This is a genomic window from Aquamicrobium soli (genome assembly GCF_042646345.1).
In the GTDB taxonomy this organism is placed as follows: domain Bacteria; phylum Pseudomonadota; class Alphaproteobacteria; order Rhizobiales; family Rhizobiaceae; genus Mesorhizobium; species Mesorhizobium soli_A.
Genome location: NZ_JBHRTK010000003.1, coordinates 1 through 113,505 on the forward strand (window position 1 = coordinate 1; position 113,505 = coordinate 113,505).

A 113,505-nucleotide genomic window follows, 5' to 3' on the forward strand; every position below is an offset into this window, starting at 1 on the left:
CCTCGGCAAATCAAACAAACAGCCCAAGAAGAATCCAAACTAAGTCTGATGTAAACACTGCCCCCTTGCCGGGAGGGGAAACTCAAGCGCTGTGCCAAATTCCCCTCCCCCTTGTGAGGAGGGGTTAGGGGTGGGGGTAATAAAGCCCACGTGACAAGCGGGTTTGCGTCAGAACAACCGGCCGCCGTCGGGGATTTTACGCTCGATGGCGCCGAGCACCACCGCGCCTTCCTCGTCGGGAAAGCCGAGCGTCAGCACTTCCGACATGAACGGGCCGATCTGGCGCGGCGGAAAGTTCACGACGGCGAACACCTGCCGGCCGACCAGCGTTTCGGGCGCATAGTATTTGGTGATCTGCGCCGACGACTTCTTGACCCCGATCGCCGGGCCGAAATCGATCCGCAGCTTGATGGCGGGCTTGCGCGCCTCGGGAAACGGCTCCGCCCCGACGATGGTGCCGGCCCGGATATCCACCTTGTCGAAATCCGCAAAACTGATTTCAGGCTTGCGTTCGCTGCTGGCGCTCATCGGTTCAGGCGGTTCCATGGGTTTCGAACAGGACGCTGGACAGCGCGTCCCTGGCCGAGGTTCCCGACCAGACGACGAACTGGAACGCCTGGAAATAGCATTCGCAGGCTTCCAGCGCCGACGACAGCAGCACCTCGACCTGCTGGCTCGACGGCTCGACACCGCCGGCAAGCAGCAGCGATTGCCTGAACATGATCGCGCCTTCCTGCTCCCACAGGTCGAAATGGCCGAACAGCATCTGCTCGTTGATCAGGGACAACAGCCGCATCACTTCCAGCGCGCGCGCTTCCGGCACCTTGATGTCGAAAGCGCAGGCAAGGTGCAGCGCCTCGAAATCCTCCATCCAGGAAAAGGAAACGTGGTAGTCGCTCCAGCTACCCACGACCGAGATCGAAATCTCGTCGTCGCCGGCGCGCTCGAACGACCAGTCGTTGTTATGCGCAACCTGCTCGATCACATCCACCGGGTGGATGTCACGCGAAACCTCGAGTTCCAGCAGTTCCATGAATGCTTCCCGTCGTTTGGGCGCAACTGCGCGCTCCGCGCAAATACGCACGCACACGAACAAATCTCGTCTTGAACTCGGACAGCCAGGACCGGTCTACAAGAAACCCCCAGGCCGGGACCCCACCGCCCGACACATGACCCTTCCCCGAATCATGCAACAAATTCAGTCTATTGATCGTGAGTCCGCTGACCAGCCCAATTTTCAGCAACGCCGCATTCGCATGTGGACAGTCGCTGCCGGAAAGATTCACGCAATGCCGGTAAGCGATTCACGACAAAGCGCTTTTTCAGGCTGTGGCTTTGTGGAAAAGTTTAGCGATTATTTTTTCGCAGGCCGCTTGCGCGAAGCCGGTCCGGCCTCGGAAGCGGGTTCGCCGTCCGCGCCAAGCTTCGCTTCGAGCGCCTCGATGCGCGCGGCAAGCCGGGCATTTTCCTCGCGGGCCTTCACGGCCATGTCGCGCACGACCTCGAATTCCTCGCGCTGCACCACGTCCATGGTGTTGAGAATTCGTTCCGCCTGCCCGCGAAAAGCCGTCTCGACCTCGCGGCGAACGCCCTGCGCCGCCCCGGCGGCATCGGTCATCAGCTTGGCGAACTCGTCAAGAATGCGGTTGGGTCCGGTCGACATGGCAAAACCTCGCTTGGTCGACTTGAGTTAGTAGGGCGCGGCGCGGAATGCAAGAACCTGCCTGCCTTGACCCGGCCAGCACGCTGCCGCATGTTCCCGCGCGAACCAGCCTCGCAACCGGGAGACCCCTGTTGAGCGACACCCTGCTCCTGCCGCTTGCGGCCCTGACCTTCCCGAACATCGATCCGGTCATCGTCACCATCGGCCCGCTCGCCATCCACTGGTACGGGCTCGGCTATATCGTCGGCATCCTGTTCGCCTGGTGGTACGGCAAGCGGCTCGTCACCAACCCGAAGCTGTGGCCCGACGGCCAACTGCCGATGAAGCCTGAAGACCTCGACGATTTCGTCGTCTGGGCAGCGATCGGCGTCGTCGTCGGGGGGCGCACGGGCTATGTGCTGCTTTACGACCTGCCCCGCTACCTCGCCAATCCGCTCGATATTTTCGCGGTATGGCAGGGCGGCATGTCGTTCCACGGCGGCCTGCTCGGCACGATCCTGGCCATGGTGCTGTTTTCGCGGTCGCGCAAGATACGCACCTGGTCGCTGCTCGACGTCGTCGCCGCCGGCGTGCCCGTGGGGCTCGGGCTGGTGCGGCTGGCCAACTTCATCAACTCCGAACTGTGGGGCCGCGTTTCCGACGTCCCGTGGGCGATGGTCTTCCCCAATGGCGGCCCGTTTCCGCGCCATCCCAGCCAGATCTACGAAGCGCTGCTCGAGGGCCTGGTGCTGTTCCTGGTCCTGCGCTTCCTCACCCACTCGCGCCTGAAGCTGAAGACGCCGCGCTTCGTCGGCGGCGCCTTCGTCTGCGGCTACGGCCTGTCGCGCATCTTCGTGGAATTCTTCCGCGAGCCCGACCAGCAGATCGGCTACCTGGCCGGCACCGGCTGGCTGACCATGGGCATGTTGCTGTCGCTGCCGATGGTGCTGATCGGCCTGTGGTGCATGCTGAGTGCCAGGCCCGTGGCCGCCTCCCGCCCCGCATGACGCGGCTCGAGCGGCGCATCGTCGAACTGATCGCGGCGCTGGGGCCGATACCGGTCAGCGAATACATGGCGCTCTGCCTGTTCGATCCGCGCGACGGCTACTACACGACGCGCGAACCCTTCGGAGCGCAAGGCGATTTCATCACCGCCCCGGAGATCAGCCAGATGTTCGGCGAACTCATCGCCGTCTGGCTTTACGAGGCCTGGCGGACGCTCGGCAAGCCGATGCCGGTCACCGTCGCCGAGATCGGCCCGGGCCGCGGCACGCTGATGAAGGACATGCTGCGTACGCTGGCCCGCCTCGATCAGGCTTTCATCAGCCAGGCGAACTTCGCCATGGTCGAAACCAGCCCGAGGCTGGCCGACATCCAGAAAAAGACGCTGGCGCAGGCCCCGGCCACCCCCCATTGGCACGAAACGATCGACACGCTGCCGCGGGCGCCGCTGCTCATCGTCGGCAACGAACTGTTCGACGCCATCCCGACACGCCAGTTCGTCCGCACCGAAAAGGGCTGGCGCGAGCGCATGGTCGGCCTCGACGACGACGATCGCCTGCGCTTTTTCGCCGGCGCGGCCTCGCTCGACCCGTCGCTGCTGCCCGCCGATGCCGAGGATGCGCCGCAAGGGGCGATCGCCGAACTGTCCCCTGCCCGTTCGGCGCTGATGACGGGCATCGCCGAACGCATCGCCGGCGACGGCGGCGCCGGCCTGTTCATCGACTACGGCTATCTGCGGCCAGGCGTCGGCGACACGCTGCAGGCCCTTCGCCGACACCGCCACGAGGACGTGCTGGCCAGTCCGGGAGAGGCGGACTTCACCAGCCATGTCGATTTTGCCGCCCTGGCCGAGGCGGCGCGCGCGCAAGGGCTCGACGCGCACACAGCCACCCAAGGCTCTTTCCTCCTCGACCTCGGACTGCTGGAGCGCGCCGGCCAGCTTGGCGCACGCGGCCCCGAAGCCTTGCGCGAAAAGCTTTCCGGCGAGGTCGAGCGGCTTGCCGGGCCGCAGGCGATGGGCGAGCTTTTCAAGGTTCTCGCCGTCATGTCGGCCGGCGTCTCGGTCGCGCCCTTTTACCGCACGGATTGACTTTCCCCGCCGGCCTGCATCACTGTCCTGCTTTCCGGGCCGGCCGGGATGGCGGCCAAACTTTGCTTGACGAAACCGGCGGCGGAGACAACAAGGCGACAATGTCTATACCGAACAAGCCGGCCCCGCTCCGGTCATCCTTGCTCGAACAGGCGAACGCCCACGGTATCCGCCACGGATTTTTCACCCGTGCCGGCGGCGTCTCGGAAGGCATCTATCGCGGCCTCAACACCGGCACCGGCTCCAGCGACGATCCGGCCCATGTGGCGGAGAATCGCCGTCGCGTCGCCGAGTGGATGGGCGTGGCACTGAGTCACCTGCTGACCGCCCACCAGATCCACTCGCCCGATGTCGTCATCGCGCGCGAGCCCTTTCCCGGTGATCGCCCCAGGGCGGATGCCATCGTCACGGACCAGCCCGGTCTTGCCATCGGCGCTTCGACGGCAGACTGCGGACCGGTGCTGTTTGCCGACACCGAAGCGCGCGTCGTCGGCGCGGCCCATGCCGGCTGGAAGGGCGCGTTCACCGGCGTGCTCGAGAACACGATCGCGGCAATGGAAAGCCTCGGCGCGCGGTGCCGCCATATCGTGGCGGTGCTCGGTCCCTCCATCGGCCCGAAGAACTACGAGGTCGGGCCCGAATTCGTCGCCCGCTTCGTCGAGGCCGATGCCGGCAACGCCCGTTATTTCGTGCCTTCGGAACGGCCCGGCCACGCGATGTTCGACCTCAACCGCTACACGGTCGACCGACTGAGGAAGGCTGGGGTGGAGGCCGACGCCCTCGGCCTCTGCACCTATGCCGACGAAGAGCTTTTTTACTCCTACCGGCGCGGAACCCACCGCAACGAGCCGGATTATGGGCGCCATGTGTCCGCCATTTGCCTGGAGAAAGAGTGATGGCCCTGCATTTCGAACGCTCGGAATTCGACGCGCGGCGCGACCGGCTGATGATCGAGATGGCCGACAAGAAGCTCGACGCCCTGCTCCTGTTCGCGCAGGAGAGCATGTACTGGCTGACCGGCTACGACACTTTCGGCTTCTGCTTCTTCCAGTGCCTGGTGGTGAAGGCCGACGGCTCCATGGTGCTGCTCACCCGCTCGGCCGACCTGCGCCAGGCGCGCCATACCTCGGTCATCGACAACATCGTGCTGTGGACCGACCGCTACGGCGCCAATCCGGCCATCGACCTGCGCAACCTGCTCAACGACCTCGACCTGCTCGGCAAGCGCATCGGCGTCGAATACGACACCCATGGCCTCACCGCCTTCAACGGCCGCCGGCTGGACGAGCAGTTGCAGACCTTCGGCCAGATTGCCGACGCTTCCGGCATCGTCAACCGGCTGCGCCTGTTCAAGAGCCCGGCCGAAGTGGCCAAGGCCGAGAAGGCCGCCAGCCTTTCCGACGACGCGCTGGACGCCGCCCTGCCGCTGATCAAGCAGGGGGGCGACGAGGCCGCCATCCTCGCCGCCATGCAGGGGACGATCCTGGCCGGCGGCGGCGACTACCCGGCCAACGAATTCATCATCGGCTCCGGCGCCGACGCCCTGCTCTGCCGCTACAAGGCCGGCCGCCGCAAGCTGAACAAGAACGACCAGCTGACGCTCGAATGGGCGGGCGTCTTCCACCATTACCACGCGCCGATGATGCGCACCGTGCTGACCGGCAAGGTCTCCAAGCGCCACCAGGAGCTTTTCGAGGCGGCCGAGGCAGCCCTTACCGCCGTCGAGAAGGCGATGACGCCGGACAACACCTTCGGCGACGTCTTCGATGCCCACGCCAAGGCGCTGGAGGCGCATGGCCTGACCAAGCACCGGCTCAACGCCTGCGGCTATTCGGTCGGCGCCCGCTTCTCGCCGTCCTGGATGGACATGCCGATGTTCTACCAGGGCAATCCCGAGCCCATCGCTCCGAACATGACGCTGTTCGCGCACATGATCATCATGGATTCCGAAACCGAGACCGCCATGACGCTCGGCCGGACCTACCTCACCACCGAGACGCAGCCGAAACCGCTGTCGCGCCATGATCTCGACTTGATCGTGCGATGAATCGAGGGCGCATGGTGTCGAAAATCGTTCAGAGTGAGGGAGTTAGGAAGGCAACGCGGCGGCCGCGGCTGGCGATCGTGTGCGTGTTGGCGGCAGTGGCGCTGGGCGGCTGCACCCGCGCCAACGACGTGCTCGAACCTTCGGCGATCAAACCAGCCGATCCGGCCGCGACGACCTCGATCCAGCCTGCCGGCCCGACCACCGGCAGCACGCAGGCAACGGGCTCGCCATCCGACCGGGCGGCTTCGGCCGCAGCACTCGCCAGGACCCGCCTGCAGATCGCGCCGATCGTCGGCGCCACGGTCGAGGCCGCGACGCCGCTTACCGAGCGGCTCGCGATGCGGGCGCGCGAACGCGGCATCAAGCTGACGGGCAGCGCCGCCGACCAGGCGCCGACCCAGACGCCGACATTGATGATCAAGGGCTACTTCTCCGCCCTGACGGAAGGCGCCGACACCACCGTGATCTATGTCTGGGACATCTACGACCCGGCCGGCAACCGGCTGCACCGCATCAACGGCCAGCAGAAGGCGGCCTCGGTGAAGGGAGGCGACGGCTGGTCCGCCGTGGCGCCCGAGACCATGCAGGCCGTTGCCGACACGACCATGGACCAGTTGGCCGCCTGGCTCGGCACCCGTACCGGCTAGGCCCGGCGCCGGCCCGACACGATCGATCCACCGCAAATTTTGCCGGGACAGCAGTTTTTTTGGATTAGCCGGAAGAATCCGGCTTTCTGCCCTTGCAATACCGGTCAAGGGTACTACAAGCCCCGTAAAATCCCTTCCAGGAACGATGAATGAAACTCTTCGCGGGCAATTCCAACAGGGTGCTGGCCGAGGCGGTAGCCCGTTATCTCAACATTCCCCTGGGGAAGGCCAGCGTCAGGCGGTTCGCCGACCAGGAAATCTTCGTTGAAATCCAGGAGAACGTGCGCGGCGAGGATGTCTTCATCCTGCAGTCGACCTCGTTTCCGACCAACGATCACCTGATGGAACTGCTCATCATGATCGACGCCTTCATGCGCTCCTCCGCCCGGCGCATCACGGCGGTGATCCCCTATTTCGGCTATGCGCGGCAGGATCGCCGTGCTTCCGGCCGCACCCCCATTTCGGCCAAGCTCGTCGCCAACATGATCACCCGCGCCGGCGCCAACCGCGTCATGACGCTCGACCTGCACGCCGGCCAGATCCAGGGCTTCTTCGACATCCCGACCGACAATCTGTTTTCGGTGCCGGTGATGGCCCGCGACGTGAAAGCGAAATACAAGCAGCTCGCCAACGTCATGGTGGTGTCGCCCGACGTCGGCGGCGTGGTACGCGCGCGTGCGCTCGCCAAACGCATCGACGGCCAGCTCGCCATCGTCGACAAGCGCCGCGAACGGCCGGGCGAATCCGAGGTGATGAACGTGATCGGCGCGGTGGACGGCAAGGACTGCCTGCTGTTCGACGACATCGTCGATTCCGGCGGCACGCTCTGCAACGCGGCCGACGCGCTGCTGGCCAAGGGCGCGTCGAGCGTCACCGCCTACATCACCCACGGCGTCCTTTCCGGCGGGGCGATCGCCCGCATCACCGGCTCGGCGCTGCAGGAGCTGGTGATCACCGACTCGATCCAGCCCAGCCAGGCCGTGCTCGACGCGAGGAACATCCGCGTCGTCTCCATTGCCGACCTCCTGGGCGAAGCGGTCTCGCGCACCGCGAGCGAGGAATCGGTGTCGAGCCTGTTCGACTGACGCTCGGCCAAACCGCCAGCTAAAACCGCCAGGAAAGGAGCCGTACCCGCCGGGTGCGCCTGCCTACGCGCGCGATTGGCCCAACGAGTGGGGCTCCCACAACCTAGCCTAAGGGCAGGCTGCGGCCTATAACCCGCGTGATCAGACCAAGGCGACGCGTCGAACGGCCTCCCGCGTGCGGATGCAAGCCGGGAAAAATCCGATGCGCCATCCCGGCCGGTTTCCAGCTAACCCGTCAAGGCTACTCCATTGACCGATACCACGATCTCGCCCAGCCAGCCTCCCGCCGACAAGGAAACGAACGTGCAGGCCACGGCGCAGGCAACGGCCCTTGCAGTCATCCTGGCGGTCAGCCTTTGCCACGGCATCAACGACATCATGCAGTCGCTCCTGTCGGCCATCTACCCGCTGCTGAAGGACAATTACGGCCTCGACTTCTGGCAGATCGGCCTCCTGACCTTCACCTTCCAGATGACGGCGTCGATGCTCCAGCCGGTCGTCGGCATGGTGACCGACAAAAAGCCGATGCCCTATTCCCTGCCCTACGGCATGGCGTCCTCGCTGGTCGGCCTGATCGTTCTCGCCTATGCCGGCCATTACTGGCTGCTGCTCGTCGGCGCCTCGCTGATCGGCATCGGCTCGGCGGTGTTCCATCCCGAATCCTCGCGCATCGCGCGGCTGGCCTCGGGCGGCAGGCACGGCCTTGCCCAGTCGCTGTTCCAGGTCGGCGGCAACGCCGGCCAGGCGATGGGCCCGCTGCTCGCCGCCTTCATCGTCGTGCCCTTCGGCCAGGCCAGCATCGCCTGGTTCGCGGTCGGCTCGCTGCTCGGCATCCTCGTGCTGTGGCAGGTCAGCGGCTGGTATGTGCGCCTGCGCGCGGCGATGAAGAACCGCAAGGCGTCCGCCTTCGTTTCGCCCTTCTCGAGAAGGCGGGTCGGCTGGGCGCTGGCGATCCTGACCCTGCTGGTCCTCACCAAGAACGCCTATGTCGCGAGCCTTGCCAGCTATTACACCTTCTACGTCATCGATAAATTCGACGTCTCGGTGCAGATGTCGCAGGTGCTTCTGTTCGTCTTCCTCGGTGCCTCGGCGCTGGGCATCCTGCTCGGCGGCCCCTTCGGCGACCGCTACGGGCAGAAGGCGATGATCTGGTTCTCGATCGTCGGCGTGCTGCCGTTCACGCTCGCCCTTCCTTACGCGAACTACGAATGGACCATCGTGCTCACCATCATCATCGGCCTGATCCTGTCCTCCGCGTTCTCCAACATCGTGGTGTTCGCGCAGGAACTGGTGCCCGGCCGCGTCGGCATGATCGGTGGCATCTTCTTCGGCCTCGCCTTCGGCATGGGCGGCATCGCAGCCGCGCTGCTTGGCATTGTCGCCGACTGGAAGGGCATCGATTTCGTCTTCAAGGTCTGCTCGTACCTTCCCTTCCTCGGCCTGCTCACCATCTTCCTGCCGAACATGAAGCACGCCGACAAAGCGGCCTGACCAGGCGGAAAGGCCGCGCTTGCGCCGCACCCGGCCTTCCGTTATAGAACCGGCACCCGCATAGACACCCTTGGAGGCAATGCGGGGGAATGTCGCCCGGTGCATGGCCTGTCCCGATAAAGGGACTGCTCTGGGGCCTGTGGCGGCTTCGACGTTTCCGGCACGGCTTGCCGCCCGGAGACGCTCCAAACAACACTGAAAGGAAATGCCATGAGCCAAGCTTCTTACGAGCTCAAGGCCGAAGCACGCGAACAGGTCGGTAAGGGGTCCGCCCGTGCAGTTCGCCGCGACGGTAAAGTACCCGCAGTCATCTATGGCGACAAACAGCCCCCCCTGGCGATCGCCCTGTCCTACAAGGAAATCTTCTACAAGATCCACGGCGGCGGCTTCCTGACCACGGTTGCCACGATCGACGTCGACGGCAAGAAGATCCAGGTCCTGCCGAAGGACTATCAGCTTGATCCGGTCCGCGATTTCCCGATGCATGTGGACTTCCTGCGCGTCGGCAAGAACACGCTGGTCAGCGTCGACGTTCCGGTGCACTTCATCAACGAGGAAAAGTCGCCCGGCATCAAGCGCGGCGGCGTTCTCAACGTGGTGCGCCACGAAGTCGAATTCCTCTGCCCCGCCAATGCGATCCCCGAGTTCATCACCGTCGACCTCGACGGTACGGAAATCGGCCAGTCGCTGCACATCTCGGCGGTCAAGCTGCCGGAAGGCGTCAAGCCGGTGATCTCCGACCGCGACTTCACCATCGCGACCATTGCCGGCTCCTCGGCGATGAAGTCGGAGGAAGGCGAAGCGGCCGCGGAAGCGGCGGCGCCTGCGGACGAGTCCGCGGAGAAATAAGCGCTTAGCGCCCGGAGACGACGATGCTGCTGTTTGCAGGCCTCGGCAATCCGGGCGCGCAATACGCCAACAACCGGCACAATGTCGGCTTCATGGCGGCGGACGCGATAGCCCGCCGCCATTCGTTTTCCCCCTGGTCGAAGAAATTCCAGGGCCTGGTCGCCGAAGGCAGCATCGCCGGCGAGAAGATCATCCTGATCAAGCCGCAGACCTTCATGAACCTTTCCGGCCAGGCGGTCGGCGAGGCGACGCGCTTCTACAAGCTGACGCCGTCGGCGGTCACGATCTTCTATGACGAACTCGACCTCGCCGCCGGCAAGGTGCGCGTAAAAGTCGGGGGCGGCTCCGGTGGCCACAACGGCATCCGCTCCATCGACCAGCACATCGGCAACGCCTATCGGCGCGTGCGCATCGGCATCGCCCATCCCGGCGCCCGGGAAATGGTCCACAACTACGTTCTCGGCGACTTCTCCAAGGCCGACCGGGAATGGCTCGACGTTCTCCTCGACGCCGTCGCCGACGATGTCGGCCTGCTGGCCCAGGGCGACGACAATTCGTTCATGAACCGCATCACGCTGGCGCTTCGCGACAAGCTCCAGCCGACCGGACCCGACGACACGCCGCCGCCGAAGGCGCCGAAGTCGAAGCCCGCCGCCGCCCAAAGCCACATTCGCCAGGCGCGACCCGCGCAGCTGGCGGTCAAGCTGCCCGAAAGCGGACCGATGGCGGCCATGCTGAAAAAGCTGTTCAACAAGGACTGAGCCTTACCAACACCTTGCCGGGGCTTGACGATCGCCGACCCTTTCGCCCATAGCCCTGAGCACATTCTCCATTCCCCGATAGGACTGAAAACATGGGTTTCAAATGCGGCATCGTCGGGCTGCCTAACGTCGGCAAGTCGACGCTGTTCAATGCGCTGACCAGGACGGCCGCCGCGCAGGCCGCCAACTATCCCTTCTGCACCATCGAGCCGAACACCGGCGAGGTGGCGGTGCCGGATCCGCGCATGGAGAAGATCGCCGCGATCACCAAGTCGAAGGGGATCATCCCGACGCGCATCTCCTTCGTGGATATCGCCGGCCTCGTGCGCGGCGCCTCCAAGGGCGAGGGGCTGGGCAACCAGTTCCTCGCCAACATCCGCGAGGTCGACGCCATCGTGCATGTGCTGCGCTGCTTCGAGGACGACGACATCACCCATGTCGAAGGCCGCATCGATCCGGTGGCCGACGCCGAAACCGTCGAAACCGAGCTGATGCTGTCGGACCTCGAAAGCCTGGAGCGGCGCATCGTCCAGTTCCGCAAGCGCGCCACGGGCAAGGACAAGGAAGCCACCACCGTCCTGCCGGTGATGGAAAGGGCGCTCGAACTGCTGCAGGCCGGCAAGCCGACCCGGCTGCTGCTCACCGAACTCGACCCGGAAGGCCTGCGGATCCTGCGCGATCTCAACCTCTTGACCTCGCACCCGGTGCTTTATGTCTGCAACGTCGCGGAAGGCGACGCCGCGACCGGCAACGCCTACAGCGCGGCCGTGGAGAAGATGGCGGCGGCGCAGGGCGCCGGCACCGTCGTCATTTCGGCGGCGATCGAGGCCGAGGTCGCCCAGCTTCCCGACGACGACGCGCGGGAGTTCCTGGCCGACATGGGGCTCGAGGAGCCCGGCCTGAACAAGGTCATCCGCGCCGGCTACGCGCTGTTGCACCTCATCACCTATTTCACCGCCGGGCCGAAGGAAACGCGGGCCTGGACCATCGAGAAGGGCACCAAGGCGCCGCAGGCGGCGGGTGTCATCCACACCGATTTCGAGCGTGGCTTCATCCGCGCCCAGACCATCGGCTACGAAGACTTCGTCACGCTGGGCGGCGAAGTCGCGGCCAAGGAAGCCGGCAAGGCGCGCGACGAAGGCAAGGACTACGTCGTGCAGGATGGCGACGTGATGCTGTTCAGGTTCAATACCTGACGAGGAGAAGACAGGCGGCGTGGCCGGCTTGTCCGGTGCCGCCGCAAGGTCCATGGTGATCGGAAGACGACAAGCGGGGCGAGCAGACATGGCGGCCAAGACCTGGGCCTTTGAGGATTTTGTCGAAGGCGCGACGCTCGACCTTGGCAGCAAGCTGGTAACCGCCGAAGAGATCGTCGAATTCGCCTCCGAGTTCGACGCCCAGCCGATGCATCTGGACGAGGAAGCGGGCAGGCGCAGCATCCTCGGCGGCCTGTCGGCCTCCGGCTGGCATACCTGCGCCATGTTCATGCGGCTTTTATGCGATGGCTTCCTGCTCGATTCGACGTCGCAGGGCTCGCCCGGCATCGAGTACGTCAAGTGGAAGAAGCCGGTGCTTGCCGGCGACACGCTGACCGGCCGCTGCACCATCCTGTCCAAGCGGCTGTCGCGCTCCAAGCCGCAACTTGGTTTCGTCCAGTTGCGCGCCGAGATGCTCAACCAGCGCGGCGAAAGCGTGTTCGAGTTCGAGAACTCCGCCATGTTCCTTACCCGGGAGGCTGCCGGATCATGAGCCTGGATGCGTTCTTCGCCATCGGCGTCACCGTCACGCTCGGCTCCCACACCTTCCAGCCGGACGAAATCAAGGCCTTCGCGCGCAAATACGATCCGCAACCCTTCCATGTCGACGAGGTCGCCGCGAAGAACAGCGTGTTCGGCGCCCTGTGCGCCTCGGGCTGGCACACGGCGGCGACGTGGATGAAATACCATCTCGCCTGCGGCATGGGCGGCTCCGGCTGGAGCGGCCCCGGCGAGCCGCCGGAATTCGGCCCCTCCCCCGGCTTCCGCAACCTCAAATGGCTGAAGCCGGTCTATGCCGGCGAAACCGTGCGCTTCACCCGCACCTGCCTTGCCCACCGCCCGGTCGCCTCGCGCCCTGGCGGGCGGCTCCTGACCATCCGCGCCGAGGGCTACGATTCCACCGAAGCCAAGGTCATCGAGTTCGAAAACGCCGTGCTGGTGAAGGTGCAATGAAGGCGCGCACGCTCCTCGAATTCATCGGCCTGCGTTCGCCGCCCCGCGCCTATGGCCACCGCATCGACACGTTCGAGCTTGAACGGGAGGGGCAGGTACAGTTCGCCCAGTGGCTTCACCCGAAGTGCAAGGCAAAGGTCCTTAACCAGGCAGCGGTCGATGAACTGCGCCGCTATATCGCGCCGGGAGATGCCGTGCTCGACATCGGCGCGCATATCGGTGATACCGCCGTGCCGTTCGCGCTGGCGGCCGGGCCGACGGGCCGTGTCTTTGCCGTCGAGCCGAACCGCTACGTGCTTCCGGTCCTCGAACTGAATGCCCGCCTCAATCCGGCAGCAGCACCCATCACCGTCCTTCCCTACGCCGCGACGAAGGAAACGGCGGCACTCACCTTCGACTACAGCGACCCGGGTTTTTGCAACGGCGGCGATCTATCGGATCTCGGCAGGCTGCGCGGCGGACATCTCTACCGGCTGGAGGTGGAGGGCCGCAACATCAGCCGCGAACTGGAAAACCTCGCGCCCGAATGGCTGGCGCGCGTGAAGTTCGTCAAGACGGACACCGAAGGCAACGACCTGGCCGTCATCGAAACGCTGCGAGAACTGATCGACAGCGCCCGCCCCTACCTGCTCTGCGAAGTCTACCGGCACACCTCGGAAGACTATCGCCGCTCGTTTCACCGCCTGCTGAGCGTGGAGTTCAACTACCGGGTCTATCGCGCCCGGCCCTATACCGAACTACGCGGCAAGGAACTCGGGGCCGACGACATGATGCAGGAGAGCCATTTCGACGTCTTCTGCGTGCCGGCCGAGCGAAGCTGAAACGGCGGCCGCCCGCACTCGTCAGTGCCCCTCGAACCCGATCAGTGTCCGCACCGGAACTCCCAGCGCCTCGAGCCTGCGGCGGCCGCCGAGGTCGGGCAGGTCGATGACGAAGCACGCCGCGAGGATATCGGCGCCGATCTGGCGCAACAGCTTCACTGCCGCCTCGGCCGTGCCCCCGGTCGCAATCAGGTCGTCGACGAGGATGACCTTCTCCCCGGGCTTCACGCCGTCCCGGTGCATCTCCATCTCATCCAGCCCGTATTCGAGGCTGTAGGCGACGCGTACCGTCTCGTGCGGCAGCTTGCCCTTCTTGCGGATCGGAACGAAGCCGGCCGAGAGCTGGTGCGCGACCGCACCGCCGAGGATGAAGCCACGCGCCTCGATGCCGGCGATCTTGTCGACCGTCCCAACGGCATGGGGCCGCACCAGCGCGTCGATGGCGTCGCGAAAGGCGCGGGCATTGCCGAGCAGCGTGGTGATGTCGCGAAACAGCACGCCCGGCTTCGGATAGTCGGGGATGGTGCGGATCGCGCCGCGCAGCGTGTCTTCGAGAGATTCCATGGGAGCGGGCTCCGGTTGCCTGTCAGTCTTGACGCTTCCGCGCCCAAAAGAAAAGGGCGCTCGACGGCGCCCTGTCCTTATTCCTTAACGGTTCGCCGCAAGCCGGCGAACCATGAACCGTCCGCTTAGTGCGCGACGCCGGCCCACACCTTGCGCTTGGTCGCATAGACCAGGCCAGCGAACAGAAGCAGGAAGATCACGACGCGGAAGCCGGTCTTCTTGCGCTCTTCCAGATGCGGCTCCGCAGCCCACATCAGGAACGCCGAAACGTCCTCGGAATACTGCTCGACCGTCTCCGGCGATCCGTCGCTGTAGGTGACCTGGCCGTCGGAAAGCGGCGGCGGCATCTTCAGCGAAACACCGGCGTTGAAGTACGGGTTGTAATGCGTGCCTTCCGGGATGACCATGCCGGCCGGCGGCTCCTGGTTGTAGCCGGTCAGCAGCGCATGGATGTAGTCCGGTCCGCCCGCCGCATACTGCGTGAAGATGTCGAAGACGAACTGCGGGAAGCCGCGCTCCAGACCCCGCGCCTTGGCCAGCAGCGACATGTCCGGCGGAGCGGCACCCCCATTGGCAGCGGCGGCCGCCTGCACGTTCGGGAACGGCGACGGGAAGTAGTCGGACGGCTTGCCCGGACGGTCGAACATGTCGCCGTCGTCGTTGGGGCCATCATGGATGGTGTATTCGGCGGCGAAGGCCTTCACCTGCGCTTCCGAGTAACCGAGGTCTTCCAGCGTGCGGAACGCCACCATATGCATCGAATGGCAGGCGGCGCAAACTTCCTTGTAGACCTGCAGGCCACGCTGCAACTGCGCCTTGTCGTAGGTCCCGAACGGGCCGTTGAAGCTCCAGTTGAACTCCTTGGGCTCATGGATCGGGAAGTGCGTCGGCGCGGCCGCGGCCGCCGTCTCTTCCTGGGCCTGCGCGGCGGTGCCGATGGCCGCGGCGCCCGCAAGCACCAGGCCGAATGCCGCCAGCGACGTGAGAATCTTTTTCATACCTAATCCCTCATCGATTCTCTAATCGCTCAGCCCCGCGTTTCCGGCGCGGCGCTGGCCCCGGCAGGATGTACGCTGCCGGCCCCCTTGTTCTTTTCCAGCACCGCCTCGGTAATCGAGTTCGGCAGGCGGCGCGGCGTCTCGATCAGGCCGAGAACCGGCATGATGATCAGGAAGAAGGCGAAGTAGAACAGCGTCGCCATCTGCGCCATGAACACGTAGCTGCCTTCCGCCGGCTGCGAACCGAGCCAGCCGAGCAGGACGGCGTCGGCGGCGAACAGCCAGAAGAACAGCTTGTACCACGGCCGGTAGACCGCCGAGCGAACCCGCGACGTATCGAGCCACGGCACCAGGAACAGCATGGCGATGGCGCCGAACATGGCCAGCACGCCGCCGAGCTTGGAGTTGATAGGCCCGATGTTGAAGGTGATGGCGCGCAGGATCGCGTAGAACGGCAGGAAGTACCATTCCGGAACGATATGCGCTGGCGTCTTCAGCGGATCGGCAAGCGTGTAGTTGTCCGGATGGCCGAGATAGTTCGGCAGGTAGAAGACGAAGTAGGCGAACACCAGCGCGAACACCACCATGGCCATGCCGTCCTTGATGGTCGCATAGGGCGTGAAGGCCACGGTATCGGTCTTCGACTTCACCTCGATGCCGGTCGGGTTGTTCTGCCCGACCACGTGCAGCGCCCAGATGTGCAGCACCACGACACCGGCGATCATGAACGGCAGCAGGTAGTGCAGCGCGAAGAAGCGGTTCAGCGTCGGGTTGTCGACGGCGAAGCCACCGAGCAGCAGCTCCTGGATCCAGTTGCCGACCAGCGGAATGGCGCTGAAGAAACCGGTGATGACGGTGGCGCCCCAGAACGACATCTGGCCCCACGGCAGCACGTAGCCCATGAACCCGGTCGCCATCATCAGCAGGTAGATGATGCAGCCGAGGATCCACAAAAGCTCGCGCGGCGCCTTGTAGGAACCGTAATAGAGACCACGGAAAATGTGGATGTAGACGGCGATGAAGAAGAACGACGCGCCGTTGGCGTGCAGGTAGCGAAGCATCCAGCCGCCATTGACGTCGCGCATGATCTTTTCGACCGAATCGAAGGCCAGCGACGTGTCGGACACGTAGTGCATGGCCAGCACGATGCCGGTCAGGATCTGCGCCACCAGCATGACCGACAGGATGCCGCCGAAAGCCCAGAAATAGTTGAGATTGCGCGGCACCGGATAGGCGACGAATGAATCGTAGACCAGGCGCGGCAGCGGCATGCGCGCGTCGAACCAGCGCCCCAGGCCGGTCTTCGGCATATAGGTCGAGTGTCCCTCGCTCATGAAAATACCCCCTACCTCAGCCGATCAGAATCTTTGTATCGGAAATGAATTTGAATACCGGAATTTCCATGTTCTCCGGCGCCGGCCCATGGCGGATGCGCCCGGCCGTATCGTAGACCGAACCGTGGCACGGGCAGAACCAGCCGCCGAACTCGCCTTCCTGGCCGAGCGGAATGCAGCCCAGATGGGTGCAGACCTGAACCATGACCATCCAGGCTTCCTTGCCGGGGGTGCTGCGGTTGGCGTCGGTCGCCGGCGCGTCGCTGGGCAGGTTGGCGTTGCGGGCCAGCGGATCCTTGAGGTCCGAAAGCTTGACGTCCTCGCCGCTCTTCATTTCCTCGGGCGTGCGGTTGCGCACCACCACGGGCTTGCCGCGCCACTTCACCACCAGCGAGGAGCCGGGAGCGAGCGACGACACGTCGACTTCGACGGTGGACAGCGCCAGCGTCGAAGCGTCGGGCCGCATCTGGTCGATGAAGGGCCACGCAAAAGCCCCCGCGCCAACCACGGCAGCCATGCCGGTGGCGACATAGAGAAAATCACGACGGTTGGGATCTTCGATCTCGGTTGCGCTCACGGGTGCCTGGTCCTTTCGCCTCTTACCTGCCGAAAGCCGAGCCCTTTTCCCCGCTCCATCGCATCTGCCCGACAGCGCATGGCGGACAGGCTAGCGAATTCCTCCGGCATTTTGACTTCGGTTTATGCGTGAAGCCCCTTTTTGTCCAGTCGGGTGAGCACCCAAGGGCAGATTGTCGCGGGGAGGAAATCCGGCGTTCGCCAACGCGGCAGACCGCCGTGTCCGCTTCGCGCAAAAACCACCTGTGGAAAGCTATCGCGCGCCGAGCCGCGCCAGAACCGCCTTGGGGATGTCATACTCGCGGATTGCGGCGTCGTGGCGGCGCAAACCGCACAATTCCCGCTGGATGAAGTAGGCGTGCACCGCCTCGGCCGCCGCCTTCAGGAGGACGGCGCGTTCCTCGGCCCCTCCCTTCCGCAACCGCGCCAGCGCGGCCTCCACCCGCTCGCCGGCACGGCCGAGAGAGGCCGCCTTTTCCGCCAGTATCTCGAAGCCGAGGACATCCGGGGCATCGTCGCCATGCCCGGACTGGCCGAAATTCGAAGGCATCCGCACCGCCATGATTCGCGTCCCTATCCGCGCCGGGCAAGTCGCGGCCCGCCCCTCATGCCGGCCGCGTTTCCTCGAGCGCGCTTTCCTCGTTGAACAGGAAGCCACCGGATTGGCGTTTCCACAACCGTGCATAAAGACCGTCGAGGGCGACCAGCTCGTCATGCGTACCCTCTTCCACGATGCGCCCGCCGTCCAGAACCACCAGCCGGTCGAGCGCCGCGATGGTTGAGAGCCGGTGCGCGATGGCGATGACGGTCTTGCCCTGCATCAGCCTTGCCAGGTTTTCCTGGATCGCCGCCTCGATGTCGGAGTCCAGCGCCGAGGTCGCCTCATCCAGCACCAGGATCGGGGCATCCTTGAGGAAAACACGGGCAATGGCGATGCGCTGGCGCTGCCCGCCCGACAATTTCACGCCCCGCTCGCCGACAAAGGCGTCGTAGCCGGCGCGGCCCTTGTTGTCGCGAAGGCGCAGGATGAAGTCATGCGCCTCGGCTTTCTTCGCCGCCGCCACCACGTCGTCGTCGCTGGCGTCCTCCATGCCGAGCCGGATATTGTCGCGCAGCGAGCGGTGGAACAGCGCGGTGTCCTGGCTGACCACGCCGATATTGGCACGCAGCGAATTCTGCGTCACCGTTGCCACGTCCTGCCCGTCGATGGCGATCCTGCCGCCTTCGAGGTCGTAGAGCCTCAGCATCAGGTTGACCAACGTGGTCTTGCCGGCACCCGAGGGGCCGATCAGCCCGACCTTCTCGCCCGGCCGTACGGTCAGGTCGATGCCGTCGAGCACGCCGCCGCCCTTGCCGTAGTGAAACGTGACGCCGTCGAAGTCGATACGCCCGCCGGCGACGATCAGCTCACGCGCATCCGGCGCATCGACCAGGCCGAGCGGCTGCGAAATCAGCGCCTTGGAGTTCTCCAGCACGCCCAGATTGCGCAGGATGCCGTTCAACTGCATCATCAGCCGGCCGAGCAGCATATTGAGCCGAAGCACCAGCGACAGGGTGAAGGCGACCGCGCCGACCGTGATCAGCCCGCCCATCCACAGGTAGACGGAAAAACAGCCGATCACCGTGATCATGACGCCCGACAGCGCCGTCAGCGCCACCCGCACGCCGGTCAGCCGGCGCGTGAACGGCTTGAGTTCGCCAAGATAGATGTCGAAGCCGTTGCGGATATAGCGATCGTCGCCGTCAGCCGCGAACAGCTTCAGCGTCTGCACGTTCGAGTAGGAATCGACGATGCGGCCGTTGATCATCGACCCGGCCTCGGCCGTCGCCTCCGCGTGCTTGCGGATCGACGGCAGGTAAAGCCTGGCCAACAGGCCGAAGGCGGTTATCCAGATCACCACCAGCACCGCCAGCCGCCAGTCGAGCCCCGCCACCAGCGCCAGCGTGGTGACGGTGTAGACGACCATGAACCACACCACCTCGATGAAGCTTTCCATCAGATCGCCGGTCGCCTGCCCCGCCTGCCACACCTTGGTGGCGATGCGGCCGGCGAAATCGTTCTGGAAGAAGGAATAGGCCTGGCGCGAGACATGTCGGTGCGCCTGCCAGCGCACGAGGTTGAAGAAGCCGGGCACCACAGTCTGCTCGCCGACCAGCGCCGACAGCGCCACGACGAGGGTGCGGATGACCAGCACCACCACGACCATAAACAGCAGCTCGGGACCGGCCGCCTGCCACAACGCATGCCAGCTTCGCTCGGCCGGTAACTGGTCGAGCAGATCGACGATGCGGCCGACGAAGTAGAACAGGCCGGCTTCGACCAGCGGCGCGATGCCGCCGATGACCAGCATGGCGAAAAAGGCGAACTTCGCCTGGCCGACATAGTGCCAGAGAAAGCCGCCGACACTGGCCGGCGGCCTGAGATTCGCGGGCTCCCGAAACGGGGAAACCCAGTTCTCGAACCAGCGGTAGAGTGCGTTCATCATGCGGCCGCGCTCCCGTTGGCAAAACTGTCGGCGCCGCTATTTTTTGTGGCCACAAAAATACTGGTCATCTCGGGCAATATCATATATAGAATAGAGATGGCGTGGGGGCGCTATGCGGTTCGAGTGGGACGAGAACAAGGCGAGGTCCAACAAGGCCAAGCACGGGATCGATTTCGAGGCGGTGCAGCTTTCGATTTCGACACCGCCCTTTATACCATAGACGACACGATGAACTATGGTGAGGAACGGATTCTTGCAATCGGGGTTGTCGGCGCCCGGTTACATGCCTTGGTTTTCACGGAGCGCGGCGACGTGGTTCGCGTAATTTCGCTTCGGCAGGCAACGAGAAGCGAAAACAGGAGATTCTATGAGCGCTAAAGCAAAGGATCGTTCCTACGCCTTGCCGAGTAAGCCTCAGGCAGAGACGTCCGGCTCCGCCGGTAGCGTGGCCCGGCCGCCCCTCGGGATGACCGCAAAGAGGCCGCCGCCGGACCCTGCGAAGCTTGCGCGCGCCAAGGAAATGGCGCGCGCCGCTTACGAAAACATGACCGATGAGAAGGATGACGCGATCACCGCCGCCGCTCTCTCCGACCCCGATACACCGCTTTTGGAGGAAGTGCTGGAGAGGAACGAACGGCGGCGTCTCGGCCGTCCGCCCCTGCCCCGCACGAAACGCTCCGTCCACCTGCGCCTCGATCAGGAAGTCATCGACTTCTTCGCCAAGGACGGCCCCGGCTGGCAGACGCGCATCAACGCCGCCCTGCGCAGGGCCGCCGGCCTAAAATAGCCATCACTCCGCCGCCGCCTCCTTCACGTCGACCGGGCCCTCGTCGAGCAGGAAACCGCCGGACTGGCGTTGCCACAACTGCGCGTAGAGGCCACCTGCGGCAACCAGTTCGTCGTGGGTGCCCTCCTCGACGATGCGGCCCTGGTCCATCACCACCAGCCGGTCCATGGCCGCGATTGTGGAAAGCCGGTGGGCGATGGCGATGACGGTCTTTCCCTGCATCAGCTTGTAGAGATTTTCCTGGATCGCCGCCTCGACCTCCGAATCGAGCGCCGAAGTGGCCTCGTCGAGAATCAGGATCGGCGCGTCCTTCAGCATGACGCGGGCGATGGCGATGCGCTGGCGCTGGCCGCCGGACAGTTTCACGCCGCGCTCGCCGACATGGGCGTCGAACCCCTTGCGCCCCTTGTAGTCGGCGAGCCCGCCGATGAAATCCATCACCGCCGCGCGCCGTGCCGCCTCGATCATCATTTCCTCGGTCGCATCGGGGCGGCCATAGAGGATGTTGTCGCGCACGGAACGATGCAGCAGCGAGGTGTCCTGCGTCACCATGCCGATCTGGGCGCGCAGCGAATCCTGCTTCACCGCCGCGATCTCCTGGCCGTCCACCAGAATACGGCCGCGTTCGAGGTCGTAGAAGCGCAGCAGCAGGTTGACCAGCGTCGACTTGCCCGCGCCCGAACGCCCGACGATGCCGACCTTTTCGCCCGGCCGGATGGTCAGCGACAGGTTGTCGATGACGCCCTTGCCCTTGCCATAGTGGAAGCCGATGCCTTCGAAGCGGATTTCGCCCCTATCGACGGCGATCTCGCCCGCCCCCGGCCGGTCCTCGACCAGCCGCGGCAGCGAGATGGAGCCGATGCCGTCCTGCACCGTGCCGACGTTCTCGAACAGCGCCGACATCTCCCACATGATCCATTGCGACATGCCCCAAAGGCGCAGCACAAGGCCGATGACCACGGCGACCGCCCCGATCGACACCAGGTCGCCCAGCCACAGCCAGATCGACAGCGCCGCGACGGCGAACAGAAGCAGCGAGTTGAGCAGATAGAGCAGGCCGTAGAGGCCGGTGACCAGCCGCATCGAGCGATAGACCGTGTCCATGAAGATGGCCATGCTGTCGCGCGCATAGGTCGCTTCGCGCCTGGCGTGAGAAAACAGCTTCACCGTCTGGATGTTGGCGTAGGAATCGACGATGCGCCCGGTCATCACCGAGCGCGCATCGGCCTGCTCGGCCGAAACGCGGCCAAGCCTCGGGATATAGTACCACAGGAGCAGCGCATAGCAGACGAGCCAGCCCAGAAGCGGCATGGCCAGCCGCCAGTCGGACGAGCCGACGATGACCAGCATGCCCAGGAAATAGACGATGACGTAGTTGAGCACGTCGATCACCTTGACCACGCATTCGCGCACGGCCAGCGCCGTCTGCATCAGCTTGGTGGCGATGCGGCCGGCGAACTCGTCCTGGTAGAAGCTCATCGACTGCTTGAGCAGGTAGCGGTGCACGTCCCAGCGGATGCGCATCGGGTAGTTGCCCATCAGCGTCTGGTCGTGGACGAGCGATTGCAGCAGCGCCATGCCCGGAAGGACGATGACGACGATGAACGCCATCACGGCGAGCTTCCAGCCTTCGGTCTGCAGGAAGGTCTCGCGATTCTGCGCCGACAGCCAGTCGACGATCCGGCCGAGGAAGCTGAACATCCACACTTCCGCCAGCGCGATCGCCGTGATCAGCAGGCCGGTGGCGGCGATATAAGGCCAAGCGCCGCGCGTATAATGCAGGCAGAACGCGATCAGCGTCCGCGGCGGCTCGACAGGTTCCGCCGCAGGAAACGGATCGAGTCTTTTTTCGAACCAATCAAACATGGTCTGTTCCCGATGAACGAGGAAGAGGATACCCGGCCCAGACCGCAGGGCGCGCGTGCCGGGGCACGACCCACAAGGTCGCCGGACACGCGGCCCGCTCTAGGCGCGGCCGGTTCTGAAGGGGTGGCGCAGCCGGAAGATCAAGCCGCTTGAGATGTCGGAAAAGCATTGAAGATACCTTCGAAAACCGGGAGCGGGTTTCGGCAGGATCAATGCGACAGGGCTTGGATAGCTACAAGAAATGTCGAACCGGAACCGCCGGCGGGCTGGACTGCAACGCGAGGAGTGGGCTGGTGTGGAAACGCGTCATCGATTACCCCTCCTTCGGTTCGTGTTGACAATGAACGCTCTATAGACGCATTCGCGCAAATTGACCAGCCGCGGGCATGATCCCCGGCCAAGCATCCTGCCATTGTGGCCGATGCGCCACATCTGAGCGAGTCGTGAAATGTCCCGCCCCAGCATCGCGCTCTACCAGCCCGACATCGCCGGCAACACCGGCACGATCCTGCGCCTGGCGGCCTGCCTCGGGCTCGAGGTCCACATCATCGAGCCGGCCGGCTTCGATCTCTCGGACCGGAACCTGAAGCGTGCCGGCATGGACTATCTCGAAATGGCGGCGCTGACGCGCCATCTCGACTGGGAACATTTCGAGGAATGGCGCAGGAGCGCGGGCCGGCGGCTGGCACTCCTGTCGACCCGGGCCGCCCTGCCCTATACGGAATTTCACTTCGCGCCGGACGACGTCCTCCTGTTCGGCCGCGAGTCGGCAGGCGTGCCGGAACATGTCCACGACAGCGCCGACGCCCGCCTCGTCATCCCGATGGCGCCCGGCGCGCGCAGCATCAATCTCGCCCTCTCTGTAGCGATGGTGGCCGGCGAGGCGCTGCGGCAAGTCAATGGGTGGCCGGTCAGTCGGCCGCCGGCAGGCGGCGCATCGTGAACTCGATGACGTCGCCCGGCCGCTCGAACCAGCTTTCGATCTCGGTCCAGTAGGCCTGCTTGGGAAAGCGCTCGAACCATTCCCGCGCCTTCAGCCGCGCGTCGCTGCGCGAAAGGACGAAGGTTTCCCGCACGAAGCCGTCCCGCGGCTTGCCCGCGTGCTCGGCGCGGCGGCGGTCCAGTTGCTTCTTCAGTCCGTCCAACGGCGGTCGTGCGGGAGTACGCATGAAAGAACTCCTTGACCCGTATCAAAGACAGACTAGGGATCGGCCCCACAAAAGACGAGTCATTTGTAGGCTTGGCTATCGGTCGATTCGCGGCCGTCATGGAGATTTGCAGCGTGGAACGACCCGACATACCCGTGGGCCTCCCGGCCGACATCGAGGCGAAGAAGCTGGCGGCCAAGGCCTGGTTCGAGGAATTGCGCGACCGCATCTGCACCGCCTTCGAGAAGGTCGAGGACGATCTGGCGGGGCCGCAGGCTTCCTGGGCGCCGGGCCGCTTCGAAAAGACGCCGTGGCTGAAGGACGAAGGTGCCGGTGGCGGCGGCACCATGTCGATGATGCACGGCCGCGTCTTCGAGAAGGTCGGCGTCCACACCTCGACGGTTTTCGGCGAATTCTCGCCGGAGTTCCGCAAGCAGATACCCGGCGCCGAGGAAGACCCGCGCTATTGGGCGAGCGGCATCTCGCTGATCGCCCACCCGTGGAACCCCAACGTGCCGGCCGTGCACATGAACACGCGCATGGTGGTGACCTCGCGCCAGTGGTTTGGCGGCGGCGCCGACCTGACGCCGGTGCTGGACCGCCGCCGCACGCAGGAGGATCCCGACACGGTGGCCTTCCACAAGGTGATGCGGCTGGCCTGCGAGCGCAACGCCGCCGTCGCCGACTACGACAAGTACAAGGCCTGGTGCGACGAATATTTCTACCTGTCGCACCGGGGCGAGGCGCGCGGTATCGGCGGCATCTTCTTCGACTGGCTGCATTCGGAGGCCGACAAGGGCGGCTGGGAGGCCGACTTCAACTTCGTGCAGGAGGTCGGCCGCGCTTTTCTCGTCGTCTACCCGCATCTGGTACGGGGCAATTTCAACGACAACTGGACCGACGGCGACCGCGAAGAACAGTTGATCCGCCGCGGCCGCTACGTCGAGTTCAATCTGCTCTACGACCGCGGCACCATCTTCGGCCTGAAGACGGGCGGCAACGTCGCTTCGATCCTGTCTTCCATGCCGCCGGAAGTGAAATGGCCGTAAGCGGCCCCTTCCGGAAGCCACGCCGTCCGTGGCCGGCGATGTTTTTACCGGTCGTGCCGAGCTTGTCGGCGCCTTTCGTGGTATGCTTATCTCCCGACAGAACGAGGAAAGGAGGATTGCGATGAAGGAATTTCACTGCGGATCGCTTGTCCCCGGCTGCGAATGGCACACACGCGCCGAAGAGGAAGCGGAAGTCATGCGGCGCGCCATCGAGCATATGCGCGAGACCCACGGCGAGACGATCATCCGAGAAACGATGGTCGAGGCCATCCGCTCGCGCATCGAAAAGGCCCGCGACGCGGCCTGATCACGCCTTCAGCAAATGCGCGGCGCGCTCGAGCAGCGCGTCGCGCGCCAGCGTGAAACCCGAATCGATCCACTCGTTTTCAAGCGTCCTGAGCGTGGCCCCGATCTTCGGGCCGGGCGCAGCGCCGAGGGTCGAAAGATCGGCGCCCCTGACCGGAAAAACCGGCTTTTCCCATTTCTGCGCGAAGGCGAGCAGGCGCGAATAGCCGCCCGCCTCGATCATCGCCGCATCGTCCTCGATGGCTTTTGCCCGCGCCGAAGCCAGCGCCAGCAGCAGGCGGTCCGTCACCGCGCACACGTCGCCGCGGTAGAGCTTCCTCGCCAGTTGCGCCTCGGTCGTCCTGGGTGCGACCGGATCGGCGAGGCTCCACTGCTTCAACCGGGTCGCCTCGCGGGTCGACAGCTTAAGGCGCGCCGCCAGCGCCTCCATGCGCACCGCGTCCGGCGGCACGATGGCTTCCAGCCGCAGCAGCGGGTCGGGCTGCCAACCAAGGTCCTGCTCGCTCCGCACCAGCGCGTGGATCGCATCAATGCCCCATTTCTCGCTTTCGGGCAGCACCCTGCTCAGGGCGCCGGACTGGCGCATCCACAGCAGGGCGCGGGCCGGATCGGGGGCGGCCAGCAGCTTCTTCAGTTCCGTCCAGACCCGCTCGGCCGAAAGCCGGTCGAGCCCGTCCTTCAGGCGCGCGCAGGCCTTCAGCCCCTCGGCATCGGGTCGACCGGCGCCATACCAGGCGAAGAAGCGGAAAAAGCGCAGGATGCGCAGGTAATCCTCGCGGATGCGTTGCTCCGCATCGCCGATGAAGCGCAGCCGCCGCGCCTCGATGTCGGCCAGGCCGCCGACCAGGTCGACGACCTTGCCATCGGCGTCGGCGTAAAGCGCGTTGATGGTGAAATCGCGCCGCTCGGCATCGGCCTTCCAGTCGCGCCCGAACAGCACCTTCGCATGGCGGCCGTCCGTCTCGATATCGGCGCGCAGCGTCGTCACCTCGAACGGCCGGCCGCCGGCGACAACGGTAACGGTGCCGTGCTCGACGCCTGTCGGCACGGCCTTCAGGCCCGCCGCCTCGGCGCGGCGTATCGTCTCTGCCGGCAGCGTCGTGGTGGCGATGTCGACATCGGCGACCGGCGCGCCGATCAGCGCGTTGCGCACCGCCCCGCCGGCAATGCGCGCCTCCTCGCCGCCTTCGTTCAGTACGGCGAGCAGGTGCTGCAGATGTTCCTCGGCCAGCCAGTCGGCCCTGCCGGTCAGGGAGGCGCTCACGCGTAAAGCCTTTCATACAGCGTGCGCAGGATGCCGGCCGTCACGCCCCATACCCGCTGGCCGTCATAGGGCATCTCGTAGAACATCCATTCGAGATCGTTCCACACGCGGCTGCCGCGGCGATGGTTGGCCGGGTCCATCAGGAAGGAAAGCGGCACCTCGAACGCCGTATCGACCTCGTCGGGGTTGAGATGCAGGGAAAAACCCGGCCGCACGATCCCCAGCACCGGTGCGATCCGATAGCCGCTGCCCGAAACATAGTCGGGCATGCGGCCGATGACTTCGATGAAATCCCGGCCGAGGCCGATTTCCTCGCGCGTCTCGCGCAGCGCGGCGAATTCCGGCGACGGGTCGGTCGCATCGATGGCCCCGCCCGGAAAGGCCACCTGCCCCGAATGCGCCCGCAATTTCTCCGACCGCTTGGTCAACAGCACGGAAGCCTCGTCTCCATGGTCCACGACCGGGATCAGCACCGCCGCGTCGCGCAGCGGATCGGTCCTGCTCAGGCGGGGATGACCGGGATTGAAGCGGTGGTCGCCGAAAACCTCGCCCGCCTTCATGGCCGGCTGGTGGGCCGCGCGGGCACGGAAATCGGCGGCCGAAAACCGGGGGACGGCAAGCCTGTCCATCAGGCGCTCAGCCGCTTCAGGCTGTCCGCCGGCATGATCGGATAGACCTCGCCGCGCGAACGAAGCGCAAAGACCAGCGTGCCGTCGACCATGATCTCCTCGCCGTGGCCGACCAGTTCGTACATCACCGATCGCGCCACCAGCGCCTCCAGCCGCCCGCGTACCAGCACATAGGGCTTCAGCCCGCCGGTCTCGGCCTCGTCGACGAAGCGCAGCGGATGCCCCGGCCCGACCTCGACCACGTCGCCGACATTGGTGCGCAGCGTGATCGCCTGTTCGCCGCCCTCGCCCGAGATATCCGCCTCGACCGCCACGAAGGGCGCGTCGGCGACGCGGATGCCCACCCGTTCCACCGGCGTCACCAGATAGGTCTTGCCGTCCTCGTCCTTGCGCAGCACGGTGGAGAAGAGCTGCACCAGCGGCATGCGGCCGATCGGCGTGCCCATGTAGAACCAGGTGCCGTCCTGCCGGATTTCCATGTCGATGTCGCCGCAGAACGGCGGATTCCACCGCTCCACCGGCGGCAGGCCCTTGCCGGCCCGGGCGGCGCGTGAAATCAGCGCTTCCAGCCCGCGCGAATCCGCGGCCGCGGCAAGTGTTTCCTGTCTTTCGGGAAAGGGATTGGCCATCGTCACGAAATAGTCACTGTTGTTGCGCTTGTCAGCCCAAGTCTGTGATTTAAGTTCACCCGAGGCGCAACGCGAGCCCGAATCGCGGCAATTGTCGCGCGGCTCGATATTTCCAGCTACAAGGATCGATGCCGCATGAGCGTGATGGTCAAGGAAAGTCCTGTCAGTGAACAGGAGATGATCGCGGAGGCCGAGAAGGCCCTCGCCGACATTTCCCGCGTGCGCGAAGGCGTCGGCCGCATCATCTTCGGCCAGGAAAGCGTGGTCGAGCGCGCGCTGGTGGCCCTTCTGGCCGGCGGCCACGCGCTGCTGGTGGGCGTTCCCGGCCTTGCCAAGACCAAGCTGGTGGAAACGCTGGGCATCGTTCTCGGCCTCGACACCAGCCGCATCCAGTTCACGCCCGATCTGATGCCTTCCGACATCCTCGGCTCCGAGGTCATGGAGCAGGACGACGGCGGCCGCCGCTCCTTCCGCTTCATCGCCGGGCCGATCTTCGCGCAACTGCTGATGGCCGACGAGATCAACCGCGCCTCGCCGCGCACGCAGTCGGCGCTGTTGCAGGCAATGCAGGAATATCACGTCACCGTCGCCGGCCAGCGCTACGACCTGCCCGCACCCTTCCACGTGCTGGCGACGCAGAACCCGCTGGAGCAGGAGGGCACCTACCCGCTGCCGGAAGCGCAGCTCGATCGCTTCCTGATGCAGATCGACATCCTGTACCCCGAACTCGAGGCCGAGCGGCGCATCCTGATCGAGACCACCGGCATCGAGGACGCGAAGGCCGAAAACGTCATCGGCTCCGAGCGCCTGAAGCAGATCCAGACGCTCATTCGCCGCATGCCGGTGCCCGAAAGCGTCGTCGAGGCGATCCTCAAGCTGGTGCGCTCGGCGCGCCCCGGCCAGGGCAACGCCGAAACCGACAAGCTGGTCGCCTGGGGCCCCGGCCCTCGCGCCAGCCAGGCCCTGATGCTGTGCACCCGCGCCCGCGCGCTTTACGACGGGCGTCTGGCCCCCTCCACCGACGACGTGCGTGCGCTGGCCGAGCCGGTGCTCCAGCACCGCATGGCGCTGACCTTCGCGGCAAGGGCCGAAGGCACCAGCGTGCGCGACGTCGTGGCGAAACTCGTGAAAGAGATTTGATGGCAAGGATTGGCGAAGCCCAGGTACCGGCGAAAGCGCACGACGCGCTCGCCCGCGCCCGGTCGCGTGCTTCGCTGATGCCCGACCTGCTGGTCGAGGCCCATCGCCTGGTCAACACGGTGATCTCCGGCTGGCACGGCCGCAAGAAGCGCGGCATCGGCGAGAACTTCTGGCAGTTCCGCCCTTACGTCGAAGGCGACAGCGCCCGCATCGACTGGCGCCGCTCCGCCCGCGACGACCATCTTTACGTGCGCGACCGCGAATGGGAGGCCGCCCACACCGTCTGGCTGTGGGCCGATCCTTCGCCCTCGATGCTCTACAAGTCGGCGGCCGCCCCCGTCTCGAAACAGTCGCGCGCGCTGGTGCTGGCGCTCGCCATGGCCGAACTCCTGTCGCGCGGCGGCGAACGCATCGGCTGGCCGGGATTGACCGACCCGTTCACCGCCCGAAACGGCGCCGAGCGCGTCGCCGCTCACCTCGCCCATGCCGGCGAGTTGCCTGCAAAGCCCGACCTCGCCGCCGTCCGCCGCTTTTCCGAGGTCGTGCTGGTCGGCGATTTCCTCGATCCGGTCGAGGAAACGCAGGAATGGCTGGACGGCCTCGCCCGGCGCGGCGTGCGCGCACACCTGATCGAGGTGGCGGACCCGGCCGAGGAAGCCTTTCCCTATGCCGGTCGCACCGAGTTCACCGACCCGGAGACCGGCGAGAAGCTCACCGCCGGCCGTGCCGAAATCCTCGGCGAGGCCTATCGCCACCTTTACGCCGCCCGCCGCGAGGAACTGGCACGCTGGTGCCGCCGGCTCGGCTGGAGTTTTACGACCAACCACACCGACCGCCCTGCCGCCGAAGCATTGGCGCGCGTCCACCTGGCCATGAGCGACGACGGCTTTGAGAGGAGTGCGCGCGGATGAGTTGGCTGCCGCTCTCCTTCGGTGCGCCCATGATGCTGTGGGGGCTCTTGGCGCTGCCTGTCATCTGGTGGCTCCTGAAGCTGACGCCGCCGAAGCCGCAGGCGGAGGTTTTTCCGCCGCTGAAGATCCTGGCCCGCGTGCTACAGCGGGAGGAAACCCCGCAGAACAGCCCCTGGTGGCTGACGCTGCTGCGCCTGCTGATGGCGGCGCTGGTCATCGCCGCCCTTGCCGAACCGGTTTTCAACCCGCGCGAACCGCTGCCCGCGCAAGGCAGCACCCTCGCGCTGGTCATCGACAATGGCTGGGCGGCGGCGCCCGACTGGGACAAGCTCGTCGCCACCGCCGAGCGGCTGATTGCGGACGCCGGCAACAAGGGGGAGCTGGTGATCGTCGCCTTCACCGCCGAGAAGTCGAACGCCGAGATCGGCCCGTTCGATCTCTCCGGTGCGCTCAGCCGGTTGCGCGCCGCCAGGCCACGCCCGATCCCGACCGACCGCCCCGCCGTTTATGCCCGCGTCGCACAGGCGCTCGCCTCGCTGCCCGGCGCCAGCATCGCCATCCTGGCCGACGGCCTTGCCGCGCCCGGCGACGAGGCCGCGTTCAAAACCCTGCTTTCGGGACAGGCGGCCAATGTCGTGTGGGTCGAGCCGGACCGGCTCGCCGCCATCGGCCTCTCCAGCGCGAAAAACGAGGTGGACAACTTCACCCTGACCGCCGTCCGCGCTGCGGGCGACCTGGCGCCCCGCCAAATCACCGCCGGCGCCTTCGACGACAAGGGACGCCGCATCGCCGACGCCACGCTGCGCTTCGGCCCCGGCGAAACCAGGGGCACCGGCCGCATCGCAGTGCCGTTCGAACTGCGCAACGACTTCTCGTCGATCGCGCTCGACGGCGAGCGCCATGCCGGCGCGATGCGCGTGCTCGACAACAGTTCAAAGCGCCGGCGTGTCGGGCTCCTGTCGCAATCCGACGCCGACCAGGCGCAGCCGCTATTGTCGCCGCTCTACTATATCCGCCGCGCGCTCTCGCCCTTTGCCGACCTGGTCGAGCCGAACAGCGCCGACCTCGCCGAGGCCATCCCGCAATTGCTGGATCGCAAGCCGGCGATGATCGTCATGGCCGATGTCGGCACCATTCCGGCGCAGGTCCGGCAAAGGCTGGTCGACTGGGTCGACAATGGCGGCACGCTGGTGCGCTTCGCCGGCTCGCGCCTCGCCGCCGCCGGCAACGACGACGACCTCTTGCCGGTGCATCTGCGCACCGGCGAGCGCTCGCTGGGCGGCTCGCTGTCCTGGACGACGCCGCAGCCGGTCGCCGAATTCCCGGCGGGCAGCCCGTTCGCCGACCTGCCCGCCCCCGTCGAGGTGACCGTGAGCCGGCAGGTGCTCGCCGAGCCCGGCCCGAACATCGCCGACCGCACCTGGGCAAGCCTTGCCGATGGCACGCCGCTGGTGACCGGCCTGAAGAAGGGCAAGGGAACGCTTGTCCTGTTCCACACCACGCCGGAGGCGACGTGGTCGAACCTGCCGATTTCCGGCAGCTTCGTGGAAATGCTGCGCCGGCTGGTGCAGTTGTCGCGCAACCAGGGCAGCGCCGCGGCCGGCACGGAGGCATCTGCCGCGGCCCTCGCGCCCTATCGCATGATCGGCGCCGACGGCATGCTGGTGCCGCCGCCTGCGGACGCGCGGCCGTTGCCGGCGAACGCCAAGGCCGTCACGCTGGAAAACCCGCCCGGTCTCTACGGCTCCGAAGCCGGCGTCGTCGCCCACAACCTGCTGGCTGCCGACGCCGTACTGACGCCGCTCGCCCGCCCGCAAATGGACGTGCCGGTCACCACCATGCGCTACGCCTTCGATGAATCGCTGCACCTGAAAGGGTCGATGATCGCGGCGGCACTGGCCTTGATGCTGCTCGACACGCTGGCGGTGTTCTGGATGGGCGGCCTGTTCTCGCGCGGGGGAAGCCGCTGCCGGGGAGCGGCAACCGCGACCACGGCCGCGATCCTGATCGCCGTTGCCGCCCTGTCGCTCCATGCCGACCCTGCCCGCGCCGACGATTCGAAGCCCGGCGACGCCGCCGCCATCGAGGCCGTCGCCAAGACCCGCATCGCCTATGTGCTGACCGGCGAGCCGAATGTCGACGCCGTCAGCCGCGCCGGCATCGAGGGCTTGAACCGCTTCCTCGTCGAGAAGACCGCGCTGGAGCCGGGCGAGCCGGCCGGCGTCGACATCGCCAAGGACGAGCTCTCCTTCTATCCGCTGATCTACTGGCCGATCGACGCCTCGGCGCCGATGCCGAGCGCGGCCGCGATCGGGCGCATCGACGCCTATATGAACCAGGGCGGCACGGTGCTGTTCGACACGCGCGACCAGTTCTCGACCGGCATCGGCGCAGACTCCGCCAGCCCCGCCACCCAGCGCCTGCGCGACATCCTGGGCAACATGAACGTGCCGCCGCTGGAGCCGGTGCCGGCCGATCACGTACTGACCAAGTCGTTCTACATCCTGCCCGAATTCCCCGGCCGCTTCAGCGGCAGCCCGCTCTGGGTCGAGGCCTCGCTCGACCCGGACAACGCCGACAACCGTCCGGTCCGCACCAGCGACGGCGTGACGCCGATCATGATCACCGCCAACGATTTCGCCGGAGCCTGGGCCATCGACGCCAGCGGCGCGCCGCTGCTGCCGACCGTGCCGCCCGACCCCGAGCAGCGCCTCTATGCCCTGCGCGCCGGCGTCAACATCATGATGTACATGCTGACCGGCAACTACAAATCCGACCAGGTGCACGTGCCGATTCTACTGGAAAGGCTGGGGCAATGATGCAGCGTTTCCGCCCTGCCTGCGATGCGGATGAAGGGCGCGTGCCATGAATTGGTCGCTGTCCTTCGAGCCGCTGTTTTCGTTGCCGCTGCTGGTGGCGATGCTGGTGCCGCTCGCCATCCTCGTGCTGGCCGGGTTGTGGTTTGCCCGCCGCGGCGCGTGGCTGCGCGCGCTGGCGCTGGTGGCGCTGGCGGCCGCCCTCCTCAACCCGGTCTTCCTCGACGAGGACCGCGAGCCGTTGAAAAGCGTCGTCGCCGTGGTGGTCGACCGCAGCCAGAGCCAGGACCTCGGCGACCGCAACGGGCAAACCGACGCAGCCCTTGCCGGTGTCAAGGAAAGGCTCTCGCGCCTCAAGCAGTTCGACGTGCGCGTGATCGAGGCCGGACAGGCCGGCGCGATCGAGGGCCGTACCGAAACCCGGCTGTTCTCCGCGCTGAACACGGCCTTCCGCGACGTGCCCCCCTCGCGCATCGGCGGCTCGATCATGATCACCGACGGCGAGGTGCATGATGCGCCGAAGGGCGCGCCGGAAACCGCCGCGCCGCTGCATGCGCTGATCACCGGGCATGAGAACGAAAAGGACCGCCGCATCCGCTTCGAGCGCGCGCCGCGCTTCGGCCTCGTCGGCAAGCCGCTGGAGATGAGCTACCGCGTCATCGCCACCGGAAACCGGACCGGCCCGGTCGAGGTCCGCGTTTCCGTCAATGGCGAGCAGGTCGCCGTCGAGCAGGCGCGGATCGGCCAGGAAATGCCGTTGCAGGTCACCATCCCCAATGCCGGGAAGAACATCGTCGAGCTTGCCATCCCGAAGGAGGACGGCGAACTGACCGACATCAACAACCACACCATCGCGCTGGTGGACGGCATCCGCGAGAACCTACGCGTTCTCCTGGTATCGGGCGAGCCGCATGCGGGCGAGCGCACCTGGCGCAACCTGCTGAAGTCCGACGCCTCGGTCGACCTCGTCCACTTCACCATCCTGCGGCCGCCGGAAAAGCAGGACGGCACGCCGATCAACGAGCTGTCGCTGATCGCCTTCCCGACACGCGAACTGTTCGTGGAAAAGATCGACCAGTTCGACCTCATCATCTTCGATCGCTACCAGCACCGCGACGTGCTGCCGATCCTCTACTACGACTACATCGCCGAATATGTCGAAAAGGGCGGCGCCCTCCTGATCGCGGCCGGGCCGGAATATGCCGGCGACCAGACCATCGCGCGCACGCCGCTGATGGCGGCGCTGCCGGCCATGCCGACCGGCGAGGTGATCGACAAGGCCTTCTATCCGCGCCTGACCGATCTCGGCCAGCGCCATCCGGTCACGCGCGGCCTCGACGGCTCGACGAGCGAGCCGCCGCACTGGAGCCGCTGGTTCCGCACCATCGGCGTCGACCAGCCCGAGGGCGAGGTGGTGATGAAGGGGGCCGACGATCGCCCGCTGCTGGTGCTCGACCGCAAGGGCGAAGGCCGCGTCGGCATGCTGCTGTCCGACCAGGGCTGGCTGTGGGCGCGCGGCTACGAGGGCGGCGGCCCGCATGTCCAGCTTTACCGCCGCATCGCCCACTGGCTGATGAAGGAGCCGGAATTGGAGGAAGAACGCCTGACGGCCGACGGCCGCGGCATGGTGCTGGAGGTGCGCCGCCAGACCATGAGCGACGATCCCGGCCCGGCGCGCGCCATCACCCCTTCGGGAAAGGCGATGAACATCCCCTTGAAGAAGTCCGAACCAGGCGTCTTCACCGGCAGCGCCGAAGTCAAGGAAATCGGCCTCTACCAGGTCGGCAACGGCAACCTCACCGCGCTGGCCCATGTCGGGCCGGTCAATGCGCCGGAGTTCACCGACGTCGTCTCGACGCAAGATAAGCTGAAGCCGGCGGCCGACGCGACCGGCGGCAGCGTGCGCCGGCTGGCATCCGCGCCGGACGACACCATCGCCCTGCCCTCGATCGTGCCCGTGCGCACCTCCGGCGAAGCTTCCGGCGACGGCTGGATCGGCCTCAGGACCACCGACGACAGCGTGCTCAAGGCCGTCAGCCGCGTGCCGCTTTTCGGCGGTTTCCTTGGCCTCGGCCTTCTCCTGCTGGCGCTGGGCACGATGTGGTATCGGGAAGGAAGGTAGGGGAGTAGGGGAGTAGGGGAGTAGGGGAGTAGGGGAGTAGGGGAAACAAGCGACTCACCCGTCGACTATGCAAGCGCCAAAGCCGCGGCCGCCGATATTACTCCCCTATTCCCCTATTCCCCTATTCCCCTACTCCCTACTCACACAAGAAGGCCGGCCCGCGAACGGACCGGCCTTCGTCTTCACTGGCACCCGAAAGGGAGCGGGCGCTCAGTATTTCGTGGCGGTGTCCGCCTTGGGCTGCGCCGGCGTATGATGTCCCACCTTGTGGACGGACTTGTGGTGGACGACCCGGCACACCCTCTTGTGGTTTACGACCTTGCAAACTGTCTTCTGCTTGGGGTGATAGACGACGTGATGATAGGTCATGTGCTTGACCGGCGCGGCATTGGCGCTGGCGACGCCGGCGATCGGCGACATGGCAGAAGCGGCGGCGAGGGCCAGCAGCGGCACGAAAAACTTCTTCATGATCGGTTCCTCGAAATCAGAGAGCCCTCACGGGCCTGGTAAGGGAAAGGGAAGGAGCGGCTGCGAGGCCACCGGAGGCAGCGACCCCGCAGGCACGGTCACATCGTCTTGCTGGCGTCGGTCTTCTTCGGAGCGACCTTCTTGTGAACTTTCTTCTTGATCACCTTCTTGTGCGCGACCTTGTGCACCGGCTTCTTCACGATCGGGGTCGTCGTCGACGTGGTCGTGGTGGTGGCGGCGGTCGCGGCCGCGGCATTGGCGGCGCTGACGGCCGGAACCGAGAAAGCGACGGCGACGGCGAGGCCGAGGGCGGAGAGGAGAGCTTTGTTCATGGTAGACGTCCTTTCGTTCGCAGGTGGGGTTCGGAGGGTCACTGGTTGGGATCGACCGGCGCCACCCCCAGCACTTTCAAGGCGTTTGCGAGTAGCCGTATGCCCTGTGCCTGTTTCTTTGCGGCGCAGAACCGGTTCGCCTTCCTTTGCAGTGCCTTTGCCTCGGTGACCTGCATCGCCTTGGCATGTTTCTCGATGGCTTCGTCGACCTGTCGACTGAGCCGGCTGCAACGTTCGCTCCGGGTGATCGGGGCCTGGTGAGCGGTCGCACTGACATTCGAACGCGCGGCGGTTGCCGTGATAAGCACCAGGGGCAGAACAATGCCCACCAACCTGATCGAACGTCTCTGCATGGCTCGGTCCTGAACCTTCGGAGCGCTTGGCAACCGATCGTCTGGCCGCCACGGGTGCCTTTATGCCCGACGTTTTTTTCGCCAGTTTTTCCCCAATGTTGAATTTTGTTTCTGGATTGTTTCTGGCGGCCCGCCGCCCGGGCTTTCCGGTGCGAAGGCATGGATTTGCCGTCATTACCGCCCTATGAATCAGGGCAGAGAGATCAACGGCAGGGCTCCCTTGAAATCCGATCCACACATACTCATCGTCGACGACGACAAGGGAATCCGCGACCTCTTGCAGGAATTCTTCCAGAAGCGCGGGCTGCGCGCTTCTGTCGCCGCCGAAGGCAACGAGATGGAGGCCGTGCTGCGCCGCGCGCAGGTCGACCTCATCGTGCTCGACGTCATGCTGCCCGGCAAAAGCGGGCTCGAACTGTGCCGCGAGCTGCGCGCCCGCTACCCGACGCCGATCATCATGCTGACCGCCGTCAACGAAACGACGGACCGCGTCGTCGGGCTGGAAATGGGTGCCGACGATTATGTGCCGAAGCCGTTCGACCCGCGCGAGCTGCTGGCCCGCATCCGAGCCGTCCTGCGGCGCAACAGCCCGCAGGCGCGCCGGGACCCGCAGCCGCAGGTCTATCGCTTCGCCGGCTGGACCCTGGATTGCGCGCGCCGCCGGCTGACCTCCCCCGCCGACGTGCGCGTCGAGCTGACCGCGGCCGAGTTCAACCTTCTCCAGACCCTGGCGCAAAGCGCCCAGCGCGTGCTTTCGCGGGAACAATTGGTCGAGCTTTCCGGCGGCGACAGCTACGACCGCTCGGTCGACATCCTCGTCAGCCGGCTCCGGCGCAAGATGGAGGATGATCCGCGCCGGCCGAAGCTGATCCTGACGGTGCGCAGCGGCGGCTACCAGTTCATGCCGGAGACGGTGGCCGAATGAGGCGCTTCCTGCCGCAGACCCTTCCCGCATGGGTGCTGCTCGTCGTCATCACCGGGCTTCTGGTCAGCCAGGTCACGACCTTCTACCTGGTGCAGCGCGACCGTGCCGCCGACAACGACGTGGTCGAGCTCTACCGGCTCAACGAGCGCGCCTTTTCCTTCGTGCAGCTGATGCACAACGCCTCGCGCGAGGAACGCATGCAACTGGCGGCCGGCCTTTCCAACAAGGGCAATGCGCTGACCGTGTCGGACGAGCCGGCCGTGGCCTCCTCGATCGCCACCGACGACGCGCTGGCCGAACTGGAGGACATCCTGGTCGGGCGCCTGTCGAAATTCGGCGTCATCGACGCGCGCGTGCGCCGCGACGCGGCCGAGCGGCCGGCAAAAAAGCCGGGCGACCCGGAGGGCGATACCGAACTCGGCCAGGTCGAGCGCAACCTTTCGGCTCTGGCGACCAACTTCGCCGCCAGCAAGCGGCTGACCGCCTCGATCGAATTCGCCGACGGCCAGTGGTTGAACTTTACCACGCCGATGACGCCGGTGCCGCCGATCCTGAGCCTCGACAGCACGCCGCTGTCGGCCATCGTCGCCGGGCTCGTCATCATCATGTCGATCTGGTCGCTGCGGCGGCTGACCGCACCCTACCGCGCGCTGGAGCGCGCCGTCGACCGCATCTCGGCCGACCTCAGGAGCCCGCCGCTGGACGAAACCGGCAGCCGCGAATACCGCTCCGCCGCCCGGGCGCTGAACGCCATGCAGGCGCGGCTGCGCGACTATGTCGAGGACCGCGAGCAGCTCGCCGCCGCTCTCGCCCACGATCTGCGCACGCCGCTCACCCGCATGCGCCTGCGCCTCGAACTGCTCGGCCCCTCGAAGCAGCGTGCCGCCCTCACCCACGACCTAGCCGACATCGACCAGATCGCCCGTTCCGTGATCGACTTCGCCACCTTCGAGATCGCCGAGGAAAAGTCCGAGCGCATCGACCTGGGGTCGCTCGCTTCCGCCATCGCCGACAGCTACGAGACGGTTTCGTTCGAGCGCGCTTCGGCGTCGATGCGCGGCATGGTCTGCGAGGCGCGCCCGATCGCGCTGCGCCGCTGCATCACCAACCTCGTCAACAATGCGGTCATCTACGGCAAGCGCGTGCACCTCGACCTCCGCCGCGACGAGTCGGATATCGTCCTGACCATACGCGACGAAGGGCCGGGCCTGCCGCCCGAGCAGTTCGAGCACGTCTTCCGGCCGTTCGTGCGCATGGAGGGCTCGCGCAGCCGCGAGACCGGCGGCTCCGGCCTCGGCTTGACGATCGCGCGCAACATCGCCCGCAGCATGGGCGGCGACGTCCGCCTGAGCAACCACCCGCTGGGCGGGCTGTGCGCCGAACTCAGGCTGCCCGGCGTTGCGTCCAGCGGCTGAGCCGCCGGCAAAGCCGATTCCATATCAGGCGGTTGCGCCCTTTTCCTGACTCACTCTGGCAGCTTGCCCTATCGCCGCAGCACCGCCGACAGCACGTCGCGAATGCCGATCGAGCCGACGAAGCGCGACTGCTCGTCGAACAACGCCACCGGCGCCGTCTGCGAGCGGTGCATGGCCAGCATCACCGTCTTCAGCGGCGTGCCGGGCGTGGCCCAGAACACCTGGCTCGCCTCCTCCGGCTGGGCTTCGACATCGGCACAGGACACCCATATCGCCGGCTTTCCGTTGCGCTCCGCCGCCGTGACCAGGCTGTTCCTGTCGAGCTTGAAGCGCGTGGTGGCGCGGCGGTCGAGCCATACCCAGCCGCCCTTGTCCTTTTCCAGCTCGTTCTTGGTGCGCATCACGTTCCACGCCGTCAGCACCGACAGCGGGTTCACGTTGGCGATGAACTCGCGCACATAGTCGTTGGCCGGGCTGAGCACGATCTCCTCGGGCGCGCCGGTCTGGACGATGCGGCCGCCCTCCATGATGGAGATGTGGCTGCCGATCTTCAGCGCCTCTTCGAGGTCGTGCGACACGAAGATGATGGTCTTCTTCAGTTCGGCCTGCAATTGCAGCAATTCGTCCTGCAGCTTGCTGCGGATCAGCGGGTCGAGCGCGGAGAACGGCTCGTCCATCAGGAGGATCGGCGCGTCGGTGGCGAACGCCCGCGCCAGCCCGACGCGCTGCTGCATGCCGCCGGACAGTTCGTGAGCGTATTTCTTCGACCACTGTTCGAGCCCGACCAGCTTCAACTGCTTGGCCACCCGTTCCTTGCGTTCGGCTTCCGGCACGCCGGCAAGCTCGAGCCCGAAGCCGACATTCTGCTCCACCGTGCGCCAGGGCAGCAGCGCGAACTGCTGGAACACCATGGCGACCTGCTTTTGCCGGATGGCGCGCAGCGTCGCGGGGCTGCAACTGACGACGTCGACGGCCTTGTCGCCCTGCTTGACGAAGACATGGCCGCGCGCCGGCACGTTGAGCAGGTTGACGGCACGCAGCAGCGTCGACTTGCCGGAGCCGGAAAGGCCCATCAGCACCGAAATCTCGCCTTCGCGGATGGTCAGGCTGCAATTGGCGCAGCCGAGCACGGCCCCGGTCTGCGCCAGGATCTCCTGCCGCGTCGCGCCGGTGTCGATCATCGCCAGCGCCCGCGGCTTGTCCTCGCCGAAGACGATATCGACGTTCTGGAAATCGACGGCGACGTTCATTGCGGGCCTCCCGTGGAAACGCGGCTCATGCGGTCGAGGATGATGGCGAGGATGACGATGGCGAGGCCGGCTTCCAGCCCGAGCGGGATGTTGACCGAGTTCAGCGCCCGCACCACCGGCTTGCCGAGGCCATTGGCGCCGATCAGCGCGGCGATGACGACCATGGACAGCGACAGCATGATGCACTGGGTAAGGCCCGCCATGATGGTGGGCAGCGCCGCCGGCAGTTCCACCTTCCACAGAAGCTGGCGCTTGGTGGCGCCGAACGCCTCGCCGGCCTCGAGCATCGGCTTCGGCACCGAGGTGATGCCGAGATAGGTGAGCCGGATCGGCGCCGGGCAGGCGAACACGATGGTGACGATGAGGCCGGGCGCGATGCCGAGGCCGAAGAGGATCAGCACCGGGATCAGGTAGACGAAGGTCGGCATCGTCTGCATGAGATCGAGGATCGGCTGGAGGTAGCGGTAGCCGCGCTCGCTATGCGCCGCCCAGATGCCGACCGGAACGCCGATTGCCATGGAGGCGGCGGCGGCGCCCACGACCAGCACCAGCGTTTCCACCGTATCCTTCCACAGGCCCTGGTTGATGATGAAGGCAAGCCCGATGGCGACACCTACCGCCAGCTTCCATGAGCGTTGCAGCCACCAGGCCAGTCCCGCGATCGCCAGCACCACCAGCACCGGCGGCAGCCAGACGAGCATGTTGATGAGCCCTTGCAGCACGTAGGTCGCGCCGTTGGCGATGGAATCGAAAAACCACTCGAAATTGGTGGTGAGGAAAGTGAAGAACGCCTTTCCCCATTGGCCGACTGGTATCTTGAAGCTGGCAATCAGTGCCGTGACCGGATCCATGGGCTCCCTTCTCCCCCTTGTCGAATTTCTAGAGTATCGGGCCGAAAAAGGTATCGGGTTTTTCGGGCGGTTCCGGTGCTCGATCGAAATGGCGGGGCGCAGCGATGTGCCGGGCGCCCCAAAGAATACGGCAGCCAATCGTCCAGGGATTGGCCGCCGTTTCGTTCAGGCGACAGTCGTCGCAGGCCTCATTGGCCAAGCGCCGTCTTGACGGCCGCGGCGGCGTCACCGCCGTCGAAGGTGGTGACGCCCTTCAGCCACGGTTCGACCGCGTCGGGATTGGCCTTCAGCCACGCCGTGGCCGCCGCCTTAGGCTCGGCGCCGTCGTTGAGGATCGCGCCCATGATCTCGTTTTCCATCTTCAGCGAGAAAACGAGATTCTTGAGGAACGCGCCGACATTGGCGCATTCGCCCAGGTAGCCGGCGCGCACGTTGGTGTGCACGGTGGCGCCGCCGTAGTTGGGGCCGAACACGTCATCGCCGCCTTCGAGATACTTCATGTCGATGGTGGAATTCATCGGATGCGGCTCCCAGCCGAGGAAAACGACGTCCGTCTTCGAGGGAACGGCTTTCTGCACCGCCGCCAGCATGCCCGCTTCCGAGCTCTCGACCAGCTCGAAGCCGCCGAGTTCGAACTTGTTGTTGGAGATCATGTCGAGGATCAGGCGGTTGCCGTCATTGCCGGCCTCGATGCCGTAGATCTTGTTGCCGAGCTTGTCCTTGAACTTGGCGATGTCCTGGAAGCTCTTCAGGCCTTCGTCATAGGTATAGGTCGGGACCGCCAGCGTGTACTTGGCGCCCTCGAGGTTGATGCCGATATCCTCTACCGATTTGTCCTCGAGATAGGGCTTGATGTCGGCTTCCATCGTCGGCATCCAGTTGCCGAGGAATACGTCGATGTCCTTGTTCTTGAGCGAGGTGTAGGTGACCGGCACCGACAGTACCTGCACGTCGGGCGTATAGCCGAGGGCCTCGAGAATGACGGAAGCGGTCGCCGTGGTCGAGGTGATGTCCGTCCAGCCCACATCCGCGAAATGAACGGCCTTGCAGCTGTCCGGCTCCGCCGCGAAAGCTACCACGCTCGTTGAAAGAAAAGCCGCCAGGCCGAGCCCGGCGACGATGGATTTCTTGCGCGACATGTCGACTTCTCCCATTTGAAACCTGAGACGAAGCGGATTTCATTATCCGCCTTGTTTTTACAGCCAAACATCATTTTGGCGCCGTTTCAAGCGCCAGCACCCCCACAATCGGCGGCGCGCACTGGTCGTTAAACGACACGGTTGACGCTTTTGAGGCGCCTGCCCTTTTCTCGTCGGCGGCCCGTCCGGGCGATGGTACAATCGGCGCGTGCAATCTTTTCAAAACCTGTTAGGGTGCGCCCCGTTCACCTATATGATGTGAGGGATTCGCCGGGCCGGTGACCGTTTTTGGCCGGCGGCGACAGCGTTTCCCCGATTCGACACCAACAGGAGAAGAAGGAAAGCCATTGCAAGTTCTGGTACGCGACAACAACGTCGAACAGGCCCTCAGGGTCCTGAAGAAGAAGATGCAGCGCGAAGGCGTGTTCCGCGAGATGCGGTCCCGGCGCGCTTACGAAAAGCCCTCCGAAAAGCGTGCGCGTGAGAAGGCCGAGGCGATCCGCCGCAACCGCAAGGCGGCGCGCAAGCTCGCCATTCGCGAAGGCCTCATCGCCGGTCCGGCCAGGAAGCCGCCGCAGCAGCGCACCCCGCGTCCGTCGGCCGCATAGCCGGCACTGTCCGACCCGCCAACGGGCCTCGCCCGATGGCGGGTGTAGCGATGCCGGCAATCCGGCATTCGCCTTGCGTTCCTTCTTGTCTTAGTCATCCTCGCAACCACATATCTGCAACCGGGACGGCATTCGTACGTTTCGACGGCCTGTTGACTGAGAGGGACGCCATACATGCTCGATCCGATCGTGAACTTCGTCACCCGGATTTTCCAATGGGTCGGGCGAGGCATAGGCCTTGCCGTCGGCATCGTGCTGTGGCCCTTCCTGTGGGTCAGCCGCTGGTACAGCGGGCGCGGCTTCATCCTGAAAGGCATTCTCGGCGCGATCGTCGTGGTCCTCGTCGGCCTTTACGCCTATTTCTTCTACGTCACCCAGTGGTGGACCAATTTCAACCCGGACTATCCGGCGGCGATTTCGGCCCAGAAGGAGCCGACGGCGGCTGGCAACCCGGTCGGCACCGACACGCAGCAGACGCCGACGTCCTGCAAGCCTTCCGCCATCGCTGCCGTTTCGGCCGATCTCATCGACTTCAACGTCAACCAGAACGCCTGGATATCCTCGATGGTGCTGTCGAAGGCCGGCTTCTTCGGCATCGAATGGCGCCGCACGCCCTTTTTCGACAACAAGGCCGCCTTCCAGCTCGGCATCAACCAGGTGCTGCGTCGCACCACCACGGAACTCGTCGATACGCTGGGGCGCGTGCGCGGCACCTCGCAGATCGACCAGAACCTCCAGGACGCACGCACCGCGCTCGCCTGGAACGAGGACGCCTGGTACATCGGCTGGCGCGGCCCCACCCGCCCGACGCCGAGCGTCTACCGCGAGGCTATCCGCAAGCTCAGGGCCTATAATGCCAGCCTGGAGAAGTGCCAGGTGACGTTCGACGCGCGCGCCGACAACCTGATGCAGTTTCTCGACCGTATCGCCGGCGACATCGGCTCGACCTCCGACATCCTGCGCGCCCGCATCGCGGCTTCCGACGCCGGCTGGTTCGATTTCCGGGCCGACGACCGCTTCTGGTTCGCCTATGGCCAGCTCTACGCCTATTACGGCATCCTGACGGCGGCGCGCTCCGACTTCGGCACGGTCATCGCCGAACGTAACCTCGGCACGCTGTGGGCGCGCCTGGAACAGCAGTCGCGCGCGGCGCTGGACGTGCAGCCCTGGATCATCTCCAACGGCAGCGAATCCAGTTCCTTCTTCCCCTCGCACCTGGCGACGATGGGCTTCAACCTGCTGCAGGTGCGCACCAACATCGTCGAGGTCCGCTCGGTGCTCGACCGCTAAGACCCTGCGGCGGCGCGCCCATCGCCGGCGCGCCGCTCCTCCCTGCCGGCCGATGCGCATTGCGCGCAATGCTGCATTGCGGCAATAGCGTTTGCAAACCGGCGCCGGCCGGTTCATTTCTTCGCTTTCAATCGTTTCATCCTGGGCCTTCCATGCCTCTGCCGATCCTAGCGCTCGCCATTGCGTCCTTTTGCATCGGCACCACCGAATTCGTCATCATGGGCCTGCTGCCCGAGGTCGCGGCCGACCTTGGCGTGTCGATCCCTTCCGCCGGCCTGCTCGTCACCGGCTATGCGCTCGGTGTCGTCTTCGGCGCGCCGGTCATCGCCATCGCCACCGCCCATATGCGGCGCAAGCCGGTGCTGGTGGCGCTGGCCTCGCTGTTCGTGGTCGGCAACCTGCTGTGCGCCGTCGCCCCCACCTACTGGACGCTGATGGCGGCGCGCGTCATCACCGCCTTCGGCCACGGCGCCTTTTTCGGCATCGGCTCGGTCGTCGCCGCCAGCCTGGTGCCCAGGAACAAGCAGGCGAGCGCCGTCGCCCTCCTGTTCGCGGGCCTGACGCTCGCCAACATTCTCGGCGTGCCCGGCGGCACCGCGCTCGGCGAGGCTTTCGGCTGGCGCGCGACCTTCCTCGCCGTCGTCGTGCTCGGCCTGGCCTCGGTCGCGGCCATCGCCTGGCTGGTGCCCTCCGACGTGGCTCCGCCGAGCGGCAGCGGGCTGCGCGGCGAGTTGCGCGTGCTCGGCAAGCTGCAGGTGTGGCTGGCGATGCTGGTCTCGGTGATGGTCTCGGGCGGACTGTTTGCGATGTTCACCTACATCAAGCCCTATCTTACCGGCGTTTCCGGCCTGTCGACCGAAGCGGTGACCTGGGTCCTGCTGCTGTTCGGCGCCGGCATGACCATCGGCAACATCATCGGCGGCAGGCTGGCCGACTGGAAACTGATGCCGACCGTCATCGGCACGCTGGTGGCGCTGATCCTCGTCTTCGGCGCGCTCGCGCAGTTCGGATCGGTGGCGGCATTTGCCATCGGCCTGGTCTTCCTGTGGGGCCTGGTGGACTTCGTCATCGTGCCGCCCTTGCAGATCCGAGTGGTCGAGACGGCCGCCGACGGGCCGAACCTCGCCGCCACCCTGAACCAGGGCGCGTTCAACATGGGCAACGCCATCGGCGCATGGATCGGCGGAGCGGCCCTTTCCTTCGGCGTTTCCTATGCCGACCTGCCGCTGGTCGGCGCGCTGGTCACCGCCATCGGCCTCGCCGTGGCGCTGTGGTCCTACGCGCTCGATCGCCGCCAGTCCGCACGGGCGGCTCCCCTTCCCTACCCGGCCGAATAGCCGGCGGCCCGCACGATTGCGGCTGGACCAATCCTCCCTTATCGACATGGGCCGGCTGAATTGGCATGCCTAACCGGACGACAGGAGGCACGGCGATGGAAAAGACGATCGAGCGGCTGCAGGGCGACAGCGAAGGCGTCGCCTATGAATTCCCGGTGTTCCGGTTTTCCGGCACCGACAAGGCGGCTCCTTCCGCCTATCTGCAAGCCGCCCTCCACGCCGGCGAGTTGCCGGGAACCGTCGCCATCGACGCGCTGATGCCGAAACTGGCGAAGGCCGAGGCCGAAGGGCGCATCCGGGGCGACATCACGCTGGTGCCATGGGCCAACCCTGTCGGCCGCGCCCAATACCATTTCACCGAGCAGGAAGGCCGTTTCCACCTCGGCACCCGCACCAATTTCAACCGCGATTTTCCGCTGATCGAGCGGCAGGATACCAGCCTGCTGCCCGACGAGACGCAACTGAAGACCGTCGACGAGCGGCTGAAAGCCCGCCTGCTGCGGCTTTCCGTCGGTCACGACATCGTGCTCGACCTGCATTGCGACGACGAGAGCGTCGCCTATCTTTACGTGCCGCGGCAGTTGTGGCCGGCCATGGAAGACTGCGCCGCCGCCATGGGCGTGGACGCGGTGCTGTTGTGGGAAGGCGCCAGCGGCGCCGCCTTCGAGGAAGCCTCGCTGCAACCGCTCCTGTCGAAGGACAAGGCCGCGCTCGAACGGCATGCCGTCACCACGGTCGAATATCGCGGGATCGCCGATGTCGACGGCGCGCTGGCCGAAAGCGACGGCGAAGGCCTTTACCGCCTGCTGGTGGCGCGCGGTGTGATTGACGACTCCAGGCTTGCCGCACCCGGGCCGTTCAAGGGCGTCGTCGCGCCGCTCGAAAACATCGATATGATGCCCGCGCCGAAGGCCGGCGCCGTCCTCTATGCGGTGAAGCCCGGCGACCGGGTGGAGAAAGGCGATCTGCTGGCAACCATCGTGCACGCGCCCGGCGAGCCGGACGGCCGCGCGCAAGTCCGTGCACCGCAGGCCGGCTACATCCTTACCCGCCGCTCGCACCGCATCACGCGCCGCTACGACGACCTCGTCAAGCTGGTCGGCTCGATCCGCAGCCAGGACGCCCGCAGCGGAACGCTGGAGGTCTGACCCGCGCCTGCCCGTAAATCCAGTTGCGCGGCGGCCCGTTCGCCGCTATGGGATTGGCCATGAACACGCATTCGACCAAGAGCATCTGGTGGTGGGCCTGCTGACAGCGGCCTGTTGAAGCGCGTGCGCGTAAAAAATGGACAGTGGCCGCAGCGGAATGCCCGGGCGGCCATTTTGTTTTCGCGCTCCGGGTCCGTTGCCCAGAAATCGAGCGGAGACGGCAATGACGGTGCATATTCTGGAAAACGGGGCGGAGCGATACGTCACCGAAGGCGGCGTAACGATTACCCGCCAGCGCCATGAGCGGCCTTACGTGGGCGCGATCGATCCTTACATCGACGGGCTGAACGGCCGGCGCGGCGCAGTGTTTTCCTCCAACTACGAATATCCTGGCCGCTACACCCGCTGGGACACCGCCATCATCGACCCGCCGCTGGTGATTTCGGCGCATGGCCGCGCCATGAAGATCGAGGCGCTGAACGCGCGCGGCGAAAAGCTGTTGCCGGCGCTCGGCAAGGTGCTTGAGCCGCTTGCCGATGTCTCGATCACCGAGACGTCCAGCCGGCTGATCCGCCTCGACGTGGCGAAGCCCACCCATGTCCTTGCCGAAGAGGAGCGCAGCCGCGCGCCTTCCGTCTTCACGGTGCTGCGCGCCGTCACCGCCCTGTTCAAGAGCCCCGAAGACGCCAATCTCGGCCTCTACGGCGCGTTCGGCTACGACCTCGCGTTCCAGTTCGACCCGGTAGAGCACACGCTGAAGCGCGCCGAAAGCCAGCGCGACCTGGTGCTGTTCCTGCCCGACGAAATCCTCGTCGTCGACCACTATTCGGCCAAGGCCTGGACCGACCGCTACGATTTTTCGGGTGACGGCTTTTCCACCGAAGGCCTCGGGCGCGAACCGCATGTCGAACCCTTCAAGCCGTCCGACCGCATCCCGCCGCGCGGCGACCACGTGCCCGGCGAATATGCCGATGTCGTGCGCAAGGCCATGGCGAGCTTCAAGCGCGGCGACCTGTTCGAGGTCGTGCCCGGCCAGATGTTCTACGAACGTTGCGAAAGCGCGCCCTCCGACATCGCCCGCAAGCTGAAGGTCATCAACCCCTCGCCCTATTCGTTCTTCATCAACCTCGGCGAAGGCGAATACCTGATCGGCGCGTCGCCGGAGATGTTCGTGCGCGTCAACGGCCGCCGCGTCGAGACCTGCCCGATCTCGGGCACCATCAAGCGCGGCGACGACGCCATCGCCGACCATGAGCAGATCCTGAAACTGCTCAACTCCAAGAAGGACGAGAGCGAGCTCACCATGTGCTCGGACGTCGACCGCAACGACAAGAGCCGCGTGTGCGAACCCGGCTCGGTGCGCGTCATCGGCCGCCGCCAGATCGAGATGTATTCGCGCCTCATCCATACCGTCGACCATATCGAAGGCCGGCTGCGCCCCAACATGGACGCCTTCGACGCCTTCCTCACCCATGCTTGGGCCGTCACCGTCACCGGCGCGCCGAAACTGTGGGCCATGCGCTTCATCGAACAGAACGAGAAAAGCCCGCGCGCCTGGTACGGCGGCGCCATCGGCATGGTGCATTTCAACGGCGACCTCAATACCGGCTTGACGCTGCGCACCATCCGCATCAAGGACGGCATCGCCGAAGTGCGCGCCGGCGCCACGCTACTTTACGATTCCGTCCCCGAGGAAGAAGAAGCCGAAACCGAACTGAAGGCATCCGCCATGCTGTCCGCCATCCGCGATGCGAAGACCGCGAACACCGTCTCGACCGAGCGCAGCGCCGCCCGCGTCGGCGAAGGCCTCAACATCCTGCTGGTCGACCACGAGGACAGTTTCGTCCACACGCTGGCCAACTACTTCCGCCAGACGGGCGCCAACGTCTCCACGCTGCGCAGCCCGGTGCTGGAAGAGGCGTTCGAGCGGCTGAAGCCGGACCTCGTGGTACTGTCGCCCGGCCCCGGCACGCCGAAGGACTTCGACTGCACGGCAACGATCCGCAAGGCACGCGCGCGCGACCTGCCGATCTTCGGCGTCTGCCTCGGCCTGCAGGCCCTGGCCGAAGCCTATGGCGGCACGCTTGGCCAACTCGACGTACCCATGCACGGCAAGGCCTCGCGCATCCATGTCTCGCGGCCCGGAATCATCTTCTCCGGCCTGCCGGAGGACGTTACCGTCGGCCGCTATCACTCGCTGTTCGCCGACAAGGCGACGCTGCCCGACGGCTTCGAGGTGACCGCCACCAGCGAGGACGGCACCATCATGGCCTTCGAGCACAAGAAGGAGCCGGTCGCGGCCGTTCAGTTCCACCCCGAATCGATCATGTCGCTCGGCCACGATGCCGGCATGCGCATGATCGAGAATGTCGTCGTGCACCTGCCGCGCAAGGCGAAGGAAAAAGCGGCTTAGCAAAGGTCCCGGCTTGAATGAGCGTTGCCACCACCCCCGCTGACGCCGCCAAGCAGCGCGTTGCCACCATTGCTTTCTGGTCGATCATCGTCGCGCTGGCGGTGATGAGCCTGAAATTCGTGGCCTGGCGGATGACGGGTTCCGTCGCGCTCTATTCGGATGCGCTGGAATCGATCGTCAACGTGATCACGGCGGCGGCGGCGCTGTGGGCGATCCGCGTCAGCCACAAGCCGGCCGACCAGGATCATCCCTTCGGCCACCACAAGGCGGAATATTTCTCGGCCGTGCTCGAGGGCGTGCTGATCGTGGTGGCGGCGCTGCTGATCATCGCCCAGGTGTGGAACTCGCTGCGCAATCCGGTGGCGATGGAGCAGCCATGGGAGGGCCTTGCCGTCAACGGCGGTGCCGCTGTCATCAACATGGCCTGGGCGATCTTCCTGATCCGCTCCGGCCGCAAGGCGCGGTCGCCGGCGCTGGTGGCGGACGGCCAGCACATCATGACCGACGTGGTGACCTCCGCCGGCGTCATCGTCGGCCTGGTGGCCGCCGTCGTCACCGGCTGGCACGTGCTCGACCCGCTGCTCGCCCTCGTCGTGGCGCTGAACATTCTCTACCAGGGCTGGCACGTCACCGGCGAATCGCTGAACGGCCTGATGGATCGCGGCGTCGACAGCGAAGAGCACATGCACATCCGCGACATCATCTCGGCCAATTCCAAGGGCGCGCTGGAGGTCCACGACCTCAAGACCCGCATCGCCGGGCGCGCCACCTTCATCGAGTTCCACATGGTCGTCGCCGCCGACATGACGGTCGGCGAAAGCCATGTCATCTGCGACCGCATCGAAGATGCGCTGAAGGCCGAGATTCCTTCGGTGCGCGTGACGATCCACGTCGAGCCGGAAGACGAGGCCAAGTTGCCGAAGGGCACCACTGCCGTTCCCTTCGCCTGACGCCATGCCGGTAAGGTCTTGACCTGCCGCCGGTTTCGCCCAATCTCGCCAATGCTGTTCCCAAAAGCGGTTCCGGTTTCCGCCGGAATCGACGGAACCGCTCTACCTCTTTGGCCTGGCCGCATTTCCGCATGCAAAACCGTTTCACACTTTTGCCGGAAATGCTCTAAGACCCCGAACGGGTAAATGGAGACGAGGATGTATGGCCTGATCGGAAAGATGCGCTCGGTGCCAGGCAAGCGCGAGGAACTGCTCGCCCTTGTGTTCACGGCCACCAGCAAGCTGCCAGGTTGCCTCAGCTACATCGTCGCACGCGATCCGGTCGACACCACCGCGCTCTGGATAACGGAAGTGTGGACGGACGCCGCCAGCCACAAGGCCTCCCTCGCTCTTCCGGAAGTCCAGGCCGCCATCACCAAGGCAAGGCCGCTCATCGTCGGTTTCGAGTTCCAGGTCGAGACCGAGCCCGTCGGCGGCATCGGCCTGCCCTAACGCCTTTTGGCCTGGGCGATTGCTATGACGCTCGACCCCCACTCCGCCTCGGCTTCGCCGAGCCACCTCCGGCCCTTCGCTTTCGCTGCGGGCGTTCGTTGCTCGAAAAGCCAAGCATTTGGCTTTTCGTCCGCTATACGGACCGCTCCTCACCCCCACCGATCGACGGGGAGAGGAAACACTGACCGCAAACGCAACACCCTTCCTCTCCCCTTTTGAGGGGGAGAGGTGCCGAGCGAAGCGAGGCGGAGTGGGGGTCTGCCGCACCATATGCGATAGCCCTGCTTTTTACCTCCCTGCTGGCCTGGACGATCCGGAAAGTTTGTTGGCAGTTTACATGCGGCGCGTATTCGCATTTTGCGCCAGCCGGGTTAAGGACCGGCCATGGATCAATCCTCTCCACCGCAAGCGAGCGGCCTCCTGGCGGACCTCTCGCCGCCCCTGCAATGGGCAGCCATCCTCGCCGTCTCCGCCCTGTTCGCCGGTGGGCTGGAGATGGCCGCCCTTCCCGCCGCCCTCCTGATCGGGCCGATGCTGGCCGGCATCGCGGCCGGCACCGGCAGCGCGACGGTGCGCGTGCCGGCTCACGCCTTCGCGGCGGCACAGGCCGTCATCGGTTGCCTGATCGCCAGTTCGATCGCCCCCGGCATCTTCGCCGCCTTCTATGCCGAATGGCCGCTTTTCGTCGGCGTGGTGGTGGCGACGCTCGCAGCCTCGAGCCTGCTCGGCTGGCTGATCAGCTATTGGCGCATCCTGCCCGGGACGACAGCGGTCTGGGGCTCGGCGCCGGGCGCGGCAACCGCGATGGTGCTGATGGCGGGCGCCTTTGGCGCCGACCAGCGGCTTGTCGCCTTCATGCAGTATCTGCGCGTCATCTTCGTCTCGATGGCCGCCGCCCTGGTGGCAAGGCTGTGGGTCGACACCTCCGGCGTCGCGCCGCCTGCCGTCGACTGGTTCCCGCCGATCGAGCCGCTGCCGTTCGCCACCACGATCGGGCTCGCCGTCGTCGGGGCCCTCGCCGGCAAGCTCCTGAAACTGCCGTCGCCCTATTTCCTCGGCACGATGCTTCTCGGTACCGCGCTGCATCTCGGCCTCGGCCTTGACCTGCAATTGCCGCAATGGCTGCTGGCGGCGAGCTACGCCGTCATCGGCTGGACCATCGGCCTCAAATTCACCCGGCAGACGGTGCTGCACGCCACCCGCGCGCTGCCGCAGATCGTCGCCTCGATCCTCGTTCTCATCGCCTTTTGCGGCGGCCTCGGCTGGCTGATCAGCCATTTGGTCGGCATCGACCCGCTGACCGCCTATCTCGCCACCAGCCCCGGCGGGATGGATTCCATCGCCATCATCGCGGCCGCGACCAACAATGTGGACATCTCCTTCGTCATGGCCCTGCAGACGGTGCGCTTCATGATCGTGCTCCTGCTCGGCCCGAGCCTGGCGCGGCTTATGGCGCGCCTCGCCCGATGACGGGCGCAGGCAACGCTTGCCTCGCAGGCAACGCTTGCCTCGCGGCCAGCGCTCCTGTATGGAAGCGGCCATGAACAAGCGCCACGCATCGGCAACCCTTCGCCCGACCGGCTTCGCCGGCGAGACGTTGCGCGCGCTCACCTCTGCCCTTCTTCTTCTCGGCCTTATTGGCGATCGCCGGGTCCGCTGAAGGAGCGCCCGGCGGTCGACAACCGCCGTCAGGCCCCGATGCTCCTTGGCAAAGTCAACTTCAGCGATTGAAACCTGGTAGAGGCGCAGCCTGCCAACCGAAGCCGCCCGTGGCGCTTTCGTCAGGCCGCCGGAAACGAGAAGACCCATGAAACAAGATACCATCGCCGCCGCAACCACGGCCAAGGGCATGCCGGACGCCGCCCGGAAATACGCCCCCTATCCCACCGTCGGCCTCAGAGACCGGTCCTGGCCCGACAAGGTCATTGACCGTGCGCCGATCTGGTGTTCGGTGGACCTGCGCGACGGCAACCAGGCGCTCATCGATCCGATGGGCCACGAGCGCAAGGCACGCATGTTCCAGTTACTGCTGGACATGGGGTTCAAGGAAATCGAGGTCGGCTTTCCCTCCGCCTCGCAGACGGATTTCGACTTCAACCGCTGGTGCATCGAGCAAGGCAACGTGCCCGACGACGTGGACCTCCAGGTGCTGGTGCAGTGCCGGCCTGAACTGATCACCCGCACCTTCGAGGCGCTGGAAGGCGCGAAGACGCCGATCGTCCACTTCTACAACTCGACCAGCGAATTGCAGCGCCGCGTCGTCTTCGAGAAGGACGTCGGCGGCATCAAGCGGATCGCCACCGACGCCGCCAAGATGATCGCCGACATGGCGGCGAAAGCAGGCGGCGGCTACCGCTTCCAGTATTCGCCCGAAAGCTTCACCGGCACCGAACTGGAGGTCGCGCTGGAGATCTGCAACGCGGTCGCCGAGATCATCCGGCCGACGCCGGAAAACAAGTTGATCATCAACCTGCCCTCGACCGTCGAGATGGCGACGCCCAACACCTACGCCGACCGCATCGAGTGGATGTGCCGGAATCTCGACAACCGCGAAAACCTGATCGTCTCGCTGCACCCGCACAACGACCGCGGCACCGGCATCGCCACCACCGAACTCGGCCTGATGGCCGGCGCCGACCGTGTCGAAGGCACGCTGTTCGGCAATGGCGAGCGCACCGGCAACGTCGACATCGTGACGCTGGCGCTCAACATGTACACGCAGGGCGTCGACCCGAAGCTGGACTGCTCCGACATCAACCGGATGAAGGACGTCTACGAATACGCCAACCAGTTGACGATCCCCGAGCGCCACCCTTACGTCGGCGAACTGGTCTACACCGCCTTCTCCGGCTCGCACCAGGACGCGATCAACAAGGGCATGAAGGCGCTCAAGACCGCCAACAAGGAATTGTGGGAAGTGCCCTACCTGCCGATCGACCCGGCCGACGTCGGCCGCTCCTATGAGGCGATCATCCGCATCAACTCCCAGTCCGGCAAGGGCGGCATCGCCTATGTGCTGCAGGCCGACTACGGCCTCAACCTGCCGCGCAACCTGCAGATCGAGTTCAGCCACGCCATCCAGGCTATCACCGACGCGGAAGGCAAGGAGGTGCCGGCCAGGCGCATCTACGAGCAGTTCCTGCAAGCCTATGTCGACCAGCCGGGCGCGCGCCTGAAATATGTCGAGCACCGCACCTATCCGGATACGGAGGTGAAGGGGCGGCGCCTGATCGAGGCGACGATCCTCGACAACGGCCAGGAAGTGACCATCACCGGAACCGGAACCGGCCCGATCGACAGCTTCGTCGACGCCCTGTCGCGCCATATCGGGGTGGAGATGTCGGTGCTCGATTATTCCGAGCACTCCATGCAGCGCGGCTCCAACGCCTCCGCGATCTCCTATGTCGAGGTCGAGCATCCGGGCGGCAAGCTGTTCGGCGCCGGCATCAACACCAACATCTCGTCCGCTTCGCTGGAGGCCGTGGTTTCGGCAGCCAACCGCATCATCGGCTACGACGCCGGCTGACCGGCCGGTACTGGCCTGCCGGAGATCGTCCTGTGGGCCAGTACCAACATACGCTTGTGCGCGGGCCACGGCGTTATATGATTGCGACCTTAACCGTGCCGCCCGTCGAAAGGTCTGACACTTGCAGCATTCCACGCCTGCCGCCCCCGCAGTGCGCGAAACGCTGGAGCGACTGCTCGCCAGCGAAACCTTTGGGCGTTCCGAACGAGCGCGCGAGCTCCTGCGCTATCTGGTCGAGCGCCAACTGGCCGGCGAGGCCGACCGGCTCAAGGGTTTCGCCATCGCCGTCGACGTCTTCGGCAGGGATGCAGGATTCGATTCCTCGACCGACGCCGTGGTACGGGTGCAGGCCGGCAGGCTGCGTGAACTTTTGAACCAGTATTTCGCGACCGAAGGCGCCTCGGAACCCGTCCGCATCGCCATCCCGCGCGGTAGCTATGTCCCGACTTACGAGCCGGTCGAGCAACCGGCCGCCGTCGCGACGGAGGAAGAAGGCGAGCCCGCCATTGTCGCGGACGCACCACCGCCACCAAAGCGCCGGGCGGCGGCACGACCCGCCATCGCGCGCCAGCTGCGCTTTTTCTGGGGTGCGATCGCCGTCGTCATCGCCATGCTGGGCGTGCTGCTCGTCCGCCAGGGCGTTCTTTCGCCGCCAGACGGCATCGAGGCGGCGGCCGTGGAGACCGCCGTCGCCACGAGCAGCATCGCCAGGACGGATTCCCCCGCCGACCTGCCCGCCGTCTATGTCGACGCCGATGCCAAGGGACCTGACGCGGAACGCGTGGTCATCGCGCTGCGAACGGGGCTTTCCGGCTTCGACACCATCGATTTCATCGGCCACGGCGTCGACGAGCAGCCCCTTTCGTCCAGCCGCACCAGCTTCGTCTTCCGCGTCATTCCCGGCTCTTCCCACGGCGACCTCCTGCTCGAACTGCAGAACATGGCAACCGGCCGCGTGCTGCTGTCGCGAAGGCTGTCGGCGGAGACCCTGGCGTCGCCGAAACTGGACGACCGCATCGCCGGCATCCTGACCGCGTCCGTCCCGGCCTCGGGCGCCATCTACAACTATATCGAGCAAGGCAACCTCCAGGCAGGACTGACGCAATGCCTGCTCCTGGACGAGAAATATTATCTCGACCAGAACGCCCAGACGCACAGGACCGCCTATCGCTGCGTGGAATCGCTGATCGAGCAGGGCGTGAAGTCGCCGCTCGTCTATTCCGAGGCGGCCGCCCTGCAGCTCGAGGCGGTGACCAAGCGCTTCCCCTACCCAGCCGGCGCGACGACCGACCAGGCCCTGGCGCTGGCGCGAAACGCCCTGCAAATGGGTTCGACCAGCGCTTCCGTCCACCGATCCTACGGCTACATCAACTCCCGGCTGGGCAAGACCGACGCCGCCGTCCGCTGGATGCGCAAGGCCTACGAACTCAACACCTACGATCTCGGCATGGGCGCGGCCTATGGCTATGCGCTGGTATTCGCCGGAAACTATGCCGAAGGCACGCCGATCCTGGAACGCGCGATCGACGCTTCGAGCGCGCGCCCGACCTGGTGGGATTTCGGGCTGTTCGCCGGAAAGTTCATGCTGGGCGACATGGAAGGCGCCAAGCGCGCCAGCGATTCCCTGACGACGACGATCCCCAAATCCCATTATCTCACCGCCCGCATCATCAGTGCGGAGGCGTCCGGCGACCGGGTCCTGGCCGAAAAGCTTCGCCGGACGCTGATCGCCGAGTTTCCGAAGTTCGCCGCCAATCCGCGCCCGGTCTTCGTCGAGCGCAACTACCCCCCCGAACTGACCGACCGTCTGGTCGACGCCTTGCGCAAGGCCGGTATCCCCGGTGCAAGCTGACCCGGCCGCCCTTTTCGTTTCCGACAGCGGAACCGGCGACCCGGCGGTCGTCTTCGTGCACGGCTTCGGCGCCGACCACCGCGTGTGGGATGCCGCAGCCGCGCCCTTGCCGCCCACCACGCGCGTCCTTGCCTGCGACCTGCCCGGCCACGGCCTGTCCCTCGACGCCGAGGGAGCGGGATCGGCCAAATCCGCCGCACGCGCCCTGCTCGCCTACCTTTCGCGGTGCGGGATCGACAGAGCGCATGTCGTCGGCCACTCGATGGGCGGCGCGGTCGCGGCCCTGATGGCGCTGGCCGAGCCCGGACGCGTCGCTTCGCTGACGCTTCTGGCACCCGGCGGCTTCGGCCCCGAGATCAACGGCCCGCTGCTGCGCCGCTATGCCGAGGCCGCCGACAGGCACGAGCTGCGCGCCTGCCTGCAAGCCATGTCGGGCGAAAGCGCTGTCGTCCCCGACGATCAGTTGGACACCGGCCTTGCCATGCGGGAGCGTCCGGGCCAGATCGAAAAACTGGTGGAGATTGCCGCCGCGATCACGCGCGGCGAACGACAGGGCGTCATCCCGGCCGAGGCGCTGGCAACGCTCGCCATGCCGGCAACCGTGCTGTGGGGCACGGCCGACCCCGTGCTGCCCTTCGCGCAGTCCGACGGCCTGCCCGCCCGCTTCCATCGGCAAGTAATCGAGGGCGCCGGCCACATGCTGGTCGGCGAGGCTCCCGACGCGGTCCGGCAGGCAATCATGGCGAACCTTGCCGCCGCTTGACGCAACGGCTGCAATTTTACCATCTTCTATGGTAATTCCTCGTTAACCAACCGAGGCCAACGCCGATGAAAGACGCAAACGACCACGCTCCGTCCGACCAGGCGCGAAACCTTCCGCAGGCGGTTCGCGACGTCAAGAATGCGCTTGCCGACCGCGAGGACGTCGTCGTGGACATGCGCGACGCCCACCGCATGCGGCTGGAACTGCTGGCCACCGAACTCGCCCCCGTCTTTGCCGACGTGCCGGCCGACATGGACAATTTCGACTTCACCGTCTCGTCGGGCCTGCAGCCGCGGCTGTGGATCGACGCGGTCAGCCATGTCGCCATGGGCCGCGACCGCCGTACCTATCGCTTTCTCAAGGATACGCGCATCGGCCGCGTGGTGCTGGCGGAATCGACCGACATGAAGCCGGTGGCCGACCAGGTGACGCGCTACGTCGCCGAGCGCATCGTCGAGCGCCAGCGCATGCTGGAAGGCGGCCCGGAGCCGGCCATGGTGGGGGCAAGGCACGCGCCGGTGCCGGAAGCCGAACCGCCGCTGCGCGCGCCTGTACGCAGCAGGGTCTGGGCCACGCTGGTCGCCGGCCTCGCCCTGGTCCTGGCCGGCGTCCTGTTCGGGCTTGGCTTCTCGGCGGTGCTGTTCTGGGACCGGATCAGCGCGGCGCTGTTCAGTTCCTGACGAAGGCAGCAGCCTTGCCGCTAAGCTCCACGGCTTCAAGATCGGCCAGCGGCAGCGCGGTGCCGGTCAGGCCGCGCCGCGTCAGCCGGATGCGCCAGTCTCCCTTTCCGCCGTCGATATCGAGCAGGTTGTATTGCGCCGCCGGATGCGAGCCGCCCGGCGCCTGCCCGGCCGCCGCCACTCCGACGACCGGGATTTTCCCGCCGGCGCCGTCGAGATGGTAGAGCGACGGCAGGTGCGAATGGCCATGCAGGATCAGTTCGGCGCCGCAGCGGCGCATCGCCTTCTGGAAGCGGCCGACGCCGAACAGGCGCTTGTGCTGCGAAACCGCGCCCCTGACCGGCGGGTGATGGATCATGACGACCCGGCACAACCCGCGCCCGGCGGTTTCCTCCAGGATCTTTTCAAGCCGCGCGGCCTGCCCTTCCCGGAAAAAGCCGCTGGCCATGAACGGCGCGGTGGCGCGCGCCGTCGACACGCCGATCAGCGCGATGTTTTCGCGCACGCGCAGATAGGGGAACGTGTCGCGGCTGACCGGTCCCTCCTCGCCGTCGCCGCTCATCCATGCGGACCACGAGCGGCAGGCCTTGCCGAAGGCGCCGGGCACATAGGCGTCGTGGTTGCCGGGCACCAGCGAAACGTCGTGCGGCGGGCCCAGCGTCTCCAGCCACAGCCGCGCCAGCTCGATCTCGCCGTCGAGCGCCAGGTTCACGAGGTCGCCGGTCACGGCGATATGGCCGGGCTCGCTCGCCTTGAGGTCGGCGACGAGGGTATCGGTGAGGGCATCGACCATGTGGCGGCGGCGATTGCGCTGCCAGTTGACGTAGCCGACCACGCGCTTGGAGGCGAGATCGCGATAGGTTACAGCGGGAAGCGGCCCCAGATGGACATCGGAAATATGCGCGAGCCTGAACATTTTTTCTTCATAGGCGACCCGCGCCGCGCTTTCCACCGCGAGATCGCCGCGCGATGAACGAAGACGACGAAAAGCGGTTCCGCCAGACCGGTTGGCCCGGCCTGCGCGCAAAGCTGTTCCACCTGTTTTTCCTGCTGAGGCGGCCGATGACGCTGGGCGTGCGCGGCCTCGTCCACGACCGCGCGACCAGGTCGGTCTTCCTCATCCGCCATACCTACGTGCCCGGCTGGCAATTGCCCGGCGGCGGCGTCGAGGTGGGAGAAACGAGCGCCGAGGCGCTGCAGCGCGAGTTCGGCGAGGAAGGCAACATCGCCTTCACCGCCCCGCCCCGGCTGCGGTCGGTGCACTTCAACCGCCAGGCGAGCCGGCGCGACCACGTCGCCTTCTACCTGATCGAGGATTTTATCCAGTCGGCGCCGAAGACGCCCGATCACGAGATCGCCGAAGCCGGCTTCTTCCCGCTCGACCGCCTGCCTGACGGCACCACCCCGGCGACGCGGAGGCGCATCGCCGAGGTGTTCGATGGGGTGGAGGCATCGCCTTACTGGTAAGGCTACGCCGCTTCCCGGAACCTGTCCCGGTCGTGCGGCGCATCGTAGTCGAGCACCGGCCCCAGCGGCACAACGCCAGTCGGGTTGATGGTGGGATGACTGCCGTAATAATGCGCCTTGATGTGGAGCAGGTTCACCGTGCCGGCCACGCCCGGCACCTGGTAGAGATCGCGCAGATAGTTCGACAGGTTCGGATAGTCGGCGATCCGGCGCAAATTGCACTTGAAATGCCCGACATAGACCGGGTCGAAGCGCGCCAGCGTCGTGAACAGCCGCCAGTCGGCCTCGGTGACGCGCTCGCCGGTCAGGTAGCGCTGCTTCGACAGCCGCTCCTCGAGTTGGTCCAGCGCCGAGAACAGGGCCTGGAACGCCTCCTCATAGGCGGCCTGCGTGGTGGCGAAGCCGGCGCGGTAGACGCCGTTGTTAATCGCCGGGTAGATGAAGGCGTTCAACTCGTCTATTTCGCCGCGCAGCGCCGGCGGGCATAAATCCACGCTGGCATCGCCCCACTCGTCGAAGGAGGAATTCAGCATGCGGATGATCTCGGACGATTCATTGCTGACGATCGTCTTTTCCCGCTTGTCCCACAGCACCGGCACCGTCACCCGGCCGGAATAGGCCGGATCGGCCATGGTGTAGATCTGGTGCAGGAAATCGAGCCCGTAGAGCGTATCGCCGGTAGCGCCGTCTTCCGTCCGGAACGTCCAGCCGTCAGGCCCCATGTAATGGTGCACCACGGAAACGGAGATGACGTCTTCCAGTTTCTTCAGCGCCCGGAAGATCAGCGTGCGGTGCGCCCACGGACAGGCCAGCGATACATAAAGGTGGTAGCGGCCCGGCTCCGCCTTGAAGCCGCGCGTGCGTCCCTCGGCCGGCTTGCCGTCACGCGTCACCCAGTCGCGCCATTGCGCCTGCGAACGCTCGAACCGGCCGCCGGTCGACTTGGTGTCGTACCAGCGGTCCTGCCATTTTCCTTCGACCAGTAATCCCATGACCCTGCCTTTCTTCCTGCAATCCTTCTACGCCACAAAATGGCGTTTCGAACGCCCTTTGCCACTGAACAGAGCGTCAACGGTACAGACCGGCCTGATTGCAGGGGCAAGCCCGATTGCAGGGCAAGGCGTTTGATGCTAGCGGAAGAACACGATGGCTGATGTTCCTGATATGGTTCGGTTCGACCGACGACGAAAGACCGCCCGCGCCTGAACGGCGCCGACTGGCGACCGCCGCCCTATGGCGGCTCTTTCCTTGCATATCGGAACGCAATCCCCATGAGCTCTGCCGACGTCACCTATCTGCCGGAAACCCCGGCGCATGACCCCGAAATCGATATCCTCAACGACGAAGCCTTCGGGCCGGGCCGCTTCAGCCGCGCCGCCTACCGGATTCGCGAAGGCGGCCCGCACGACCGCGCGCTTTCCTTCGTCGCGCTGAAGGACGGAGCCGTCATCGCCTCGGTGCGCATGACGCCGATCGCGGCCGGCGCCGGCCGCGCCCACATGCTCGGGCCGCTCGCAGTGTGCCCGGCCTACAAGAACCTCGGCATCGGCCGGCGGCTGGTGGCGATCGCGCTGGAAGCGGCGGCCAAGGCCGGTGCGCCGGCCGTCATGCTGGTCGGCGACGAGCCCTATTACGGCCCGCTCGGCTTCGCCAGGATACCGAATGGCCAGCTGACCTTCCCGCGACCGGTCGACCTCAACCGGGTACTGGCGCACGAGATCGCGCCGGGCGCGGTTCGCAAGCTTGCCGGCGAGGTCTGCCATGCCGCCCAGGCGCATAACGGATAGCGGCGGTTGCACGGCCGGAAACGGCTTCGTACTGTGCGCATCATGATCAGGAGAAGCCCATGAATCCGAACGGACAGGTCGCAATCGTAACCGGTGGGGGCTCCGGCCTCGGCGAAGCGACCGCACGCGCGCTCGCCGTCAGGGGCGCGAAGGTCGCCATCCTCGATGTCGGCATCGAACGCGCGCAAAAGGTGGCCGAGGCCATCGGCGGCATCGCCGTCAAATGCGATGTCAGCAGCGCCGAAAGCGCCGTCGCCGCGATCGCCGAAGTGGGGGAAAAACTCGGCCCGGCACGCATCCTCGTCAACTGCGCCGGCATCGCCATCGGCGTCAAGACCATCGGCAAGGAAGGCCCGCATCCGCTCGACCAGTACCGCCGGGTCATCGAGATCAACCTGATCGGCACCTTCAACATGATCCGCCTCGTCGCCGACCAGACGGCGAAGCTCGATCCGCTGGAGGGCGGCGAGCGCGGTGTCATCGTCAACACGGCGTCGGTCGCCGCCTATGACGGCCAGGTCGGCCAGGCCGCCTATTCGTCCTCCAAGGGCGGCGTGGTCGGCATGACGTTGCCGGTGGCGCGCGACCTTGCCCGCTCCGGCATCCGCGTCTGCACCATCGCGCCCGGCATCTTCAAGACGCCGATGATGGCCGCCATGCCGCAGGAAGTGCAGGATTCGCTGGGGGTAGCGGTGCCCTTCCCGCCGCGCCTCGGCGAGCCGGCCGAATATGCGGCGCTTGCCCTGCACATCGTCGAAAACCAGATGCTCAACGGCGAGACGATCCGGCTCGACGGCGCGATCCGCATGGCTCCGCGCTGACGGGCCTTGCCAAGGCGGGTCGCATCGATCAATAAGTAGACTGTTTTTATCAGCTTATTGGTGAGCGACGTGGAAGAGAAGAAGAAGGATGTCATCCGCCCGACGGACGCCCAGTCGATCCGTCTGGCAAAGACATTGGTGCGAAGCGCCCGCCACGGCGCCATCGCCTTCCTCGACCCGAACACCGGCGCGCCCTCGATCAACCGCGTCGGCGTCGCCACCGACCTCGACGGCACCCCGCTGATCCTGGTTTCGATGCTGTCGGCCCACACGCCGGCGATCCTGGCCGATCCGCGCTGCTCGCTGCTGGTGGGCGTCACCGGCAAGGGCGACCCGCTGGCGCATCCGCGCATCTCGCTGTCCTGCCGCGCGGTGCGGCTGGAGCGCGGCAGCCCGGACGACGCCCGCGCCGAACGGCGCTACCTCAACCACAATCCCAAGGCCAAGCTCTATGCCGGCCTCGGCGATTTCTCCATCTTCCGCCTCGAGCCGGAAACGGGAAGCCTCAATGCCGGCTTCGGCAAGGCCTATATGCTGACCCGCTCCGACCTGCTGGTTGCCGGCGCCGTCAATGAGGAACTCGCGGCCAGCGAACAGGGCGCGCTCGACCATATGAACAGCGACCACCTCGACGCCATCGCCCTCTATGCGCACCATTTCGCCAGGGCTTCGGGCGACGGCTGGACCGCCACAGGCTTCGACGCCGACGGCATCGACCTTGCCAGCGGCGACGACGGCTGCCGCGTGTTTTTCCCCGAACCGCTGAAGACCGCGGCCGACCTCAGGCCCGCCCTGGTGCAAATGGCCAAGGCCGCACGTGCGGCAGAAGCGCCACAGTCGTGACCGCTTTTTGCCGCCGGCGGCCACAGATGTCTTGTGATCTCGGCGAAAAACCGTACCCTTCGCCGCGTACAGCGCCCAAGCATCGCGCATTGCGGGATTGCGCACATGCTTGACGCTGTCTGTTACCGGGCCACCGCATGGTCCACCGAGTATTGTTGAACGATCCTGATTTATGCGGCGACGGATTGATTGCAGGATTTCGAACGCTATTTGCCCCCATAGCGATCGACCAAGGGAAAAGTGTGGGCAATGACGGTTTCGACAGCGCTGGTTGACAACGCCAAGGCGGCGGCGGCTTTTCTCATGTTGATGGGCAACGAGAAACGGCTGGTCATCGTCAGCTACCTGCTTCAGGGTGAAATGTCGGTCGGCGCCATCGCCGAAAAGGTGTCGCTCAGCCAGTCGGCCCTGTCCCAGCACCTTGCCAAGCTGCGCGCGCTCGATCTGGTGCAGACGCGCCGCGACCGCCAGATGATCTATTATTCCTGCAAGTCCGAGGCCGCCCGCGCCCTGTTGCAGATGCTGGACGAGTTGTTCGGCGAAACCGAAAATGCGGAACCCTTCTTGCGCGCGACCGGAACTTGACCCCGTAGCCGCCACGGTCCATTCCGGCGAAAAGCGCCGGAACAGCCATGACCCTCATCCACATCGCCGATCCGAACGATCCTCGCATCGGCGCCTATCTCGATATCAAGGAACGGGACCTCACCGGCCGTCAGGGGCGCTTCATCGCCGAGGGCAAGGTGGTGCTCGACGTATTGCTGACGGCGCAGCGCTTCCGGGCCGAATCCGTCCTCGTGCTTGAAAACCGACTGGCGGGCTTGGGCGGCATCCTGGCCAAGGCCCCGCCCGACCTGCCAGTCTACGTCGTCTCGGGCGAGACGATGGACAAGATCGCCGGGTTCCACATGCATCGCGGCATCCTGGCTGTCGGTTCGCGGCACGCTCCGCAAACCGCCGCGGCGCTGCTGGAGGAACTGCCTGCCGGCGCGCTCGTCGTCGTGCTGGTCGGCATCGCCAACCACGACAACATCGGTTCCATCTTCCGCAACGCCGCCGCCTTCGGCGCCGATGCCGTGTTCATGGACCCGACCTGCTGCGATCCTTTGTACCGCAAGGCGATCCGCGTATCGGTGGGGGCCGCGCTGAAAGTGCCGTTCGCGTCGTTCGAGGACACTGCCGCCTTCACCCGCGAACTCGCCCGGCACGGCTACGACCAGTTCGCGCTTTCGCCCGCCGGCGCAACGGACATCCGCACCGTCCGGCGCGGCAGGCGCGTGGCGCTCTATCTCGGCACCGAGGGCGAGGGCCTGCCGAAGGACCTGCTCGACAAACTGGCGACGGTACGCATCGCCATGCGCAGGGACTTCGACAGCCTGAACGTCGCCGCCGCCTCGGCCATTGCCCTGCACCATTTCTCCGAAAGCGAGTAGCGCGGGTTCAGGCGGCCGGCGTGACCTTCCGCAAGGCCTTTATCCTCTCGGCAAGGCTCATCATCGAGGCGCCGTTGCCGCCGGAAGGCGGCTGGGCGACGGCGGAAGCGGCGAGAGCGCGCGCGATCGGCGCCTCCTCCCCTTCGAGCCTCGCCGTCAGCGCAACGACCTCGGCGGCAAGCTCATGCATCTGGCCGCGCAACAGCCCGGCAGCGGCGATGTCGAGCGCTTCCGACCCGGAGCGTACCGCCTCGCCGGACGCCGCTTCGGCTCGCTGCTTCTTGTTCTCGCGCGCCAGTTCGACCAGCCTGCCTTCCAGGCTCCGGCGATCCGCGTCGAGCTTGGCGATGGCTTTGTCGATCTCGCGGCCGCCGCGAACGACCGGCGCTGCCGCGGGAGCCTCCGGCTGCTGCCGCAGGCGTGCGAGTTCCTTCTCGCGACGGTCGATCTTGTCGTCACGATCGGCCAGGGTCGCCATCATCCGTTGCAGCTTCTTGTCCAGGTCGGCCACCTTCTTTTTCTCGGCATTGAGCGCGGTATCGGCGCGCTGGCCCTGGGCCTGCGCCTCCTTCCCCTTGCGCGCCAGGTTCTTGTTTTCCTCGCGCAGGACCGAAAGGCTGCTGGAAAGCTTCTCCAATTCGGCCTCGCGAGAGACCAGTTCGATCTGCCGGTTGCTCGCGGAAAAGCTGGCCTCTTCGTACAACTGGCCCAGCCGCTCCAGTTCCCGCGCCTGCTCGGCCGCCGCCTGCTCGGCGAGCTTGAGCCGTTCGGACAGTGCCTGGACCTGTGCCGCGTGCTGGCCCAGTTCCTCGCGCAGCCCCGCGCCCTCTTTCACGCTCTGCTCCAGCTTTTCGTCCAGCACCGCGCGCTCGCGCTCGAGCACAGCCAGCGCCTCATGGGAGTGGCCGATCTCCACCATCTGTTCGGCCGACTTTTCCCGCAGCGCCCGGACGTCCATTTCCAGCTTGCGCACCGCCATGGCGAAGCCGGCGCGCATGCTGTCCTTGTCGGCCTGGATTTCGGAAAGCGTCAGCGGCACCGAGGCCTCGACGCGCCGGCGCGTCAGCCGCACCGCGCGCCGCCAGATGGCAGGTGCGACCAGCAGCGCCAGGAAACCGGCGCACAAGAACCCAAGCGCAAAGAACAGGACAGGTTGGATCAAGGCGCCTTACTCGTTACAGCCCGGCTCCATACACGCCGGGATCATGCCTGGACTGTGCCACGTCCGCATCCGGAAAACAAAGGGAAGATCGGCCGGCGCCCCGCCGGCCGGCCCGTCAGAAGGGGTTCCAGGTCGGCTGCTGCGTGATCTTGAGGTAGCCCAGATTGACACCGAGCCGGGCGCCGACGCCGGTGCGGATGGGCACCAGGAGCATGTTGCCGTTCTTCAGCACGTTGAAGCCGACGCCGGCGATGACATAGGCGCTGCCCGCCACGCCGCCGAAGCGGTTGTAGATCGCGCTTATGTCGTCCAGATTGTAGACGAGCATCATCACCCGCGACCCGCCGCCGCCGAAATCCCAGCCCAGCGACGGACCCTGCCAGTAGGCTTTATGGTCGCCGGCATTCTTGGTGTAGAGCGTGCCTTCGCCATAGGTCAGGCCGCCGATGATCGCGCCCGAGCCCTCCTCGCCCAGCAGGTAGCCGTTGGGCAGGCCATAGGAAGCGAAAATCTTCTCGACCACGCTGGCCAGGCCGCCAGAGGTGGCGCCGAAGAACTTATGCCCTGAATCGACGATTTCCTGCGCGGTGTATTCCTGCGCCTGCGAGGCAGAAGCGGAAAGCGCGAAAAAGCCGGCGATAGCCATCATGGCAATGGCACGGATAACATTCCGGCCGCAAAATCGGGAAAACATGCTTCCAATCTCCGTCTGGGAGCGCTTTCGCCGACGCCTCACCCCTTTTGGCTCTTTGGAACGGCCGCTTCGGGTATTCGTTGGCAACCTATGCCGTAATCCTTTTTCAACCATTAAATTCGCACACGAACGTGGCGGCAGCATGGCCGCGCTCGGCCCTTCGCGACGGCACTTCTCCAGCGATCGCGCATCGGCTTCGGGATAAAGACGTGCACAAAAACAAAGGCTTACGGCTCGGCGCCCGAATCTCTTTCGGCGCGACAGGCTGTCACGCCCAAAACCGCGCCAGTCCCCCACTTCCGGGGCGCGAGCCTGTCGATAAAGACCATTTTGGATTTGTCGCCGCTCCGGCGCACGCTATACCCGTTGAGGTTCGAGTCTGCCTGATTCGGGCAGTACGGCGCGTATGGTCGACACTCGATTGCGCTTCGGGGCTATTCACGAGGATTCTTGCTCATGGCCGATCTATTTACCCTATCCGCGCCCGACCTTGCGGCACTGCTGTGCAGCCGCGTGTGCCATGACATCATCTCGCCGGTCGGCGCGATCAACAACGGCCTGGAACTGCTCGACGAAGGCGGGGCCGACGAGGACGCCATGAACCTGATCCGCCAGAGCGCGGTCAACGCGTCCGCAAGGTTGCAGTTTGCGCGTATCGCCTTCGGTGCGGCGGGTTCGGCCGGCATGCTGATCGACACCGGCGATGCCGAAGCGGTGGCCACCGCCTTCCTGCGCAACGAGAAGCCGGAGCTGAGCTGGAACGGGACGCGCGCGCTCCTGCCCAAGAACAAGGTCAAGCTGCTGCTCAACCTCATCCTGGTGGCCAACGCCTCGATCCCGCGCGGCGGCAAGCTTTCGGTTAAGCTCGAGGATACGGAGACGCAGCCGCGCTTTACGCTGGCCACCAGCGGTCCGATGCTGCGCGTGCCGCCGAAATTCCTCGAACTGCATTCCGGCCACCACCCGGAGGACCCGATCGACGCCCATTCGGTGCAGCCCTATTACACGTTGCTGCTTGCCCGCGAGGCCGGCATGACGATCACGGTCCATGCGACGGCCGAGGAAATCGTGCTCGCCGCCGCCTGAGAACCGGCCCCGCGCACCAGCGCGCAACGATTGGCGAAAACTTTACCTAAAGGCTTTTCCGCTTTTTTACCCGCACCATCTACGGTCCGCACCGGCTGCCTGGCGCTCTGATCCCGCCGGGCGAAGGGGGAACGGTATGAAGCGCTGCATGTTCGTCGACGATTCTAGCATCATCAGGAAGGTTGCCAAGCGAATCCTCGGTGGCCCGGACATGCTGGTGATCGAAGCCGAGAGCGGTCGCGAGGCGTTGCGCATGTGCGCGGCCGACATGCCGGACATCATCGTCGTGGATTCCAGCCTCGCGGACATGGAAGCGGTCGACCTCATCCGCAGCCTGCGTAGCCTGGCGTCGCCCGTCTCGCCGCAGATCCTGATTTCGCTGGTCGAGGTCGACATCGGCGCCATCATGCGCGCCAAGCGGGCCGGAGCGCAGGGCTACCTGCTGAAGCCCTTCAACCGCTCGCAACTTCTCGAGCGCTTCCGTTCCCTGCATCTCGCCGCCTGATTCGCAGACGGAGGCCGTAAACGCAAAAAACCCGGCAAACGCCGGGTTTTCGTGCAGGTTTTGTCATTCAAGCGCGTTCAGGCGCTTTCGCGGATGTCTTCCGGCTCGCGCAGGACATAGCCGCGGCCCCACACCGTCTCGATATAGTTCTGGCCGCCGGAAGCAGCGTCGAGCTTCTTCCTGAGCTTGCAGATGAAGACGTCGATGATCTTCAGTTCCGGCTCGTCCATGCCGCCGTAGAGGTGGTTGAGGAACATTTCCTTGGTCAGCGTGGTGCCCTTGCGCAGCGAGAGCAGCTCCAGCATCTGGTATTCCTTGCCGGTCAGGTGCACGCGCTGCGCGCCGACCTCGACCGTCTTGGCATCCAGGTTGACGACCAGTTCGCCGGTGGTGATGACGGACTGGGCATGGCCCTTCGAGCGACGCACGATGGCATGGATGCGGGCGACCAGTTCGTCCTTGTGGAACGGCTTGGTCATGTAGTCGTCCGCGCCGAAGCCGAGGCCGCGCACCTTGTCCTCGATGCCGGCCATGCCGGAAAGGATGAGGATCGGCGTCTTTACCTTGGAAAGGCGAAGTGTCCTCAAGACCTCGTAGCCCGACATGTCGGGAAGATTGAGATCGAGAAGAATAATGTCGTAGTCGTAGAGCTTTCCGAGATCGACACCCTCTTCGCCGAGATCGGTCGTATAGACGTTGAAGCTTTCGGACTTCAGCATCAGCTCGATGCTCTGTGCGGTTGCACTGTCGTCTTCTATCAGCAGAACGCGCATCTTAATCCCCTTTTCCGCCATCGGCCCGTCGGCAAACCGTTCAGGACCGGAGCAGCGATTACCTCGTCGAAAGCTGCCACCGAATGGTTAACAAATCCTAATCACGCACCCGAAGCGGTATCAGATTTTTTAACCAATTTCTACACTCACTTGAATCCAATATGGAATCTGTACACTCATGCGTTAACCCGGAACATTAAGAAACCGGGCTAACCGATTCATCCGACTCTCAGCGACGGTCGATTTCCCCGAGCGGAATTTTTACCACCCCTTAAGTCCTGGGGCCTATGATTAACAATGCCCGTAAACGAATGGTTACCGGTTCGAAAAAACTTTAGGATTTTGTTTCCCATAGCGAGGGGAAAGCTCGGGGAAACACGCGGGAAGGAGCCTTCCGGGGTCAATTGGACGCTATGTGCGTAAATGCGTTTGCTGGAGTACCAAGTCATGAAGTCACGTGAAAACCTGGTTCGCCTGAAGAAGTTCCAGGTCAACGAGAAGCGGCGCCAACTGCTGCAACTCGACATGATGATCGCCGATTTCGAGCGCATGGCGGGAGAATTGGAACTGCAGATCGCCGCCGAGGAGAAGAAGGCCGGGATCACCGATATTCATCATTTCGCCTATCCGACCTTCGCCAAGGCAGCGCGCCAGCGCTGCGAAAACCTCAGGGATTCCCAAGCCGACCTCGTTCAACAGCGAGGTGCTGCCGAATCTGTACTCGCTGAAGCTGAAGCGGAGCTTTCCAAGGCGGAGTTGCTGGAATCGCGCGACAGCAAGGTCCGGGAGGTCGAAACCGGCGGTCGCAGCGCCATGATCGGCTGATCGGGCCGTCGCAGCGGCCCTGATTTCACGGAAGCCCGAACCTGTTTCCCAAGAGCGGAAACCGGTTCCGGGCATGAATCTGCATGAAATCGAGGCCCCTAAGCGTGGCGCGGATCCGACGGATTCGGACCCCGCTTCAAGGGCGGCGACAAGCGAAGCACCAAGCCGCGAAAGCGGCAGGCCCTAAGCCCAGCCCGAGTTCAGAAAACAAGGAAAAGCTTTCGGTTCGGCGGCCGGGGAACAACCCGGCGGCCCGTAAGCGATTAAGGAGCGCCCGCACTGCGTACGCCTCCAACGCATGTCTTCCGAAAAAACGCGAGCCGATTTCCGGCGAGGACATGCATGAAAATCAAGGGGATAAGGCGCGGGATCCGAGCCTTACGGATCGCGACCCGCTTAGTGCCGGTATTGCTGGATGCGCGTGGTGCGCAGGCCGGCCAGGCCATACTCGTCGATCGAGGCCTGCCAGGAAAGGAATTCTTCCGTCGTCAGCTTGTAGCGCTGGCACGCTTCATCGAGGCTGAGCAGTCCGCCCCTCACGGCTGCTACGACCTCCGCCTTACGCCGGATAACCCAGCGACGCGTATTCGTCGGCGGCAGGTCTGCAATGGTAAGTGGGCTGCCGTCAGGCCCGATAACATATTTGACTCGCGGTCTAATCAGATCGGTCATCGTACTCTCTACAAAAAAACTCAAAGACCCAATCACCACCACATTACGGCCACAGCTTTAAAATTTGCCTAAGCCTGCCCTAATGGATAGGTAAGGATCATGAATGCCGCGTTAGGGTTTTCATCGGCATTTGAAGTAACGCAAACAAAGCTGCCCCCGTCGCTCCCATGGAGCGGCCGAGGAGACCGCGATGCTGGCGAAGCGGGCAGGCATGCCCTATATTCGCCGCACCCCTGCCGGCCAGAAACCGGTAGCGGCGTCGAACGTACGGACCTGAGCCATGAACAGCCTTGACCTTACCGCCCGCCCGGAAGACACGCGCGTCGTCGTCGCGATGTCTGGCGGCGTCGATTCCTCCGTGGTCGCGGGCCTGCTCAAGCACGAAGGCTACGACGTCATCGGCGTCACGCTGCAGCTTTACGACCATGGCGCGGCCACGCACCGGGTCGGCTCCTGCTGCGCCGGGCAGGACATCGACGACGCCCGCCGCGTCGCCGAAACGCTCGGCATCCCACATTATGTGCTGAATTACGAAAAGCGGTTCCGCGAGGCCGTGATCAATCCCTTCGCCGCCAGCTACGTGGCCGGCGAAACGCCGATTCCCTGCGTCGCCTGCAACCAGACCGTCAAGTTCGCCGATCTTCTGTCGACCGCCCAGGAACTGGAGGCCGACGCGCTGGCGACCGGCCATTACATCCGCTCGCGCGCCAACGGCGCCCACCGCGCGCTTTACCGGCCGGTCGACACCGACCGCGACCAAAGCTATTTCCTGTTCGCCACTACGCAGGCGCAGATCGACTATCTTCGCTTTCCGCTCGGCCACCTGCCGAAGCCCGCGGTGCGCGCCATGGCGGAGGAAATGGGCCTGTCCGTCGCCACCAAGCACGACAGCCAGGACATCTGCTTCGTGCCGCAGGGCAAATATTCCGACGTCATCGCCAAGCTTCGCCCCAACGCCGCCGTCCCCGGCGACATCGTCCATATCGACGGGCGCGTGCTCGGCCAGCATGACGGCATCCTGCGCTATACGATCGGCCAGCGGCGCGGCATCGGCGTCGCCTCGGGCGATCCGCTCTATGTCGTCCACCTCGATGCCGACAACGCCCGCGTCGTCGTCGGCCCGCGCGAGGCGCTCGAGACGCACAAGGTCTTCCTGCGCGACGTGAACTGGCTGGGCGACGGCGCCCTGGCCGAGATTCCCGCCGGCGGCATGGAGCTTTTCGCCAAGGTGCGCTCGACGCGGCCGCCGCGCCCTGCCGTCCTCCACCACAGCGACGGCGCCGTGTGGGTCGAACTCGCCAACGGCGAGTCAGGCATCGCGCCCGGCCAGGCTTGCGTGCTCTATTCCGACGACGGCAACGAGGCGCGGGTCTTTGGCGGCGGCTTCATCGCCAGGTCCGAACGCAGCGCAGATGCCGAAGCGATGCTGAGCAAGCTCGCGGCAAAGCCCACCCACATCGCCGCCGAATAGCGGGGCATCACTCCAATCGGTAAAAAGTTAGGCTGTGAGCGCCGTCAGCGGCGGCGCTTGTCGTGCTTGACGGTGCCGGCAGTCAGCACCTTCAGCACCATGATCGCCTCGTTGCCGTCCGTCCGCGGCTCGGCACGCGTCTCGATGCACTGTATGAAATGCTCCAGTTCGCGCGTCAGCGGCATGCCCTGCTCGACTTCGACATAGGACGGCTCGTTGGCCGTGAACGCCCACTGGCCGCTGTCCTGCCAGACGGCGTGGCGGTAGACGGCAAGCTTGCGCTCCCACGGCTCGACATCGTCGAACACCGCCATGGCCTTGGTGCCGACCACGGTCAGCCGCCGCTCGCGATAGGGATTGAGCCGCGAAGCGAACAGATGGCCGGAAAGGCCGTGCGGAAAGCGCATGTGCAGGTGGGCGAAATCGCTGAGGTTGTCGAGGATGGCCGCCCCCTCGCCATGCACTTCCAGCGGTTCGGTGCCGGTGATGGCCAGGATCATCGACAGGTCGTGCGGCGCCAGATCCCACAGCGCATCGTTTTCGGTGTGGAATTTGCCCAGGCCCAGCCGGTGCGAGTGGATGTAGCGCACGTCGCCCAGCTCGCCCTTGTCGATCAGCGCCTTCAGCGTCTCGAAGGCCGGATGGAAGCGCAGCACGTGGCCTACCATATAGACGCGGCCATGGTCGTGCGCGGCCTTCACGGCGCGCTCGGCATCGGCCACCGTCAGCGCCACGGGCTTCTCGACCAGCACGTCCTTGCCGCTTTCCACCGCGCGGATGGCCGTCCCGGCATGGAACTGCGGCGGCAGCGCCATGACGATGGCGTCGATGTCGTCACGGGAAAAGAGATCGTCCGGCGCAATCGCCAGGCATTCCTGTTCGCTGGCAAACCCTTCGGCGCGCGCCGGGTTGGCATCCGAAACCGCATACAGCGCCCCAAGCGCCTTGAGGGTCCGGATATGGTTGCTCCCCCAATATCCGCACCCGAGAACAGCTATACGTGGTTTCATCAAGGTAAACTCAAGAATTATGTGGCTGACACATAGCGGTGCGGCCCCCCGAACTCAACCCCGGCGTCGGCTTGCGCCCGCATCAGGCCTGCTTTTTGCCTGTAGCGAATAAGCTGGCACAACGGCTGCTTCGAAGCTTGACAGGCCAACCCCGGCAACATTATATCCGCCCGACCTTGGCAAACGCCTCGCCTGCCCTGCACCGCGAAGCCTTGCCTATCCTGGCGGGATAGCTCAGTTGGTTAGAGCACGGGAATCATAATCCTGGGGTCGGTGGTTCGAGTCCACTTCCCGCTACCATTCTTTTCTCCATTAAATCAGCTACTTAGCGGAACGCGAAACTGGAACATACGCCGGTTTCATGTCGCGCAGCGACTCTGTCATCGCGGCCCCCCGCCTGCGCAGGTCAGCCAAGCGCCGCTCAGCGATATTCATGAGTATCCGGCGCTTCGGGGCGGAGCAAAGAAAATGGCAGCCGGTAGCGCTCGACCGCCTTGGATGGCCCTCTCACAAAAAGCCCGCCACCCGTGAGAGAGGGTGACGGGCCCACTCGCAGTACCTCGATAGTCATGGACCCACCGAGATCACGGAAAACGTACCTGACCTTCGAGGGTTCCAAAAATCCATCGCCCCAACGATTTGTTGACCGCCACATATCATGCGCCGCTTGCATGGTGGTAACAATGGTGCTTCGCTAAAGCGGCGGGGAACGGAGGAGGCACGAATGCAACTGCATCAACGCGGCGTCGATCTGCTGGTCAATCTCATGGACGCCGATCAGCACTTTGACAGTATTACTCCTGAGGAGATTCATCAGTTGATTCGTGAGGCTGTCGTCGTCTTCGGCCAGCTTCTGGACCGGGATATTCCTGATCAGCCAGCGGAACGCTCGTCTATCGACATGAAGGCGAAGCTGATCTAAGTAAAGCAAGGAACCCGTCACAGAGGGCACAAATGACGGGTTCCCTGAGGATGACACTCATCCTCTATCGCGTGTCGCTTCGCGATTTCTTTCAAGCTTGTGCTTTTGAATTCGTTCCATTTCCCCTCCAAAAAAAGCCCGCCGGCCAAAGCCAGCGGGCGACCATGCAGCGGCAGCCAGGCCTGTCATGGAATAGACCCCAAACACCGCCCAGCGAACTCTGTGCCGGGTGAACCAGCGGCGCCGAGTATCGAGAGCGCTTTTTCTTGATCCTCGCCCAGTGCAAGCCATCGTTTTTTTCGGAACGAGATAGCGCCGATCTGCATTCTCCCGCGGCAATCTTGCTGAAAAGGAGAAAACGATGAAACGCCTTCTTCCCCTATTCGTCGTCTGTGCGGCCATTGGTGGCGCCACTGCTGCCGTCGCTGATACCGTCGTGATTCAGCCAGAACAGCGGACGGTCATTCAAGAGTACGTCCACAAGAATCCGGTGGCTTCAGTGAGCGTTGCCGGGCTGGAACTTAGCGTAGGGGCGAAAGTGCCGGACACGGTAGTCCTTCACGAGGTCCCCGACGTGAAGTACCGCTACACTGTCATCGACAACCAGACGGTTTTGGTTGATCCCGATACGCACGAAATCGTCGAGATCGTACACTGATCGCGACGGGTACGATGCCCGCCGCGCGATATCTCAGCGGACGAAAATCCGTTCCAAACGACAAAAAAGACCCGCCCCGGAGAACCGGAGCGGGTGTCCGGCAAGAGGGGCGCTTGAGCTTCGAGGTCTTGCACATAGGCGACAGATGCTTCACAGTCCGACTGCAATCATTGATGCGGAGGGATGGAAATGACGCATTCGAAACGGATTGGGCCGCTGCCGCCGCCGATAGACTGACATCAGACCTAATCTAATCGGAGCCCGGCCATCGCGCCGGGCTTTTGTTATCTTGAAACGACAAAAAGCCCGCCAGCCCGGGCCAGCGGCAGGGCAGTGGGTAGGAGGGGATATGATCGAAACGCGGTAGCAGGCCGGAATGATGCCCGGCAACGTGGCAGGCTGCGCCTGTAGCTACCTGGTTAGCCAATCCTATCGATGAGGACCTTCGTTGGCACCCCAATTGTTACGGCCTGCGACACCGCACTGACGCGGATTCCGGCAAGGACCTTGCCAATGGTCGTCCCCCCCCCCCCGCAGCGCTTCCAGACCTATTAGGTAAACAAGCAAATCAGGCAAATAGAACCACTGAACTTGGATCACAGATTTCGACAGAGTACCCTGTGGCGTCAGTGCCAGTTCGACCATTCGCGGCGATCTGGCCGGGCTTGCGCTTCCTGCGCAGCGGCAATGTGCGGCTTCAGTCGGCCGACAGTTGCGCGGTCCGCGCCAGGGCGCTGCTGAAACCGGTCAGCGAAGTGGTGAATTCGATCGGCTGGCCGGTATCGGACGCCGTTCCTTCGATCTTCAGCACCGTGCCCGCTTTCAGGGCTTCCAGCGTCTTGGCGTCGAACGCCACCGGCACCATGCATCCAGCCGCCAGGCAGGTGGAAAATCCCAGCGCCCCTTCCAGTTTCCGGTCGTCGATCTTCAAACCGACGCCCTTGGCGAGCGCCAGGCCGAACGGCAGGGCCAGCGTGCCGGTGGTGTCCTGCGCCGTCTTGGTCATCAATTCGATGGCGAGCAGGCGCTGGCCGTTGGCCTGGTTGAACTGCTGATGCGACAGGCTGCACAGCTTGATCGCATTGGCGATCCGGCAGTTGACCGTCCAGTCGCCGTGCGTTTCCGAAAGGGCCGACGCGCCACCCGGCAGTTGCGGCGACGAGGCGGCAACGGCCGGCTTGGTCTGCGCCAAGGCTGCGGCCGTCTGCGGCCCCAGCATGCCGATCGCGCCAAGGACCAGGACCGGCAGTGCTTTCCTGAACGTCATATATCCCTCACCCACTACGAGAACGCCGAAAGAGCCGCGTTCCGAACGGCTCTCCCCCTGCCTCAGAAACGAACTTTCAGCGCGGCGCTGACAGCGTTCATCTCGACCCTTTTGCCGAAAGCGCCATTGTAGCGGACAGCCAGGCCGACGCCGTTGACGCCGTTCAGCTCGACGCCGGCGCCGACACGGTAAAGCGGCGAATCCACCGCCTCGGTCAGCGTCAGCGGAGGCGCGCCCAGCCCCTCGACCGCCTTGAACTGGCCCTCGATCTTCCAATCCTTGTTGGAGAACTCGATGCTGCCCATGGCGTAGGCCCGCAGGCTGGCCTTGTCGCTGATGGCGATATCGGTCCCGATCTCGAGGCCGGGCGTCGCCGACAGATAGGTGTTGGCGGTGCCGCCGAAATCGAACGCCGCGACCGAGCCGCTTTCCTTGCCCGACACCCGCAGGTAACGGGCGTCGAACTGCAGCGTCGGCTGCACGTAGACGCCGCCCAGTTGATGGGTGAAGCCGAAGCGCACGGAAGCACCGAACTGGCTGGCATCCTGCGTATAGGAGACGCTGTTGCCGATCCCCGCATGCAGGATCTCATCCAGGTACTCCCCGGCCAGGGTCTCGCCCGGTATGAAGCCCACCTGCGCGATCGTGGTATCGCGCGTACCATCGAACTTGCCGGTACCGCCGCCCAGCGCGAAGTCGGCGAAATACTGGGCGTTGGTATATTTGGCCAGCGCATAGGCCTGCCAGGATTCGCCCGTCGTTTCCGACAGAAGGTCGCCCTTGAACCACACGTTGGACGTGAAGTCGGTGCGGCCGAGGGCGCCGCCGAGCGACCAGTTGTCGTTGAGCTCGCCCATCGCCCCCAGCGACATCGTCTTGTAGACGTCGTTGCGGTTGGTGGCGCCCGGCCCCATGTCGCGATTGTAGTTCTGCTGCGGGCTGATCGAGAACCACACGCAGCGGCCGTCGTAATCGTAGGTCGCCCCCTCGGTGCACTCGCGCGCAGTCTGCAGCATCGTGTCCGTGGAACGGTTGATCATCTCGAAGCTATGCACGGCATAGTGCGGGGTCAGGCGGGTCAGCGCCTTTCCGAACTCCTCCTCGGTCTGCGAGAAGCGCAGCATGTTGATCATCCGCGCCAGTTCGCTCGGCTGGTCGTAGAGCGCCTGCACATTCTGCAGGCCGTCGAAATAACCGGCCATCTGGAAGACGCCCGGATCGGTGACGCCGGAAGCCGGATCCTTGATCATATCCTCGAAGGTCGGGCTTTCGGAATAGAGGATCAGGCTCTTCTCGTCGGCCGACGCCTTCGTCTTGAAGGCGAAGCCGACCGCAGGATGCGCCAGCGTGGGCGTCATCGTCGTCTCGATGTGGTCGCCCGTCGCGATGACATAACCATCGCGGTCGAACAACCGGTCGATGGACGTGAAATTCAGCGGCGCATCGCCGGCATAGCTGCCGGCCCCGGTCAGGTCGGTGATGTCAGTCATGTGGTTGTCGAGGTCGAGATCGGTGACGAGGTCGCCCGACAGCGTCTGCGTGTAGCCGCCCGTGATCATCAGCGAGCCGAGGGCACCGATGCCGTTGTTGGTCATCAGGCCATCGTTCAGGAACGTACCGCCATTGAGCTTGATGGTGGCGGGCGTGACGAAGGCAAGCGTGTCGGGATCGAGAATGGAAATATTGACCACCGACGAATCGATGAAGTTGTGGAAGCCGTTGCTGCCGCCGCCAAGATCGACATTGCCGATGAAGCGGCCGAGCGTCTTGACGCTGCCGTCGCCGTTGAAGGTCTTGATGTTGTCGATCTGGTCGTTGCCGGACGTGCCGGTAGCGGTCAGCGCGCTGAAGTCGTCGAAGAGCGACGCTAGGATGGCATTCTCGGGCACGAAAGGTTCGTCGCCCGCAGCGAACAGCGAGAAGGTCTGGAACGCCGGGACATAGGTAAAGGACGACCCCATCGCGTAGGTCAGGCTATTGTTGGTGACGACATTGTCGGCGCCGCCGACCAGCGCGATGGCCACGCCGGTGCCACCACCGCCGATGGCGTACGCGCCGTTCAGGTCGATGGTGAGGTTACCCTTGGCGTAGCCGAGGTTCGACGTGGATTCGGCATAGGCCGCGACCGAATCGAGACCCTGCGCGATCAAACTTCCGCCGGCACCGAGATGGACGCTATTGGCGTTGCCCTGGCCGGTAGAACTCTGGCCGAACATGGCATAGGCTTGCGCGCCTTCCACCCAGACCTGGCTCAGCGTGGTCGCGGAAGCCGCTTGCGCGTCGCCAATGCCGCCGCCGCTGCCCGCCGCACCCTCCGTCAGCGTGCCGCCCGCGCCGCCGCCGCCGCCCACCGCCTGCGCGACGATGCCGTGGCCGCGGTCCCCCATCGCGTGGACATCGCCGTCCTGGATGATGGTCACGATGCCGCCGCTGCCCTTGGCGCCCGAGAAGGTGTTGAAGCCGATGGTATTGTTATCGATACCGCTGCCGCCGTCCGCCGTGGCGCCGAAGCGCCCGAAGCCCGCGCCGCCGAGCCCGCCGCCGCCACCCACCGATTGCGCGAAGATGGCCATGGAATCGACGCCATGCGTGACGATGGTGCCGGTGCGGATGACGGTGACGTTGCCGCCGTCGCCCCCCTTGCCGCCGAGGCCGCCGATACCGAGCGCATTGGACGTCTGCCCCTTGGCGTCGCCGCCGACACCGCCGCCGCCGCCGATCGACTGGGCCACCACGCCATGCGCGCGGGCGCCGAAGGTTTCGATCGAACCGGACACGGTGACTTTCACGTCGCCGCCGTCGCCGCCGTTGCCGCCCTTGCCGCCGAGGCCGATCGTCACCGAATCGGCGCCTGCCGCGTCGGAAGTCACCGTGCCGCCATAGCCGCCGCCGCCGCCCACGGACTGCGCGAAGATGCCGTAGGAGCCGTCCTTGTGGGTGATGATCTCGCCGTAATTGTTGACCTCGACATAGCCGCCGTCGGACTTGGCGTTGGGATCGCCCAGGTCGATGGGGATCGGCAGGCCGCTGGCCCCACCGCCGATGGTCATGTCGGCCTTGGACGCGCCTGTGGCAGCGCCCGACGCACCGCCGCCACCGCCGACGGACTGCGCGAAGATGCCGTGCGAGATATAGCCGAGCGTTTCGATGCGGCCGTAATTGTCGACGCGCACTTCACCGCCCTTGCTGCCCTCTCCGCCCTGGCCGCCGACGTAAAGCGTCACCGCCGTCTCGGCCTCGCCGTTCTCGGTCGAACCGGCCCCGCCGGCGCCGCCGCCGCCGCCCACCGACTGTGCGAAGATGCCGTGCGAATTGTCGCCCTTGGTCAGGATATCGCCGCCCGCGAAGTTCTTGACGGTCACCTTGTCGCTGGTGCCGCCGTCGCCGCCGGCGCCGCCGAGGCTCAGCGTCACCGCGACCTTCGAATCGTTGGCCGAGGTGGCGGAAGCGCCGCCCACGCCACCGGAGCCGCCGATCGACTGCGCCAAGATGCCGTGCGAATTGGCCTTGTCGGTCTGGATCCAGCCGCTGTTCTCGACATTGACCTTACCGGCGTTGCCGCCGACATTGCCGGAGCCGCCGAGCGAAAGATTGACGCTGACTTCCGCGCCGTCGCTCCTGCCCTTGCTTGCCCCTGCGCCGCCGGCGCCACCGCCGCCGCCCACCGACTGCGCGAAAATGCCGATCGAGCGCTCCTGCTGCGTCCAGATGCCGGCCGAGGCGAGGTTGAACACGTCCACCTGCGCGCCGTTGCCGCCGCCACCGCCAGCGCCGCCGAGCGACCCGCCGATGGCGTATTTGCCGATGGTGCCGGAACTCGACGAACCGCCGACACCACCGCCGCCGCCGATGGAATTGGCGCTGATGCCGTAGGAATCCTGCCCGTTGGTGATGATCAGGCTGCTGTTGGTGACGGAAACCGTGCCGCCATTGCCGGCACCACCGGCCGCAAGTGCGATGGCCGCACCGATGCCGACCGAGGTCTCGCCCTCGCTGCCTCCGCCGACGATCTCTTCATCCGTCGAAGCGGCCCCGCCACCGCCGCCGCCACCGCCGACCGACATCGCCAGGATGCCGATGGAATTGAACCCGCTGGTACGGATTTCACCGGAATTGTCGACATGGACGCCGGCGCCGATGACGTTGCCGTCACCGTCCAGCCGGAACAGGGCGGCGTCGTTGCCCGAGCCGCCCTTGCCGCCGATGCCGACATTGGCGGTAACGCTGGTGCCGCTGGTGCCGCCGACATGGAAAGCCTTGGCGTTGGCCGCGCCGCCCATGCCGCCGCCGCCGCCGATCGACTGCGCGACGATGCCGGAGGAATAGTCGCCCCCGGTCGTCAGATTGCCGGAGTTGGTCACGTCGACCGCGCCGGACGTATTGCCGGTGCCGCCGGCGCCGCCGACGCCGACATTGACCGCGACGTTGACGCCGTTTTGCGTGCCGAGATCGGCGGTCGCGCTGTTGGTGGCGCCGCCGTTGCCGCCGCCGCCGCCGATCGACTGCGCGACGATCGCCGCGCTCATGTCGCCGCCGGTGGTGACGGTCATGGCGTTATGGACGAGCACGTCGCCGCTGACGTTGCCGTCGCCACCGCCGCCGCCGACGCTGACGGCGGCGTTGACGCTGACATTGGAGCCGTAGCCGCCAGCCGCGCTCCAGGAATCGCCGCCATTGCCGCCGCTGCCGGCAACCGACTGCGCCAGGATGCCGATGGCGCCGGCGCCCTTGGTGACGATGCTGCCACCGCCGTTCAGGCCGCTGTCGACGATGACCAGGTCGCTCTTGCCGCCATCGCCGGCCCAGCCGCCGACGGTCACCCCAAGCGAGACATTGACACCGTTGCTGGCCGAACCGGTGATCGTAGCGGCGCGGCCGCCATTGCCGCCGCCACCGCCGATCGACTGGGCGACGATGCCGCCCGCGCCGGCCGCATCCGTGTCGGCCCACAGGTTGCCGTCGGCCCGGACCGTGACCTTGCCGCCCGCGCCGCCATCGCCGCCGGAACCGCCGACCGACACGCCGACCGATGCGGAAGCATAGGGACCGCCGCTGAACGAACCGGAATAGGCGGCGCCGCCATTACCACCGCTGCCGCCCACGGATTGAGCCAGGATGGCCTTCGACCCGGCGCCGCCGACATGGATGTCGCCCTTGTGGGTGACGGTGACCTGGTCCGAGAGGTTGCCGTCCCCGCCGCCGCCGCCGATCGCCACCGAAGCCGCGCCCCAAACGCCCACGGCCAGGGTGCCGACCGAACCGCCATTGCCGCCGCCGCCGCCGACCGACTGCGCCAGGATGCCGTGCGACAGCGCGCCTTTCGTCGTGATGTCGGCCGTGTTCCTGACCTCGACCACACCGCCCTTGCCACCGCCCCCGCCGGAGCCGCCGATGCCGACCGCCGCGAACGCGCCGGCCGCGATCGCGAAGCCGCCGTCGCCGCCCGAGCCGCCGAGCGACTGCGCGAAGATGCCGATCGACATGTCCCTGTCGGTGTCTATCCGGCCGGTATTCTCGACATAAACCCGGTTGCCGCTGCCACCGGAAGCGCCGCTTCCGCCGAGCGAGAAAGAGGGTCCGCCGACCGATACCGCGAAACCGCCCGAGCCGCCGCCGCCGCCGACCGATTGCGCGAGGACGCCGTGCGACTGGATGCCCTCGGTATGGATCGCCGCGCCGTTGGTCACATCGACGGTGGATCCCGTGCCGCCGCCGCCGCCCTTGCCGCCAATACTCACATTGAGGCCGAGCCCTGCACCCGCGGTGCCGCCGCCCGTGCCGCCGCCGCCGCCGATCGACTGCGCGATGAGGCCCGTCGAGCGGTCACCGATCGTATGGATCAGCCCGGAACTGATGCCGACCGTCACCGCTTCGGCGTCGCTTGCGGTGCCTGCCTTGCCGCCGATACCGACCGACGCCGCAACGGAACCGTTAAACGCGAAGCCCCCATTGCCGCCGCCACCGCCCACCGACTGGACGACGACGCCCGCCGAATCCTCACGATGCGTCGTGACGTTCAGCCCGGTCGTCGAAAAGAATTTCGCCGTCCCGGCTCCGCCGCCGCCCGCGCCGGCCCCTCCGATGCCGACGCTTGCACCGGCGCTGAGGCCGATCTGGCCACCGCCATTGCCGCCGCCGCCGCCGATCGACTGCACTATGATGCCCATCGACCGCTCGCGGAACGTTTCCACCGAGCCGTTATAGGTCGCTTCGACCGCCACGCCGTTGCCGGCGCCGCCGCCATTGCCGCCGATTCCGACATTCGCCCCCGCGGCCAGGCCGCCGACAAAGCCGCCATTGCCGCCGCCACCGCCGACCGACTGGACCACGAGACCTGCCGAGTCCATGCCGTTGGTGGTGATCGACTGCGTGGCGCCGGGCGCCATGTGCAGGGTCACGGTGCCGGCATCGCCGCCGCCGGCGCCTCTTCCGCCGACGCCGACGCTGGCGCCGAGGCTTACATCGGCGGTAAAGCCGCCATTGCCGCCGCCGCCGCCGATCGACTGCACGATCATGCCGATCGAGCGATCGTTGCCGGTGCTTACGCTGCCGCCAATGGTGGCGTCGACGATACCGCCCTTGCCGCCGGCGGCGCCATTACCGCCGACGCCGACGGCAGCCGCGGCCCCGGCGGAAATCGCGAAGCCCCCATTGCCGCCGCCGCCGCCGATCGACTGGATCAGGACGCCGGTCGAATCGACGCCATGGGTCGTTACTTTCGCGTTGGCTACGTTGTAGTTGACCTGCGCGCCGTCGCCGGCGGCATTGCCCGAGCCGCCCACCGACACGCCCACGATGCCGCCGAGCGCCACGGCGCCGCCGCCATTGCCGCCGCCACCGCCGACGGATTGGGCGATGATGCCGGCCGCTGAACGGCCGCTTGTACTGACCGTAACGTCGCTGCTGTTCTCTTCGAGATTGACATTGACGGTGCCGCCATTGCCGCCGGTGCCGCCGCTGCCGCCGATCGCGACGGCTATATTGGGCGCCACGCCGACCGCGTAGCCGCCGTTGCCGCCGCCACCGCCGATCGATTGAACGAAAACGCCATGCGACCCGTTGCCCGTGGTTTCTATGGTGCCGCCCAGATTGGCGGTGGCGACACCGCCGACACCGCCGCCATCGCCCGAACCGCCGACCGAGATCAGGCCGGCAGCGCCCGCGCCATTGCCGCCGCCGCCGCCGATGGATTCCACCAGCATGCCGACCGAGGCGGTTCCGCCGGTGACGATATGCCCGGTATTGGTGCCCGTCGCGTTGCGGCCGTCATTGCCGGGACCGCCGGTGCCGCCAATGGCGATCAGGCCGCCGCCATCCGAGCCGTCGCCGCCGCCGCCGCCGACCGACTGCACCACCATGCCAGCCGAATAATCCGCATTCGTGGTGATCGAGCCGGAATTGACGCCTTCCGCCGTGCCGCCGAGCGTGGCCCCGCCGCCATTGCCGCCGCCCGAGACAAGCCCGGGGCCGCTGCCGCCATCGCCTCCCGCGCCTCCAGCCGCGCGCACCAGGATTCCGGCCGAGTAAAGGCCATTTGTAACGATCGTACCGCCGTTGTTGACATAGGCCGTACCGCCATTGCCGCCATTGCCGCCATTGCCCGAATCGGAGCCGAGGGCGCCGAACCAACCGCCGCCCACACCGCCATTGCCACCATTTGCCGTGGCCTGGATGCCGGCGGAGAAGATGCCGTCGGTGGTGATGTTGCTGCCGTCTGTCGTAGTGACGCTTACCGTGCCGCCATTGCCGCCATTGCCCCCATTATAGCCTTTGGTGACAAGGAGGATCGTGAATATTCCCCCTTCCCCGCCCGTGCCGCCGTTGGCACTGGCGCTAATTCCGGTAGCCCCGCCCAAAAACGGGTTGCCGTTGCTGGTTACGATGGTTGCCGTGTTGGTAAGCGTTACCGAGCCGCCATTGCCGCCATTGTCGCCGGAACTCACACTGCCATCAGCGCCCGGGCCGCCATTGGCCGTGCCCAGATAGCCGACGCCGCCATAGGTGATATTGACGTCGTTCTGATGGTTGATCGTGCCGCCGTTCTCGCCCTCGCCGCCGTTCTGGTTGATGAGGACCTGCTGCGCATGGACTGCAGCGGGAAGGAGCGCACCAAATCCGGTAAGTGCCGTCGCGCCGAGCAGCAAGGTCAACCGCCGCATCAGGATGTCGCGGCTACGCCGCTGCGCGGCCGGAAAATTCCGCGATTGCGCCGGCAAGACCGGCCCGGACCCCGATGCCCCAAGCTTCATATGCCACCCCCCACCGCGAAGCTGGCATCACCGCTCTCAGGAGCCGGATACTGCCATCATAGGAGTCCAATGCACTTGACGACGTTCATGTATGAAAAGCTGACACCCGGCCCTCTCCGCCAAGCATCGGGTCAACAGACTACATGAGGCTGCACAGGAATAAACTCGAAAATAACATTCCGCTAACAAAGCCGGGCAATGTGACTTTTATGTAACCTGTAGCTTAACCATGATGCGAACGCCGACGACCCGCCTCCAGTTCAGATGCGTCGTAGCAGCGCCCTCGCCGAAGATTGTTTTCAAAGCGGGCGCAAACAGTGTAGCGAGCGTCCGAAGGATGTTGGCGAACGGGGCAAACATCCTTGACCGATCTTAGCTGCGACCGTAGCGGCTTATGACATTTCCAGGCCCGCCTCAACCGCCATGCCGCTCAGGCGGAGATGGCCGGCAGCGGCCCGCCGTTCTCCCGCTTTCTTCCCACCAATCCGGCAATCGCCGGGATGGGCATAGGATGGCCGAACAGGAAGCCCTGCACTTCCGTGCAGCCTTCGGCCTGCAGGAAATCGATCTGCTCCTGGCGCTCGACCCCTTCGGCAAGCACCGAGATCTTGAGCGTGGAAGCGAGCATGATGGTCGCCTTGACGATCGCCGTCGCAGCCTCGTCATGAAGCAGGCCATCGACGAAGGAGCGGTCGATCTTGACCTTGTCGAAAGGGAATACCTGCAGGGTCGACAGGGACGAATAGCCTGTCCCGTAATCGTCCATGGCCACCGTCACGCCAAGCGCCTTGAGCTGGCGGATGACGTGCAGGGTTCGCTCGCGGTCCTCGATGATGCTCGCCTCGGTGATTTCGAGTTCCAGCCTTGAGGCCGATAGCCCGGTGACCCGCAACGTCTCCTGAACGATCTTCGGCAGGTCGGCCTGGGTGAGCTGTGCCGACGCGATATTGACGGCCACCCGGTAAGGTTTTTCCCAGATGGCCGCTTCCGCGCAAGCGGTCCTCAGCACCCATTCGCCTATCGGAACGATGAGGCCGGTTTCTTCCGCGATGGGAATGAATTCCGTCGGCGAAACGACGCCCCGCTTGCGGTGATGCCAGCGAAGCAGGGCCTCGTAGCCGCTGACGAGGCCGGATTGCACGTCGAGCTGGGGCTGGTAGTAGAGTTCCAGTTCGTCGCGCTCGATCGCCCTGCGAAGCTCCATGGTAAGGGCGCTGCGCTCGCGCCGGCCCTCGTCCATCGACGGCTCGTAATAGCAGATCTTGTCGCCGAGCGAGCGCTTGGCCCGGTACATAGCGAGATCGGCCGCGCCGATCAGTTCCTCGGTATCCCGGTAGTCGTCCGGGGACAGGCAGATGCCGACGCTGGCGCCGACCGACAAGGTGATCGACTCGCGCTGCAGCGGTTCCAGCACACAGGCGACGAGGCGCCGCGCGAACTGGTCGACTTCCGACCTGGCGTGGACATAGCGCTTGACGGCGATGAACTCGTCGCCGCCGACACGCGTGATCATCTCGCCCTTGCCCAGGAGCTGGACGAAGCGCTGGGCCAGGTTCTGCAACAGGAAATCGCCGGTATGGTGCCCATGCACGTCGTTGACCTCCTTGAAGCGGTCGAGGTCGATGACGAGCACCGCCGTCTGCAGGCCGCTCTCGTTGTCCTGCCTGAGGAAACCGGGCAGGTTCGCCGACAGGAAGGCGCGGTTGGGAAGGCCGGTCAGCGGGTCATGCAACGCGGCATGGCGGAAACCGTCGATGAGCTCGCGCTGCGAGCGCGCATCGATGATATAGAGCGCGACGCCGGCGATGATGGCCATTGTCGCCAGCACCAGCACGGCCAGGAACTCGCTGGAAATCGTCCGCGGCTGCACGAAGACGGAAGGGTCCGGGACGAGGGTGGCCGCACCCATCGCCGTAAAGTGCATGGTGCAGATGGCAAGCACCAGCAGCGCCATGGCGAGCGGCCGGCTGAGCCGGAAGCTGTGCCTGGCGACGATGTGGGTGGTCGCCGTACCGAAGCAGAGCGCGAACACGACCGAGGCGGCAACCAGCGTCCAGTCCCATTGAATGCGCCCCGCCACCTCCAGCCCGGCCATGCCGGTAAAATGCATAGCGACGATGCCGAGGCCGATGACGATGCCGCCGCATTCGCCGGGCACGCCCCTCGCCCCGCTGGTCGCCAGGAGAAACCCACCGGCGCTGAAGCCGATGGCGATCAGCAGCGATGCGATCGTGAGCACAGGGTCGAAGGCGTGGTCCATCGGCAGTTGGAACCCGAGCATCGCCACGAAATGCGTGGTCCAGATGGCGGCGCCGCAGGCCATCGCCGACAGCAATATCCACGAAAGGCGGGCCTCGTGAGACAGCCGCCGGGCCCGGTCAAAAAGCCGAATCGTCATCACGGCGCTGGCGACGCACACGATCGCAGCGACCAGGACGAAGGAATAGTCGTGATCATAGGTAAGACATGAAACGACTTTGAACAAAGCCCGCCCCCTTCTACCAGCCCGAGGGTACGATGCTCCGGAAATATGAAAGAAAGACCTAATTTGCCGGCGTAGTTTTCCGGCACCCCCGAACCACGTTCAGTCGAGCAAGCGAATAAAGAAGGGGCGATGAAGGGAACCAGACAAAATCGAGCGGCGGACGGAAAAAGCGCTTGGCAACCGGCAGATATTTTGGGGTGAAAAATGCCCGGCCAGGCGCCGGGTTCGGCCAACGGATCGGATTGGCCGGGGCGGGCTCAGCTTGTCTGGTTACCCGCCGGCAAGATTTGGCTCCGCTTCCCTGCCCGGCCTGGCTAACCCGGCCGGCGGTCGCGGAGCCTGGCGTCATGCTGCGTCGGCTATGTCCGATCCGGTGTCGAATACGCCTTCGGGGAGCGACAGGGCCTTGGCGATCCTGTCGCGATAACCCTTTTCAAAGCGGTGGCCGGCCTCGATCTGCGCGACCTCGTCGACGGTTAGGCCGCTGGTAACGGCCACGCTCTCGATGCTGTAGCCGAGGTGTTCCCGGTAGGCGCGGATGATATGCACGCCGGCCGAAATCGCCTTGGATACCTCTTCCGGCAATGCGAGGGGTTTTGAAGTCATCAATTCTGCCTCCAGTAAAAGAGATCGGCCGAGCGAACTCGAAACGCCTGCAAAGCCGATTTTGAGGGCGGATGCACAAGGCCCGAACGGGCATCATCCGAAAAGGCGCGAAAACTCTCAAATCACGAGAGACGCTGGCGCAATATGGAGACTGTCGCCGGATCGATCAAGTACCCTGCCGCGACAAGATGCCTGCGCCCGTTCGGCCCGGCCGGTCATCCACAGCCGCGCGCCGCAAATGGGCGCTTTTGCGAGGCGCAACCTTTTTATCGCCGGAACAAACATTCGTGATCGGGCGTCCGTCGGCGAAACCAGGCCCTGAGCGCCCTGCGCCATTCGTGTATCCCTACAGCGAAGCGACGGTCTTCAGCGCCCCCTCGAGCATATCGCCCTTCTCGTCCTTCAGCGCTGCTTCGCGCAGCCGCCTTATCCAGTCGGCGGCGTCGTCGCGGCCCTCGAGCATGGCAAGAGCCGACAGCACGCGGTCGAACTTCGACTGCGAGCGCGCATGGGTATCGCTGTAGCCCTTGATAAGCCGCCGGCAGTCGAGGATTTCGACGCCGAGCGCATAATCCCGCGCCGCGTGGTCAAGCGCCAGCCGGTACCAGCGGTCGAGGTGCTCGGCCTCCATCTTGTGCCGCAGCAGCGAGCGTCGGAAGCGGCGCAGGCCGCCGATGAACCACAGCGCCGCAAAGCCCGCGAGGCTGTCGGTGCGCACCCGCCGGCCATGGTTGATGCGCCGGTCGAGCCATTCCGCAAGCTTCGGCCGGGCCTCGATGTAGCGCCCGAGCCCGGCCGGCAGCGTGCCGCAGAACTCCTGGATGCGCGGATGGAAATACTCCGTGACCTGCAGCACGGAGCCTTCCTTGACGCCGACCTCGCGGCGCACGCGCCGGCCGCGCCCAGAGCGCGTCTTGAGATCCGCGACGCGGATCATGTCGTCATAGCAGAGCGCGTTGGCGAGATGCTTGGCCGCGGCAAGAGAAAGCCGGTAGCCCTGCCCCGCGCTATCCAGCCTCACCGCCTCGTCCAGTCGGTCGAGATAGTCGCGGCCATAGGCGAGGTCCTGATAGTCCACGATTTTCTTCAGGCCGCGCCCGGCCATGTCGCGCACCGGTTCCGGCAGCGCTGCCACACGGTTGGTCAACGCCTGCCAGCCGGCCATCAGCCGGCCCGGCCCGGTTACGCTGGCGGCCGATGGGGCAGCCTTCACCGGTTCGGACGCTGCCAGCGCCGCCGGCTTGCCTGCGCCGCCACGCGCAGCAGTGAACGCGCCCGCAAAGGCGTCAAGGCTTGCCTTGACGCCGCGGTCGCCGGCCCCGATCGCCTGTTCATAGGTCTCGCGCTTGAACGGCAGCGCGTCCGAGCCCGCCAGCGCACCCAGCAGGCTGGCCGAGATCATCGAGCCATTGTCGGCGGCGATCTTCTCCATGTCGAAGGTGATGAAGCGCTTGGCCACCTGCTCAGCCCGCTCCAGCACTCTTTGCGACGAGGCGCGGCCGTCGCCCGGCACGATCTTTTCCGATACGGCCGCGATGCGGTGCGAGGAAGCGATCAGCGTCGTGCGCTCCGGCGTGACGAAACCGCGGATGATGGCGCGGCCCGCTTCCATCAGCTCGGCCGCAATCAGGATATCGACGTCGCCCGGCGAGGGCGACAGCGCGAACACCGGCGAGCGCCCGGTATCGGGGCACATCTCGATGTAGTAGATGGTAGCGCCGGTGCGCTGCGCGACGCCGGCCACGGAGGTGGTCTGCGCGGCATAGCCGCTGCGTTCGGCGACATCCACGATCCAGTCGGCCAAAACCCCGCCGCCCTGCCCGCCCACGGCGAGGATCGCCAGCTTGATGATGGCGTCCTGCGCGGCTGTAACGGCGCCGCTCCCAACGGGTGAAAGGCGCTCAAGCATCGGAGAACACCAGGCGCTTGCCTTCGCGACGCCTTTGCAGGAAGGCGATCACGCGGCTTCGCACCCGCTCCAGGAAACGGTCCCAGCCGCTCGGGTTGTGCACCACGTCGGCGCGGTAGAAGGAGGGACACAGGACCGCCGCGTCCGCCACCTCGCCGCAATTGCCGCAGCCGACGCAGTTCTGGTCGATATGGGCGACCGGATCGTCGCGCAGCGGATCGTCCAGCGTCTTCACCGACAGCGACGGGCAGCCCGACAGCCGCATGCAGGCGTGGTCGCCGGTGCAGATGTCCTCGTCGACGCCGAACTTCGGCTTGACCACGCGCGTGCCGTCCTTGATCGCCTGGTTGAGCAGCGGCCGCTCGCGCCGCTGGCGGTTCAGCATGCATTCCGACGAGGCGACGATGACCTTCGGCCCTTTCTCGTCTGTCGTCAGCGCCTCCTTCAGCGTCTCGCGCATCTTCGGCACGTCATAGGTGCGGTCGAGATGGCGTATCCACTTGACCCCCATGCCCTCCACGGCCTTGGGGATCGGGTGCTTGGTGGATTTCGTCTTGTTGTTGGCGCGCGAGGACAGGATGTCCTGGCCGCCGGTCGCCGCCGAATAGTAATTGTCGACGATGACGATGACGCCGTCGTTCTTGTTGAACACGGCGTTGCCGACCGACGAGGTGAGGCCGTTGTGCCAGAAGCCGCCGTCGCCGACGAAGGAGATCGAGCGCCTCTTGGCATCGGGCGAATTGAAGGCCGAGGCAGAGGCCGGCCCCAGCCCGTAGCCCATGGTGGTGGCGCCGAGCTCGAACGGCGGCATGATCGAGAACAGGTGGCAGCCGATGTCGGAGGCGATGTGATGTTGCCCAAGTTCCTGCTCGACCAGCTTGGTCGCGGCGAAGATCGGCCGCTCCGGGCAGCCGACGCAGAAGCCCGGCGGGCGGCCCGGCACGACATTGGTGAGGTCGGGGACGATCTCGCCGTCGCCGAGCTTGTTGGGCGCACGCACCTCGGCCGGCAGCAGATGCGGCACGTGCGCCTTGAGGAAGGAGCCGATGCCGTCGAGCATCACCTGGCCGGTATATTCGCCGGCCATCGGCAGGTGTTCCTTGCCGACGACCCTGGTGGCGTGTCCCGCCCCCGCCTTGTGCAGCATGGAGCCGAACGCCTGCTCGATGTAGTTGGGCTGGCCTTCCTCCACCACCAGCACCGCGTCCTTGCCTTCGCAGAAGGACAGGAACTCATCGTCGACCAGCGGATAGACGGCATTGAGCACGTAGAGCGGCACCATGGTCTCGCCGAAATTGTCGGCGAGGCCGAGCCGCTGCAAGGCGCGTACCACGCCGTTATACATGCCGCCCTGGCAGACGATGCCGACCTTGGCGCGCTCCGGCCCGAAGAACTCGTTGATCTTGTTGGCCTTGATGTAGTCCACCGCCGCCGGCCAGCGCTTGGAAACCTTTTCCTTCTCGTGCAGGAAGGAAGCTGGCGGCAACACGATGCGGCCGGTGTCGCGGCGCGGCGCCTCCAGCGCATCGGCCACGCTCATCGGCGGGCGCTTGTTGTCGCGCGTGGTGAACTTGCCGTGCACATGGCAGCAGCGGATGCGCACCAGGAGCATCACCGGCGTATTCGACGCTTCCGACAGTTCGAAGCCGTTCTCGACCGCCTTGACGATCGAAGGCAGGTTGGGGCGCGGGTCGAGCAGCCACACCTGGCTCTTCATGGCAAAGGCATGGCTGCGCTCCTGCATGATGGAGGAGCCTTCGCCATAGTCCTCGCCGACGATGATCAGCGCGCCGCCGGTGACGCCGCCGGAGGCGAGGTTGGCGAGCGCATCCGACGCCACGTTGGTGCCGACCGTGGACTTGTAGGTGACCGCACCACGGATCGGGTAATGCACGGAAGCCGCCAGCATCGCCGTCGCCGTCGCCTCCGAGGCGCTGGCCTCGTAATGGACGCCGAGTTCGCCGAGGATTTCCTGCGCGTCGGCCAGAACATCCATGAGGTGGCTGATGGGCGCGCCCTGGTAGCCGCCGACATAGCCGACGCCGCATTCCAGAAGCGCCTTGGTGATGGCGAGAATGCCTTCGCCCGCAAACTCCTCGCCGGCCCCGAGCCGCAGCTTCTCCACTTCCTTGGCAAACGATCGCTCAGCCATCGGATGGCTCCTTCCATTTCCGCACGCCCGCAAGCGTGCGCCCTTGCATACCGTCCGCGCCCGCGCCCTGCGGGCCGCCGGCGGTCAGATATCGTGCATGCGCACGTTTCTCAGCATCTTCTGCAAGGTGTTGATCAGTGCGGCATATTCGGCATCGTCGATGCCGTCGAACATCGCCTCGAAGGCCTCGTGCATCGGCGGCCAGGCGCGGTTGAATTCGCTGCGGCCCTCGTCGGTCAGGAACACCTTGCGCACGCGGCTGTCGGTATCGCCGGCCTCTCGCCGTACCAGCCCCTGCGCCTCCAGCGCATCCAGCGTGCGGCTCAGCGTCGATTGCTCGATTACCGTATAGACCGACAGATCGTTGACGGTGACGCCCTCAATCACCGACAGCACGGCCAGCGTCCGCACCTGCGAGGTGGTCAGCCCCTGGCGGCGGAAATCGCCGCGCAGGGTGGCGTTGTAGCGCCCCATGATGCGGTTCATCAGATAGGGCGCGAACTGCTGCAGGCCGATCTGGCCGAGCGTCGAAATGCGCTGCTTCTTCTGCGGCACGGTCTGCTCCATCTACAGCCTCCCCGCCAGCAGGAAGCCGGAACCGCCGCCAAGTCCGGCGCCCGGATGAGTGGAGGCCCCGATATGGTAGAGCCCCTTTATGCCTGTCTCGTGGTTGCGGCTTGCCTTGAAAGGCCGCCACAGGAACGCCTGGTCGATGACCGAGGAGCCGCCATAGGGATCGCCGCCGACCAGGTTGACGTTCATCGCTTCCAGGTCGACCGGCGAATAGCTCCTGCGCGCCAGCACGCTGTCCTTGAAGCCGTCGATATGGATGGCGAGGATCGCCTCGGCGCGGTCGGCATAGGCCTCGCGCAGCGCCTCGGTCCATTTCCCGTCAGCCGGGGCTTCCAGCTTGCCGGCGGCGTCGCCCTTGATATGCGTCGGCGCTTCCGGCAGTTGCAGCCACAGGATCGCCTTGCCGGGCGGACAGCGCGACGGATCGAGCGCATGCGGCTGGCCGACGCAGATGGTCGGCGTCTGCGGCAGCATGCCGCGCGCCGCCTCGTTGCAGGCCTTGGAGACGCCGTCGAGCCCCGGCGTCAGGTGCAGCAGCGCCACCTTGTCCAGGCCCTCGCCGCGCCATGCCGGCGGCTTGTCCAACGCATAGTGGATCTGGAAATTTCCCTTTCCGTACCGGTATTTGCGCAGCGCATCGGATTCAGTTCCCGAACCCGTTGATTCTGTACCTGAACCGCGCAGCAGACGGCCGTAAAGCTGCGTCGGCGTGACCGAGCAGATGACGCTCCGGTTCGCGGAAATCGTTTCGCCGCCGGAAAGCCGCACCCCGCTCGCGCGGCCGCCGCTTTGCAGGACGGCCTCGACGTCGGCGCCGGTACGGATTTCGCCGCCGCGCTCGGCGATCAGCGCCTCGAAGGCCGCAAGCAGGTTCTTCGCGCCGCCCTTGACGATCGGCGCGCCGGCCGCTTCCAAAGCAAAGGCGATGACTTTCGCGATCTGCCCGGAAAAGGCGTCCTCCGGCCCGAGCCCGGCATGCAGCACCCACGGCGCCCACAGCGCCCGCATCGTTTCCGACGAATAGGTGGTTTCGAGCCAGCCTCGCGCCGGCACCAGCGCCTCGCCCAGAAACGCCGCCAGCCCGCGCGGCCCGCGCCGCCAGGCTTCGCCTGCCAAGAGCTTGAAGGTCGGATAGGACCACAGGTTGCCGCCGAGCAGCCCGAACAGCAGCCCGGCATCGCGTTCGATGCCGCCAACGTCCTGACCGTGCCGGCCGCCCTCCCCCGCCGCCAGCGCGTCGAAAGCGGCAATGTTGGCGGCCCGGTCCATCGACAGCACCGCATGACTGCCGTCCGGCCTGAGCACGCCGGTCGGCGTCGTGGTATGGCAGAACTCCAGCCCGTGGCGCGCCAGGTCCTTGCCAAGCGCGGCATAGGCCGGCGACGTGATGAACAGGACGAAGGTCGTCGCCATCACGTCGTGGACGAAGCCGGGCACGGTGATCTCGTCGGTGCGGATGCAGCCACCGATGCGCTCGTTGCGCTCCAGAACCAGCACCTTGCCACCCTTGGCCGACAGCATCGCCGCGCACACGAGCGCGTTGATGCCGCTGCCGACGATGATGTGGTCAGGGATGTGGCCCGGTGCGTTCACGGCCGTCGCCGCCCGTTCAGCCCTTGGGGACCAGGGCCAGCGCGCGGATCGGGCTGCCGGTGCCCTGCACGATCTTCAGCGGGGCGGTGATGACGATCGCGCCCTTGGGCGGCAGCTTGTCGAGGTTGCACAGGCTGGCCAGCCCGTAGCGATTGGCCTTGTGCATCATGTTGTGCGCCGGGAACGGCGGGGTCATGCCGCCGGCCGAACCGGCATCCGTGCCGATGCACTGCGTACCCCAACCGACCGCGCCGCGACTGATGATGTATTCGATGCAGTCCACCGTCGGCCCCGGCGAATGCGGCCCGTTGGCGTCGGCGTTGAGGAAGCTGTCTTCCGAACCGTTGCGGCGGTCCCAGTCGGTGCGCATCAGCACCCATTCACCCTCGCCGATCGCGCCGTGCTTTTGCTCCCACGCCTTCACCGCGTCGGCGGTGAGCAGGAAATCGGCATCGGCGGCCGATTCCTTCGAGCAGTCGATGACATTGGCCGGAGCGACGAAATTCTTCACCGGGATCGTGTCGGTGTAGCCGTCGGCATATTCCTTGCCGGTGATCCAGTGATGCGGCGCATCGAAATGCGTGCCGGAATGCTCGCCGATCTTGAGCCAGTTCCAGGCCCAGAACGGCCCGTCCTTGTCATATTCGGAGATCGCATGGATCTCGATCTTCGGCGTGTCCTTGGCAAGCTCCGGCGGCAGCTTCAGAAGCGGCGTATTCGGCCCCAGCGGCGCCGACAGGTCGACCACCTCGATCGCGCCCGAAAGAAGCTGGGCGGCCACTTCGCCGAGCAGTTTTTGCGTGTCCATGATTCTTCTCCTCCCTATCCGCGACGCCGCGAGGGCGCACCGCATTCTCCTATTATTTCACTAGACGAAAACATATGCATCTGCAATTATCTTTAAGCATAAAACAAATGGGATGGGGCGTGAGCGAATTCGACGCCATTTTTGTCGGGGCAGGCCACAACAGCTTGGCATGCGCGACGCATTTGGCGCTCAAGGGCTGGAAAGTCGGCGTTTTCGAGAAGAATGCCCAAGCCGGCGGCGCGGTCCAGACACGCGAGTTCACCCTGCCGGGCTTCCGCCACGACTTCGGCGCGATGAATCTGAGCCTGTTCGCCGGCTCCGCCTTCCACCAGAAATATGCAAATGAATTGAAAACGCACGGGCTGGACTTCGCCCCCGTGGCCGATTGCTTCGCCAGCACCTTCCCCGACGGACGGTGGCTGGGCGTCAGCACCGACCTCGACAGGACCGCCAGCCGCATCGCGGCGTTCTCTTCCGCCGACGCCGACACATGGCGGCGGCTGGTAGCGGCCTTTCCGGGCGAGGCCGAGCACCTGTTTTCCCTGCTCGGCTCGCCGATGTCGGCGCGCGCGCTTGCTTCCACCGGCTGGAAGCTGTGGCGCAAAAAGGGTACCGCCGGCGCGCTCGACACGGCCCGCCTGCTGCTAGCCTCGCCGCGCGCCTGGCTGGAGGAAAACTTTCAGTCGCCGCAGGTGCGCGCCACGCTGGCGACCTGGGGCATGCATCTCGACTTCGCCCCCGACATCGCCGGCGGCGCGGTGTTCCCCTATCTGGAATCGATGGCCAACCAAAGCTTCGGCATGGTGCTGGGCAGGGGCGGCGCCGACACCATGATCCGCGCCCTCGAAAACATGCTCAAGGCTGCCGGCGGCAGGCTGTTCACCGGGGTGGAAGTCGCGGAAATCCTCACCTCCGGCGGCGGCGCGACGGGCATCCGCCTTGCCTCCGGCGAAACGCATGAGGCGACGAAGGCCGTGGTCGCCGGGGTGGCGCCGGGCGCCCTCGTCGGAAAGTTGCTGCCCGCCGGCTCGGGCGACGCCGCCTTCGACGCCTCGATGCGGAAATTCCGCCATGCGCCGGGCACGATGATGATCCATCTGGCGCTGAACTCCCTGCCGGACTGGCGTGCCGGCGAGGAATTGCAGCGCTTCGCCTATGTTCACCTCGCCCCTTCGCTCGAAGCGATGGCCAAGGTCTACCAGCAGGCGACCGCCGGCCTGCTGCCGTCCGAACCCGTGCTGGTCGTCGGCCAGCCCACGGCGGTCGACCCGTCGCGCGCGCCCGAGGGCAAGCAGGTGCTGTGGGTTCAGGTGCGCATGCTGCCGGCCGAAATTGCCGGCGACGCGGCCGGCGAAATCGCGCCGAATCATTGGGATGCGGTCAGGGAGCGCTACGCCGGGCGCGTGCTCGACCTCATCGAAACCTACGCGCCGGGCCTGCGCAAGAAAATCCTCGGCCGCGCCGTGTTCTCGCCGGTCGACCTCGAGCGCGAAAACCCCAATCTCGTCGGCGGCGACCAGATCTGCGGCTCGCACCATCTGGCGCAGAACTTCCTCTTCCGGCCGGCGCGCGGCTTCGCGCGCTGGAACACGCCGGTGAAGAACCTGCACCTGACGGGGGCCGCGACATGGCCGGGGGCCGGCACCGGAGCCGGCTCCGGCTTCCTGCTGGCAAGACAACTGGCCGGCGCGTAAGGTGAAGAAAAACGGGGCGGCTGCCGGCAACGGTCGCCCTTCAACGGGAGGATGCCGATGAAACGAACGCCGATCAATCCGGATACACTCTACCCGTCGACGCATTTCGGGTTTTCCCATGCGGTCGAGCAGAACGGCGGGCGCACCCTTCACCTCGCCGGCCAGGTCGCCTGGAACCGGCAGGGGGAACTTGTCGGCGGCAACGACCTGGTGGCGCAGACACGGCAGGCGCTCGCCAACCTCAAGGAAGTTCTGGCGGCAGCCGGCGCCACGCCGGCCGACATCGTGCGGTTGCGCACCTACGTCGTCAACCATTCGCCGGAAAAGCTCGGCCCCGTCACCGAGGAAATCATCGCCTTCTATGGCGGCGCCGTGCCGGGAGCCAATACCTTCATCGGCGTGCAGTCGCTCGCCTTGCCGGAGTTTCTCGTCGAAATCGAAGCGACGGCCGCCCTGTAGCCGTCGCCGTCAACAACCATCCAGGGGGAGGATTACAAAATGCATGCAAACACGAACAGGCGCACGCTGCTCAAGCTGGCGGGCGCAGGCGTCGCGGCGGCCGCCGTCGGCCTGCCGAGAATGGCGCAGGCGGCCGGCGAACTGACCATCGCCTATAACGTCAACCTGCCGTCCTGGGACCCGACCACCGGCCCCTCGGCGGTCAACCCGACCATCCAGGGCATCTACCAGTCGGTGTTCGACCAGTTCATCCCGCAGAAGCCCGACCTTTCCTTCGGCCCCGGCCTCCTGACCGAATGGGGCTGGAGCGACGACAAGAAGCAGGTCCACATGACGGTGCGCGACGGTGTCACCTGGCACGACGGCTCGCCGTTCTCGGCCGACGACGTGGTGTGGTCGCTGGAGCGCGCCGGCAAGGAGGAAACCGGCAACCCGATCCAGTTCGTCTGGAAGAACCTCTCCAACTTCAAGGTCGAGGGCAACAAGATCACCGCCGACGCCGCCGGCTACGACCCGGTGCTGTTCAAGTGGATGTCCTTCCTCACCGGCTATGTCATGCCGAAGGCCTATTACGAGAAGGTCGGCGCCGACGGCTTCGAGAAGGCCCCCATCGGCACCGGCCCCTACATGGTCGACAAATTCGAGCGCAACGCGTTTCTCCGCCTGAAAGCCAATCCGAACTACTGGGGCGGCAAGCCGGCGTTCGAGAACGTCACCATCAAATTCGTGACCGATGCGGCGAGCCGCGTCGCCGAGATCGAGTCCGGCTCCTCGCAGGTCACGCTCGAAATCCCGTATGAGGAATACGACCGCCTGATCGCCAAGGACGGCCTTGCCGGCTCCTGCGAGACCGTCTCCGACATCGGCATGATCTTCTTCAACGACATCGACGTCATGCTCGACGCCAATGTGCGCAAGGCGGCCGTCATGTCGGTCGACAAGAAGCTTCTGGTCGACCGCCTGCTGCGCGGCTACGGCCTGCCGCTCGACACGCTGGAAACGCCGGAATACGCGGCCTTCGATCCGTCGATCAAGGTCGAGTACAACCCGGAAAAGGCCAAGGAACTGCTGGCCGCCTCGGGCTACTCCACCGACAAGCCGGTCAAGTTCACCATCCAGACGACCAAGGGCTTCAAGCCCAAGGACTACGAGATGATCCAGGCCATCGTCGGCATGTGGCGCAAGGTCGGCATCGAGGCGACCATCGAGGTCTACGAGATCGCCAAGCATTTCGAACTGCGCGCCGCCGACAAGCTGGCCCCGGCCGCCTTCTACAACTGGGGCGACGCCATCGGCGACCCGACCACCTCAACCGGCTTTGCCATGTATGGCCCGAGCCCGCATTCGGTCTGGGACGGCCAGGACGTCATCGACGCCATCAACCCGCTGTGGGGCGAGCCCGACGAGGAAAAGCGCATCGCCGGCTGGAAGGCGGTGGACAAGCTGATCGCCGACAACGCCTATGTGCTGCCGCTGATGCAGTACGCGCAGCCCATCGTCCACGCCAAGGGCGTCAAGGTGGTGGCCCACAAGTCGGGCGCGCTGCTGCCCGCCCTGATGACGCCGGCGTAACTGGGGTTTTGGACAGACGAACGCGTTTCAATCTCTCGTTGCGGCAGGACCATCACGCATGAGGTCACCCCCACCCCTAACCCCTCCCCACAAGGGGGAGGGGAATATTGCGGTTGCCGCACTCAACGGATTCCCGAGCAGAACACGCAGGACGTGGCCACAAGCTTCCCCTCCCCCTTGTGGGGAGGGGTCAGGGGTGGGGGTCCCAGCTAAAAACCGTCCTTGGTGCGAGCAGGCGGAAGCGAGCGCTCCCTGATGCTTTTCCGGCGTCTCCTGATCCGCCTGCTGACGATGGCCGTCACGCTGTTCGGCGTGGCGGTGATCGTGTTCGTTTTGATCCGCGTCGCCCCCGGCGACCCCATCGCCATGATGCTGCCGCCCGGCGCCACCGAGGCCGACATCGAACGGCTGAAGGCGCTCTACGGGCTCGACAAATCGCTGGTCGAACAGTTCTTCATCTGGCTTTCCGGCGTCGCCCACGGCGATTTCGGCACCTCCATCTCGCTGCGCCAGGACGTGCTGTCGCTGGTGCTCGGCCGTCTGCCGGCCACGCTGGAACTGTCGGTCGTCGCGCTGTTCATGGCGCTCGTGATCGGCGTCCCGCTCGCCATCCTCGGCACGCGCGAACGCGGCACGGCGGTCGAGGCCGGCATCGACGTAGCCAACGGCGCGGCCCTGTCCATCCCCGACTTCCTGTGGGGGTTGATCCTCATTCTGCTGTTCGGCGTGCTGGTGCCGGTCTTCGACATTTCCGGCCGCGTCTCGCCGCAACTGGACCTGCCCTTCACCACCCAGTTCTACCTCGCCGAAAGCATTCTGCGGCTGCGCTTCGACCTCACCCGCGACCTCATCGGCCACATGCTGATGCCGGCGCTGGCGCTGGCGCTGCCGCTGGCGGCCATCATATCCCACCTCCTGAAGCATTCTCTGAAGGAGGTGATGGACCTCGACTATGTCGTGCTTGCCCGGGTCAAGGGTTTTTCGGAAACGCAGGTGATCCTGCGCGAGGCGCTGAAGAACGCCGCCCTGCCGACGCTGACGCTGGTCGGCGTGCAGTTCACCTTCCTCATCGGCGGCACGGTCATCGTCGAGCGGCTGTTCTCCTACGAAGGCCTCGGCAACATGGCGATCGACGCCGTCATCAACCGCGACCTGCCGCTGATCCAGGGCATCGTGCTGGTATTCGCGCTTCTGTTCGTACTCATCAACCTCGCCGTCGACATGACCTACGCGCTGCTCAACCCGAGGCTGCGCCATGGCTGAGGCCCGCATTGCCGTCCGGCACTTCAACGCCCGGCTGTGGCTTTCCGGCGCCTGGCTGCTCATCGCCCTGCTGGCGGCGATCTTCGCGCCACTGGTGGCGCCGCAGGACCCGCTGGCGCAGGACCTGATGCTGGAGCGGCTGCCGCCGTTCTGGCTGCAGGGCGCGGAGCCGGGCTACTTCCTCGGCACCGACAGCCTCGGCCGCGACCTTCTTTCGCGCCTGATCTATGGCGGCCGCATCGCCTTCATCGTCGCCTTCGTCGCAGCCAGCGTCGCCTGTTTGGTCGGCTCGGCGCTGGGGCTCATCGCCGGCTATTTCGGCGGCTGGGCCGACCGCATCGTCTCGCGCATCGTCGATATCTGGATGGCCTTTCCGCCGGTGCTGTTCGCCATCCTGCTCATTGCCGTCTTCGGCACCGGCCTCGGCTCGGTCATCATCGCCATCGCCGTCATCGACTGGACGCGCTTCTGCCGCGTGGTGCGGGCCGAAGCGATGGCGCAGGCGCGGATGGATTACGTAGAAAGCGCCCAGATCGCCGGCTTCAGCCGCATCGGCATCATGCTGCGCGAGGTGCTGCCGAACGTGCTGCCTTCCATCGTCGCCCTGCTGTCGCTGGAAATGGGCATCGCCGTCATCGTCGAGGCGATCCTGTCCTTCGTCAACCTGTCGATCTCGACCGACGACCCGACCTGGGGCGGCATCATCGCCGAAGGGCGGCTTTCCATCCACCAGGCATGGTGGGTGCTGGTGTTTCCGCTGATCACGCTCTTCCTCACCGTGCTTTCCTTCAGCCAGTTCGGCGAAGGCCTGAAAGCACGCCTCGACCCGGTGCTGCGATGACCGCCTGCCTCGAGATCGCCGGCCTCAGCGCCACCCTTGCCAACAGCGTGCGGGTGCTGCGCGACGTCTCGCTCACCGTTCAGCCGGGCGAGGTGCGGGCGCTGGTGGGCGAAAGCGGCGCCGGCAAAAGCATGATCGGCAAGGCCGTGCTCGGCGTGCTGCCGCAAAGCGTCCATGTCGTCCAGGGTCACATCCGCCTCGAAGGCGCCGACCTCCTCGCCCTGCCGGCAAGAGAGCGGCGCACGCTGGTCGGCGCCAAGACCGCCCTCATCCCGCAGGACCCGCTGACCGCGCTCAATCCCTCACGTCGCATCGGCCCGCAGATGACCGATCGGCTGACGAAAATCCTCGGCTGGAGCGGCGGCAAGGCCGAGGCGCGCATCCGCCAGTTGCTGGACGAAGTGCAGATCCGCGACCCTGCCCGCGTCGTCGCCAGCTATCCGCACGAACTGTCCGGCGGCATGCGCCAGCGCGTGCTGATCGCCGCCGCCTTCGCCGCCGAACCACGGCTGATCGTCGCCGACGAGCCGACGACGGCGCTGGACGTGACCGTGCAGAAGCAGACCCTGAAACTGATCGCGGCCATGCAGCGTGAACGCGGCACCGCCATCCTGTTCGTCACCCACGACCTCGGCGTCGTCGCCAAGATCAGCCAGAAGGTGACGGTACTCTATGCCGGCAAGGTGGTGGAGGAAGCCGACACGGCGGCGCTGTTCGCCGACCCGCGCCATGCCTATACCCGCGCGCTGATGCGGGCGACGCCGCGCTACACCGATCCGCAGGCATCCCTCCAGCCGGTCGACGACGCCGTCCTAGCTGAACTGGCGGCCGAAATCGCCACGGCCGACCGGCAGTGGAGGCCGCCGCATGGCTGAACCGCTGTTTCGCGTCCGCGGCCTCAAGGTCGCCCTGCCCGACATGGCGCGCAAGCCCTTGTTCGGCCGCGCACCGCTGATCGAAATCCTCAAAGGGCTCGATTTCGACCTGCCTGCCCGCTCCATCACCGGCATCGTCGGCGAATCCGGCTCCGGTAAGTCCACGCTCGGCCGGGCGCTGGTGCGGCTGAACGAGCCGAGCGCCGGAACGGTGGTGTTCGAGGGCCGCGACATCACGCACCTGCCGGAGACGCAGCTGAAGCCGCTGCGCCGCGATTTGCAGATGATCTTCCAGGACCCGATGTCGTCGCTCAATCCGCGCCGCACCATCGGCGCCATCATCGCCGCCCCGCTGAAGCAGAACGGCATCACCGACGATCTGGCCGGCCGCGCCGCCGAAGCCCTGCGCCGCGTCGGCCTGCCCGAAAGCTTCGCTGGCCGCTACCGGCACGAACTGTCCGGCGGACAGCGCCAGCGCGTCGGCATCGCCCGCGCGCTGGCGCTGTCGCCGAAATTCGTGCTGGCCGACGAGATCGTCTCCGGGCTGGACGTTTCCACCCAGGCGCAGATCCTGGCGCTACTGGAGAAGCTGGCCGAGGAAATGGGCCTCACGGTCGCCTTCATCAGCCACGACCTGTCGGTGATCCGCCGCCTGTGCCGGCAGGTCATCGTCATGCGCCAGGGCGAGATCGTCGAGGCAGGCCCCACCGACGCGGTGTTCGCTGCCCCCGCCCACGCCTATACGCGCGACCTGATCGCGGCGATCCCGCTGCCGGAAGTGGACCCGCACTGGCTGGAAGCGCAGCCTTCCGCATGAGCATGCCTCAACAGGGCGGAGTGCGCATAATTATTTTAATCATGAAACTTCAATCTTGAAATGATGCTCCGGAAGCGCGATACTTCGGCCTGGCGAGGAAGTGAGGAGAACGCACGATGAAGGTTGCGGTTCTTGGCGGCGGGCCTGCCGGCCTCTATTTCGCCATCTCCATGAAGCTGCGCGACGCGGCGCACCAGGTCACCGTCTACGAACGCAACCGCGCCGACGACACCTTCGGCTGGGGCGTGGTGCTGTCGGCCGAGACGCTGGCCAACCTCGCCGCCAACGATCACGTCAGCGCCACCTGGATCAAGAAATACTTCGCCTATTGGGACGACATCGCCGTCATCCATGACGGCGTGCGCACCGTTTCCACCGGCCACGGCTTTTGCGGCATCGGCCGCAAGCGGCTGCTCCTGCTGTTGCAGCGGCGCGCCCGCGAACTCGGCATCGAGCTTGCCTTCGAAAGCGAGATTTCCGACCCCCGCCCCTACATGGAATCGCACGACCTCGTCGTCGCCGCCGACGGGCTGAACTCGCGCTCGCGCGCCACCTTTCCTGACGTCTTCAAGCCCGACATCGATACGCGCAAATGCAAGTTCGTGTGGCTCGGCACCCACCAGAAGTTCGACGACGCCTTCACCTTCATCTTCGAGAAGACCGAGCATGGCTGGGTCTGGGCGCACGCCTACCAGTTCGACGACGACACCGCGACCTTCATCGTCGAATGCAGCGAGGAGACCTGGGCGAAATACGGCTTCGGCGACCTGTCGCAGCAGGAATCGATCGCGGTCTGCGAGCGCATTTTCGCAAAGCATCTCGGCGGCCATCACCTGATGACCAACGCCAACCACATCCGCGGTTCGGCCTGGATCAATTTTCCGCGGGTGCTGTGCGAGCGCTGGTCCTACAAGAACCTGGCGCTGATGGGCGACGCGGCGGCCAGCGCGCATTTTTCCATCGGCTCGGGCACCAAGCTGGCGCTGGAAAGCGCGGTGGCGCTGGCCGACTACGTCAAGTCCGAGCCCGATCTCGACGCCGCTTTCCGCAAATACGAGGACGCCCGCCGCACCGAGGTGCTGAAGCTGCAATCGGCGGCGCGCAATTCGCTCGAATGGTTCGAGGAGGTCGAGCGCTATCTCGGCCTCGACCCGGTGCAGTTCAACTATTCGCTGCTGACACGCTCGCAGCGCATCAGCCATGAGAACCTGCGCCTGCGCGACCCCGACTGGCTGGCCGGCGCCGAAAGCTGGTTCCAGCGGCAGGCCGGCGCTGCCCCCGACGCACTCCACCGCGCGCCCATGTTCGCGCCGTTCCGGCTGCGCGACATGCGGCTTCAGAACCGCATCGTCGTTTCGCCGATGGCGCAATACAAGGCCGTCGACGGCTGCCCGACCGACTGGCATTTCACCCATTATGCCGAGCGCGCCAAGGGCGGCGCGGGACTGGTCTATATCGAGATGACCTGCGTCAGCCCGGAGGGCCGCATCACCCCCGGCTGCCCCGGCTTCTACGCGCCCGAGCACGAGATAGCCTGGAAGCGGCTGGTGGATTTCGTCCACAACGAGACCGAGGCGAAGATCTGCGCGCAAATCGGCCACTCCGGCGCCAAGGGCTCGACCAGGCTCGGCTGGGAGGGCGGCGACGAGCCGCTGGAAACGGGCAACTGGCCGGTGATGGCGGCTTCGGCGGTGGCGTGGTCGCCGCAGAACCAGACTCCGAAGGCGATGGACCGCGCCGACATGGAGCGGGTGCGCGACCAGTTCGTCGCTTCCACGGAGATGGCGGCGCACTGCGGCTTCGACATGCTGGAAATCCACGCCGCGCACGGCTACCTTTTGTCCTCCTTCATCACCCCGCTCACCAACCGCCGCACCGACGCCTATGGCGGCTCGCTCGAAAACCGCATGCGCTACCCGCTGGAGATCTTCCATGCCGTGCGCGCGGCATGGCCGGCCGAAAAGCCGATTTCGGTGCGCATTTCCGCCAATGACTGGATGGGCATCGAGGGCGTGACGCCGGCGGACGCCGTGGCCATCGCGCGCATGCTGCAGGAGGCCGGCGTCGACCTTTGCGACGTATCGGCGGGCCAGACCTCGATCCATGCCAGGCCGGTCTACGGCCGCATGTTCCAGACGCCGTTTTCCGACCGCATCCGCAACGAGGTCGGCATGGCGACGATGGCGGTCGGCAATATCTACGAGCCGGACCACGCCAATTCGATCCTGATGGCCGGCCGCGCCGACCTCGTCGCGCTCGCAAGGCCGCACCTCGGCGATCCCTACTGGACCCTGCATGCCGCCGTCGCCCTCAACGACCGCGGCGTCAAATGGCCCGATCCCTACCTGCGCGGCCGCGACCAGATCTACCGCCTTGCCGAGCGCAACCAGAGCGCGGGGATCAGGGTATGAGCGGGCCGCTCGCGATCGAAGGCAGGCACGCACTGGTCACCGGCGGCGGCTCCGGCGTCGGCCGGGCGGTCGCGCTGGCGCTGGCCGAGGCCGGCATCGCCGTGACCATCTGCGGCCGGCGCAAGGCCGCCCTCGACGCGGTGGCGAGCGAGAACGCCCGCATAAGCGCGATTGCCGCCGACGTCACCGACGAGGCGGCGATGGTCGCCCTTTACCAGCAGGCCGAAGCGGCGCGCGGCCCCATCGACATCGTCATCGCCAATGCCGGCATGGCCGGCAGCGCGCCCGCCGCCCGCACCACGCTCGCCGACTGGCAGAAGACGCTTGCCGTCAACCTCACCGGCGCTTTTCTTACGGTGAAGCCGGCGCTGGCCGGCATGGCGGCGCGCAAGGCCGGCCGCATCGTCTTCGTCGCCTCGGTCGCCGGACTGAAGGGCTACGCCTATGTCGCGCCCTATGTCGCCGCCAAGCATGGCGTGGTCGGCCTGATGCGGGCGCTGGCCGCCGAGAATGCGAAAACCGGCGTCACCGTCAACGCCGTCTGCCCAGGTTTCGTAGAGACCGACATGCTGGAGGAATCGGTTTCCCGAATCGTCGAGAAAACCGGCCGCTCGGCAGAGGAAACCCGCGCGGCGCTGGTTGCGAGCAATCCGCAAGCCCGCTTCATCCAGCCGCCGGAAGTGGCGGCCGCCGTGCTGTGGCTGTGTTCGCAAAGCGCCGGCTCGATCACCGGCCAGGCGATCTCGGTTTCGGGAGGCGAGACATGGTAGCAGCCCCCCTGCCCGCACCGGGCGCCAAGGGCGACGGCAAGGACCGCCTGCGGCTGTGGGTGCGGCTGTTGCGCTGCTCGCGCAGCGTCGAGGCCGAACTGCGCGAGCGGCTGAAGCGCGAGTTCGACACCACGCTGCCGCGCTTCGACGTGATGGCGGCGCTCTACCGCGCGCCGGACGGCATGCTGATGAGCGACCTGTCGCGCTTCCTGCTGGTTTCCAATGGCAACGTCACCGGCATCGTCGACCGGCTGGTTTCGGAAGGGCTGGTGACGCGTGCACGCCGCAACGGCGATCGCCGCACCTCGGTGGTGCGGCTGACCGAAACCGGGACGCAGACCTTTGCCCGCATCGCGGCGGCCCATGAACGCTGGATCAACGAACTGCTCGGCCATGTCGGCGAAGACGACGCGCACCGCCTTTCCGGCATGCTGAAGGCCTTCCGCAGCAACTGGGAGGGACACGAATGACCCCGCATAAGATGGCCGCCCTTAAGCCGAAGCATTTCCTCTGGCAGGTCGAGGACCGCGTCGCCACGATCCGGCTCGACCGGCCGGAACGAAAGAACCCGCTGACCTTCGACAGCTATGCCGAACTGCGCGACACTTTTCGCGCCCTCGTCTATGCCGACGACGTCGATGCGGTCGTGTTCCTGCCCAATGGCGGCAATTTCTGCTCCGGCGGCGATGTCCACGACATCATCGGCCCGCTGGTCGGCATGGACATGAAGGAACTGCTCGCCTTCACCCGCATGACCGGCGACTTCGTCAAGGCAATGCTCAACTGTGGCAAGCCGATCGTCTGCGCCGTGGACGGCGTCGCGGTCGGCGCCGGCGCCATCATCGCCATGGCTTCCGATATCCGCATCGCCACGCCCGAAGCCAAGACCGCCTTCCTGTTCACCCGCGTCGGTCTCGCCGGCTGCGACATGGGCGCCTGCGCCATCCTGCCCCGCCTGATCGGCCAGGGCCGCGCCGCCGAACTGCTCTACACCGGCCGCACCATGAGCGCCGAGGAAGGCGAGCGCTGGGGCTTCTACAACCGGCTGGTGGCGGCGGATGCTCTGGAAACGGACGCGCTCGACATCGCCCGCCGCATCGTCTCCGGGCCGACCTTCGCCCACTCCATCACCAAGACGCAGCTCAACCAGGAATGGTCGATGGGACCCGACCAGGCCATCGAGGCCGAAGCGCAGGCACAGGCGATCTGCATGCAGACCCGCGATTTCGAACGCGCCTACCGCGCCTTCGTCGACAAGAAAAAGCCGGTGTTTGAGGGGAACTGATGCCCGACCGCTCTTTCCTCTCCTGGCCGTTCTTCGAGGATCGCCACCGAACCTTTGCCGAAAACCTCGAGGCGTGGTGCGAAAAGAACCTGCCGGTCGGGCATAGCGATGTCGACGCGGCCTGCCGCGAACTGGTCGCAAAACTCGGCCGCGACGGCTGGCTGAAGCCGACCGCGCCGGACCGGGCAAACCCCTCGCCGCTCGACGTGCGCACGCTGTGCATCGCCCGCGAGACGCTGGCGCGCCACGACGGGCTGGCCGATTTCGCCTTCGCCATGCAGGGGCTGGGCACCGGGGCACTCAGCCTGTTCGGCACGCCCGAGCAGAAGCAGTGGCTGGACAAAACCCGCGCCGGCAAGGCGATCGCCGCCTTCGCGCTGTCGGAGCCGCGCTCCGGCTCGGATGTCGCCAACACCGATATGACGGCGCGGCGCGACAGCGACGGCTTCGTGCTTACCGGTGAAAAGACCTGGATTTCCAACGGCGGCATCGCCGATTTCTACGTCACCTTCGCCCGCACTGGCGAGGCGCCGGGTGCGAAAGGCCTGTCGGCATTCCTGGTGCCCGCCGAAACCGCCGGGCTTGGCGTTGCCGAACGCATCGAGGTGATCGCGCCGCACCCGCTGGCGCGGCTTTCCTTCAACGGCGTGCGCGTGCCGGCCTCCGCGCTGATCGGCGAGGCGGGCGCGGGTTTCCGCATCGCCATGTCGGTGCTCGACGTGTTCCGTTCGACGGTGGGCGCTGCCGCGCTCGGCTTTGCCCGTCGCGCGCTGGACGAAAGCGTCGCCCGCGCTGCGACGCGCGAACTGTTCGGCGCGCCGATGGCCGAGTTGCAGATGGTGCAGGGCCACATCGCCGACATGGCGCTCGATGTGGATGCCGCAGCCCTGCTCGTCTACCGCGCCGCCTGGACCAAGGACACCGGGGCCGCGCGCGTCACCCGCGAGGCGGCGATGGCCAAGCTTTACGCCACCGATCGCGCGCAGGCAGTGATCGACAAGGCCGTGCAGTTGCATGGCGGCGACGGCGTACGCAAGGGCCACGTGGTGGAAGGCCTCTACCGCGAAATCCGCGCGCTGCGCATCTACGAGGGCGCATCCGACGTGCAGAAGGTGGTGATCGCCAGGCAGGTGCTTGGCGCGCAATGAAGCGACCCGGCATTGAATCATCAGGGGGACTCCATGTTTGACATCCTGCAACCCGAAGGCTGGGCGAAGCCGGTCGGCTATTCCAACGGCATCGCCGCGCGCGGCCGGCAGATTTATGTCGGCGGCCAGGTCGGCTGGAACGGGCAGTGCCAGTTCGAAACCGACGACTTCGCCGGCCAGGTGCGCCAGACGCTGCAAAACATCGTCGCGGTGCTGGCCGAGGCCGGCGCGGGACCTCAGCACATCACCTCCATGACCTGGTATTTCACCGACAAGGCCGAATATCTGGCCAATCTCAAGGGCATCGGCCAGGCCTATCGCGAGGTGATCGGCCGGCATTTTCCTGCCATGGCCGCCATGCAGGTGGTGGCGCTGGTCGAAGACCGCGCCAAGATCGAGATTCAGGCCATCGCGGTAGTCCCGGACTGAGGCCGCCCGCTTCGCCGCCCTGCCGCCGCGCGGGCGTTTAGCGCGGCTGATGTTCTCGCGGCCGGCAAAGCACCGCCCTCTTTACTAGACGGCTCCGGATAGTGTCCTCCGGTCGCGTCCGAGCGTAGCGCCTTTCTCCAGCGTCATCCCGGAAACAACGGAGGCTGACGGGGCATTCATGTCGCCACGCCCAAGTTCGGCCCGCCCCGCACGTCCCCGCCAGCGGCGCATACCATCCCGCCTTCCCGCAACAGCGGCTTGGCAGTGCCGTCAATTTGTGATCAGATGATCACGCCGTTTCTGCTCGCGGAGAACCTTCCTCCGGTTTCCTACACCCGGAACGGCCAAGGAAGCGAGGCACGTCGTGAGTCTTGGGTTTGAGCCGGTTTCGGGCCGCACCACCGTCCAGGACGGGGTCTACCAGCAACTCCGCCATGCGCTGATGATCGGCAGCTTCGACCCTGGCCAGACGCTGACCATCGCCTCGCTCGCCGAAGCCTTCGGTACCTCCAACATGCCGGTGCGCGAGGCGCTGCGCCGCCTTGCCGCCGAAAACGCGCTGGAAATCTCGCAGAATGGCTCGGCCTGCGTGCCCCCGGTCACCCGCGCGCGGCTCGACGACCTGTGCCAGGCGCGCGTCGCCGTCGAGGGACTAGCCGCCGAACTCGGCGCGCCGCGGCTTACCCGCGCCGACATCGCCAGCCTGGAGCAGATCACCTCGGAACAGCGGGCGATCGGCCGCAACGACAGCATTTACGACCTGATCTCCAAGAACCAGCAGTTCCACTTCACCATCTACCGCGCCTCCGGCTCGGACGTGCTGTTCCAGTTGATCGAGACCTTGTGGCTGCGCTTCGGCCCCTACATGCGCCTGCTTTCCAACCACGTCGAGCCGTCCATGCGTGCCGGTACCATGGAACCTTCCGGCCGCCACCTCGCCATCACCACGGCGCTCCGGGACGGCGATTTCCTGCGCGCCCGCGACGAGGTGATCACCGACATCCGCACCACCCAGGAAACGCTGCGCCCGCTCTGCCCGCAGGTCGAGGAAATCCGCGCCGTCGCCTTTTCGAGTTTCGGCAAGGGGTGACACCTTGGCAATCGCAGGACCGACCGCAAACCCCAGTTGATCTACCCCAAATTTTGTGATCACATGATCACATCGGTTCGGAAACATCCCATGTCTGGCTATTTTCTCTATCACTCGATCGGCACGTTTCCGGGCAAGGCCGAGGCGATGGCGACGGCCCTTTCGGACTTTGCCGCCTTGTGGTCGGCCGAGGATGACGGCCAGTGGCCGGCCGCCATGGCCGCGCGCCAGCGCTTCATCGACAGTTGGGAGCGCCTGATCGAGGCTCCGCACGGTACCTTGACCACTGCCGAGAACGTGACGGCGGCCCTTTACAGCCTGATCGGCGGCTTGCCGGCCGACCGTCTCGCCGGCAAGCGGCTGCTGGTGGCGGGGGACTGCTTCCCCAGCCTGCACTTCCTGCTGGCAGGCCTCGCCGAGCGCTTCGGCTTCACGCTCGACACCGTGCCGCTGCGCCCCGGCGAAAGCTGGGTGCGCGACGACGATTTCCTCGCCCGCTGGCAGGAAGATGTCGGGCTGGCGCTGCTCACCTTCGTCACCTCCACCGCCTCGCATCGCTGCGACGTGGCCCGCCTTGCCGCGCACGGCAGGAAGATGGGCTCGCTGGTGGGCGTCGACGTCACGCAGGGCATCGGCGCGGTTCCCTTCTCGGTCGCGGCGACGCCGGTCGACTTCGTCGTCTCCACCTCGCTCAAATGGCTGTGCGGCGCCTCGGGCGCCGGCATCCTCCAGGTTGCGCCCGACCTACTCGGCGCCTGCCGGCCGGAACTGCGCGGCTGGTTCAGCCAGGAAAACCCGTTCTCGTGGGACCTCGACCGCTTCGCCTACGCCTCGGACGCCCGCCGCTTCGACCATGGCACGCCGGCGATCCTCGCCAGCATCGCCTCGCAGCCCGGCCTCGACTGGGTGGCGCGGACCGGCATTGAAACCATCGCCGCGCAAAACCGCGCCATGGTCGACAAAATCATCGGCCGCGCGCTCGACAATGGCTGGGCGGTGCGCTCGCCGCTCGATGCGCGCGAGCGTGGCGGCAGCGTCATGCTGGGCCTGCAGCAGCAGGCGAACCCGGCCGCCGTCGTGGCCTGCCTGCGCGCCAAAAAGCTCTATTGCGACGCGCGCGGCCCGACGCTGCGGCTGTCGCCCGGCCCGGTCACCGACGCCGCCGCCGTCGACGCACTGCTGTTCGCCTTGCAGGAACTGATCGGCTGGCGACAACAGCGCGCTTCATGAACAGGCATCGTCTCGCCTGCGGACCTTGGGAGTGAAAGGCCGGAAGAGGCAGCAACGAACGGCACGAGCCGCTGAACCACAGGGAGAGAACATGCTGAAACGTCTGGGACTGATTGGCGTCATGATCGCCGCCGGCGTCGCCTTCGCCGCCCCCGCCTTTGCCGACAAGATCGTGGTAGGGGCCTATCCGGCCAATCCGCCATGGGAATACAAGACCGATTCCGGAAGCTTCGAGGGCTTCGAGATCGACGTCGCCACCGATGTCGCCAAGCGCCTCGGCGATGAGGTCGAGTTCCAGGACCTCGGCTTCCAGGCGCTGTTCGCCGCGACCGCGTCGGGCCGCATCGACTTCGCCGTCTCGTCGATCTCGATCACCAACGAGCGGCTGCAGAACCAGGCCTTCACGCAGGCCTATTACGACAGCGACGGCACCATCGTCGGCAAGACCGATTCCCCGATCAAGTCGCTCGACGACCTCAAGGGCAAGACCATCGGTGTCATCGCCGGCTCGACCGGCGACGCCTACATGAAGGAAAACGCGGAAAAGCTCGGGGTCGCCGAGGTCAAGAGCTACAACGCCCAGCAGGACCTGCTGCTCGACGTGCAGAACGGCCGCATCGACGGCGGCGCCGGTGAGTTGGCCGGCTTCCAGTTCGCCATCAAGCAGATGCCGGCGCTGAAAATCCTGGTGCGCATCCCGACCGGCGAGCGCTTCGCCATGATGACCAAGAAGGGCCATCCGCTGCTGGAGAAGGTCAACGACGCCATCACCGAGATGAAGAAGGACGGCACCTTGGCCGCCATCCACAAGAAGTGGTTCGGCGTCGATCCGGAAGCCGGCACCTCGACGGTGACGCCGGGCGAAATCCCGCAGGCGCAGTAACCACCGCAAGGCGCCGGGCGCACGACCGCACCGGCGCCTTCTTCTCCTTCAAGCCCAAGACCGGCTCCAGCGAGGCCCGAGTCCATGGAACTGATCGATACCTTCTTCAACGGGCCGATCCTCGTGCGCTCGTTTCCGATCCTGATGCGCGGGCTCGGCAACACCGTGGTGCTCGGCATCGCGGCCATCGTCTTCGGCGCGATCGCCGGCCTCGCCATCTGCCTGATGCGCCTTTACGCGCCAAAACCGTTCCGGCGGCTGGCTACCGCCTATATCGACATCTTCCGCGCGCTGCCGATCCTGGTGGTGCTGATCCTGATCTACTACGCCCTGCCCTTCGTCGGCATCCGCCTGTCGTCCTTCGCCTCGGCCGCGCTGGCGCTGTCGCTGGTGTTCGCGGCCTTCACCGCAGAGGTCTGCCGCGCCGGCATCGAGAACATCCCCAAGGGCCAGTTCGAGGCGGCGGCGACGCTCGGCCTGCCGTTCTGGCTGGCCATGCGCAAGGTGATCCTGCCGCAGGCGATCCGCGTCGTCATCCCGCCGCTGACCAGCAACTGCGTGTCCGTGTTCAAGGACACTGCGCTCGCCTCGGTAGTGGCGATGCCCGATCTCCTGAAGCAGGCGACCGACGCGCAGGCGCTGATGGCCAACCCAACGCCGCTGATCGGCGCCGCCATCATCTACCTCGCCATCCTGTGGCCGCTGGTGCGCCTCGTCGGCTACCTCGAAAACCGTGGTAAGGACCAGTTCGCGCAGTGAAGCGCCAAGACAAGGAAAGGACACGACCGTGAACCAGCATCAAACCCCGGAAGCGCCGCAAGGGGCTGCCGACGCCTTCCCGGTCGACAAGATCCGCTCTCTGTTCCCGGCGCTGCGGCAGGCGGGCGACTTCGTTTTCATGGACAACGCCGCCGGCGCGCAGATTCCGCAAAGCGTGCTCGATGCCGTCACCAACCATCTGGTTTCGCACAACATGCAGCGCGGCGCCCGCTACCCTCGCGGCATCGCCCTCGACAAGTCGATCGCCGACGCCCGTGAAAGCGTGGCGCTGCTGATCAACGCCTATTACCCGGCCGAGGTATGTTTCGGCATGAACGCCACCTCGTTCATCCGCCTCGTCAGCCTCGGCATCGGCCAGATGCTGTCCGAGCGCAGCGAGATCATCGTCACCGACATGGACCACGATGCCAACATCGCCACCTGGCTGGCGCTGGAGCCGCTCGGCGCCACCTTCAAATGGTGGCGCATGCGCGAGGACGGCAACCTCCACGTCGAGGACCTCAAGCCGCTCGTTTCCGAGAAAACGCGCCTGGTCGCCTGCACGGTGACGGCGCATGCCATCGGCTCCATTGTCGATGTCGCCGAGGTTTCGAAGATCGCCCATGCCGCCGGCGCGGAAGTGTTCCTCGATTGCGTGCATTACGGCCCGCACGGCCTGATCGACGTGCAGGCCTGGGATTGCGACTATCTCGTCTGCTCGGGCTACAAGAATTTCTCGCCGCATATGGGCTTCCTGTGGGGCCGCTTCGAAACGCTGAAGCGCCTGCCCACCTTCAAGGAAGACTTCATTCCCGACGAGCCGCCGCACAAGATCGAGGTCGGCACCTTCAACTACGAGAACGTCGCCGGCATGGATGCGGCGGTGCAGTACCTCGAGCTCGTCGGGCGCAACCTCGCGCCCGCCAACAACCGGTCGCGGCGCGAGAATATCGCCGCCGGCATGGCCGCGATCCGCGCGCACGAACTGCACCTGGCGCGCGCCATGCTGAAGGAACTGAAGAGCGCCGGCGCCGTGGTCTACGGCGTTGCCGACGAAGCGCGCATCGGCGAGCGCGTGCCGACCTTCTGCTTCAACCTGCCGGGCGTCGCACCGAAGACCGTGGTCGAGGAGATGGCCGAGCGCGGCATCGGCATCCGCGACGGCCACATGTATGCCCCACGCCTGATGAAGCGGCTGGACCTTTCCATGGACAGCGGCGCCGTGCGCGCCTCGCTGGTGCACTACAACACGCTGGAGGAAGTGCGCCGCTTCGGCGAAGCCCTGCGCGCCATCGCTGTCGGCGCCAGATGACGGCAGCGCATCGGGCATGAAAAAAGGGCGCGGTGCCGGCACCGCGCCCTTTTTCAACGCCGTTCGACGGGTCTTACTCGATATCGAAGGAGACGCCCTGTGCGAGGGGGAGTTCCCTGGAGTAGTTGATGGTGTTGGTGGCGCGGCGCATATAGGCCTTCCAGGCATCCGAGCCGCTCTCGCGGCCGCCGCCGGTCTCCTTCTCGCCGCCGAACGCCCCGCCGATCTCGGCGCCCGAGGTGCCGATGTTGACGTTGGCGATGCCGCAGTCGGAGCCGTCGGCCGACAGGAAGCGCTCCGATTCCTGCAGGTCACGCGTGAAGATCGAGGACGAAAGCCCCGCCCCCACCGCATTATGGTCGTCGAGCACGGCGTCGAAGTCGGAATATTTCATCACATAGAGGATCGGCGCGAAGGTTTCCTCGGTCACCGGGCCGTCCTGCTTCGGCATTTCCACCAGCGCCGGATGCACGTAGTAGGCGTCGTTGTGGCCGTTCTCGAACCGCTCGCCCCCCGTCACCTTGCCGCCATGCGCCCTGGCGTCGGAAAGCGCCTTCTGCATGTTGTCGAAGGCGGCCTTGTCGATCAGCGGCCCGACCAGCGCCGAGCTTTCCAGCGGGTTGCCCACCGACACGCTCTGGTAGGCCTTCTTCAGACGCGGCACGAGCTGGTCGTAGACGCTGTCATGCACGAACAGGCGGCGCAGCGTCGTGCAGCGCTGGCCGGCCGTGCCCATGGCGCCGAAGGCGATCGCCCGCAGCGCCATGTCGAGATCGGCGCTCGGGCAGACGATGCCGGCATTGTTGCCCCCGAGCTCCAGCACCGCGCGCGCAAAGCGCCTGGCGAGCCGCGGCCCGACCTCGCGGCCCATGCGCGTGGAGCCGGTGGCCGACACCAGCGCTACCTTCGGATGATCGACCAGTACCTCGCCGACGGCGCGGTCGCCGACCAGCACGGTGAGCAGGTTTGCCGGCGCATCCTTGCCGAAGCGCGCGACGGCGCGGGCAAAGATGGCCTCGCAGGCGAGCGCCGTCAGCGGCGTCTTTTCCGAGGGCTTCCACACGACACTGTCGCCGCACACCAGCGCAAGTGCCGCATTCCACGACCATACAGCCACGGGGAAGTTGAAGGCCGAGATGACGCCGACGACGCCGAGCGGATGCCAGGTTTCCATCATGCGGTGGCCGGGGCGCTCGGTGGCGATGGTGAGCCCGTAGAGCTGGCGCGACAGGCCGACGGCGAAGTCGCAGATGTCGATCATCTCCTGCACTTCACCCAGGCCCTCGGAAGGAATCTTGCCGACCTCGATCGACACCAGCCGGCCGAGTTCGGCCTTGTGGGCCCTGAGTTCCTCGCCGAGCAGCCGCATCAGTTCGCCGCGCTTCGGGCCCGGCACCAACCGCCAGGCCTTGAAAGCCTCGTGGGCGGCATCGATCGCCTTGCCGGCATCGGCCGGCGAAATCGTCTTCAGCGCCGCGATCTGTTCGCCCGTCACCGGGCTGTGGACCGCCAGATCGCCGCCCGAAAGCGCCGCAGCGTCAACGCCAAGCTTCGAAAGAAGATCGGCGGTTTCCTTCACAATCGACATGATGTTTCCTTTCCCAACGCTCGCCCGTCGCGCGCTGTGCAGCGCAAGGCCATTTAGCTGTGGCATTACCTTTTTCCAAAGAAGTTCGCCACCCCGGCCACGCCGCAGCCAGCAGGCCTGTCGGTTGGGCCATCGGTGGCAATCCGCTGCCTCGCGGGCTTCATACCCCACCCCTAGCCCCTCCCCACAAGGGGGCGGGGAACTTGGCGGGAACCTCTGCTACCCCCCCCTCCCCCTTGTGGGGAGGGGTCAGGGGTGGGGGTCTGCCGCCTCCCGCCTCAGAAAAACGCCTGGATGCCCGTCTGCGCACGGCCGAGAATCAGCGCATGCACGTCATGCGCGCCCTCATAGGTGTTGACCGTCTCCAGGTTCTGCGAATGGCGCATGACGTGGTAGCCGATCTGGATGCCGTTGCCGCCATGCATGTCACGCGCCTGGCGGGCGATATCGAGCGCCTTGCCGCAATTGTTGCGCTTGATGATGGAGATCATCTCGGGCGCCATCTTGCCTTGGTCCATTAGCCGCCCGACGCGCAAGCTGCCTTGCAACCCGAGCGCGATCTCGGTCTGCATGTCGGCGAGCTTCTTCTGGTAAAGCTGCGTGCCGGCCAGCGGCTTGCCGAACTGCTTGCGGTCAAGCCCGTATTGGCGCGCCCGATGCCAGCAATCCTCTGCCGCCCCCAGCACGCCCCAGGAGATGCCGTAGCGGGCGCGGTTGAGGCAGCCGAACGGGCCGCCGAGGCCGCGCGCATTGGGCAGCAAGGCGTCCTCGCCGACCTCGACATTCTCCAGCACGATCTCCCCGGTGATGGAGGCCCTGAGCGACAGCTTGCCGTCGATCTTCGGCGCCGAAAGCCCCTTCATGCCCTTTTCCAGCACGAAGCCGCGGATGGCGTCCTTGCCGTCCTCGCCCTTGAGCTTCGCCCACACCACGAACACGTCGGCGATCGGGGCATTGGAAATCCACATCTTGGAGCCGTTGAGGCGATAGCCGCCCGCCGTCTTCTCGGCCCGCGTCTTCATGCCGCCGGGATCGGAACCGGCATCCGGCTCGGTCAGGCCGAAGCAGCCGATCCATTCGCCGGAAGCGAGCTTCGGCAGGTATTTTTTCCGCTGCTCTTCCGAGCCGTAGGCATGGATCGGATACATCACCAGCGACGACTGCACGCTCATCATCGAGCGATAGCCGGAATCCACGCGCTCCACCTCGCGCGCGATCAGCCCGTAGGTGACGTAGTTGGAGCCGA

General features: G+C 65.8%; 104 protein-coding genes and 1 tRNA gene (1 of these 105 only partly in view). 67 read left to right on the forward strand and 38 right to left on the reverse strand.

Going from position 1 to position 113,505, the window contains the following annotated elements:
* Positions 1–168: 168 nt before the first annotated feature.
* From ACFOHJ_RS03050 to ACFOHJ_RS03060, 3 genes are all read right to left on the reverse strand, one after another.
* Entirely contained in the window at positions 169–528 is a 360-nt protein-coding gene (locus ACFOHJ_RS03050) for a tRNA-binding protein (protein WP_378218409.1), read from the reverse strand.
* A gap of 4 nt (positions 529–532) precedes the next feature.
* On the reverse strand, positions 533–1,033 hold the full coding sequence (locus ACFOHJ_RS03055) for a type III secretion system chaperone family protein (RefSeq protein WP_378218411.1): 501 nt from the start codon (positions 1,031–1,033) through the stop codon (positions 533–535).
* A gap of 321 nt (positions 1,034–1,354) precedes the next feature.
* On the reverse strand, positions 1,355–1,663 hold the full coding sequence (locus ACFOHJ_RS03060) for an accessory factor UbiK family protein (RefSeq protein WP_378218413.1): 309 nt from the start codon (positions 1,661–1,663) through the stop codon (positions 1,355–1,357).
* A gap of 131 nt (positions 1,664–1,794) precedes the next feature.
* Here ACFOHJ_RS03060 and lgt point away from each other — a divergent pair, with 131 nt between their 5' ends.
* From lgt to ACFOHJ_RS03125, 13 genes are all read left to right on the forward strand, one after another.
* Positions 1,795–2,649: a prolipoprotein diacylglyceryl transferase gene (lgt, locus tag ACFOHJ_RS03065; protein ID WP_378218415.1), complete on the forward strand. Its 855-nt coding sequence runs from the start codon at positions 1,795–1,797 to the stop codon at positions 2,647–2,649.
* Positions 2,646–3,734: a class I SAM-dependent methyltransferase gene (locus ACFOHJ_RS03070; protein ID WP_378218417.1), complete on the forward strand. Its 1,089-nt coding sequence runs from the start codon at positions 2,646–2,648 to the stop codon at positions 3,732–3,734. The genes lgt and ACFOHJ_RS03070 overlap by 4 nt, the downstream gene beginning before the upstream one ends.
* Before the next feature lie 101 nt (positions 3,735–3,835).
* Positions 3,836–4,630, forward strand: a complete 795-nt coding sequence (pgeF, locus tag ACFOHJ_RS03075; protein WP_378218419.1) for a peptidoglycan editing factor PgeF — start codon at positions 3,836–3,838, stop codon at positions 4,628–4,630.
* Entirely contained in the window at positions 4,630–5,781 is a 1,152-nt protein-coding gene (locus ACFOHJ_RS03080) for a M24 family metallopeptidase (RefSeq protein WP_378218421.1), read from the forward strand. The genes pgeF and ACFOHJ_RS03080 overlap by 1 nt, the downstream gene beginning before the upstream one ends.
* 11 nt (positions 5,782–5,792) lie before the next feature.
* Positions 5,793–6,428, forward strand: a complete 636-nt coding sequence (locus ACFOHJ_RS03085) for a hypothetical protein (protein ID WP_378218423.1) — start codon at positions 5,793–5,795, stop codon at positions 6,426–6,428.
* 149 nt (positions 6,429–6,577) lie between these two features.
* Positions 6,578–7,513, forward strand: coding sequence for a ribose-phosphate pyrophosphokinase (locus tag ACFOHJ_RS03090; protein ID WP_378218425.1), 936 nt, complete (start codon positions 6,578–6,580; stop codon positions 7,511–7,513).
* Between the two features lie 264 nt (positions 7,514–7,777).
* Complete coding sequence (locus ACFOHJ_RS03095; RefSeq protein WP_378218708.1) at positions 7,778–9,004, forward strand: MFS transporter; 1,227 nt, start codon at positions 7,778–7,780, stop codon at positions 9,002–9,004.
* 210 nt (positions 9,005–9,214) lie between these two features.
* Positions 9,215–9,853 (forward strand): 50S ribosomal protein L25/general stress protein Ctc, encoded by a 639-nt coding sequence (locus ACFOHJ_RS03100; protein ID WP_378218427.1) that lies wholly within the window; start codon positions 9,215–9,217, stop codon positions 9,851–9,853.
* Between the two features lie 23 nt (positions 9,854–9,876).
* A complete protein-coding gene (gene pth, locus ACFOHJ_RS03105) occupies positions 9,877–10,614 on the forward strand; it encodes an aminoacyl-tRNA hydrolase (RefSeq protein ID WP_378218430.1) in 738 nt (245 codons plus the stop codon).
* Positions 10,615–10,706: 92 nt separating this feature from the next.
* The gene (gene ychF, locus ACFOHJ_RS03110; RefSeq protein WP_378218432.1) at positions 10,707–11,810 is read left to right on the forward strand and encodes a redox-regulated ATPase YchF; all 1,104 of its coding nucleotides are present in this window, start codon (positions 10,707–10,709) and stop codon (positions 11,808–11,810) included.
* A gap of 88 nt (positions 11,811–11,898) precedes the next feature.
* A complete protein-coding gene (locus ACFOHJ_RS03115; protein WP_378218434.1) occupies positions 11,899–12,363 on the forward strand; it encodes a MaoC family dehydratase in 465 nt (154 codons plus the stop codon).
* Entirely contained in the window at positions 12,360–12,824 is a 465-nt protein-coding gene (locus tag ACFOHJ_RS03120) for a MaoC family dehydratase (protein WP_378218436.1), read from the forward strand. Before ACFOHJ_RS03115 ends, ACFOHJ_RS03120 begins: the two co-directional genes overlap by 4 nt.
* A complete protein-coding gene (locus ACFOHJ_RS03125; protein WP_378218437.1) occupies positions 12,821–13,645 on the forward strand; it encodes an FkbM family methyltransferase in 825 nt (274 codons plus the stop codon). The genes ACFOHJ_RS03120 and ACFOHJ_RS03125 overlap by 4 nt, the downstream gene beginning before the upstream one ends.
* A gap of 21 nt (positions 13,646–13,666) precedes the next feature.
* On the opposite strand, the gene ACFOHJ_RS03130 is transcribed toward ACFOHJ_RS03125, so the two are convergent.
* From ACFOHJ_RS03130 to ACFOHJ_RS03155, 6 genes are all read right to left on the reverse strand, one after another.
* Positions 13,667–14,209, reverse strand: coding sequence for an adenine phosphoribosyltransferase (locus tag ACFOHJ_RS03130; RefSeq protein WP_378218439.1), 543 nt, complete (start codon positions 14,207–14,209; stop codon positions 13,667–13,669).
* Between the two features lie 125 nt (positions 14,210–14,334).
* The gene (locus tag ACFOHJ_RS03135) at positions 14,335–15,207 is read right to left on the reverse strand and encodes a cytochrome c1 (protein ID WP_378218440.1); all 873 of its coding nucleotides are present in this window, start codon (positions 15,205–15,207) and stop codon (positions 14,335–14,337) included.
* Between the two features lie 29 nt (positions 15,208–15,236).
* Positions 15,237–16,541: a cytochrome b gene (locus tag ACFOHJ_RS03140; RefSeq protein WP_378218442.1), complete on the reverse strand. Its 1,305-nt coding sequence runs from the start codon at positions 16,539–16,541 to the stop codon at positions 15,237–15,239.
* 16 nt (positions 16,542–16,557) lie between these two features.
* Positions 16,558–17,118 (reverse strand): ubiquinol-cytochrome c reductase iron-sulfur subunit, encoded by a 561-nt coding sequence (gene petA, locus ACFOHJ_RS03145; RefSeq protein ID WP_378218444.1) that lies wholly within the window; start codon positions 17,116–17,118, stop codon positions 16,558–16,560.
* A gap of 252 nt (positions 17,119–17,370) precedes the next feature.
* Positions 17,371–17,679, reverse strand: a complete 309-nt coding sequence (locus tag ACFOHJ_RS03150; protein WP_378218445.1) for a DUF6665 family protein — start codon at positions 17,677–17,679, stop codon at positions 17,371–17,373.
* Positions 17,680–17,722: 43 nt separating this feature from the next.
* Positions 17,723–19,603, reverse strand: coding sequence for an ABC transporter ATP-binding protein (locus ACFOHJ_RS03155; RefSeq protein WP_378218447.1), 1,881 nt, complete (start codon positions 19,601–19,603; stop codon positions 17,723–17,725).
* Positions 19,604–19,618: 15 nt separating this feature from the next.
* Here ACFOHJ_RS03155 and ACFOHJ_RS03160 point away from each other — a divergent pair, with 15 nt between their 5' ends.
* Positions 19,619–19,981, forward strand: a complete 363-nt coding sequence (locus tag ACFOHJ_RS03160; protein ID WP_378218449.1) for a BrnT family toxin — start codon at positions 19,619–19,621, stop codon at positions 19,979–19,981.
* An 88-nt stretch (positions 19,982–20,069) separates the two neighbouring features.
* Entirely contained in the window at positions 20,070–20,390 is a 321-nt protein-coding gene (locus ACFOHJ_RS03165) for a BrnA antitoxin family protein (RefSeq protein WP_378218451.1), read from the forward strand.
* Between the two features lie 3 nt (positions 20,391–20,393).
* Here the strand turns inward: ACFOHJ_RS03165 and ACFOHJ_RS03170 are convergent, their stop codons facing one another.
* Positions 20,394–22,256, reverse strand: coding sequence for an ABC transporter ATP-binding protein (locus ACFOHJ_RS03170; protein ID WP_378218453.1), 1,863 nt, complete (start codon positions 22,254–22,256; stop codon positions 20,394–20,396).
* A gap of 448 nt (positions 22,257–22,704) precedes the next feature.
* Here ACFOHJ_RS03170 and ACFOHJ_RS03175 point away from each other — a divergent pair, with 448 nt between their 5' ends.
* Positions 22,705–23,199, forward strand: coding sequence for a tRNA (cytidine(34)-2'-O)-methyltransferase (locus ACFOHJ_RS03175; RefSeq protein WP_378218455.1), 495 nt, complete (start codon positions 22,705–22,707; stop codon positions 23,197–23,199).
* Here the strand turns inward: ACFOHJ_RS03175 and ACFOHJ_RS03180 are convergent.
* The gene (locus ACFOHJ_RS03180) at positions 23,168–23,425 is read right to left on the reverse strand and encodes a hypothetical protein (RefSeq protein WP_378218456.1); all 258 of its coding nucleotides are present in this window, start codon (positions 23,423–23,425) and stop codon (positions 23,168–23,170) included. The two genes, ACFOHJ_RS03175 and ACFOHJ_RS03180, sit on opposite strands and share 32 nt — an antisense overlap.
* A 113-nt stretch (positions 23,426–23,538) precedes the next feature.
* On the opposite strand from ACFOHJ_RS03180, the gene hemF reads away from it, so the two are divergent.
* Entirely contained in the window at positions 23,539–24,453 is a 915-nt protein-coding gene (gene hemF / locus ACFOHJ_RS03185) for an oxygen-dependent coproporphyrinogen oxidase (protein ID WP_378218458.1), read from the forward strand.
* Between the two features lie 121 nt (positions 24,454–24,574).
* A complete protein-coding gene (locus tag ACFOHJ_RS03190) occupies positions 24,575–24,760 on the forward strand; it encodes a DUF1059 domain-containing protein (protein ID WP_315924440.1) in 186 nt (61 codons plus the stop codon).
* Here ACFOHJ_RS03190 and ACFOHJ_RS03195 read toward each other — a convergent pair whose 3' ends face one another.
* From ACFOHJ_RS03195 to ACFOHJ_RS03205, 3 genes are read right to left on the reverse strand one after another with little or no spacing between them, the layout of a single operon-like run.
* Positions 24,761–26,023 (reverse strand): CCA tRNA nucleotidyltransferase, encoded by a 1,263-nt coding sequence (locus tag ACFOHJ_RS03195; protein ID WP_378218460.1) that lies wholly within the window; start codon positions 26,021–26,023, stop codon positions 24,761–24,763. It lies immediately after the preceding gene.
* Positions 26,020–26,652, reverse strand: coding sequence for a CoA pyrophosphatase (locus ACFOHJ_RS03200; RefSeq protein WP_378218462.1), 633 nt, complete (start codon positions 26,650–26,652; stop codon positions 26,020–26,022). Before ACFOHJ_RS03200 ends, ACFOHJ_RS03195 begins: the two co-directional genes overlap by 4 nt.
* Positions 26,652–27,281: a DUF1285 domain-containing protein gene (locus tag ACFOHJ_RS03205; protein ID WP_378218709.1), complete on the reverse strand. Its 630-nt coding sequence runs from the start codon at positions 27,279–27,281 to the stop codon at positions 26,652–26,654. Before ACFOHJ_RS03205 ends, ACFOHJ_RS03200 begins: the two co-directional genes overlap by 1 nt.
* A gap of 135 nt (positions 27,282–27,416) precedes the next feature.
* On the opposite strand from ACFOHJ_RS03205, the gene ACFOHJ_RS03210 reads away from it, so the two are divergent.
* Genes ACFOHJ_RS03210 through ACFOHJ_RS03225 form a run of 4 tightly spaced genes read left to right on the forward strand, consistent with a single transcriptional unit; the run spans position 27,417 to position 34,270 of the window.
* Positions 27,417–28,421: an AAA family ATPase gene (locus ACFOHJ_RS03210; RefSeq protein WP_378218464.1), complete on the forward strand. Its 1,005-nt coding sequence runs from the start codon at positions 27,417–27,419 to the stop codon at positions 28,419–28,421.
* Positions 28,421–29,332, forward strand: a complete 912-nt coding sequence (locus ACFOHJ_RS03215) for a DUF58 domain-containing protein (protein WP_378218466.1) — start codon at positions 28,421–28,423, stop codon at positions 29,330–29,332. Before ACFOHJ_RS03210 ends, ACFOHJ_RS03215 begins: the two co-directional genes overlap by 1 nt.
* Positions 29,329–32,151: a DUF4159 domain-containing protein gene (locus tag ACFOHJ_RS03220; RefSeq protein ID WP_378218468.1), complete on the forward strand. Its 2,823-nt coding sequence runs from the start codon at positions 29,329–29,331 to the stop codon at positions 32,149–32,151. Before ACFOHJ_RS03215 ends, ACFOHJ_RS03220 begins: the two co-directional genes overlap by 4 nt.
* A gap of 46 nt (positions 32,152–32,197) precedes the next feature.
* Positions 32,198–34,270 (forward strand): hypothetical protein, encoded by a 2,073-nt coding sequence (locus ACFOHJ_RS03225; protein ID WP_378218470.1) that lies wholly within the window; start codon positions 32,198–32,200, stop codon positions 34,268–34,270.
* Positions 34,271–34,480: 210 nt separating this feature from the next.
* Here ACFOHJ_RS03225 and ACFOHJ_RS03230 read toward each other — a convergent pair whose 3' ends face one another.
* The 3 genes from ACFOHJ_RS03230 to ACFOHJ_RS03240 form a co-directional block, all read right to left on the reverse strand.
* Positions 34,481–34,738: a hypothetical protein gene (locus ACFOHJ_RS03230; protein WP_378218472.1), complete on the reverse strand. Its 258-nt coding sequence runs from the start codon at positions 34,736–34,738 to the stop codon at positions 34,481–34,483.
* Positions 34,739–34,836: 98 nt separating this feature from the next.
* Positions 34,837–35,070 (reverse strand): hypothetical protein, encoded by a 234-nt coding sequence (locus ACFOHJ_RS03235; protein WP_378218473.1) that lies wholly within the window; start codon positions 35,068–35,070, stop codon positions 34,837–34,839.
* Between the two features lie 38 nt (positions 35,071–35,108).
* The gene (locus tag ACFOHJ_RS03240; RefSeq protein ID WP_378218475.1) at positions 35,109–35,423 is read right to left on the reverse strand and encodes a hypothetical protein; all 315 of its coding nucleotides are present in this window, start codon (positions 35,421–35,423) and stop codon (positions 35,109–35,111) included.
* A 220-nt stretch (positions 35,424–35,643) separates the two neighbouring features.
* Here ACFOHJ_RS03240 and ACFOHJ_RS03245 point away from each other — a divergent pair, with 220 nt between their 5' ends.
* The gene (locus ACFOHJ_RS03245) at positions 35,644–36,348 is read left to right on the forward strand and encodes a response regulator (RefSeq protein ID WP_378218477.1); all 705 of its coding nucleotides are present in this window, start codon (positions 35,644–35,646) and stop codon (positions 36,346–36,348) included.
* Positions 36,345–37,763 carry an ATP-binding protein gene (locus ACFOHJ_RS03250; RefSeq protein WP_378218479.1) on the forward strand — a complete coding sequence of 473 codons (1,419 nt, stop codon included), beginning with the start codon at positions 36,345–36,347 and terminating at the stop codon, positions 37,761–37,763. The genes ACFOHJ_RS03245 and ACFOHJ_RS03250 overlap by 4 nt, the downstream gene beginning before the upstream one ends.
* Positions 37,764–37,831: 68 nt before the next feature.
* On the opposite strand, the gene choV is transcribed toward ACFOHJ_RS03250, so the two are convergent.
* The 3 genes from choV to ACFOHJ_RS03265 all read right to left on the reverse strand — a co-directional run bounded on the left by choV (position 37,832) and on the right by ACFOHJ_RS03265 (position 41,003).
* The gene (choV, locus tag ACFOHJ_RS03255; RefSeq protein WP_378218481.1) at positions 37,832–39,013 is read right to left on the reverse strand and encodes a choline ABC transporter ATP-binding protein; all 1,182 of its coding nucleotides are present in this window, start codon (positions 39,011–39,013) and stop codon (positions 37,832–37,834) included.
* A complete protein-coding gene (gene choW / locus ACFOHJ_RS03260) occupies positions 39,010–39,864 on the reverse strand; it encodes a choline ABC transporter permease subunit (RefSeq protein ID WP_378218483.1) in 855 nt (284 codons plus the stop codon). The genes choV and choW overlap by 4 nt, the downstream gene beginning before the upstream one ends.
* Before the next feature lie 188 nt (positions 39,865–40,052).
* Complete coding sequence (locus ACFOHJ_RS03265) at positions 40,053–41,003, reverse strand: choline ABC transporter substrate-binding protein (RefSeq protein ID WP_378218485.1); 951 nt, start codon at positions 41,001–41,003, stop codon at positions 40,053–40,055.
* A 347-nt stretch (positions 41,004–41,350) separates the two neighbouring features.
* On the opposite strand from ACFOHJ_RS03265, the gene rpsU reads away from it, so the two are divergent.
* The 12 genes from rpsU to ACFOHJ_RS03325 all read left to right on the forward strand — a co-directional run bounded on the left by rpsU (position 41,351) and on the right by ACFOHJ_RS03325 (position 56,062).
* Positions 41,351–41,611, forward strand: coding sequence for a 30S ribosomal protein S21 (gene rpsU, locus ACFOHJ_RS03270; protein ID WP_378218487.1), 261 nt, complete (start codon positions 41,351–41,353; stop codon positions 41,609–41,611).
* Between the two features lie 174 nt (positions 41,612–41,785).
* Positions 41,786–42,901: a DUF2333 family protein gene (locus tag ACFOHJ_RS03275; RefSeq protein ID WP_378218489.1), complete on the forward strand. Its 1,116-nt coding sequence runs from the start codon at positions 41,786–41,788 to the stop codon at positions 42,899–42,901.
* A 152-nt stretch (positions 42,902–43,053) separates the two neighbouring features.
* The gene (locus ACFOHJ_RS03280; RefSeq protein ID WP_378218491.1) at positions 43,054–44,238 is read left to right on the forward strand and encodes an MFS transporter; all 1,185 of its coding nucleotides are present in this window, start codon (positions 43,054–43,056) and stop codon (positions 44,236–44,238) included.
* Positions 44,239–44,333: 95 nt separating this feature from the next.
* Positions 44,334–45,386 carry a succinylglutamate desuccinylase/aspartoacylase domain-containing protein gene (locus ACFOHJ_RS03285; RefSeq protein ID WP_378218493.1) on the forward strand — a complete coding sequence of 351 codons (1,053 nt, stop codon included), beginning with the start codon at positions 44,334–44,336 and terminating at the stop codon, positions 45,384–45,386.
* Positions 45,387–45,609: 223 nt separating this feature from the next.
* The gene (locus ACFOHJ_RS03290; RefSeq protein ID WP_378218494.1) at positions 45,610–47,799 is read left to right on the forward strand and encodes an anthranilate synthase; all 2,190 of its coding nucleotides are present in this window, start codon (positions 45,610–45,612) and stop codon (positions 47,797–47,799) included.
* A 17-nt stretch (positions 47,800–47,816) separates the two neighbouring features.
* The gene (locus tag ACFOHJ_RS03295; protein WP_378218496.1) at positions 47,817–48,749 is read left to right on the forward strand and encodes a cation diffusion facilitator family transporter; all 933 of its coding nucleotides are present in this window, start codon (positions 47,817–47,819) and stop codon (positions 48,747–48,749) included.
* Between the two features lie 198 nt (positions 48,750–48,947).
* A complete protein-coding gene (locus ACFOHJ_RS03300; protein WP_378218498.1) occupies positions 48,948–49,241 on the forward strand; it encodes a putative quinol monooxygenase in 294 nt (97 codons plus the stop codon).
* A 384-nt stretch (positions 49,242–49,625) separates the two neighbouring features.
* Positions 49,626–50,711 (forward strand): AbrB family transcriptional regulator, encoded by a 1,086-nt coding sequence (locus ACFOHJ_RS03305; RefSeq protein WP_378218500.1) that lies wholly within the window; start codon positions 49,626–49,628, stop codon positions 50,709–50,711.
* Between the two features lie 337 nt (positions 50,712–51,048).
* The gene (gene leuA, locus ACFOHJ_RS03310) at positions 51,049–52,767 is read left to right on the forward strand and encodes a 2-isopropylmalate synthase (RefSeq protein WP_378218502.1); all 1,719 of its coding nucleotides are present in this window, start codon (positions 51,049–51,051) and stop codon (positions 52,765–52,767) included.
* 121 nt (positions 52,768–52,888) lie between these two features.
* Entirely contained in the window at positions 52,889–54,619 is a 1,731-nt protein-coding gene (locus ACFOHJ_RS03315; RefSeq protein ID WP_378218503.1) for a tetratricopeptide repeat protein, read from the forward strand.
* Positions 54,609–55,382 carry an alpha/beta fold hydrolase gene (locus ACFOHJ_RS03320; RefSeq protein ID WP_378218505.1) on the forward strand — a complete coding sequence of 258 codons (774 nt, stop codon included), beginning with the start codon at positions 54,609–54,611 and terminating at the stop codon, positions 55,380–55,382. The genes ACFOHJ_RS03315 and ACFOHJ_RS03320 overlap by 11 nt, the downstream gene beginning before the upstream one ends.
* A 65-nt stretch (positions 55,383–55,447) precedes the next feature.
* Positions 55,448–56,062 (forward strand): hypothetical protein, encoded by a 615-nt coding sequence (locus ACFOHJ_RS03325; RefSeq protein WP_378218507.1) that lies wholly within the window; start codon positions 55,448–55,450, stop codon positions 56,060–56,062.
* Here the strand turns inward: ACFOHJ_RS03325 and ACFOHJ_RS03330 are convergent.
* A complete protein-coding gene (locus tag ACFOHJ_RS03330; protein ID WP_378218509.1) occupies positions 56,052–56,978 on the reverse strand; it encodes a metallophosphoesterase family protein in 927 nt (308 codons plus the stop codon). The two genes, ACFOHJ_RS03325 and ACFOHJ_RS03330, sit on opposite strands and share 11 nt — an antisense overlap.
* A 53-nt stretch (positions 56,979–57,031) precedes the next feature.
* Between ACFOHJ_RS03330 and ACFOHJ_RS03335 the strand changes: the two genes are divergently transcribed.
* Positions 57,032–57,529: an NUDIX domain-containing protein gene (locus tag ACFOHJ_RS03335; protein WP_378218511.1), complete on the forward strand. Its 498-nt coding sequence runs from the start codon at positions 57,032–57,034 to the stop codon at positions 57,527–57,529.
* Positions 57,530–57,531: 2 nt separating this feature from the next.
* Here ACFOHJ_RS03335 and ACFOHJ_RS03340 read toward each other — a convergent pair whose 3' ends face one another.
* Entirely contained in the window at positions 57,532–58,521 is a 990-nt protein-coding gene (locus ACFOHJ_RS03340; protein WP_378218512.1) for a glutathione S-transferase family protein, read from the reverse strand.
* A gap of 279 nt (positions 58,522–58,800) precedes the next feature.
* Between ACFOHJ_RS03340 and ACFOHJ_RS03345 the strand changes: the two genes are divergently transcribed.
* The 5 genes from ACFOHJ_RS03345 to ACFOHJ_RS03365 all read left to right on the forward strand — a co-directional run bounded on the left by ACFOHJ_RS03345 (position 58,801) and on the right by ACFOHJ_RS03365 (position 62,413).
* A complete protein-coding gene (locus tag ACFOHJ_RS03345) occupies positions 58,801–59,316 on the forward strand; it encodes a GNAT family N-acetyltransferase (RefSeq protein ID WP_378218514.1) in 516 nt (171 codons plus the stop codon).
* A 59-nt stretch (positions 59,317–59,375) separates the two neighbouring features.
* Positions 59,376–60,137 carry a 3-hydroxyacyl-CoA dehydrogenase gene (locus tag ACFOHJ_RS03350; RefSeq protein WP_378218516.1) on the forward strand — a complete coding sequence of 254 codons (762 nt, stop codon included), beginning with the start codon at positions 59,376–59,378 and terminating at the stop codon, positions 60,135–60,137.
* Between the two features lie 69 nt (positions 60,138–60,206).
* Positions 60,207–60,980, forward strand: coding sequence for a HugZ family pyridoxamine 5'-phosphate oxidase (locus ACFOHJ_RS03355; RefSeq protein WP_378218518.1), 774 nt, complete (start codon positions 60,207–60,209; stop codon positions 60,978–60,980).
* A gap of 249 nt (positions 60,981–61,229) precedes the next feature.
* Positions 61,230–61,565: an ArsR/SmtB family transcription factor gene (locus tag ACFOHJ_RS03360; RefSeq protein WP_378218520.1), complete on the forward strand. Its 336-nt coding sequence runs from the start codon at positions 61,230–61,232 to the stop codon at positions 61,563–61,565.
* 47 nt (positions 61,566–61,612) lie between these two features.
* Positions 61,613–62,413, forward strand: coding sequence for a TrmH family RNA methyltransferase (locus ACFOHJ_RS03365; protein ID WP_378218522.1), 801 nt, complete (start codon positions 61,613–61,615; stop codon positions 62,411–62,413).
* A 7-nt stretch (positions 62,414–62,420) separates the two neighbouring features.
* Here ACFOHJ_RS03365 and ACFOHJ_RS03370 read toward each other — a convergent pair whose 3' ends face one another.
* The gene (locus ACFOHJ_RS03370) at positions 62,421–63,575 is read right to left on the reverse strand and encodes a hypothetical protein (RefSeq protein ID WP_378218524.1); all 1,155 of its coding nucleotides are present in this window, start codon (positions 63,573–63,575) and stop codon (positions 62,421–62,423) included.
* 115 nt (positions 63,576–63,690) lie between these two features.
* Positions 63,691–64,269 (reverse strand): DUF1134 domain-containing protein, encoded by a 579-nt coding sequence (locus ACFOHJ_RS03375; RefSeq protein WP_378218526.1) that lies wholly within the window; start codon positions 64,267–64,269, stop codon positions 63,691–63,693.
* Between the two features lie 456 nt (positions 64,270–64,725).
* Here ACFOHJ_RS03375 and chpT point away from each other — a divergent pair, with 456 nt between their 5' ends.
* Together chpT and ACFOHJ_RS03385 are read left to right on the forward strand one after the other, a co-directional pair.
* The gene (gene chpT, locus ACFOHJ_RS03380; RefSeq protein WP_378218528.1) at positions 64,726–65,355 is read left to right on the forward strand and encodes a histidine phosphotransferase ChpT; all 630 of its coding nucleotides are present in this window, start codon (positions 64,726–64,728) and stop codon (positions 65,353–65,355) included.
* A 136-nt stretch (positions 65,356–65,491) separates the two neighbouring features.
* Positions 65,492–65,860 (forward strand): response regulator, encoded by a 369-nt coding sequence (locus tag ACFOHJ_RS03385; RefSeq protein ID WP_378218530.1) that lies wholly within the window; start codon positions 65,492–65,494, stop codon positions 65,858–65,860.
* A gap of 77 nt (positions 65,861–65,937) precedes the next feature.
* Here ACFOHJ_RS03385 and ctrA read toward each other — a convergent pair whose 3' ends face one another.
* A complete protein-coding gene (ctrA, locus tag ACFOHJ_RS03390; RefSeq protein ID WP_378218531.1) occupies positions 65,938–66,633 on the reverse strand; it encodes a response regulator transcription factor CtrA in 696 nt (231 codons plus the stop codon).
* Positions 66,634–67,080: 447 nt separating this feature from the next.
* On the opposite strand from ctrA, the gene ACFOHJ_RS03395 reads away from it, so the two are divergent.
* Entirely contained in the window at positions 67,081–67,458 is a 378-nt protein-coding gene (locus tag ACFOHJ_RS03395; RefSeq protein ID WP_378218533.1) for a flagellar export protein FliJ, read from the forward strand.
* A gap of 396 nt (positions 67,459–67,854) precedes the next feature.
* Here ACFOHJ_RS03395 and sciP read toward each other — a convergent pair whose 3' ends face one another.
* Positions 67,855–68,130: a CtrA inhibitor SciP gene (sciP, locus tag ACFOHJ_RS03400; protein ID WP_111542793.1), complete on the reverse strand. Its 276-nt coding sequence runs from the start codon at positions 68,128–68,130 to the stop codon at positions 67,855–67,857.
* Between the two features lie 280 nt (positions 68,131–68,410).
* On the opposite strand from sciP, the gene mnmA reads away from it, so the two are divergent.
* The gene (mnmA, locus tag ACFOHJ_RS03405; RefSeq protein WP_378218536.1) at positions 68,411–69,601 is read left to right on the forward strand and encodes a tRNA 2-thiouridine(34) synthase MnmA; all 1,191 of its coding nucleotides are present in this window, start codon (positions 68,411–68,413) and stop codon (positions 69,599–69,601) included.
* A 44-nt stretch (positions 69,602–69,645) separates the two neighbouring features.
* Here the strand turns inward: mnmA and ACFOHJ_RS03410 are convergent, their stop codons facing one another.
* Entirely contained in the window at positions 69,646–70,611 is a 966-nt protein-coding gene (locus tag ACFOHJ_RS03410) for a Gfo/Idh/MocA family protein (RefSeq protein ID WP_378218538.1), read from the reverse strand.
* Between the two features lie 223 nt (positions 70,612–70,834).
* On the opposite strand from ACFOHJ_RS03410, the gene ACFOHJ_RS03415 reads away from it, so the two are divergent.
* The 3 genes from ACFOHJ_RS03415 to ACFOHJ_RS03425 all read left to right on the forward strand — a co-directional run bounded on the left by ACFOHJ_RS03415 (position 70,835) and on the right by ACFOHJ_RS03425 (position 72,191).
* Positions 70,835–70,911 (forward strand) — tRNA-Met (locus tag ACFOHJ_RS03415).
* Between the two features lie 424 nt (positions 70,912–71,335).
* A complete protein-coding gene (locus tag ACFOHJ_RS03420; RefSeq protein ID WP_378218540.1) occupies positions 71,336–71,533 on the forward strand; it encodes a hypothetical protein in 198 nt (65 codons plus the stop codon).
* A 361-nt stretch (positions 71,534–71,894) separates the two neighbouring features.
* Entirely contained in the window at positions 71,895–72,191 is a 297-nt protein-coding gene (locus ACFOHJ_RS03425) for a DUF1236 domain-containing protein (protein WP_378218542.1), read from the forward strand.
* A 697-nt stretch (positions 72,192–72,888) separates the two neighbouring features.
* Here ACFOHJ_RS03425 and ACFOHJ_RS03430 read toward each other — a convergent pair.
* The 9 genes from ACFOHJ_RS03430 to ACFOHJ_RS03470 form a co-directional block, all read right to left on the reverse strand.
* Positions 72,889–73,458: an invasion associated locus B family protein gene (locus tag ACFOHJ_RS03430; protein WP_378218543.1), complete on the reverse strand. Its 570-nt coding sequence runs from the start codon at positions 73,456–73,458 to the stop codon at positions 72,889–72,891.
* A 62-nt stretch (positions 73,459–73,520) separates the two neighbouring features.
* A complete protein-coding gene (locus ACFOHJ_RS03435; RefSeq protein ID WP_378218545.1) occupies positions 73,521–81,617 on the reverse strand; it encodes an autotransporter outer membrane beta-barrel domain-containing protein in 8,097 nt (2,698 codons plus the stop codon).
* A gap of 520 nt (positions 81,618–82,137) precedes the next feature.
* Positions 82,138–84,192 carry a putative bifunctional diguanylate cyclase/phosphodiesterase gene (locus ACFOHJ_RS03440; protein ID WP_378218547.1) on the reverse strand — a complete coding sequence of 685 codons (2,055 nt, stop codon included), beginning with the start codon at positions 84,190–84,192 and terminating at the stop codon, positions 82,138–82,140.
* Between the two features lie 345 nt (positions 84,193–84,537).
* Positions 84,538–84,798, reverse strand: coding sequence for a helix-turn-helix domain-containing protein (locus ACFOHJ_RS03445; protein WP_378218549.1), 261 nt, complete (start codon positions 84,796–84,798; stop codon positions 84,538–84,540).
* A 346-nt stretch (positions 84,799–85,144) separates the two neighbouring features.
* Positions 85,145–86,707, reverse strand: a complete 1,563-nt coding sequence (locus tag ACFOHJ_RS03450; RefSeq protein WP_378218551.1) for an indolepyruvate oxidoreductase subunit beta family protein — start codon at positions 86,705–86,707, stop codon at positions 85,145–85,147.
* Positions 86,700–88,859, reverse strand: coding sequence for a thiamine pyrophosphate-dependent enzyme (locus ACFOHJ_RS03455; protein ID WP_378218552.1), 2,160 nt, complete (start codon positions 88,857–88,859; stop codon positions 86,700–86,702). The genes ACFOHJ_RS03450 and ACFOHJ_RS03455 overlap by 8 nt, the downstream gene beginning before the upstream one ends.
* Positions 88,860–88,943: 84 nt before the next feature.
* Positions 88,944–89,426, reverse strand: a complete 483-nt coding sequence (locus tag ACFOHJ_RS03460; RefSeq protein WP_378218554.1) for a MarR family winged helix-turn-helix transcriptional regulator — start codon at positions 89,424–89,426, stop codon at positions 88,944–88,946.
* The gene (locus ACFOHJ_RS03465) at positions 89,427–91,025 is read right to left on the reverse strand and encodes a phytoene desaturase family protein (RefSeq protein WP_378218556.1); all 1,599 of its coding nucleotides are present in this window, start codon (positions 91,023–91,025) and stop codon (positions 89,427–89,429) included.
* A 16-nt stretch (positions 91,026–91,041) separates the two neighbouring features.
* Positions 91,042–91,833 (reverse strand): cyclase family protein, encoded by a 792-nt coding sequence (locus ACFOHJ_RS03470; protein ID WP_378218559.1) that lies wholly within the window; start codon positions 91,831–91,833, stop codon positions 91,042–91,044.
* Positions 91,834–91,952: 119 nt separating this feature from the next.
* Between ACFOHJ_RS03470 and ACFOHJ_RS03475 the strand changes: the two genes are divergently transcribed.
* The 18 genes from ACFOHJ_RS03475 (at position 91,953) to ACFOHJ_RS03560 (ending at position 110,671) form a co-directional block, all read left to right on the forward strand.
* Complete coding sequence (locus tag ACFOHJ_RS03475) at positions 91,953–93,527, forward strand: phytoene desaturase family protein (protein WP_378218561.1); 1,575 nt, start codon at positions 91,953–91,955, stop codon at positions 93,525–93,527.
* 57 nt (positions 93,528–93,584) lie between these two features.
* Positions 93,585–93,986: a RidA family protein gene (locus tag ACFOHJ_RS03480; protein ID WP_378218563.1), complete on the forward strand. Its 402-nt coding sequence runs from the start codon at positions 93,585–93,587 to the stop codon at positions 93,984–93,986.
* Positions 93,987–94,025: 39 nt separating this feature from the next.
* On the forward strand, positions 94,026–95,558 hold the full coding sequence (locus tag ACFOHJ_RS03485) for an ABC transporter substrate-binding protein (protein ID WP_378218565.1): 1,533 nt from the start codon (positions 94,026–94,028) through the stop codon (positions 95,556–95,558).
* 255 nt (positions 95,559–95,813) lie between these two features.
* Positions 95,814–96,821, forward strand: a complete 1,008-nt coding sequence (locus ACFOHJ_RS03490) for an ABC transporter permease (RefSeq protein ID WP_378218567.1) — start codon at positions 95,814–95,816, stop codon at positions 96,819–96,821.
* The gene (locus ACFOHJ_RS03495) at positions 96,814–97,662 is read left to right on the forward strand and encodes an ABC transporter permease (protein ID WP_378218569.1); all 849 of its coding nucleotides are present in this window, start codon (positions 96,814–96,816) and stop codon (positions 97,660–97,662) included. The genes ACFOHJ_RS03490 and ACFOHJ_RS03495 overlap by 8 nt, the downstream gene beginning before the upstream one ends.
* Positions 97,659–98,537: an ABC transporter ATP-binding protein gene (locus ACFOHJ_RS03500; RefSeq protein ID WP_378218571.1), complete on the forward strand. Its 879-nt coding sequence runs from the start codon at positions 97,659–97,661 to the stop codon at positions 98,535–98,537. The genes ACFOHJ_RS03495 and ACFOHJ_RS03500 overlap by 4 nt, the downstream gene beginning before the upstream one ends.
* A complete protein-coding gene (locus ACFOHJ_RS03505) occupies positions 98,530–99,354 on the forward strand; it encodes an ATP-binding cassette domain-containing protein (RefSeq protein ID WP_378218573.1) in 825 nt (274 codons plus the stop codon). Before ACFOHJ_RS03500 ends, ACFOHJ_RS03505 begins: the two co-directional genes overlap by 8 nt.
* Before the next feature lie 116 nt (positions 99,355–99,470).
* Positions 99,471–101,765, forward strand: coding sequence for a bifunctional salicylyl-CoA 5-hydroxylase/oxidoreductase (locus tag ACFOHJ_RS03510; RefSeq protein ID WP_378218575.1), 2,295 nt, complete (start codon positions 99,471–99,473; stop codon positions 101,763–101,765).
* Positions 101,762–102,535, forward strand: coding sequence for an SDR family NAD(P)-dependent oxidoreductase (locus tag ACFOHJ_RS03515; RefSeq protein WP_378218577.1), 774 nt, complete (start codon positions 101,762–101,764; stop codon positions 102,533–102,535). The genes ACFOHJ_RS03510 and ACFOHJ_RS03515 overlap by 4 nt, the downstream gene beginning before the upstream one ends.
* Entirely contained in the window at positions 102,529–103,005 is a 477-nt protein-coding gene (locus ACFOHJ_RS03520; RefSeq protein ID WP_378218579.1) for a MarR family winged helix-turn-helix transcriptional regulator, read from the forward strand. Before ACFOHJ_RS03515 ends, ACFOHJ_RS03520 begins: the two co-directional genes overlap by 7 nt.
* Before the next feature lie 11 nt (positions 103,006–103,016).
* The gene (locus ACFOHJ_RS03525; protein ID WP_378218711.1) at positions 103,017–103,820 is read left to right on the forward strand and encodes an enoyl-CoA hydratase family protein; all 804 of its coding nucleotides are present in this window, start codon (positions 103,017–103,019) and stop codon (positions 103,818–103,820) included.
* Positions 103,820–104,968 carry an acyl-CoA dehydrogenase family protein gene (locus ACFOHJ_RS03530; RefSeq protein ID WP_378218581.1) on the forward strand — a complete coding sequence of 383 codons (1,149 nt, stop codon included), beginning with the start codon at positions 103,820–103,822 and terminating at the stop codon, positions 104,966–104,968. Before ACFOHJ_RS03525 ends, ACFOHJ_RS03530 begins: the two co-directional genes overlap by 1 nt.
* Before the next feature lie 33 nt (positions 104,969–105,001).
* On the forward strand, positions 105,002–105,397 hold the full coding sequence (locus ACFOHJ_RS03535; protein ID WP_378218583.1) for a RidA family protein: 396 nt from the start codon (positions 105,002–105,004) through the stop codon (positions 105,395–105,397).
* A gap of 364 nt (positions 105,398–105,761) precedes the next feature.
* On the forward strand, positions 105,762–106,487 hold the full coding sequence (locus ACFOHJ_RS03540) for a GntR family transcriptional regulator (protein ID WP_378218585.1): 726 nt from the start codon (positions 105,762–105,764) through the stop codon (positions 106,485–106,487).
* A gap of 90 nt (positions 106,488–106,577) precedes the next feature.
* Positions 106,578–107,717, forward strand: coding sequence for an aminotransferase class V-fold PLP-dependent enzyme (locus ACFOHJ_RS03545; protein WP_378218587.1), 1,140 nt, complete (start codon positions 106,578–106,580; stop codon positions 107,715–107,717).
* 91 nt (positions 107,718–107,808) lie between these two features.
* Positions 107,809–108,600 (forward strand): ABC transporter substrate-binding protein, encoded by a 792-nt coding sequence (locus tag ACFOHJ_RS03550; protein WP_378218588.1) that lies wholly within the window; start codon positions 107,809–107,811, stop codon positions 108,598–108,600.
* Positions 108,601–108,684: 84 nt separating this feature from the next.
* Positions 108,685–109,359, forward strand: coding sequence for an amino acid ABC transporter permease (locus ACFOHJ_RS03555; protein WP_378218590.1), 675 nt, complete (start codon positions 108,685–108,687; stop codon positions 109,357–109,359).
* A gap of 28 nt (positions 109,360–109,387) precedes the next feature.
* Positions 109,388–110,671, forward strand: coding sequence for a cysteine desulfurase-like protein (locus ACFOHJ_RS03560; RefSeq protein WP_378218592.1), 1,284 nt, complete (start codon positions 109,388–109,390; stop codon positions 110,669–110,671).
* Between the two features lie 73 nt (positions 110,672–110,744).
* On the opposite strand, the gene amaB is transcribed toward ACFOHJ_RS03560, so the two are convergent.
* Together amaB and ACFOHJ_RS03570 are read right to left on the reverse strand one after the other, a co-directional pair.
* On the reverse strand, positions 110,745–112,259 hold the full coding sequence (gene amaB / locus ACFOHJ_RS03565; RefSeq protein WP_378218594.1) for an L-piperidine-6-carboxylate dehydrogenase: 1,515 nt from the start codon (positions 112,257–112,259) through the stop codon (positions 110,745–110,747).
* A gap of 278 nt (positions 112,260–112,537) precedes the next feature.
* Positions 112,538–113,505, reverse strand: partial view of an acyl-CoA dehydrogenase gene (locus tag ACFOHJ_RS03570; protein WP_378218597.1) — the 3' portion only. 229 nt of this gene lie beyond the right edge of the window; only the last 968 of its 1,197 coding nucleotides appear in the window; the start codon falls outside the window, past its right edge — the gene reads right to left on this strand; its stop codon occupies positions 112,538–112,540.

What these genes read in the sequence shown, in the direction of transcription:
- amaB (WP_378218594.1), bottom strand. Translation starts at nt 112,259, where the DNA reads ATGTCGATTGTGAAGGAAACCGCCGATCTTCTTTCGAAGCTTGGCGTT.
- ACFOHJ_RS03170 (WP_378218453.1), bottom strand. Translation starts at nt 22,256, where the DNA reads ATGTTTGATTGGTTCGAAAAAAGACTCGATCCGTTTCCTGCGGCGGAA.
- ACFOHJ_RS03450 (WP_378218551.1), bottom strand. Translation starts at nt 86,707, where the DNA reads ATGCTTGAGCGCCTTTCACCCGTTGGGAGCGGCGCCGTTACAGCCGCG.
- ACFOHJ_RS03520 (WP_378218579.1), top strand. Translation starts at nt 102,529, where the DNA reads ATGGTAGCAGCCCCCCTGCCCGCACCGGGCGCCAAGGGCGACGGCAAG.
- ACFOHJ_RS03385 (WP_378218530.1), top strand. Translation starts at nt 65,492, where the DNA reads ATGAAGCGCTGCATGTTCGTCGACGATTCTAGCATCATCAGGAAGGTT.
- ACFOHJ_RS03505 (WP_378218573.1), top strand. Translation starts at nt 98,530, where the DNA reads ATGGCTGAACCGCTGTTTCGCGTCCGCGGCCTCAAGGTCGCCCTGCCC.
- ACFOHJ_RS03275 (WP_378218489.1), top strand. Translation starts at nt 41,786, where the DNA reads ATGCTCGATCCGATCGTGAACTTCGTCACCCGGATTTTCCAATGGGTC.
- ACFOHJ_RS03510 (WP_378218575.1), top strand. Translation starts at nt 99,471, where the DNA reads ATGAAGGTTGCGGTTCTTGGCGGCGGGCCTGCCGGCCTCTATTTCGCC.
- ACFOHJ_RS03070 (WP_378218417.1), top strand. Translation starts at nt 2,646, where the DNA reads ATGACGCGGCTCGAGCGGCGCATCGTCGAACTGATCGCGGCGCTGGGG.
- ACFOHJ_RS03135 (WP_378218440.1), bottom strand. Translation starts at nt 15,207, where the DNA reads ATGAAAAAGATTCTCACGTCGCTGGCGGCATTCGGCCTGGTGCTTGCG.
- ACFOHJ_RS03335 (WP_378218511.1), top strand. Translation starts at nt 57,032, where the DNA reads ATGAACGAAGACGACGAAAAGCGGTTCCGCCAGACCGGTTGGCCCGGC.
- ACFOHJ_RS03545 (WP_378218587.1), top strand. Translation starts at nt 106,578, where the DNA reads ATGTCTGGCTATTTTCTCTATCACTCGATCGGCACGTTTCCGGGCAAG.
- ACFOHJ_RS03150 (WP_378218445.1), bottom strand. Translation starts at nt 17,679, where the DNA reads ATGGCGGTGCGGATGCCTTCGAATTTCGGCCAGTCCGGGCATGGCGAC.
- ACFOHJ_RS03495 (WP_378218569.1), top strand. Translation starts at nt 96,814, where the DNA reads ATGGCTGAGGCCCGCATTGCCGTCCGGCACTTCAACGCCCGGCTGTGG.
- ACFOHJ_RS03515 (WP_378218577.1), top strand. Translation starts at nt 101,762, where the DNA reads ATGAGCGGGCCGCTCGCGATCGAAGGCAGGCACGCACTGGTCACCGGC.
- ACFOHJ_RS03445 (WP_378218549.1), bottom strand. Translation starts at nt 84,798, where the DNA reads ATGACTTCAAAACCCCTCGCATTGCCGGAAGAGGTATCCAAGGCGATT.
- ACFOHJ_RS03330 (WP_378218509.1), bottom strand. Translation starts at nt 56,978, where the DNA reads ATGTTCAGGCTCGCGCATATTTCCGATGTCCATCTGGGGCCGCTTCCC.
- ACFOHJ_RS03280 (WP_378218491.1), top strand. Translation starts at nt 43,054, where the DNA reads ATGCCTCTGCCGATCCTAGCGCTCGCCATTGCGTCCTTTTGCATCGGC.
- chpT (WP_378218528.1), top strand. Translation starts at nt 64,726, where the DNA reads ATGGCCGATCTATTTACCCTATCCGCGCCCGACCTTGCGGCACTGCTG.
- ACFOHJ_RS03215 (WP_378218466.1), top strand. Translation starts at nt 28,421, where the DNA reads ATGGCAAGGATTGGCGAAGCCCAGGTACCGGCGAAAGCGCACGACGCG.
- ACFOHJ_RS03430 (WP_378218543.1), bottom strand. Translation starts at nt 73,458, where the DNA reads ATGACGTTCAGGAAAGCACTGCCGGTCCTGGTCCTTGGCGCGATCGGC.
- ACFOHJ_RS03460 (WP_378218554.1), bottom strand. Translation starts at nt 89,426, where the DNA reads ATGGAGCAGACCGTGCCGCAGAAGAAGCAGCGCATTTCGACGCTCGGC.
- ACFOHJ_RS03120 (WP_378218436.1), top strand. Translation starts at nt 12,360, where the DNA reads ATGAGCCTGGATGCGTTCTTCGCCATCGGCGTCACCGTCACGCTCGGC.
- ACFOHJ_RS03205 (WP_378218709.1), bottom strand. Translation starts at nt 27,281, where the DNA reads ATGGCCAATCCCTTTCCCGAAAGACAGGAAACACTTGCCGCGGCCGCG.
- ychF (WP_378218432.1), top strand. Translation starts at nt 10,707, where the DNA reads ATGGGTTTCAAATGCGGCATCGTCGGGCTGCCTAACGTCGGCAAGTCG.
- ACFOHJ_RS03325 (WP_378218507.1), top strand. Translation starts at nt 55,448, where the DNA reads ATGAAAGACGCAAACGACCACGCTCCGTCCGACCAGGCGCGAAACCTT.
- ACFOHJ_RS03555 (WP_378218590.1), top strand. Translation starts at nt 108,685, where the DNA reads ATGGAACTGATCGATACCTTCTTCAACGGGCCGATCCTCGTGCGCTCG.
- ACFOHJ_RS03375 (WP_378218526.1), bottom strand. Translation starts at nt 64,269, where the DNA reads ATGTTTTCCCGATTTTGCGGCCGGAATGTTATCCGTGCCATTGCCATG.
- ACFOHJ_RS03225 (WP_378218470.1), top strand. Translation starts at nt 32,198, where the DNA reads ATGAATTGGTCGCTGTCCTTCGAGCCGCTGTTTTCGTTGCCGCTGCTG.
- ACFOHJ_RS03305 (WP_378218500.1), top strand. Translation starts at nt 49,626, where the DNA reads ATGGATCAATCCTCTCCACCGCAAGCGAGCGGCCTCCTGGCGGACCTC.
- ACFOHJ_RS03190 (WP_315924440.1), top strand. Translation starts at nt 24,575, where the DNA reads ATGAAGGAATTTCACTGCGGATCGCTTGTCCCCGGCTGCGAATGGCAC.
- ACFOHJ_RS03360 (WP_378218520.1), top strand. Translation starts at nt 61,230, where the DNA reads ATGACGGTTTCGACAGCGCTGGTTGACAACGCCAAGGCGGCGGCGGCT.
- ACFOHJ_RS03340 (WP_378218512.1), bottom strand. Translation starts at nt 58,521, where the DNA reads ATGGGATTACTGGTCGAAGGAAAATGGCAGGACCGCTGGTACGACACC.
- ACFOHJ_RS03485 (WP_378218565.1), top strand. Translation starts at nt 94,026, where the DNA reads ATGCATGCAAACACGAACAGGCGCACGCTGCTCAAGCTGGCGGGCGCA.
- ACFOHJ_RS03420 (WP_378218540.1), top strand. Translation starts at nt 71,336, where the DNA reads ATGCAACTGCATCAACGCGGCGTCGATCTGCTGGTCAATCTCATGGAC.
- ACFOHJ_RS03220 (WP_378218468.1), top strand. Translation starts at nt 29,329, where the DNA reads ATGAGTTGGCTGCCGCTCTCCTTCGGTGCGCCCATGATGCTGTGGGGG.
- ACFOHJ_RS03350 (WP_378218516.1), top strand. Translation starts at nt 59,376, where the DNA reads ATGAATCCGAACGGACAGGTCGCAATCGTAACCGGTGGGGGCTCCGGC.
- ACFOHJ_RS03055 (WP_378218411.1), bottom strand. Translation starts at nt 1,033, where the DNA reads ATGGAACTGCTGGAACTCGAGGTTTCGCGTGACATCCACCCGGTGGAT.
- ACFOHJ_RS03230 (WP_378218472.1), bottom strand. Translation starts at nt 34,738, where the DNA reads ATGAAGAAGTTTTTCGTGCCGCTGCTGGCCCTCGCCGCCGCTTCTGCC.
- ACFOHJ_RS03295 (WP_378218496.1), top strand. Translation starts at nt 47,817, where the DNA reads ATGAGCGTTGCCACCACCCCCGCTGACGCCGCCAAGCAGCGCGTTGCC.
- ACFOHJ_RS03425 (WP_378218542.1), top strand. Translation starts at nt 71,895, where the DNA reads ATGAAACGCCTTCTTCCCCTATTCGTCGTCTGTGCGGCCATTGGTGGC.
- ACFOHJ_RS03130 (WP_378218439.1), bottom strand. Translation starts at nt 14,209, where the DNA reads ATGGAATCTCTCGAAGACACGCTGCGCGGCGCGATCCGCACCATCCCC.
- ACFOHJ_RS03530 (WP_378218581.1), top strand. Translation starts at nt 103,820, where the DNA reads ATGCCCGACCGCTCTTTCCTCTCCTGGCCGTTCTTCGAGGATCGCCAC.
- leuA (WP_378218502.1), top strand. Translation starts at nt 51,049, where the DNA reads ATGAAACAAGATACCATCGCCGCCGCAACCACGGCCAAGGGCATGCCG.
- ACFOHJ_RS03490 (WP_378218567.1), top strand. Translation starts at nt 95,814, where the DNA reads ATGCTTTTCCGGCGTCTCCTGATCCGCCTGCTGACGATGGCCGTCACG.
- choV (WP_378218481.1), bottom strand. Translation starts at nt 39,013, where the DNA reads ATGAACGTCGCCGTCGATTTCCAGAACGTCGATATCGTCTTCGGCGAG.
- ACFOHJ_RS03410 (WP_378218538.1), bottom strand. Translation starts at nt 70,611, where the DNA reads ATGAAACCACGTATAGCTGTTCTCGGGTGCGGATATTGGGGGAGCAAC.
- ACFOHJ_RS03290 (WP_378218494.1), top strand. Translation starts at nt 45,610, where the DNA reads ATGACGGTGCATATTCTGGAAAACGGGGCGGAGCGATACGTCACCGAA.
- ACFOHJ_RS03175 (WP_378218455.1), top strand. Translation starts at nt 22,705, where the DNA reads ATGTCCCGCCCCAGCATCGCGCTCTACCAGCCCGACATCGCCGGCAAC.
- choW (WP_378218483.1), bottom strand. Translation starts at nt 39,864, where the DNA reads ATGGATCCGGTCACGGCACTGATTGCCAGCTTCAAGATACCAGTCGGC.
- ACFOHJ_RS03265 (WP_378218485.1), bottom strand. Translation starts at nt 41,003, where the DNA reads ATGTCGCGCAAGAAATCCATCGTCGCCGGGCTCGGCCTGGCGGCTTTT.
- ACFOHJ_RS03165 (WP_378218451.1), top strand. Translation starts at nt 20,070, where the DNA reads ATGACCGCAAAGAGGCCGCCGCCGGACCCTGCGAAGCTTGCGCGCGCC.
- ACFOHJ_RS03080 (WP_378218421.1), top strand. Translation starts at nt 4,630, where the DNA reads ATGGCCCTGCATTTCGAACGCTCGGAATTCGACGCGCGGCGCGACCGG.
- ACFOHJ_RS03300 (WP_378218498.1), top strand. Translation starts at nt 48,948, where the DNA reads ATGTATGGCCTGATCGGAAAGATGCGCTCGGTGCCAGGCAAGCGCGAG.
- ACFOHJ_RS03535 (WP_378218583.1), top strand. Translation starts at nt 105,002, where the DNA reads ATGTTTGACATCCTGCAACCCGAAGGCTGGGCGAAGCCGGTCGGCTAT.
- ACFOHJ_RS03345 (WP_378218514.1), top strand. Translation starts at nt 58,801, where the DNA reads ATGAGCTCTGCCGACGTCACCTATCTGCCGGAAACCCCGGCGCATGAC.
- ACFOHJ_RS03240 (WP_378218475.1), bottom strand. Translation starts at nt 35,423, where the DNA reads ATGCAGAGACGTTCGATCAGGTTGGTGGGCATTGTTCTGCCCCTGGTG.
- ACFOHJ_RS03085 (WP_378218423.1), top strand. Translation starts at nt 5,793, where the DNA reads ATGGTGTCGAAAATCGTTCAGAGTGAGGGAGTTAGGAAGGCAACGCGG.
- ACFOHJ_RS03500 (WP_378218571.1), top strand. Translation starts at nt 97,659, where the DNA reads ATGACCGCCTGCCTCGAGATCGCCGGCCTCAGCGCCACCCTTGCCAAC.
- ACFOHJ_RS03525 (WP_378218711.1), top strand. Translation starts at nt 103,017, where the DNA reads ATGGCCGCCCTTAAGCCGAAGCATTTCCTCTGGCAGGTCGAGGACCGC.
- ctrA (WP_378218531.1), bottom strand. Translation starts at nt 66,633, where the DNA reads ATGCGCGTTCTGCTGATAGAAGACGACAGTGCAACCGCACAGAGCATC.
- ACFOHJ_RS03100 (WP_378218427.1), top strand. Translation starts at nt 9,215, where the DNA reads ATGAGCCAAGCTTCTTACGAGCTCAAGGCCGAAGCACGCGAACAGGTC.
- ACFOHJ_RS03200 (WP_378218462.1), bottom strand. Translation starts at nt 26,652, where the DNA reads ATGGACAGGCTTGCCGTCCCCCGGTTTTCGGCCGCCGATTTCCGTGCC.
- ACFOHJ_RS03210 (WP_378218464.1), top strand. Translation starts at nt 27,417, where the DNA reads ATGAGCGTGATGGTCAAGGAAAGTCCTGTCAGTGAACAGGAGATGATC.
- ACFOHJ_RS03090 (WP_378218425.1), top strand. Translation starts at nt 6,578, where the DNA reads ATGAAACTCTTCGCGGGCAATTCCAACAGGGTGCTGGCCGAGGCGGTA.
- ACFOHJ_RS03115 (WP_378218434.1), top strand. Translation starts at nt 11,899, where the DNA reads ATGGCGGCCAAGACCTGGGCCTTTGAGGATTTTGTCGAAGGCGCGACG.
- ACFOHJ_RS03060 (WP_378218413.1), bottom strand. Translation starts at nt 1,663, where the DNA reads ATGTCGACCGGACCCAACCGCATTCTTGACGAGTTCGCCAAGCTGATG.
- ACFOHJ_RS03140 (WP_378218442.1), bottom strand. Translation starts at nt 16,541, where the DNA reads ATGAGCGAGGGACACTCGACCTATATGCCGAAGACCGGCCTGGGGCGC.
- ACFOHJ_RS03365 (WP_378218522.1), top strand. Translation starts at nt 61,613, where the DNA reads ATGACCCTCATCCACATCGCCGATCCGAACGATCCTCGCATCGGCGCC.
- ACFOHJ_RS03155 (WP_378218447.1), bottom strand. Translation starts at nt 19,603, where the DNA reads ATGATGAACGCACTCTACCGCTGGTTCGAGAACTGGGTTTCCCCGTTT.
- mnmA (WP_378218536.1), top strand. Translation starts at nt 68,411, where the DNA reads ATGAACAGCCTTGACCTTACCGCCCGCCCGGAAGACACGCGCGTCGTC.
- ACFOHJ_RS03480 (WP_378218563.1), top strand. Translation starts at nt 93,585, where the DNA reads ATGAAACGAACGCCGATCAATCCGGATACACTCTACCCGTCGACGCAT.
- ACFOHJ_RS03050 (WP_378218409.1), bottom strand. Translation starts at nt 528, where the DNA reads ATGAGCGCCAGCAGCGAACGCAAGCCTGAAATCAGTTTTGCGGATTTC.
- ACFOHJ_RS03250 (WP_378218479.1), top strand. Translation starts at nt 36,345, where the DNA reads ATGAGGCGCTTCCTGCCGCAGACCCTTCCCGCATGGGTGCTGCTCGTC.
- ACFOHJ_RS03435 (WP_378218545.1), bottom strand. Translation starts at nt 81,617, where the DNA reads ATGCGGCGGTTGACCTTGCTGCTCGGCGCGACGGCACTTACCGGATTT.
- ACFOHJ_RS03125 (WP_378218437.1), top strand. Translation starts at nt 12,821, where the DNA reads ATGAAGGCGCGCACGCTCCTCGAATTCATCGGCCTGCGTTCGCCGCCC.
- ACFOHJ_RS03455 (WP_378218552.1), bottom strand. Translation starts at nt 88,859, where the DNA reads ATGGCTGAGCGATCGTTTGCCAAGGAAGTGGAGAAGCTGCGGCTCGGG.
- ACFOHJ_RS03470 (WP_378218559.1), bottom strand. Translation starts at nt 91,833, where the DNA reads ATGGACACGCAAAAACTGCTCGGCGAAGTGGCCGCCCAGCTTCTTTCG.
- ACFOHJ_RS03550 (WP_378218588.1), top strand. Translation starts at nt 107,809, where the DNA reads ATGCTGAAACGTCTGGGACTGATTGGCGTCATGATCGCCGCCGGCGTC.
- pgeF (WP_378218419.1), top strand. Translation starts at nt 3,836, where the DNA reads ATGTCTATACCGAACAAGCCGGCCCCGCTCCGGTCATCCTTGCTCGAA.
- ACFOHJ_RS03180 (WP_378218456.1), bottom strand. Translation starts at nt 23,425, where the DNA reads ATGCGTACTCCCGCACGACCGCCGTTGGACGGACTGAAGAAGCAACTG.
- sciP (WP_111542793.1), bottom strand. Translation starts at nt 68,130, where the DNA reads ATGACCGATCTGATTAGACCGCGAGTCAAATATGTTATCGGGCCTGAC.
- ACFOHJ_RS03285 (WP_378218493.1), top strand. Translation starts at nt 44,334, where the DNA reads ATGGAAAAGACGATCGAGCGGCTGCAGGGCGACAGCGAAGGCGTCGCC.
- ACFOHJ_RS03395 (WP_378218533.1), top strand. Translation starts at nt 67,081, where the DNA reads ATGAAGTCACGTGAAAACCTGGTTCGCCTGAAGAAGTTCCAGGTCAAC.
- pth (WP_378218430.1), top strand. Translation starts at nt 9,877, where the DNA reads ATGCTGCTGTTTGCAGGCCTCGGCAATCCGGGCGCGCAATACGCCAAC.
- ACFOHJ_RS03235 (WP_378218473.1), bottom strand. Translation starts at nt 35,070, where the DNA reads ATGAACAAAGCTCTCCTCTCCGCCCTCGGCCTCGCCGTCGCCGTCGCT.